This window comes from Arthrobacter sp. Z4-13, from assembly GCF_054792705.1.
Map to the genome: position 1 here is coordinate 1482288 of NZ_CP096459.1, position 115343 is coordinate 1597630.

Genomic DNA, 115343 nt, shown 5'->3' on the forward strand with positions numbered 1-115343 from the left:
TATGGCCGTTACCAGCTCCAACCGCATGTGCCGCATCACGTCCTGGTGGACCGGGCAGTCCTGCGCCGACGGCATCGATGCCAACTACCAGGCCACCAACGGCCTCTACGGCCTGGCCTCCGGCGGCTGGTTCGGCGTGGGCCTGGGGCAAAGCCGGCAGAAGTACAGCTGGATCCCAGAAGCCCACAACGACTTCATCTTCGCCATCATCGGCGAGGAGCTCGGACTGGTGGGCACCGTCGTCGTGCTCATCCTTTTCGCAATCCTTGGCGCGGCCATTTACCGCGTGGTGGTAGCACAGGAGGGCATGTTCCACCGTGTCCTGGCCGGCACCATCATGGTGTGGCTGCTCGGCCAGGCGACCGTGAACATGTCCGTGGTGACGGGCCTGATGCCCGTTATCGGTGTGCCGCTGCCGTTCATTTCCTACGGCGGGTCCGCCCTGCTGATGTCGCTGTGCGCCATCGGTGTGGTGCTCTCGCTGGCCCGGGAGCAGATGGCCCCGGCCATCCGGCCCAAGCGGATGCTGAAGTTCAAGGCCAAGCCGGCCAAGGCAGCCGCACCCAAGAAAAAGACTGCAAGAAAGCGTGCCTAAGCCCACATGACGTCCCACAATCCCTCCATTGTCCTGGCGGGCGGCGGAACTGCCGGCCACATCAGCCCTCTCCTGGCTATCGCAGCTGCCGTCCGCACGGCTGCTCCCGACGCCGCCATCCTCGCCGTCGGAACGCGCGCAGGAATGGAAACACGCTTGGTGCCAGCCGCCGGCGTTGACCTGGCCACCATCGACCGCGTGCCCTTTCCGCGGAAACCCTCCGGGGATCTCCTTCGCCTCCCCGGCCGGCTCGGCGGTGCCGTGCGGCAGGCAGGCGCCGTCCTGGATAAGGCAGGCGCCGACGTCCTGGTGGGCGTCGGCGGCTACGTCTGCACACCCATGTACCTTGCCGCACGCAAACGGAACATCCCCATCGTGATCCATGAGGCCAACATCCGTCCCGGGCTGGCAAACCGGGTGGGCGCACTTTTCACCAAGCGCCTGGCCGTTGCGTTCGACACCACCCCGCTGAAGGGCGCGGTGCACGTGGGCATGCCCATGCGCACCGAAATCTCGGGCCTGGACCGGGCCGCTGCGCGAACCGCCGCGCGGGAGGCGCTTGGCTTGGATGCCACGAAGCCCACGCTGATCGTCACCGGCGGATCATCGGGCGCGCAAAGCATCAACCGCACCATCACTGCTGCCCTGGCGCAGTTGGCCGGTGCCGGCATCCAGACTTTGCACATCACCGGCCGCGGCAAGTCCGTCCTTGACGACGCCGGCAGGCCGCTGGTTGCCGAGGGCTACCGCCAGGTGGAGTACATCGATGGCATGGAGCTGGCTTACGCCGCTGCCGATGTGCTGCTGGCCCGCTCCGGCGCCGCAACCGTCTGCGAGATTGCTGCCGTCGGAGCGCCGGCCGTCCTGGTGCCGCTGCCCATCGGTAATGGTGAACAGGCGCTCAACGCGGCAGGACTCGTGGCCGCCGGCGGCGCAGTCCTTGTTGCCGACCGTGATTTCACCCCTGAGTGGGTGGGCAACGAACTGGTACCCCTCGTCACCGACCAGCCCCGCCTCGCCACCATGGCCGCCAATTCCTACCGCCTTGGTATCCGTAACGCCGACCAGCGCATGGCCGGCCTAGTCCTGGAAGCGGTATCCGCATGACCTCCGGCACCATCCCCAGCCTCGCTTCCCTGGGCAAGGTCCATTTCGTCGGCGTCGGCGGCGTGGGCATGTCCGCCGTCGCCCGGATCATGGTGGCCCGCGGTGTACAGGTCAGCGGATCAGATGCCAAGGACCTCCCCGTGATGGCGGACCTTTCTGCCGCCGGGGCGCGCATCGCCGTCGGATACGATGCCGCCAACCTTGCCGACGCCCAGACAGTAGTGGCGGGTTCGGCGATCAGGGCGGACAACCCCGAGGTGATGGCAGCCAGGGACGCAGGCCTGCCGGTGCTGCACCGATCGGAAGCACTCGCGGCCACCATGGGGGAGGACGTGGTGGTAACCGTGGCCGGGACCCACGGCAAATCCACGACTACTTCCATGGTCGCAGTCCTGTTGCAGGGCGCGGGCCTGGACCCCTCCTTTGCCATCGGCGCCAACGTGCCCGCGCTCGGCGTCAATGCCGCGTCCGGGACGTCCCCGATCTTTGTGGCGGAGGCAGATGAATCCGACGGGTCCTTCCTTAATTACCGGCCCACAATCGCCGTGGTCACCAATGTGGAACCCGACCACCTGGACTACTACGGCACTGCCGCGGCAGTGTACGAATCCTTCGACCGGTTCACTGCCCTGCTGCCGGCCGACGGCGTGCTGATCGCCTGCGCCGACGATCCCGGGGCGCTGGCCCTCGCAGAGCGTGCGCGGGCACGTGGCAACACCCGCGTGGTCCTTTACGGGACGGGCGTTGAGGCAGACCTCGTGCTGCACCATGGCGGCCCCGGAGACGTGGCGGTGTCCACGCAGTCCGGCCGCTTCCCGCTCGATCTGCAGGTGCCCGGCCGGCACAATGCCCTGAACGCGGCGGCCGCCTTTGCCGTGGCCCTTGAGCTGGGAGTCGAGCCGGCCGCGGCTGCGGGTGCCCTGGCACAGTTTTCGGGCGCTGCACGACGCTTCGAGCTGAAGGGCCAGGCGCGGGGCGTGCGGGTCTTCGACGACTACGCCCACCATCCCACCGAAGTCCGGGCAGCACTTGCCGCAGCCCGCTCGGTGGCCGGCGACCACAAGGTGCATGTGCTCTTCCAGCCGCACCTGTTTTCACGGACCCGGGAATTCGCCCTCGAGTTCGCGGAGGCACTGAACCTTGCCGATACTGCCTGGGTGCTGGACATCTACCCTGCCCGAGAAGACCCGATTCCCGGGGTCACGAGCCAGCTCATCGCCAACCACCTCGACGACGGAGGGCGGCTGGTCCGGGCCGCGGATGCCGTGGCCGCCCTCGCTGCCGCAGCCGGCGACGGCGACATCGTCCTCACTGCCGGCGCGGGTGATGTGACGGCTTACGGGCCGCAGATCGTAGAGGCCCTGCATGCCTAGTTCCCGCCGCCCCACGTACGCGTCCACCGGCAGGCGCCCTGCCGCCGGGAACCCGGCCGGCCGGACGCCGCGCTCCGGTAATGCGGGCCGGGACGCGGACAGCGGGTCCGACGTCATTTCGGCCTCGCGGCCGGTGGCCGATCAGTCGCCGCAGCCACCCCAGGTGGCGAAGAAAACCAGGTCCTCGGGCCGAAGCCAGGACAAGCCCGCGGGATCCTCCGCGGCTTCAGAGGGCACGGCCGGGAATGTCCTGGCCTTTCCCGAGCCCAAGGGCAAACGGCGGAAGCGGAACGTACTGGTCGTGGCCGCCACGCTCGTTGCCGTTGTGGCCGGGCTGCTGGCCGCGGCGATCTTCTCCCCAGTCCTTGCCGTGGACACGATCTCGGTTTCCGGAACGCGCCTGCTGACGCCTGCGCAGGTGCAGACCGCGCTTGAACCCCTGCACGGCAAGCCCCTGCCACAGATCACGGACGAGGAGGTAGGCCGCCTCCTCGAGCCCTTGGTCCAGGTCAAGTCCGTCTCGGCCGAGGCACGTCCCCCGTCGGGCCTTGCTGTCGCGGTGCGCGAACGCGTGCCGGTGGCGCTGGTCAAACAGGGGGAGCAGTACCAGCTGGTGGATGTGGAGGGCATTCAGCTGGCCGCTACCGCAGATCCGGCGTCGGTCTCGCTGCCGGTGATTGACGGCGGCGCCGGTACCATCGGCAAGGAGCTTTTCCGCGCCACCGCCGAGGTGCTGGGTGCCCTGCCGGCAGACGTGCTCGCCAAGCTGTCCAACGCGTCCGCCCAGTCAGTGGACGCGGTGGAACTCAAGCTCGTCGACGGCCAGTCCATCATCTGGGGCAATGCGGGGGAGAAGGAACTCAAGGCCAAAGTACTGGCCGCCCTCCTGAAGGTACCGGCGGATCCCAAAAACCCGGTTAAGGTGTACGACGTGAGCGTGCCCCGGCATCCGGTAACCCGCTGACACGCTTTCTTTACGGTATTAATCCGACACGCGGAGCCGGTTATTGAATGTGCGTACCAGAGGAAATACCGTCACAGACATGAGTTACTTGACATAACTATAACCTTCAACTCGAAGGTTAGGGTTTCAGGCACTAAGCTCTTCATCAGATTTAGCAAAAAGACACGAACAAGGGACACGTAACGTGGCAGCTCCGCAGAATTACTTGGCCGTCATCAAAGTCGTCGGCATCGGCGGCGGTGGCGTGAACGCAGTCAACCGCATGATCGAGGTCGGCCTCCGAGGTGTTGAATTCATCGCCATCAACACCGACGCCCAGGCCCTGCTGATGAGCGACGCCGACGTCAAGCTCGACGTGGGACGCGAGTTGACCCGCGGCCTTGGGGCAGGCGCGAACCCTGAGGTGGGCAAGCAGGCTGCAGAGGACCACGCAGACGAGATCGAAGAAGTGCTCCGCGGCGCCGACATGGTCTTCGTTACTGCCGGCGAAGGCGGCGGCACCGGCACTGGCGGCGCTCCCGTCGTCGCACGCATTGCCCGCTCCCTCGGTGCCCTGACCATCGGCGTGGTCACCCGCCCGTTCACGTTCGAAGGCCGCCGCCGTGCAGGTTCCGCCGAGGCCGGCATTGACGCCCTCCGCGACGAAGTGGACACCCTGATCGTTATCCCCAACGACCGCCTCCTCTCCATCAGCGACCGCAACGTCTCAGTCTTGGACGCCTTCCGCTCCGCTGACCAGGTGCTGCTTTCCGGTGTCCAGGGCATCACTGACCTCATCACCACGCCGGGCCTGATCAACCTTGACTTCGCTGACGTCAAGTCCGTGATGCAGGGCGCCGGTTCCGCCCTGATGGGCATCGGTTCCGCCCGGGGCGAAGACCGCGCCGTCAAGGCCGCAGAGCTCGCCATCGCCTCGCCGCTGCTGGAAGCGTCCATTGACGGTGCGCACGGCGTGCTCCTGTCCATCCAGGGCGGTTCGGACCTCGGCCTGTTCGAAATCAACGAAGCCGCACGCCTGGTCCAGGAAGTGGCGCACCCGGAAGCAAACATCATCTTCGGCGCCGTCATTGACGACGCCCTTGGCGACGAAGCCCGCGTGACGGTCATCGCTGCCGGGTTCGACGACGTCAAAGCCACCTCGCCGTCCATGGACCAGTCCCAGCCGCAGGTCGCTCCTCAGCGGCCGGCCGCGCCTGTTGCCCCGGCACCCACCCAGGCTCCTTCCTCGGGCAACCACTCCATGAATGTCCAGCCGGTCCACGCAGGAGTCGGCGCAGCCGGACTCAGCAACTGGGGCCAGCAGCGTCCCTCCGCGGTCCCCGCTGACTCAGGCTTCGACGTCGACCTGCCCTCCGTGGTGGAGCCGGACCTGTCCGGCAGCCACTCGGATGACCTGGATGTCCCCGACTTCCTGAAGTAGGCGCCGGGTTTGTTCCATTGGCGCGCCGAAATCGGGCCCGGAGTATCGGTTGCCTTCACTGACGCTGCCGCCGGAAACCTGGCGCTGCACGTGGGTGACGATCCCGCGGACGTGGCCCGGCGCCGCGGAGACCTGGAACGGACCATCGGCGTCGCTCCCCATGGCCTGAGGTTCATGAACCAGGTCCACGGCACCACCGTGGCGGTCATGGATCAGGGAAGTGCGGCGCCCGAGGCGGACGCCATGGTTTCCCGTGGTCTTCCGCTGGCAGTGATGGTTGCTGACTGCATTCCAGTGCTGCTGGCAGGGGAGTCTGCGGAAGGACCGGTCCTCGCTGCTGTCCACGCAGGCCGGCCCGGCCTTGCCGGCGGAGTCATTCCCGCCGCCGTGGGGAGCATGAAATCCCTCGGTGCCTCCGGTATACGTGCCTGGCTTGGTCCGTCCATCTGCGGAAATTGCTACGAGGTCCCTGCCAAAATGCGGGCCGAGGTGGCTGCCGCTGTGCCTGCGGCGCGGAGTACCACCTCATGGGGCACCCCAGGGCTGGATCTGCCCGCCGGGGCGCGGAGCCAGCTGGAGCACCTGGACATTCACGTGGAGTACAGCGGACCCTGCACCCTCGAGACGGCATCGCTCTTCTCGTACCGGCGGGACAAAAACACCGGGCGCTTCGCAGGAGTGGTGTGGTTCCATGACTGACGCCGGAACAGCCGGGGACCCGCGCTCTGAAGAGCTGAAAGGCCGGCTCGATATCGTCCGCCGCCGCATTTCTGCCGCGGCAGCTGCGGCAGGCCGGGAAGGCAACCTGCCCACCTTGATCGTGGTCACCAAGTTCCATCCGGCGGAGGACATCAAACGGCTCGCGGCCCTGGGCGTGACGGACGTCGGCGAGAACCGTGACCAGGAAGCGGCAGCCAAAGCGGAACAACTTGCGGAGTGCGGACTTGACTGGCACTTCGTGGGCCAGCTGCAGACCAAAAAGGCCAAGTCCGTGCTCCGGTACGCAGCCGCTGTGCACTCCGTTGACCGGCCGCAGCTCGTCGACGCCTTGGCCAAGGCGGCACAGGCTCAGCAGGATACCAGCGGACGCGCGCCGCTGGAGTGCTTCATCCAGGTCAGCCTGGAGGACGACGCCGGTACGCACCGCGGCGGTGCCGCCCCCAGCGACGTGGAGATGCTGGCCGAGCGGATAGCAACAGCCGGAAGCCTGACGCTTGCAGGGGTGATGGCGGTGGCCCCCTTGGGAGCCCCGCCGGAGCCTGCCTTCGAAAAACTTGCCGCCGTGTCCGCCGGGCTGGTGGCGGTGCATCCCGCAGCCACCGGCATTTCGGCAGGCATGAGCCAGGACCTGGAAGCGGCCATCCTGTTCGGAGCGACACACCTGAGAATCGGTTCCGATATTCTCGGATCGCGTCCCCCTGTGGGGTAGCGTCGGTGCTATTGGAAGTGATGGGCGGGGGACTCCAGTGCTGTCAAGTCATTGGGCGGCCCGCTTACGGACACGATTAGGAGTCGACCATGGCCGGCGCTCTGCGCAAGACAATGATCTATCTTGGGCTCGCCGACGGCGATGAACACTACGAGTCCGAGCAACAGACCGCACGTAAGGATGAGGACGAAACGATGGAAGCTGACCGCGAGGAGCGCCGTGCACCTGCACCCGTCCGCGAGGTCAGCCGCGAAACGTCCTACACCCCCGAAGAGGAATACCGCGCCCCAGTGACCCCCATCAAGCGCGCGGCGTCGAGCCGCGAGGAGACCAGCGGTCTCCGCCAGATCACCACCATCCATCCACGCTCCTACAACGACGCCAAGCTCATCGGCGAAAGCTTCCGCGATGGAATCCCGGTCATCATGAACGTGACGGACATGGGCGAGGCCGATGCCAAGCGCCTGGTGGACTTCTCCGCCGGCCTGGTCTTTGGGCTCCGGGGGAGCATCGAGCGGGTCACCAACAAGGTGTTCCTGCTCTCGCCGTCGTACGTTGAAGTCATCGGTGACGACAAAAAAGCCAGCGAGACCCAAGCCAGCTTCTTCAACCAAAGCTGACCAAATAACCTGACGAGATGCCAGGCAGGGACACACCTGCCTGGCATCTGTGCTGAAATAGACGAGAAGCATTGGCCGGACATTGCGGCAACCACTATGGACATGGAGATATGAATTAAGTCATGGGAATTGTTTTCGGGCTTGTCTATCTCGCGCTTTTGCTGTTCTTTGTGGCATTGATCATCCGCCTGGTGTTCGACTGGGTCCAGATGTTCGCAAGGGAGTGGCGTCCCCGTGGTGCCGCCCTGGTGGTGGCGCACGCCGTCTACTCCATTACGGACCCGCCGCTCAACGGACTGCGCCGGCTGATCCCGCCACTGCGGCTCGGCGGCATCTCCCTGGACCTGGGCTTTTTGGTCCTGTTCATCGCGGTCAGTATTGCCATGGGGATCACCCGGGGCCTCGCCTGATTTACCGGATAGACCCAGCACGCACACGGATGGAACCCGCCGGGAACCACCAGTGCAATATGAAGAAAACTCGCGTTTGACACCGCAGTGTTGAATTAGAGGAACCAGACCAACTTTAGGTACCGTAGTTTTGACGGCCGGAAGGCCTACTGACTAACCAGACCAGTGAGGTGACCAGATGGCTTTGACGCCAGAAGACGTTGTCAACAAGCGCTTTCAGCCGACCAAGTTCCGCGAAGGCTACGACCAGGATGAGGTTGATGACTTCCTGGACGAGATCGTTGTGGAGCTCCGCCGCCTGAACCAGGAAAACGACGAACTTCGCAAGAAGCTCTCCGAAGCCGGGTCCAGCGTGCCGGCCGGCTCCGCTGCCGCACCCGTCGTGGAGAAGGTCCCCGCGCCCGTCAAGTCCGACAAGGATGAAGCACGCGAGAAGGCCGAAGCCGAAGCCAAGGCCGCCGAAGAGCGCAAGAAGAAGGACGTCCAGCCTGCCGCTCCGGTAGCTGCCGCTCCCGTTGCCGCCGCACCGGCCGCCCCCACCTCCTCAGCTGAATCCGCCGCCGGCCTGCTCGCCATGGCGCAGCAGATGCACGACCGCCACGTGGCAGACGGACAGGCGCAGAAGGACAAGATCATCGCCGAAGCGCAGATCGAAGCCAGCAGCCTCGTCAACGATGCCCAGGAGAAGTCCCGCAAGATCCTGGGAGCCCTTGAGCAGCAGCGTTCCGTGCTGGAGCGCAAGGTGGAGCAGCTCCGCGGTTTCGAGCGCGACTACCGTTCACGCCTGAAGGCCTACATCGAAGGCCAGCTCCGCGACCTCGATGCCCGTGGTTCAGTGGCAACGCCGGAAGTCAGCGAAGCCAACTAATCCGGCAAGCACGTATTCTGAAAGCCGGTGGCTGAGGATTCCTCGGCCACCGGCTTTTGGCATTGAACCAGGTCTTACGAATGAAAGCACCATGACTGACGAACTCGCCGCCGACCCGGCCCGCCCCGTACCGCCCTCACCGCGACCCCGGAAGGCCGTACTGCTGTCCCTCTTTGCCGGGTTCGCAGTTTTTGCCTACGTCCTGGACCAGCTGACCAAGATCTGGGTCACTTCCACCATGGTGGAGGGGGAGCGGATTCCGGTGTTTCCGCCGCTGCTGCACTGGTACTTCATCCGGAACTCGGGGGCAGCGTTCTCCATCGGGGAAAATGTCACCTGGGTGTTCTCCATCATCATGGCCGCCGTTGCCGTGGCCATCCTCTTCCAGGTCCGCAAGCTCGGTTCGAAGTGGTGGTCCCTTGCCCTCGGCCTGCTGCTGGGCGGCGCGCTGGGTAACCTCACCGACAGGCTCTTCCGGGAACCGTCCTTCGGCATGGGGCACGTGGTGGACTTCATCCAGCTGCCGAATTTCGCGATCTTCAACATCGCTGACTCGGCCGTGGTTTCCGCCGTCGCGATCATCTGCATCCTGACCCTGCGCGGAATCACCCTGGACGGAACACGGCTCACTTCCGCCCGGAAGGAGAACTCCGGCGATGCCTGAGCGGGTGGTTGTCGCCGAAGAATATGCCGGGACCCGCGCCGATGCGGGTCTCGCCGGGCTGATGGGAATTTCGCGTTCTCTTGCGGCCACCCTTATCGCCGAAGGCAATGTCCTCAGCAAAGGCAAAGCACTGGGAAAGTCGGCAAAGCTCATAGCCGGAGACGTCCTCCAGGTGAGCCTGCCGGAACGGCGTGACCCCCTGGAAGTGGTGGAGGAAGTTGTGGAAGGCCTGAAGATCCTGTTGGACGACGACGATTTCGTCGTCGTCGACAAACCCGTGGGTGTTGCTGCCCATCCCTCTCCAGGCTGGGTAGGTCCCACCGTGGTGGGTGGCCTGGCCGGGGCAGGCTACCGAATTTCCACCTCCGGCTCGCCTGAGCGGGCGGGCATTGTCCACCGGCTCGACGTCGGCACGTCCGGGGCGATGGTGGTCGCCAAGTCCGAACGCGCCTACACGGCCCTGAAGCGGGCTTTCAAGGAACGCACCGTGGACAAGGTTTACCATGCGGTGGTCCAGGGCCTGCCCGACCCGCTGACCGGTACCATTGACGCGCCGATCGGCCGCCACCCGGGACATGACTGGCGGTTCGCTGTCATCGAGGACGGCCGGCCGTCCGTCACGCACTATGAAGTGGTGGAAGCGTTCGGCAAGGCAAGCCTCGTGGAGGTGCACCTGGAGACGGGCCGAACCCACCAGATACGGGTGCATTTCTCGGCCCTGCGCCATCCCTGCGCGGGCGACCTCACCTACGGCGCCGACCCCCGCCTGGCCGCTACGCTAGGCCTGACACGGCAGTGGCTGCACGCCCGCGAGCTCGGCTTCGAGCACCCCGTGACGGGGGAGCCGGTGCGTGTCATCAGCAACTACCCGCAGGACCTCGCGTTTGCCCTCGAAGTGCTGGAGTCCGGGCGGGCCTGACCCTCGGCGTGGATTCCGAGCGCATAGAATAGTGCGGTGACTTCCAGCAACGACTCGTTTGTCCATCTCCATAACCACACCGAGTATTCAATGCTGGACGGTGCCGCAAGGCTAGGCGAGCTGTTCGACGAAACCGAACGGCTGGGCATGCCGGCCATCGCCACCACCGACCACGGCTATCTCTTCGGCGCCTTCGACTTCTGGAAGAAGGCCACGGACAAGGGGATCAAGCCGATCATCGGCGTCGAAGCCTACGTGACTCCGGGCACGGCCCGCGGCGACAAAAGCCGCGTGCGTTGGGGCGAGGAGCACCAGCGCAAGGACGATATCTCCGGCGGTGGCTCGTACACCCACATGACCTTGCTCAGCTACAACAACGCCGGCATGCGGAACCTGTTCCGGGCGTCCTCCATCGCCTCGCTGGACGCCGTGTTCGGCAAGTGGCCCCGGCTGGACCGGGAATTGCTCAACACCTATTCCGAGGGGCTCATCGCCACCACGGGCTGCCCGTCCGGGGAAGTCCAGACCCGCCTGCGGCTGGGCCAATACCGCGAGGCGCTGGAAGCGGCCTCCGAGTTCCGCGACATCTTCGGCGCCGAGAACTACTTCTGCGAATTGATGGACCACGGGCTGGACATCGAACGGCGCGTTACCGGGGACCTGCTTCGCCTCGCCAAGGACCTGAACCTTCCCCTCGTCGCCACCAACGACCTCCACTACACGCACGAGCACGATGCCAAAGCCCACGAGGCGCTGTTGGCCATCCAGTCCGGCTCCACCCTCCTGGAACCCACGTACGACAACGGCGGCTCCCGCTTCGCATTCTCCGGCAGCGGCTACTACCTGAAGTCGCCGCAGGAGATGCGTGAGCTGTTCCGGGACCACCCCGATGCCTGCGACAACACCCTCCTCATCGCCGAGCGGTGCGAGGTTTCCTTCAATACCGGCGCCAACTACATGCCCCGCTTCCCCTGCCCCCCGGGGGAGGACGAGACCTCCTGGCTGGTCAAGGAAGTGGCCACAGGACTTGACTACCGCTACCCGGGCGGCGTTCCGGACGAGGTACGTGCGCAGGCCGACTATGAGCTGGGCGTCATCACCTCCATGGGGTTCCCCGGCTACTTCCTGGTGGTGGCGGACTTCATCAACTGGGCCAAGAACAACGGCATCCGCGTGGGTCCAGGCCGTGGTTCCGGTGCCGGCTCCATGGTGGCCTACGCCATGCGCATCACCGACCTTGACCCGCTGCGCCACGGACTCATCTTCGAGCGGTTCTTGAACCCGGACCGCGTCTCCATGCCTGACTTCGACGTCGACTTCGATGACCGGCGCCGCTCGGAAGTCATTGACTACGTCACCCGCAAGTACGGTGACGAGCGTGTGGCCATGATCGTCACCTACGGCACCATCAAAACCAAGCAGGCGCTCAAGGACTCCTCACGCGTGCTGGGGTATCCCTTCAGCATGGGCGAGCAGCTGACCAAGGCACTGCCCCCGGCCGTGATGGCCAAGGACATCCCGCTGGCGGATATCCAGAACCCGGAGGCCAAGCGCTACGGCGAAGCCGGTGACTTCCGCCAGCTGGTCAGCACGGACCCGGAAGCTGCCAAGGTGTTCGAGACCGCGCTGGGCATTGAGGGGCTGAAGCGCCAGTGGGGCGTCCACGCCGCCGGCGTGATCATGTCCTCGGATCCGATCATCGACGTCATCCCCATCATGCGCCGCATCCAGGACGGCCAGGTGATCACGCAGTTCGATTACCCCACCTGCGAGGGCCTTGGCCTGATCAAGATGGACTTCCTGGGGCTGCGGAACCTGACGATCATTTCCGACGCCTTGGAAAACATCAAGATGAACCGCGGCGTCGACCTGGACCTGGAGTCCCTGGAACTCGACGACGCCCCGTCCTACGAGCTGCTGGCCCGCGGCGACACCCTCGGCGTGTTCCAGCTCGACGGCGGGCCGATGCGCTCCCTGCTCAAGCTGATGAAGCCCGACAACTTCGAGGACATTTCGGCCGTGCTCGCGCTGTACCGGCCGGGTCCGATGGGCGCCAACGCGCACACTGACTATGCCCTGCGCAAGAACGGGATCCAGGAAGTCATCCCGATCCACCCGGAACTGAAGGAACCGCTTGCGGAGATCCTCGGCGGAACCTATGGCCTGATCGTGTACCAGGAGCAGGTGATGGCCGTGGCGCAGAAGCTGGCCGGGTACTCGCTGGGCCAGGCAGACATCCTCCGCCGCGCCATGGGTAAAAAGAAGAAATCCGAGCTGGACAAGCAGTTCGCCGGCTTCTCCCAGGGCATGCAGGACAACGGCTACTCCATGGAGGCCGTGAAGACCCTGTGGGACATCCTGCTGCCCTTCTCCGACTACGCCTTCAACAAAGCCCACTCCGCCGCGTATGGAGTGATCTCCTACTGGACGGCGTACCTCAAGGCCCACTACGCCCCGGAATACATGGCCGCGCTGCTCACGTCCGTGGGCGACGACAAGGACAAATCCGCCATCTACCTCAACGAATGCCGGCGCATGGGCATCACCGTGCTCCCGCCGGACGTCAACGAGTCCGCCTTGAACTTCACCCCGGTAGGCAACGACATCCGCTTCGGCATGGGCGCCATCCGCAACGTCGGCGTCAACGTGGTGGAAGCCATGGTGGCCGCGCGCGAGAGCGAGGGCGCTTACACGTCCTTCAAGGACTACCTGATGAAGGTCCCGGCGGTGGTCTGCAATAAGCGCACCATCGAATCACTGATCAAGTCCGGCGCCTTCGACTCGCTGGGCCACCACCGCCGTGCCCTGGCGATGATCCACGAAGAAGCCATAGATTCCGTCATCACGCTCAAGCGGAATGAAGCGATCGGGCAGTTCGACCTCTTTGCCGGCTTCGAGGAAGCCGAATCCGAGTCGTCGCTGAGCATCGAGATTCCTGACCTGCCCGAGTGGGAGAAGAAGGACAAACTCTCCTTTGAACGGGACATGCTGGGGCTGTATGTCTCGGACCACCCGCTGCAGGGCCTCGAAGGGGTCCTGAGCCAGCACGCCGAGCTGAGCATCACATCCGTATTGGGCGAAGACGGGCCGCAGGATGGCGCCATCATCACCATTGCCGGCATGATCACGTCCCTGAGCCGGCGTATCGCGAAGGCCAGCGGCAACGCCTACGCCCGGGCCGAGGTGGAGGACCTGGGCGCTTCCATGGAAGTGATGTTCTTTGGCCAGGTTTACGGACCCATCGCCTCGGTGCTCGCCGAGGACCTGATTGTGGTGGTCAAGGGCCGCCTGCAGAAGCGTGACGACGGCGCGATCACCCTCAACTGCATGGAACTGTCCGTTCCGGACCTAAGCGAAGGGCTGAACGGACCACTCGTGATCACCATGCCCACCCACAAGGCCACGGAAGCAGTAGTGACTGAGCTGGGCGACGTGCTCCGGACGCACCGCGGCAACTCGGAAGTCCGCCTGCACCTGCAGGGCGACACCAGGACCGAAATCATGGGACTGCCGGTCCACCTCCGCGTGAACCCGAGCCCGTCCCTCTTCGGCGACCTGAAGGTACTGCTCGGCCCCGCCTGCCTGGACGCCTGACCTCCAGGAAGCGGACGACGGCGGAACATCGCGGCGTCGTCCGCTGCTGTTTTGACGCCGGCTGAGCACCCGGCCTGGCGCCCCTGACCTGAACGGCCGGCAGGTACCTCAGATTTCGTAGTCGAGCGGCACGGGCTGGCTGTAGCCGCCCCGGTGGTAGAGCAGGGGCGACCCGTCCCCGCCCACCTGGCCGTCAACCACCTGCACCACCACGACTGCGTTGTTTTCGAAGGAAAGGCGCATCTGCACCTCGCCGATCAACCAACCGGCGACGTCCTTCAGCACCGGCACGCCGTGCGGCCCGACGTCCCAGTGGTCACCCTCAAAACGGTTGCCGGCCCCGGCAAACCGGTCAGCAAGTTGCTGGTTCTCCAGGCCAAGCATGTGGACGCCGAGATAGGTGGTATTCGCCACGGCAGGCCATGACCTGGAACTGCGCGCCATGTTGAAGGTGAAACGCGGGGGCTGTGCTGACAGCGACGCTACGGACGTGGCGGTGAAGCCGAACGGACTGTCCTGGTAGTTGACCGTGATGATGGCAACGCCCGCAGCGTGGCGCCTGAACATCTCCCTGAACGTCCGCTCGAACGGCACGTCATTTTCGGTCACAAGAACTCCTGATGGTGGGTGGCTGTGTGCTCTCCTTCAAGGGTAGGGGCCGGTTGGCCCCGGCAGGGAATCACTTGAAGCACCACGTCCCCGGCGGTTAAGCCGGCGGAACATTTGTTAAGGTTTGTTGCATGACGAATCCAACCCGCCGCACACGGCCGCGGCTGCCTTGGGCCATGCTGGCGGTGCCGGCGGCGGCGGGAGTGCCCGCGGGAATCCTCTGGTGGCTGCTGGCGCCGGGCGGTCTTAACCTGATCACCCGGGATCCGGCACTTGCAAGCGGGACCAACCCCCTGGTCTGGCTCCCAAGGGACCTCACGCTGGCCGGACTTCTGGTCTTCGCCGGGTGCCTCCTGGCAGTGTTTCTGAAGGACAAAAAGCGCCAGGATCCGCAGGCCGCCCTGCTGATGGGGCTGGCCGGCGCCTTATGCGGCGCAGTCCTGGCCTGGCAGGCCGGCCTGCTGTCCGCTTATCTGTGGGGGCCTGTGGTTGACGCCTCCGCCAACGCCAGCATCGCCTTTTCCTTGCGCTCCATGCCCGTGCTGCTGCTGTGGCCCGCTGCCACTGCAGTGTCCGTCTTTGTGCTGGACCTGATGCACCTCCTTGGAAGGAAGGACGACGGCGGCGCTGACCGGTCGCGGCACGCTGCGGTTGGGAACGTAAAATAGTGCGGTGACCATTTCTTCGGAGTTTCCCGCCGCCCCCGCCGCTGCCGCCGTTAGCTTCCGCACCGTTGACCTTCGCGGCCGGAACCTGACTCTCGCTGGACTTCGCGCCGCCGTTCCGCGCGCCCAGGGCCAGACGGTAGCGGACGCCGAAGAGAAAGTCGCCGACATCATCTCGGCCGTCCGGCAGCGGGGCTTCGAGGCACTGGGCGAATTGGCCCTTCGCTTCGACGGCGTGGCCCAAAACCACCCGCTGGTCCCGCAGGAGGCCCTCGCGGCCGCGCTCCAAAAGCTGGACCCCGCCGTCCGCGGGGCGCTGGAGGAATCGATCAGCCGGGCACGCCGGTTCGCGGACGGCCAGCGTCCGCGCAACGTGGAGGTCCAGCTCGGCGACGGCGCGCTGGTCAGCCAGAACTGGGTGCCGGTGGCACGGGTGGGACTCTACGTGCCGGGCGGCCTTGCCGTCTACCCGTCCTCCGTCATCATGAACGTGGTTCCGGCCCTCGCCGCCGGGGTGGAGTCCATTGCCTTGGCGTCGCCTCCGCAGAAGGAGTTTGACGGCCTGCCGCATCCCACGATCCTTGCCGCCGCCGCACTGCTCGGCATCACTGAGGTGTACGCCATCGGCGGTGCCCAGGCGATCGCTGCCTTCGCCTACGGGGTGTCGGCAACGGAAGCCGGGCCGGCGCTGGAACCGGTGGACGTGGTGACCGGGCCGGGCAATATTTTCGTCGCCACGGCCAAGCGCCTGGTGAAAGGTGCGGTGGGGATCGATTCCGAGGCCGGCACCACCGAGATCGCCATCCTGGCAGACTCGGCGGCCCAACCTGCCCTGGTTGCCGCGGACCTGATCAGCCAGGCGGAACACGATCCCAAGGCGGCCTCGGTGCTGATTACGGATTCCGAGGACCTCGCCGCCGCCGTCCGCCGTGAGCTCGACCGGCAGGCCGCCACCACCAAGCACTCCGGCCGGGTCATTGAAGCGTTGTCCGGCCCGCAGTCCGGGGTGGTTCTGGTGGAGGACCTGGAACAGGGCATCGCCGCCTGTGACGCTTATGCAGCCGAACACCTGGAAATCATGACCCGCGATGCCGCGGGGGTGGCCGCCAGGATCCGTAATGCCGGTGCCATCTTTGTTGGTGACTTCAGCCCCGTGAGCCTCGGGGATTACTGCGCCGGCTCGAACCACGTCCTGCCCACCAGCGGCACCGCTGCCTTCTCGTCCGGCTTGAACGTCACTACCTTCCTGCGGGCCATCCAGGTAGTGAACTACAGCCGCGAGGCGCTGGCAGAAGTGAGCGGACACATCGTCAGCTTGTCCGGAGCAGAAGACCTGCCCGCGCACGGTGAGGCGGTCACGGCCCGGTTTTCCTAGTGCGAGCAACTGCCGGGCCCCCGACATCTAGTAGTACCGACCACAACATGTAGTAATTACAGGCTTGTTATTAGCCTGCTGCGGGACGTAAACTGGAGGCGCCACGGAAGCGGGCTGTGCCTCGCCGCGCTCGTGCACCAGGAAACACCCAGCTAAGAACACCAGCGAAAGAAGGGACGCCATGTATTGTCCGTTCTGCCGCAACCCCGATTCCCGGGTGGTGGACAGCCGGATGGCGGACGATGGCTCGGCCATCCGCCGGCGCCGCCAGTGCCCCGAGTGCGGGCGCCGGTTTACCACGGTGGAGACTACCAGTTTGTCCGTGATCAAGCGTTCCGGTGTGGGGGAGCCCTTCAGTCGCAGCAAGGTGATCAACGGTGTCCGCAAGGCATGCCAGGGACGCCCGGTGAGCGAGGACGACCTCGCGCTGCTCGCCCAGGAAGTCGAGGAGCAAATTCGCTCCTCGGGCGCCGCCGAGATTGATGCCCACGAGGTGGGACTTGTGATCCTCGGTCCGCTGCAGAAACTGGACAAGGTGGCCTACCTTCGCTTTGCGAGCGTCTACCAGGCCTTCGAATCCCTCGAGGACTTCGAAACGGCCATCGCCCTGCTCCGCCAGGAAGCCGAAGAAGACGCGAAGGTCACTCCCGCCAAGGGCGCCAAAAGCTCCGAAAAAACCCCGCTGTAAGCTCCGGTGGTGGCACTGGAGGGGAAGCCGCAGCCACCACCGGCACCACGCCTGCCCCGCAGGGGGCCAGGCCGTTACCTTCCCCCTGAAACAGGCAACACCGCGCCGGTGATGTAGGACGCCTCCCGGGACATCAGCCACAGGACGGCCGCTGCTACTTCTTCTGGCTCGGCACCCCTGCCGAGCGGAATGGTCGGGTTAAGCCGCTCCACGCGGTCCGGCATCCCTGCCGCCGCATGCAGGCCGGTGTTGGTGCTCCCCGGCGCGACCGCGTTCACCCGGATACCCTGCTGTGCCACTTCGGCCGCCAGCCCGGTAGTGAGGACATCCACCGCCCCCTTGGACGCCGCGTAGTGCGCCCAGGTTCCGGGGGAGCCTGCCTTGGTTGCAGTAGAAGAGATGTTGATGATCGAACCGCCGGAGCCGCCTGCCTGGCTGCCCATCCGCCGCACCGCCTCCTGGCAGACGTAAATCATCCCGGCAACATTGACATCCATAACGCGCCGGACATTCCCGGCAGGCACGTCCACAAGGTCCCCGATCAGGTTGCCGGTGATGCCCGCGTTGTTAACGACTGCCGTCAGCGTCCCCAGCCGCGCGGCTGCGTCGAAGAGGGACCGGACGGCTGCGGGATCACTGACGTCCGCTTGGGCAGGAACTGCCGTGCCGCCGTCGTCCGCAATGTCCTTGGCCACGGCCGCGGCACCGTCCGCATCCGCAGAATAGTTCACCACGACGGCATAACCCGTGCGGGCAGCCAACCGGGCGATGGCGGCACCGATACCCCGGCTGGCACCGGTGACCACCATGACGCCCCGGGTGGCGGGGCCGGAAGCGTCCACCCTTATTTTGCGAGCTTGTGCTTCAAAGCGATTTCGATGGCGGCACCAACGATGCCGGCCTCGTTTCGCAGGACTGCCGGCACGATCGGCGTGCGGAGTTTGAGGTTGGGCAGGTACTCATCAGCGCGCTTGGAGATGCCGCCGCCAACGATGAACAGCTCGGGGGAGAACAGGAACTCCACGTGGGAGAAGTAGCGCTGCAGCAGGACGCTGTACTCATCCCACGTCAGGCCATCCCTCTCACGGGCTACGGCGGAGGCTTTGGTTTCCGCGTCGTGGCCGTCGATCTCCAAGTGGCCCAGCTCGGCATTGGGTACAAGTTTGCCGTCAAAGATAAAGGCTGAACCGATTCCGGTGCCGAGGGTGATCACCAGGACAGTGCCGGCAACCCCCGCGCCCGCACCGTACCGGGCCTCCGCAAGCCCGGCAGCGTCGGCGTCGTTGATGACCTCAACGGGACGGGCCAGGCGTGCCGTCAGGAGGCCGTCGATGTCCGTGTTGAGCCAACTCTTGTCCACGTTGGCGGCGGAGTGGACCACGCCGTGCTGGATGATGCCCGGGAAGGTGACGCCCACGGGGGAGCCGGCGGCCGGGGCCTCGGGGCGGGCCGAGAGTTCGGAAACCACCAGTGCCACTGCCTCGGCAACGGACTCCGGGGTAGCAGGCTGCGGGGTGGGAACGCGGAACCGTTCACCGAGCAGTTTGCCTTTTTTCAGGTCGACGATGCCGCCCTTGATTCCCGTGCCTCCGATGTCGATGCCGATCAGCGGGGCGTTCTTGTGCGACTTCTCGTCCTTCTTGGGCAATGGGTTTCCGTTCGTGGCAGGGCGGGCGGGGAAGGGGCGGCGGGCAGCCGGCCCCGGGTGCTTTCTGGTCAGCGGCTTGCTAACCGGTGAGCAGTGTTTTGCGGATGGTGCTGCGCGGCCTGGTCAGGGCAGGGTGAGGATCTCCGCGCCGGAGTCGGTGACCAGCAGGGTGTGCTCAAACTGGGCAGTGCGTTTGCGGTCCCGGGTGACTACGGTCCAGTCATCGGCCCACATATCCCACTCGACGGTGCCCAGGGTCAGCATTGGCTCGATGGTGAAGACCATGCCGGGTTCGATCACCGTGCTGTAGGCGGGGGCGGCGTCGTAGTGCGGGATGATGAGTCCGGTGTGGAAGGCCTCACCTACGCCGTGTCCGGTGAAGTCCCGGACCACACCGTAGCCGAAGCGCTTGGCGTACGACTGGATGGCGCGGCCAATCACGTTGATCTCGCGGCCCGGGGCAACGGCCTTGATGGCCCGGTTCAGTGATTCCTGCGTCCGTTCCACGAGCAGGCGGGATTCCTCGTCAACATCTCCCACCAGGAAGGTGTAGTTGGTGTCGCCGTGGACGCCGTCAAGGTAGGCAGTGATGTCGATATTGAGGATATCGCCGTCGTTGACCACGGTAGTGTCCGGGATCCCGTGGCAGATGACTTCGTTCAGCGACGAGCACAAGGACTTGGGGAATCCACGGTATCCGAGGGTGGAAGGGTAGGCGTGGTGGTCAAGGAGGAACTCGTGGCCCACCTTGTCCAGCTGGTCAGTGGTGACCCCCGGCTCGATGTGCTTTCCCACTTCCACGATGGCCTGCGCGGCGATCTTCGCGGCCACCCGGATCTTCTCAACCGTTTCGGCGGACTTGACCTCGGAGCCGGTGAACTTTGCAGGTCCCGGCCTGCCGACATACTCGGGGCGGGCGATGGACGCCGGTACGGGACGCTGCGGGCTGACGGTTCCCGGGGTAAGGGTGCCGATGGGTGCAGTCGAGGCAAGGGAAGGCATAGATTGATCATATAAGGCACTACAGAAGGCCTAACAACCGGGAGCCGCGTCTGTACCGCGTAGAGGTTTAAGTTACGCGCGTCACGCTGCAGCTTCCCTGCCTGCCGGAACGGGGAACAACGATGACTGAGTACTGGTACAACATCAAGACCCACGAGGTGGAGGAGGACCGGCTCTCCGACTGGAGCCAGCTGATCGGGCCTTATAAAACCAGGGAGGAAGCGGAGCACGCACTCGAGAAGGTCCGCGCCCGCAATGAAGTCTGGGAAAAGGACGACGACGACTGACGGGGCACGGCGGCCCGGCGCCGGCCTGGTTGGGCCGGCCGTCCTGCCGGAAGCTGCGGCTAGAAAGAGTGCTCGGGCCCGGGGAACTGGCCGGACCTGACATCCTCGCCGTAGGCGGTGGCTGCATCCAGGAGCGTGCTCCGCAGGTCCGCGTACTGCTTGACGAACCTGGCCATCCTGCCGCCCCGCAGCCCGGCCATGTCCTGCCAGACCAGCACCTGGCCGGTGGTCTCCTTGCCTGCGCCGATGCCCACGGTGGGAACGGTGACGGCCTTGTCCACTGCTGCCGCCGTCTCCGCGGGGACCATCTCCATCAGCACGCTGAAGGCGCCGGCATCAGCCAGCGCCACGGCGTCGTCAATCAGTCGCTGCGCGTCGTCACCGCGGCCCTGGACGCGGTAGCCGCCCAGCGCGTGTTCACTCTGCGGCGTAAAGCCAATGTGCGCCATCACGGGAATGCCTGCCTGCACCATAGCCCGGACAGTCGGCGCATAGTAACTGCCGCCCTCGATCTTGACGGCGTGCGCCAAACCTTCCTTCAGGAACCGAACGCCGGCGGCGACGGCCTGCTCGGGGGAAACCTCGTAGCTTCCGAACGGCAGGTCCGCCACAACGAGGGCGCGCTTGGCAGAGCGCGCCACTGCCCGGCACAGGGGCAGCAGTTCGTCCACGGTGACCGGCAGGCTGGTCTCGTTGCCGAAAACATTGTTGGACGCCGAGTCGCCCACCAGGAGCACCTCGATGCCCGCGGCGTCGAAAATTTCTGCCGTGTACTGCTCATAGGCCGTCAGCATTGCGAACTTCGTGCCGTCATTCTTGGCCTGTTGAAGGTGATGGACGCGCACTTTGGCCGGCCTCCGCTCCGGGGCCGGCGGGACGCCCTGCCCAGGCCCGCTGCCATAGGGTGCGGGGACGTCGGCGGACATGCTTGCGTCGGAGCTGTTGCTTGAGGCCATTGCATGAGCGTAATGCGGCACCCGCGGTCCTAGCTACCGGCGTCGTCAGCCGCCAGGGTGATTAGCGTCATAAGGAAGGGGAGGCAACGGGGGCCTGCGCGGCGGCTGCTGCCGCCGCCCGTCCCCGGACTTCGTGTTAACGCTGTGTTACGCGGCCCGCAGGCTCCAGCATCGGCGCCAATTGCTTAGTACAGTGTTTGTGAACTGCTGCCGGCATCCTGCGGACCGGGGCATGGACGTTGACCGGAGAAGAGGCCATCATGGACCGCCAGCAAGAGTTTGTCCTGCGCACAATCGAAGAGCGCGACGTACGTTTCGTGCGCCTGTGGTTCACCGACGTCGTGGGTTCACTCAAGTCCGTGGCGCTGGCGCCCGCGGAAGTAGAGGGCGCCTTCGAGGAAGGCCTCGGTTTCGACGGTTCAGCCATCGAGGGACTCGCGCGTGTGTTTGAGTCCGACATGCTCGCGCAGCCGGACCCGTCCACCTTCCAGATCCTGCCGTGGCGCGGCGAAACCGAGCAGACCTCGCGCATGTTCTGCGACATCCTCACGCCTGACGGTGAACCTTCCGCAGCCGATCCCCGCAACGTCCTCAAGCGCACGCTCGCCAAAGCCGCCGACATGGGGTTCACCTGCTACACCCACCCCGAGATCGAGTTTTACCTGCTCAAGTCGCAGGAGCCGGGGCCCGACGGCGCGCCGGTGCCGGTTGATGAGGGAGGGTACTTCGACCACGTCCCGGGCGGCGTGGCGCAGGATTTCCGCCGCACGGCCGTGACCATGCTGGAATCCGTTGGCATTTCCGTGGAGTTCAGCCACCATGAAGCGGGCCCGGGGCAAAACGAGATCGACTTGCGCTACGCGGATGCCCTCCAGACGGCGGACAACATCATGACCTTCCGGACCATCATCAAGGAGGTCGCGCTCCAGCAGGGAACCTACGCCACCTTCATGCCCAAGCCCTTCACGGCGCACCCCGGGTCCGGCATGCACACCCACTTCTCCCTGTTCGAGGGTGACACCAACGCTTTCTACGAGGCCGGCGCGGAATTCCAGCTGTCCAAGACCGCCCGCCAATTCATTGCCGGCATCCTCAAGCACGCACCTGAGTTCACTGCCGTGACAAACCAGTTCGTGAACTCCTACAAGCGCCTGTGGGGCGGCGGCGAAGCCCCCAGCTACTTGAGCTGGGGTCACAACAACCGCTCCGCCCTGGTCCGGGTTCCGTTGTACAAGCCCGGCAAGGGCCAGTCGGCGCGGATCGAGTACCGCGGCATCGATTCCGCGGCAAACCCGTATCTCGCCTACGCCGTCCTGCTGGGTGCCGGCCTGAAGGGCATCGAGGGGGGTTACGACCTTCCCGCAGCCGCGGAGGACGACGTCTGGTCGCTGAGTTCAGCCGAACGACGCGCCATGGGGCACGATCCCCTTCCCGCCAGCCTCCATGACGCCATCCGCTCCATGGAGGACTCTGAACTCATGCCGCAGATTTTGGGCGAGCAGGTCTTCGAACACTTCCTCCGGAACAAGCGTGCCGAGTGGCAGGACTACCGGCTCCAGGTGACGCCCTACGAGCTGCAGCGCAACCTGGCCATCCTCTAGGAAACCGCTGTGAGCCTCGCACGGCGCCTGATTTCAGCCGGCTTCAGCGACCTGGAAAAGGCCGAACGGTTCCTGGCTGCCCGGGAGCTCGAAGGACTGGACAATGACCGGCTTTTTGCGGGGCTGCAGATGGCGGCAAGCCCTGACACTGCCCTCCAGTCCTTGGTGCGGCTGATTGAAAAGCATCCGGACCTCCGGCAGCTGGCGGGCGCTGACCCCGAAACGAGCGAACCGCTCTATCGGGTGCTGGGGGCATCGGAGGCGCTGGGGGAGTTCCTGATCCGCCACCCCGAACACCTTGAGGCCTTCAGTGTCCGGCCCAGCCCCGAACCGCTGCAGGCGAATCCGGCGGAGTTGCGCGCCTCCCTCCTTTCATCCGTAGGTGCTGATCCGCGTGCGGCCCGGCCCGTTGCAGCCGTCACCGGAGCGGAGGCCTACGCGGCCCTTCGGACGGCCTACCGCAGGGGTGTGGTGGACCTTGCGGTCAAGGACCTTTGTGCTGCTGATCCGCTGGACTTCCTGCCCTGGGCGGGCGGGGAACTCGCGGACCTGGCCGGCGCCGCTATCGAGGCCGCCCTCGCCGTCTCGCGCGCCGAGGCCGCCGCCCAGTTCAGCGCCTCGGAAGTGGCCGACGTCGGCCTGGCCGTCATCGGCATGGGCAAATGCGGAGCGCGGGAACTGAACTACATTTCCGACGTCGACGTCATTTACGTGGTGGACGCGGGCGGCCTCGAGGATGCGCAGGCCAGCACCATCGGCACAGCGCTGGCCAGCGGAATATCCCGGGCCATCTCCTCCGTCGCCCGGGAACCCGGGCTGTGGGAAGTGGACGCAAACCTTCGGCCCGAGGGGAAGTCCGGGCCGCTGGTGCGCACCCTGGCGTCCCATGAGACCTACTACGCGCGATGGGCTGAAAGCTGGGAGTTCCAGGCACTGCTGAAGGCCCGCACCATCGCCGGCGATGTTGCCCTTGGGCAACAGTACGAGGACGCCATTGCGCCGCTGATCTGGAGTTCGGCAAGCCGCGACGGGTTCGTTGAGTCCGTTCAGGCCATGCGCCGACGGGTCACGGAACACATCCCGCAGGCGGAAGAACAGCGACAGATCAAGCTGGGCCGCGGCGGACTCCGTGACGTTGAATTTACGGTGCAACTGCTCCAGCTGGTCCATGGCAAGTCTGACGAAACGCTGCGGCGGCGGGACACCACCTCTGCCATCGCAGCCCTCTCCGCAGGCGGCTACATTGGCCGCACGGACGCTGCCGCCTTCGACAAGGCATACCGGTACCTGCGGCTGCTGGAGCACCGCATCCAGCTCTTCCAGCTGCGCAGGACACACCTGATGCCAGTGGGTGAGCCCGCGCTCCGTGCGCTTGCCAAGGCCGTACTGGGGCCGTTTTCCAATGAGCGCCCGCATCCGGACGCCCTGCTGGCCGCTTGGCAGAAGACCAAGCGCTCGGTGCGTGAGCTGCATGAGCGGATCTTCTACCGGCCACTGCTGAACACCACGGCCAAACTCAGCAGCGAGGACGCCAGGCTTACTCCCGAAGCTGCCGAGGGCCGGCTCGCGGCCCTCGGGTACCGGGATCCCAAGGGCGCCATGCGCCACATCGAGGCACTCACTGCCGGCGTAAGCCGCCGGGCTGCCCTGCAACGCCAGCTGCTGCCCATCCTGCTCGACTGGCTCGCTGAAGGAGTGGACCCCGACGGCGGCCTCCTCGCCTTCCGCCGTGTCAGCGAGGCCTTGGGCACTACGCACTGGTACCTGGGAATGCTCCGTGACTCCAACGCTGCGGCGGAGCGTCTGTGCCACATGCTCTCGAATTCGCGGCTGATTGCCGACCTGCTGGAAGTGTCTCCGGAAGCGGTGGCGTGGCTCGGCCAGGACAAGGACCTCGTCCCGGTAACGTTCGAGGCGCAGTGGCAGGAGATCACCTCCAAGATGTCCCGTCATGCGGATCCCGAGAGCGCCATGCGGCTGATCCGGCTGATCAGGCGGCGGGAGACCCTCCGGGTCGCGGTTGCTGACTCTGCCGGGCTGCTGAGCCAGGACGATGTGGGAGCGGCGCTGGCGGACACGGACCGGGCGGCCGTCCTGGGCGCCCTGCGGGTGGCGGAAGGCATTGTTTCCGCCCGCGGGCCCCTGAAGACCGCCGTCCTCGTGGTTGCCATGGGCCGCCAGGGCGGCCGCGAAATCGGCTACGGTTCGGACGCTGACGTGATGTACGTCCACCGGGCACTGCCAGGCTTCTCCGAGGAGGAAGCGCAGGAGCAGGCGTCGCGGTTAGTGGCCAAGGTTTCCAGCCTCCTGACGCAGCCGCTGAAGCCGGCCATCATGGCCGAACGGGTGCTCCAGGTGGACGCCGACCTGCGGCCGGAGGGCAAGAACGGAGCGATGGTGCGCTCCCTGGACTCCTTCGCCGAATACTATCGGCGCTGGTCGCTCATCTGGGAGGCCCAGGCACTGTTGCGCGCACGGCCGATGGCCGGCGACGACGCCCTGGCCGCGGACTTCCTCGAACTCATCAACCCGATCCGGTATCCGGAATCCATATCGGAGCAGGATGTCCGCGAGGTCCGGCGGGTCAAGGCAAGGGTTGAATCCGAACGCCTGCCCCGCGGCGCTGATCCCGCCAGGCACCTCAAGCTGGGCCGCGGCGGGCTCAGCGACGTCGAGTGGCTGGTCCAGCTTCTGCAACTCCAGCACGCAGGCAAACACACGGAGCTGCAGACCACGTCCACCATCGGGGCGCTCGAGGCAGCAACCCAGGCCGGGCTGCTGGACGGGGAGGACGCGGATCTGCTCGCGGCTGCCTGGCGTCTTGCAAGCCGGATCAGGTCTGCCAACGTCATCTGGAGCGGCAAGGCGTCGGACCTGCTTCCGTCTTCCCGGCGCGATCTGGAAGCGGTAGCGCGGTGGTGCGGCTACGAACCCGGCAATGCCGCAGTCCTGGAAGAGGACTACCTTCGTGTCAGCCGCCGGGCCAGGGCGGTCTTTGAACGGGTCTTTTACGGCCACTAGCCCGGCAGTCTTCGCCGGAAGCGGCTGACACCTGCCGTGGCCCGGTGCTAGTTTGAGCCCATGGCTACCCAAATCTTTTTCAACCTGCCCGTCAAAGACCTGAAGCGCTCCGTGGACTTCTTCGGGGCCCTGGGCTTTTCCTTCAACCCGGACTATACGGATGAGAACGCCACGTGCATGATCATCAATGAGAACGCCTATGTCATGCTCCTGGTGGAGACCTTTTTCAAAACCTTCACCACCAAGAACGTTGCCGACAGCCAGGACTCCGCGGAAGCGATTATCGCCTACTCCGTGGACAGCCGGGAGGCAGTGGACGAAGCCGTCAGGACAGCGCTGGCCTCGGGAGGATCCGCTTCGGAGGACCCCCAGGATTACGGATTTATGTATAACCACAGCTTCCAGGACCCGGACGGCCACCTCTGGGAAGTAATGTGGATGGATCCCGCCGGTCCGCCCGCTGAATCCGCGCCGGCTGAATTCACTGCCGGTGACGATCCCGCCAGCACGCAGTCCTGAGCGGCGTGGACCTCGGCGTCTGGTTGATTTCGCTGAGGGACCTCGACGACGACGCACGCGCCATCCAGTTCGGTGCAGTGGCGGACCTGGAACTCGGGCCAGGCCAGGAGCAATTCGTTGGTGATCCGCTAAGGATGGCCCTGACAGGGCTGGCTGAGGCTTCCCGCCGTCCGTACGTCATAGAGTCCCTCGGCCGGGCCGTGGGCGTCCTCACCCTGCAGGCCGGGGCTGCCCGGCTGGCGGGCTGGCCGGATGACGATTCCGCCTGGCTGCTGCGGGGTTTCCTGATTGACCGGCGGCAACAGGGCAAAGGCCTCGGTCCGCTGGGTGCTGCCGCCGCCGTAGCGGCCGCGGAAAAACTCAGCGTCCGGCATGGGACCGCTGAGACCGGCGTCGTCCTTTCCGTGCACGAAGCGAACCCGGCGGGCCTGTCCGCCTACCGCCGCGCCGGCTTCGAGGACTGCGGGCAGTATTCCGGGGGCGCAGCAGGACCCGAACGGATAATGTTCCGGGGCTTTGGCCGGTCCGCCACGCCATAACCAGGCAGTCCTGCGTTGCGCTCGGCTCCGGATTGCTTGATTATGTGGATTGGCGGTGTTCTTCAAACCTTGTTGGGGGGAAGGCTTCCAGTCTTCGTCTCGGGGGACATCCGTCAGGGGATTCAGCTCCCGGTCTCAGCACGTCTGGAGCTGGATCCCCACCTTTTAACCGCGGTGACCTGTGTCCGCCCACGCGTAGGGCCCTTCACAAAAGGTGAGTACCGCCTACTCGTTTCCGCAACGGTGGAGAGCGGTTAAATGATAGTGCCGGCAGGTTGTGAGCTTGGTAGCCCCTCCAGCCTCCGCCGGCACCATGATTGCCTCACCTGAAGGACAAGCCGGCCGCGCCGGCCCAGAAAGCGGCAGGGATGCCATGCGAATCACAGTACATACCGAGGACGGGTTGGATCCGATGGATTGCCCCCATCAATTTGTTGGCCGCTGTGAAAAATGCGCCGCGCAGGCGGGACCGGTGGACCCAGCCGAAATGACGGCTGACAGGGTCACGGGCACAGGCTGGTTCGGAACGGGCGGCCTCACGGGCTGAGAGGCTCGCAGATCATCCGGGGACAACAAAGGCCGGTCCGAGGGGACCGGCCTTTGTTGTGATTCCATACCGCGGACTGTCGGCGGACTAATGCCGCAGCAGTCGCGTGATCCGACTAGACGCCGTAGTAAAGCTCGAACTCGTAGGGGTTCGGGCGCAGCGACAGCGGACGGATCTCGTTCTCGTACTTGTACTCGATCCAGGTGTCGATGAGGTCCTGGGTGAATACGCCGCCGGCCTGCAGGAACTCGTTGTCCTCGGCCAGGGCTTCCAGAGCTTCCTCGAGGGTGCCCGGAGCCTTGGGGATGTCCTTGGCTTCTTCGGCGGGGAGCTCGTAGAGGTCCTTGTCGATCGGAGCCGGCGGTTCGATGCGGTTGCGGATGCCGTCGATGCCGGCCATCAGCTGGGCAGCGAATGCCAGGTACGGGTTGGAGGAGGGGTCCGGTGCGCGGAACTCGATGCGCTTGGCCTTGGGGTTCGTGCCCGTGATCGGGATACGGATACCGGCGGAGCGGTTGCCCTGCGAGTAAACCATGTTGACCGGAGCTTCGAAGCCCTTGACCAGACGGCGGTAGGAGTTCACCGTCGGGTTGGTGAACGCCAGAACGGCGTCGGCGTGCTTCAGCAGGCCACCGATGTACCAGCGGGCGGTGTCGGACAGACCGGCGTAGCCCTTCTCGTCGTAGAACAGCGGCTCGCCGTTGCTCCACAGGGACTGGTGGCAGTGCATGCCCGAGCCGTTGTCGCCGAAGACCGGCTTCGGCATGAAGGTGACTGACTTGCCCCAGGCGTCTGCCGTGTTCTTGATGACGTACTTGAACTTCTGCAGGTCATCGGCAGCGTGCGTCAGGGTGGTGAACTTGTAGTTGATCTCGGCCTGGCCGGCGGAGCCAACTTCGTGGTGGCTGCGTTCGACCTCGAGGCCGGCTTCGTCCAGGGCAACACACATGGCGTCGCGCAGGTCAGCCTGCTTGTCGGTGGGGGAGACCGGGAAGTAACCGCCCTTGACGGGGGTCTTGTAGCCGAGGTTTCCGCCCTCTTCCTCGCGGCCGGTGTTCCAGTGTGCTTCCTCGGAATCGATCTTGTAGAAGCTGCCCTGCGGGGAGGACTGGTACTGGACGTTGTCGAACACGAAGAACTCTGCTTCGGGAGCGAAGAAAGCGGTGTCGGCAATGCCGGTGGAGGCGAGGTAGGCTTCGGCCTTCTCAGCCACGCCGCGGGGATCGCGGTGGTACGGATCGCCCGTACGGGGGTTGACGATGGAGAAGTTCAGCGCGAGGGTCTTCTCCATGCGGAAGGTGTCCAGGAACGCGGTGGTGACGTCCGGAATCAGCTGCATGTCGGATTCGGCGATGCCCTGGAAGCCGCGGATGGAGGATCCGTCGAAGAGCTGGCCGTTGATGAAGAAGTCGGCGTCAACGCTCTTGGCCGGCACGTTGAAGTGCTGCTGGACACCCGGCAAGTCGGTGAAGCGGATATCGACGAACTTAATATCTTCGTCCTTGATGAACTTGAGGACTTCGTCCGCAGTCGTGAACATCTATGCTCCTAACGCATATGTAAATATCTGGCGTGAAAGCCATCTGATCCAGCGCAATCCAAAGGCAGGGAGAACGCAAGGTTTCCCTGCTGTGAGCACCTGCCGGGGGATTTGCTTGAAACTGCTAACAGCCTATGGACGCGGCATTTCCCGTCCGTGTCCACATTGTTTCGGGCAGGTTACAGAATGCCCTGATATGGCAACGCTATCTGCAGTCCACACTGTGGTCTAACTGCTTCCACAGTGTGGGCGAAGGGAACCCGGTAAACTTGGACGGTGGTAGACCGTAAAGACATCGGCTCCTGGCTGACCGGCCCTGACACCTCGGGCATCTCGAAGTATCCCGGCGAGAGGCTTGGCTTGCCGGAGTCCGGCTCCGGCTCCATTGCCCGGGCCGGCCGCAGGATCATCGCGATCATGATCGACTGGGGCATCGCATTGCTGATCAGCAACTACGCCTTCGGAGGCGACGCTTGGGCCACCCTGGCGATCTTCGCCGTTGAACAGATCCTCCTGGTGGGAACGCTCGGTTACAGCATCGGGCACCGCGCCGCCGGCATCCATGTGGTGAAAGCCGGCGGGGGAGCGCCCGGACCGCTCGCGGCCCTGGTGAGGTCGTTGCTGCTCTGCCTTGTGATTCCCGCCGTCATCTTCGATCCGGACCACCGCGGCCTTCATGACAAGGCGATGAACACCCTGCTCCTGCGCCGCTAGGAGTCCCCGATTCAGACGCGGCTGGCTACCTTCGCTGCCTGAGGACTGGCTGCGGCGGCGGCAAGGTACCCGCGTTTGGCCGCCCAGCGCTCAAACCAGAGCGTGGCAAACGGGAAGACGGCGGAAAGGCCTGCGAACAGGGCCACCAGGAACGGCCAGCGCTGCAGCCGCCAGAGCGCCAGCGCGGCGATTCCGTAACCCACAAACAAGCCACCGTGGATGGGGCCCGCCACCTGCACGCCAATCTCGGTGGTGCCCGCAATCCACTTGAAGTACATGCCCACCAGCAGCGCCGCCCAGCTGAACGCTTCGGCGATCGCGAGAATCCGGAAGGCACGGAGCACGGCGTTCCTCGCGGGAGATGCCACCTGGTTCTGTTGCAGCTTGTTCTGTTCCACTGTGTCCTGTCCTGTTGTCGGGTTGCCGGCACTGGCCGGCCATAAAAAAGCCCCGGTCCCGGCAGGTAGCCGGAAACCGGGGCGGTTGCTCTAGCGTCCGCGGTTGGGGCGGGCTTTGTAGGGGTCGATGCCCTTGGGGATGGGGAGCTTGTTGCCCAGCGAGGCGATGCGCTTGGATACGGCGTTCACCTCAAGCTTGGTCAGTTCCTTCTTCAGCTTGCCCATCTTCTTGGCCACCTGGCTGATGGGAACCTGGCCCTCGCCGCGGCCGCTTTCGATAACGTGCACGGTGACGTTGGGCAGGATCCTCGCCAGGCGCTTGCGTTCCGCATCCAGAAGTGGCTTCACCCGGTGCGTGGGTCCTTCACTGACCAGCACGACGCCGGGACGGCCGATGGCGCGGAACACGGCGTCCTGCGTGCGGGGGTTGACGGCGACGGGCTGTTCCTCAGTGATCCAGCCCCGCCGGAGCGTTCCCAATGCAGCGCCGGAGGCGCCGGGCTGGTTTTCGATCCGGGCGAAGGCCGCACGTTCCGCGCGCCGCGAGAGGATCAGCGTGGCTCCCAGCAGGCCCAGCGGGATGCCGATGATCAGGCCCGTGATCCAGTTTTCAAGCCAGAAGCCCACCAGGAAGCTGACAGCCACAACGCCGAGGAAAACCAGCAGCATAAGCCACGGGACCATGGGGTCATGGCGGCGGGTCATGGTGAAGACCTCGCCGATCTGCTTGAGCCGGCTGGGCTTCTTGACCTTTGCTTCTTTCGGCTTGCGGGAGAAGAGGCCACGCTTGACTGCGCTGGAGCCAGACGGAGTGGAGTTGCTGGAATCAGGGGATTTCGCCATAGTGACTTAATTCTACGTGACCAAACCCCAAGGGCCGGCACCGGAGACTTCCGGTGCCGGCCCTTGGGGGATGAAGAGTTTCCGGGGTCAGGAGTGGGCTGCGAGGAGGGAGCTGGCTTCCTGGCGGGTGGTGCCGGAGGACTCGATGTGGGCCAGTTCTGCGGGGATGTCCCAGCCCTTCTTGCGCATCGCGGTGGCCCAGAGCCGCCCGGCCCGGTAGGAGGAGCGGACCAACGGGCCACTCATCACGCCGAGGAAGCCGAGCTCGGTGGCCTCGTCCTGCAGGTCCACGAATTCCTGCGGCTTGACCCACCGGTCCACCGGCAGGTGCCGCTCGGACGGGCGCAGGTACTGGGTGATCGTGATCAGGTCACACCCGGCCTCGTGCAGGTCCCGCAGCGCTTCGGAGATCTCCTCGCGGGTCTCGCCCATGCCCAGGATCAGGTTGGACTTGGTCACCATGCCCAGGTTCCGGCCCTGCGTGATCACATCCAGGGACCGCTCGTACCGGAACGCGGGCCGGATCCGCTTGAAAATCCGCGGCACGGTCTCGACGTTGTGCGCGAACACCTCGGGCCTGGAATCGCAGATCGCCTCAATGTGTTCGGGTTTGCCGGAGAAGTCCGGGATCAGCAGCTCCACGCCGGTGCCGGGGTTCAGCTCGTGGATCTTGCGGACCGTCTCGGCGTACAGCCACACGCCCTCGTCCTCGAGGTCATCCCGGGCCACACCGGTGACGGTGGCGTAGCGCAGCTGCATCGCCTGCACCGACCTGGCCACCTTGGTGGGTTCGAACCGGTCCACCGGGGACGGTTTGCCGGTATCGATCTGGCAGAAATCACACCTGCGGGTGCACTCGGAGCCGCCGATCAGGAACGTGGCTTCCTTGTCCTCCCAGCACTCAAAGATGTTGGGGCAGCCGGCCTCCTCACACACCGTGTGCAGGCCTTCCTTCTTCACCAGGTTCTTGAGCTGGACGAACTCCGGGCCCATCTGGACCTTGGCCTTGATCCAGTCCGGCTTCCGCTCCACCGGGACAGCGGAGTTGCGCTGTTCAACGCGCAAAAGCTTCCGGCCTTCAGGTGCCAATGTCACAGTAGAGCTCCTTCGGGGGTAGCGATCAGGGCGTCTTCATTCTTGCGCAGTTCTTCGGTGATTCTGGAAACGAGGTCAGCCGGGGAGACGTCATAACCGGTTTCCCGGGCGATGGTTGTTACGCCGGCATCGGTTATTCCACAGGCAATGATCTGCGTGTACGGAGCGAGATCGTTGTTGCAGTTGATGGCGAACCCGTGCATGGTGACGCCCTCATGGACGCGGATGCCGATGGCGGCAATCTTCCTGTCCGGGCCCTTCGCGTCTGCTTTGATCCAGACCCCGGCCCGGCCCTTGATCCGCACGGCCTGGATGCCGTAGTCGGCAAGGACATTGATGATGACCGCCTCGAGGCGTTCGACGTAGTCGCGGATCCCCGCCCGGTTCTTCAGCTTGATGATGGGATACCCCACCAGTTGGCCGGGGCCATGCCACGTGAGCTTACCGCCGCGGTCCACCGGGACCACCGGCGTGCCGTCGAAGGGCCGCTCGTGGTCTTCGGTCCGTTTACCGGCCGTATACACCGGGGCGTGTTCGAGGAAGAGGATTGTGCTCGGGGCCCTTCCGGCGACAACGTTGTCGTGGAGTTCGCTCTGGATGGCCCAACCGCGGGTGTAGTCGACGAAGTCCGGAGCAAGACCCAGCTGTGAAAACTCAAGAGTCATGGCATCCAGCTTAGACGTTAGGCGGCCACGCGCCCGGTTTAGTGCTTAAGCTCACCGTGCGGTCCGTGGCGGGTCGGCAGCGTCTCCGACCCTGTGGATAACTTCTGCAGGCAAAGCCGGATTCGACTAGACATAGGTCATGGAAGATTTGCAGGAGATGACGGTCTCCGGTTACGCCGTCGGGCGGTTTCTGGGCCGCGGTGGCAGCTCCTCAGTCTGGCTGGTCAGGGAGGAAAGGAGCGGCCGGGAGTTCGCCCTCAAGTGCTTCCGCCCGGCAGCGCGCAGGTCTTCGCGTACTGCAGTGATATCTGAAGAAGGCATCCGGCGTGAGATCCGCATCCTGTCCGCCCTGGATCATGCGCATCTCATCAAAGCCCATGGCACTGTGGCGGTGGCCGGCGGCGCGGAAAGGCGCACCGCGCTCCTTATGGACTATGCACCCGGCGGATCCCTCGCAGGCTTGATAGCTGCGAGGGGAAAGCTCAGCGTGGGTGAAACGGTGACGGTGCTGACGCCCATCTCCCAGGTCCTGGCCTATTTGCACGGCAAAGGGTTCACGCACGCCGACGTCTCGCCGGGCAACGTCCTGTTCACTGGCCAGGGCAAACCGATGCTGTCCGACGTCGGCATCGCGCGAATGCTGGGGGACCCTGCCTCAGGAGCATGCGCAGGAACACCCGGATTTATGGATCCGGCACCCGTGGACGCGGTGCGGGCAGGCCTTCAACCTGAACGAGACGTTTATTCGGTTGCCGCACTGGGCTGGTTTTGCCTCACAGGCATGCCTCCGCAGCGCACGGCGGACCGGCCACCCTTGTCCATTCTGCTTCCCGGGGTGCCCCGGGAACTGGCCGCCGCCCTTGAATCCGGGTTGAACGAAGACCGGCGGCTTCGGCCAACGGCTGCTTCCCTGGCTACAGCCGTCTATCGGAGCGCGTCACCCCTGCCGCTGGACCTGGCGCCGGCGGTCCACCCTACAGTCCTGCCGGAACTGGTAACCCGCCTGCACGCGACGTCAGCTTCACGCAGCGGGCTCGGCGAAAGAGTCCGCGGGCTGCGGCGCCGGCTGACGACGGCGAAGTGGTCAGGTCCGTTCGTCGCCCCGGAAAAGCTGCCCTTTCCTGAGCCGAAGGCGGCCATGCCGCCGGCTCACCGGGAAGACCATGGGAGTGGGCGGCACGCCCAGCCGCGGACCGGCCGGCAGGTGGGGCGAAACGTTCTCGCCGGCGCAGCGGCCGCGGCAGTTGCTGCCGCCTGGGGGCTGACCGCTGCGGGCATCACGGCCTCCGGACCGGTTTGGCCGTCCGGACCTCCCGCCGCTGGCCCGAATACCAGCGCTGGCCCGAATACCCCCGCTGTGGCCCAATCCCTTCCTTCCGGAACTGATCAGCATGCCGATGCTGTAGAAGCTGCGATGCAGCAGGCGGCATCACCAGATCCAGGAGTGGCCGTCCAGGGCATCGCGCTGCTGAGGTCGCTGGCCTTCAGCACCGGGAAGCTGGAACTCCTTGATGAGGTGAACCAGCACGGCTCTGGTGCAGCGGCAGCTGATCTCGGAATGAGCCGGCGGTTGCGGGAATCCGGCCACATCCTGTCCGGATTCTCCACCACGCTGTCACAGGTGCAGGCGGAGAAGGGCGGGAACGAGGCCCGCGCCGTGGTTGCTGTCACCTCAGCCGCCTCCGCTTATGAGGAAAAGGATGGCCAGGGCGCTGTGGTGGCAACGGGAGCAGCCGCCGCGGGGCAGCGGCTCCGCCTGGTGCTGGTCTCGGTGGACGGCAGGTGGCGGGTCAGTGAAATCCTTCCCGGGCCCTGACGCCGGCTGCTCCTGGGACGACTGCCCCTCGGGGAGCAGCCGCTCCTACTTCTTACCGGCCACCCACTGCGCGGCTTGGGCGAGCGTTGGATGCTGCCAGGTAAAACCAGCTGACGCCAGGCGACCGGGTTCCATGCGCTGGCTGGCGAGCAGTAGTTCGTCGGCCAGATCGCGCATCACCAGGCGCAGCACCGGGGCCGGAACCCGCAGTAAGGCGGGGCGGTGCAGAGCCCGGGCCAAGGCAGCCACGAGGGCGTTGACGTCGGCATCCTCGGGAGCGCAGAGATTGACCGGACCGCTCAGCGGAGACTCCAGCAGGAAGAGGAAAGCTGCAGAAACGTCCGGCAGGGTTACCCACGGCCAGTACTGGCGGCCGTTTCCGAGAGGGCCGCCAACACCCAGCCGGATCAGGGGGAGCAGCCTGCCCAGCGCGCCTCCACCACGGCTGAGGACCACTCCGGTCCGCGGAACCACCACCCGCACGCCGGGGGGAGCGGTGGCAGCTGCTGCCTCCCACTCTCCGCAGATTCGGGCGAGGGTCCCTGCCCCCTGCGGCGCATTCTCGCGAAGCACAGTATTTCCGGCGTCGCCGTAGTATCCGGAGCCGGACTGGCTGATGAAGACGGGCGGCGGGTTGTCAAGCTGCCGCATGGCCCGCGTGAGCGTCCGCGTGGAGTCCACCCGTGAACTGAAGAGCTCCTCAACCCGCCTGCGCGTCCACGGCCTGTCGCCGATGCCGGCTCCGGAGAGATTGACGACGACGTCAACTCCGGCAAGCGCCGTTGGGTCCAGTTCCCCGGCGGCCGGGTTCCACCGGACTTCCGCCGCCGAGGCCGGCTCCCGCCGCACCAGGGAAACGACCTCGTGGCCGTCGCCGCGGAAGGTTGCTGACATGTGGGTCCCGAGCAGCCCGGAGGCGCCGGCGATGACGATGCGCATGGGGTCCATCACACCACGGCTGGCGCGGCGGCGGCACCTCCAACAGGGCTAACCGGGGGTTGACTATGATCAAACGATGACCTCTTCCAGCTACTTCCGTTACCCGCACCTGCACGGCGACCTGGTCACTTTTGTGGCCGAGGATGATGTGTGGATTGCGCCCCTGGGCGGAGGCCGCGCCTGGCGTGTTTCCTCCCTCCAGTTGCCCGCCCGCAATCCCCGCTTCACCCCGGACGGACAGAGACTGGTGTGGACGGTGGTGCAGGGGACGGCACCGGAAGTTGTGTCCGCAGCGGTGGACGGCGGCGACTACCGGCAGCTCACGTACTTTGGCCACGGCACCACCAGGGTCAAAGGCTTTACCGCGAAGGGCTCCGTGGTGGTTACCAGCGCCTTCCGACAGGCCGAGAGCCGGCACACGCACGCCTACAGCGTCCCGCTTGAGGGCGGCTGGGCCGAGGAACTGCCCTTCGGGCCGGTGGAGTCGGTGGCATTCGGCCCCGAAGTGGGGGATGAACGTCCGGTAGTGGTGGGCAGCGTGCTCTCACGCGAACCCGCCTGGTGGAAGCGCTACCGGGGAGGTACCGCAGGAAAGCTCTGGCTGGACAACGACGGCAACGGCGAGTTTGAACGGCTGCTGCCGGACCTTGACGGCAACCTCGCTGACCCCATGTGGGTGGACGGCCGGATCGCGTTCCTGTCCGACCACGAGGGTTACGGCAACCTTTACTCGGTCCTTCCGAACGGCACAGACTTGCGCAGGCACACGGACCACGAGGACTTCTATGTCCGGCACGCCGGCAGTGACGGCAAGCGCATCATCTTTGAATCCGCCGGTGAGCTCTGGGTGCTTTCCGGCCTGGACTCCGACCCGGAGAAGCTGAACATCAGCCTGGGCTCCGCTTCACAGTCACGGCGCCCGGCACTGCTCAACACCACCAAGCATCTTGGTGCTGCAGTCCCGGACGGCACCGGAGCCGCCAGCGCCGTCGAAGCGCACGGCACTATCCACTGGCTGCGGCACAAGGACGGGCCTTCCCGCATCATTGAGGCAACGCCGGGCGTCCGTGCCCGGCTTCCCAGGCCTCTCGGCGATGGGCGGCTGGCCTACGTGGCGGATCACGACGGTGTTGAGTCGCTGTATATCAAGGACGTTGCGGCCCCGGTGCCCGGCACCGCAAATGCAGGCGCCCCTGCGACATCCGTGCCACCTGCCGGAGAGCCAGGCAGCGAAGCGCCCGCTTCAGCCCCGGGCAAGGACGAGGCCGCGGTACCCCTGCCGCAACCCGTTCCGGCCGCCGGGGCTGCAGTCCTGGCAGGCGCCGGCCAAGCTCCCGAGGTCAAGGATGACCAGCAGGCTGACGTCGCCCCGGAGAGCGCACCCTCAACCGCCGGGGCTGCAGCTCCGGCAGCAGCAACCCGTATTGCCTTCCCCCGTCCCACCCGCACCAGCTCCCTGGAAGCGAGCCCGGACGGCGGCTGGCTCGCACTGGGCACCTCCTTCGGGGAGGTGTACGCGGCCAACACCCGAAGCGGGAAACTAACACTGCTGGCCAGCATCGGTGAAGGCACCGTCTCGGATCTGGCCTGGTCCGCGGACTCGCAATGGCTGGTCTGGTCCGAACCGGTGACCTCCTTCGGTTCCCGCAGCCGGCTCCGGCTGGCCAAGGTAACGGACCCCGAAGCCTCCCTGGTGGATGTCACCGATGGCCGCTTCTGCGACACCTCACCAGCCTTCACGCCGGACGGCAAGTTCCTGGCCTTCCTCTCCAACCGCAGCTTCGACCCCGTCTATGACGGGCACTCCTTTGACCTCTCCTTCCCGAGCCCCATCAAGCCGTACCTCGTGGCACTGGCCGCTGACACGCCGTCGCCCTTTGGTCCTTCCGTGGATCCGGAGGCAGGGGAGGATCGGGCAGGAGACGAAAGCGCGGAATCGGACCACGCCGCCGCGGCAACGCCGGAGGTCAAGGTGGACCGGGACGGGCTTGCCCACCGCGTCATCGGCGTTCCGGTGCCGCAGGGCAACTACACGTCGCTGAAGGCATCCGACGGCTCGTTGCTGTGGCTCGACTGGGCCCTCGCCGGCGTCACCGGTGACGGCAAAGCCAGCCAGGACGACAAGGATGCGCGCCCCAGCCTTGTCCGCTTCGACCTCGCCCGGCGGAAGCAGTCCACCCTGGTGGAGTCGCTGGACAGCTTCCGGCTCTCCGGTGACCGGGCCAGGATAGTGCTGATCTCTGACAAGCAGGTCAGGGTTGTGCCGGCGGACAAGAAGGCTGACGAGGACTCGGGTGAGCTGGTCAAGGTGGACCTTGGCCGGATCCGGGTGATGATGGACCCGCTCAGTGTGTGGGGCCAGGCCTTCGACGAGGCATGGCGGCTGCAGCGCGACTTCTTCTGGACTGAAGACATGGCTGGGCAGGACTGGGAGTCCATCTACAAGCGATACCGCCCGCTGGTGGACCGCCTGGGTTCCCATGACGACCTGGTGGACCTGCTGTGGGAACTGCACGGCGAACTCGGGACCTCCCACGCCTACGTCCGGCCCGCACCGGTCACGGAGAACGGAAGCCATGGCCAAGGCCGCCTCGGTGCGGATCTTGCCCTCGCGCCGGCGGGCTGGGAGATCACCCGCATACTTGCCGGCGAGTCCTCTGATCCATTGGCAACCTCGCCCCTGACCCGGCCGGGCGTCGGCGCCAAAGCCGGGGACATCCTGCTGGCAATAGACGGCGTCCCGCTCTCCGGGACGGTAACCCCGGCGATGCAGCTGGTGGGGGCGGCGGGCCGCGCGGTGGAGCTGACACTCCTCAACGGTGCAGCGCACGGCGAAAGCGCCGGCAGGCAGCGGCGCGTCGCCGTCGTACCCGTCAAGGATGAGGAACGCCTGCGCTACCAGGAGTGGGTTGCGTCGAACCGCCGGACCGTGCGGGAGGCCTCCGGGAGCACTTTCGGCTACCTGCACATCCCGGACATGATGGCCAACGGCTGGGCGCAGCTCCACCGCGACCTTGACACCGAGACAGCGCTCGACGGCCTCATCGTGGACGTGCGGCGCAACCGGGGCGGCCACACCTCCCAGCTGGTGGCTGAGCTGATCGGCCGCAAAGTCACCGGCTGGAGCATGCCGCGGGCGGAGAAGCCCCGGACGTATCCGCACCACGCGCCACGCGGGCCGGTCATTATCCTTGCCGATGAGTTCGCCGGGTCCGACGGCGACATCATCACCCAGGTTTCCAAGCTGCGCGGCATCGGACCCGTCATCGGAACGCGCACCTGGGGCGGCGTGGTGGGCATCGACAACAGGTTTGCCCTGGCCGACGGCACGGGTGTCACCCAGCCGCGGTACGCCACCTGGTTCGGCGGCGGTGTGGGCTGGAGCGTCGAGAACTACGGCGTGGACCCGGACATCGAGGTCACCTATCCGCCGCACGCCTACGCAGCCGGACGGGATCCGCAGCTCGAATACGGCATTGGCGCTCTCAAGGAGATGATCCAGGAGCTGCCCACCGACCGCCCGCCGGCACGCGAAGGCTACCGCCGGCTCCGTCCCGCGCCGCTGCCGCCCCGGCAGGCTACCAAGCGTATGTGACGCAGAGAAAAGGCCCTGCCGTACCGGAACGTTCCGGTACGGCAGGGCCTTTTTTCTGAATCCTGCAAAGAGGCTAGGACTGCAGTGTGGCATCCAGGGTGATGTCAATGCTGGCAAGCGCGCCGGATACAGGGCAGCCCACCTTGGCCTCGGCAGCGATCTTCTGGAATTCGTCTTCGGAGATTCCCGGGATCCTGGCGGACATGGTCAGGTGGCTGCCGGTGATGCCGGTGCCCGGCACGAACGTGACGTCGGCCTTGGTGTTGACTTCCTCCGGCGCGTGTCCGGCCTGCGCGAGGGCGTGGCTGAAGGCCATGGAGAAGCAGGCCGAGTGTGCGGCGGCGATGAGCTCCTCAGGGCTGGTCTTGCCGCCCGAAGCTTCGGTGCGCGCCTTCCACGTGACGTCGTAGGTGCCCAGGCCGGAGCTGTCCAGGGTGGTGTTCCCGGAACCCGACATCAGGTCGCCGTTCCATAACGTGTGTGCGGTGCGTGTTGCTGCCATAACCACTCCTTAAGTTGATTCGAACCGGGGCAGGCCAGTGCCTCGCCCCGCCGTTTCCCATCCTAGGGATTTAGCCCCGGGCATGCATCAGCTGTCCGCTTCTGGTGAATTATGACCCGGGCATACGATGACGACGGCGACGCCCCCGTAAGAGGGGAGCGTCGCCGTCGTGGCCGCACTGGGTGGCAGTTACTGCCAGATGGTGGCGATGGCGACGTTCAGCAGCGCCAGCCCGCCCACGCCGTGTGCGAGGCCCTTACTGACGTCCTCGCCGTTTTTGTACTTCCGGCGGCCGATGAAGGCCAGCACGCCGACGGCGAGGCCGATGGCGAACTTGATGCCCAGCTTGACGTAGTTGGCGTCCATGTCAAGGGCCGGGATCAGCCCCATCAGGGCGACGCCGGTCAGGAGCTGGAGCATGGCGCCGTCGAACTGGCGGGGGTGGACGGAGGGCTTTTTCATCTGGCCGATCCAGATGCCGACGATCATGGCGGCGCCGACGATATGCAGGAAGACCACGATGTTATAGACGATGTTCATGGGACCAGTGTAGCCAGAGTTTCTACAGCTCGTAGTAGTTCGGGATCAGTCGATGATCCGCTGCGTCCCCGCGTCATCCGTGTCCTTTAAACGCCGAGGGCGGTGCAGGCACTGCGGTGGTCTCCCACCGCTGCCTGCACCGCCCTCGTGCATTGTGGCCTGTTACAGCCCCAGGTCTGCTTCGAACGCGCCTTCTTCGAGGCGTGCCTTCAGGGTCTGGAGGAATCGGCCGGCGTCGGCGCCATCCACCAGGCGGTGGTCGTACGTCAGCGACAGGTACATCATGGAGCGGATGGCGATCGAATCGTCACCGTTCTCATCGGCAACAACCACGGCGCGCTTGACGATGGCGCCGGTGCCCAGGATGCCCACCTGCGGCTGGTTGATGATCGGGGTGTCGAACAGTGCCCCCACCGAACCGATGTTGGTGATGCTGAAGGTACCGCCGGACAGCTCGTCCGGGCCGATCTTGCCGTCGCGGGTGCGGCCTGCAACGTCGGCGATCTTGCCGGCCAGTCCAGCCAGGTTCAGGTTGCCGGCGTCGGAGATGACCGGGACCAGCAGGCCCTTGTCGGTGTCGACGGCGATCGCCAGGTGCTCGGCGTTGTGGTACGTGATCTCCTGCTTGTCCTCGTCGTAGGCAGCGTTGAGCTTGGGGTGCTGCTTCAGCGCCTCGGCAACAGCCTTGGCGATGAACGGGAGGAAGGTCAGCTTCACGCCGTTCTGGGCCTGGAACGAGTTCTTGGCCTTGAGGCGCAGCTTGGCGACCTTGGTCATGTCCACTTCGTGGACCTGGGTCAGCTGGGTGGAGACTTCGAGCGATTCGCGCATGCGGCGCGCGATGACCTGCCGGATGCGCGGCGCCTTCTGCGTGGTGCCGCGCAGCGAGGAAACAGCGGCATTGGAAGCGGCCGGGGCAGAGGCGGCCGGCGCTGCTGCGGGAGCGGCGGCCGGTGCGGCCTTCGCTTCGGCGGCGGCAATGACGTCCTGCTTGCGGATGCGTCCGCCCACGCCGGTGCCCGAGAGCGAGGCGATGTCCACACCGTGCTGGTTGGCCAGCTTGCGAACCAGGGGAGTGACGTAGCCGGACTCGGCGCCGCCGTTGGCCGGTGCGGCCTCGGTCGCGGCCGGTGCTGCAGCGGGGGCGGGAGCAGCCGGTGCAGCCGCCTTCGGTGCTTCCTGAGCCGGTGCAGCCTGCGGGGCAGGTGCCGGTGCGGGTGCGGGTGCTTCAGCCTTGGGGGCTTCCTGGACCGGCGCTTCGGTGGACGGTGCTTCGGCAGGGGCAGCAGCTGCACCTGAACCGATAACGGCCAGGACGGAGCCGACCTCTGCTGTTTCGTCTTCGTTGACGCGGATTTCCTGAAGGGTGCCGGCCACCGGCGACGGGATTTCGGTGTCGACTTTGTCGGTGGAGACTTCCAGGAGCGGCTCGTCAACCTCCACGGAGTCACCAACGGCCTTCAGCCAACGGGTGACGGTGCCTTCAGTGACGCTTTCGCCCAGCGCCGGGAGGGTGACCTCGTGGCCTTCGCCGCCGCCGGCCGCCGGTGCCTCTGCCGCGGGTGCTGCCGGTGCGGGTGCTGCTGCCGGAGCCTGCTCGGCGGGTGCGGCTGCGGGAGCTTCTTCCGCCGGTGCTGCTGCGGGGGCTTCTTCGGCGGGTGCGCCGCCGCCGGAGCCATCGCCAATCCGGACGAGGGGAGCGCCGACCTCGGCGGTCTCGTCCTCGGCAACCAGGATTTCTTCAATCACGCCAGCTACAGGAGAGGGGATTTCAGTGTCTACTTTGTCGGTGGAGACTTCGAGCAACGGCTCGTCCACCTCTACCCGGTCACCTACCTGCTTGAGCCAGCGGGTGACGGTTCCTTCGGTGACGCTCTCACCGAGGGCGGGCAAGTTAACGGATTCAGACATGTCGTCCCCGTTCTCCTTATTGATCTTTAGTGCGGATGATTGCTGCCTTGTTGGCCAGCCTAGTGCACCCGGCATTGCGTGCCGGGTGCACCAGGCCTGTGGTGCTGAGGGGGGAGACTAGCCGTGAAGCGGCTTGCCGGCGAGTGCCAGGTGGGCTTCGCCCAGGGCCTCGTTCTGGGTGGGGTGGGCGTGCACCAGCTGGGCAACATCCTCCGGGTAGGCTTCCCAGTTCACGATCAGCTGGGCCTCGCCAACCTGCTCGCCCATGCGGGCGCCGATCATGTGGACGCCCACCACGGGGCCGTCCTTCTGGCGGACCAGCTTGACCAGTCCGGAGGTGCCCAGGATGGAACTCTTGCCGTTGCCGGCAAGGTTGTATTCCTGGGTCTGCACCTGGTCCTCGCCGAACTTCTCTTTCGCAGCCTTTTCGGTGTAGCCAACGGTGGCGATTTCGGGGTCGGAGTACGTGACCTTGGGGATGTTGATGTCCTCAACGATCACAGGCTTCAGGCCGGCGATTTCCTCAGCCACGAAGATGCCCTGCTGGTAGCCGCGGTGGGCCAGCTGTACGCCGGGGACGATGTCGCCGACGGCGTAGATGTTGCCGACGCCGGTGTGGAGGCGCTCGTTGGTGATGACGAAGCCGCGGTCGATGGTGACGCCGGCTTCCTCGTAGCCCAGGTTGGCGGTGACGGGGCCACGGCCTACGGCGACGAGCAGCAGGTCGGCTTCGAACGTCTTGCCGTCCACCAGGGTGACCTTGACGCCGTCGTTGTTCTGCTCAACGCCCTGGAAGAACACGCCGGTGGAGAACTTGATGCCGCGCTTCTTGAAGGCGCGCTCGAAGTTCTTGACGATGGTGGCGTCCTCGTTGGGAACCAGTGAGGGCAGGCCCTCCACGATGGTGACGTCCACGCCGAAGGACTTCCAAACAGAGGCGAATTCGACGCCGATGACGCCGCCGCCAAGGATGATGACGCTCTTGGGGATGGAGTCCATCGTCAGGGCCTGGTCGGAGGTGATGACCTTGCCGCCGATTTCCAGTCCCGGAAGGGTGCGTGAGTACGAGCCGGTGGCCAGGATGATGTTCTTGCCCTTGTAGGCGGTGCCGTTCACCACGATGGTGTCGGTGCCCTGGAGCTTGCCCTCACCCTCGATGACGGTGATGCCCTTGGACTTGATGAGGCCCTGGAGGCCCTTGAACTTGCCGGCGACGATGCCGTCCTTGTACGCGTTGACGGCGGTGATGTCGATGCCGTCGAGGGTGACGTTCACACCGTACTTGGCGGAGTCACGGGCGTGGTCGGCGAGTTCTGCGGAGTGCAGCAGCGCCTTGGTGGGGATGCAGCCGTTATGGAGGCAGGTGCCGCCCAGCTTTGCCTTCTCCACGAGCCCGACGGTAAGGCCAAGCTGTACGGCCCGCAGTGCGGCGGCGTATCCACCGCTGCCTCCACCGAGTACCAGGATGTCGAATTCTTGCGCAGTTGCCTGATCGGCCACTTAAACGCTCCCTCGCGTGAACGATGACGCGTTCTGCGCGCATCATCTGGTCTTGGAACTTACACTGCCGTGATTATGCCAGCAGGCCTGTTCTCTTGCATTTGTGACTACCGTGGTTCACCTTAGCGAACCACTTATCCATGCTCCACCTTGGCGCCGCGTTTGTGGAGCGCTTGTGTCCAGTGTCACGCGGCCCTGCGGCGCAGGGAACATTCCCCGTACCGCAGGGCGCGCGCGGCCGCCGGGCGGCGCGGCCAACAGTGTCAGGCCGCCGCGGCCAGGATGTCCTCTACGTAGGCCACCAGGGTCCGCACGGTGCAGCCCGTTCCCTGCTTGTGGGTGTAGCCATAAGGACTTCCGTTATTGAAGGAAGGCCCGGCGATGTCGATGTGGGCCCAGGGGATCTGTTCCCCGTCCTTGCCCTTACCCACGAATTCGCGGAGGAAAACGGCTGCAGTCATCATGCCGCCATGGCGTTCGCCGATGTTGGCCAGGTCCGCAACCTGGGAGTCGATGCTGGGGCGCAGTTCCTCGGGCAGCGGCATGGGCCAGACGAGTTCCCCGGCGCGGTCCGCCGCGGCCTTTAGCGGGGCCGTCACGCTGTCGGAGCCCATAACACCGGCCGTGCGGTTGCCCAGGGCGATCAGCTGCGCACCGGTGAGGGTGGCGACGTCGATGATGGCGTCCGGGTACTCGCGGCTGGCAGCTACGATGCCGTCGGCCATGACCAGCCGGCCTTCGGCGTCGGTGTTCAGGACCTCGACGGTCTTGCCGCCGAACATGGTGAGGACGTCGGCCGGGCGGGAAGCCGCGCCTGAGGGCATGTTTTCGGCGATGCAGAGCCAGGCGGTCGCCTTGACCGGCAGGCCAAGTCCGGCGAGGGCCAGGACAGTGTTAAGGACGACGGCGGCGCCCGCCATGTCGCTCTTCATGTCGCCCATGCCGAGGGCCGGCTTGATGGAGATGCCGCCGGTGTCGAAGGTAATGCCCTTGCCGACAAGGGCGATCTTCGAGGCCGCCCTTGCAGGGGAGTACTCCACCTTGACCAGCCGCGGCTGGCGGGCGGAGCCCTTGCCCACGCCCATGATGCCGCCGAAGCCTTCCTTTTCGAGCCGCTTCTCGTCCCAGACGGTGACCTTCACGGGCAGGCCCTTGGCCAGTTCCTTGGCCGCCTCGGCAAAGGTTTCGGGGTAAAGGTGGCTGGGCGGCTGGTTCACCAGCGAACGGGTGGCGTTGACGGCCTTGCCAAGCAGCCCGGCACGCTTCAGTGCGGCGCCGGCCTCGTTGTGGTCGGCGAGCTCCGTAAAGATAACCGCGTTTCGCACCGGATCCTTCAGGCCGTCCTTTGATGACCGGAACTCGGTGAAGGAGTAGGCGCCCAGGGCGGCACCCTCGGCGACGGCCGCCACGTCGGCAACTGACGCCGTCGGAAGGGCCAGGACCACCGTTGCGAGGCCGGCCAGCTGGCGGACAGCGGAACCTGCTGCGCGGCGGAGTGCTTCGCCGGCGAGGGGCTCCGTTGCGGAGACCTTGCCGGTGCCGGCGAGGACCAGGATTCCGGCGCCGGTCTCCGGCAGGCCGGGGAGGCGGACGATCTGGTCGGCGGCGCCCGTGACGCCCAGGGACTTGAGGGAGCCGGCGAGGGCCTCTGCGGACTTGGCCGTGAGGGGGTTGTCCAGGAGGACCGGTCCGTCAGTGCCCTTTCCCACGCCGATGACCACTGCGTCACTGGGGCTCTTCTTCAGGTCCCTTGAGAGGGTACTAAGGTTGATTTCAGTATTCTTGACCACAGGGATCAGTCCTCAATTCTCGAGATGTTCGGGCAGGGATGCATGTTCGGCGCTCTGCCATGGATACCCGGATGCAATGGTTCGGGACGCAGTCCGGGTGTCTGCAAGCCCGTCTGGCAGGCCAGTTCCGATCGTAGCCCGTCCCCGCCCGGGCCGGTGTATTTCCTGAGAGGTGTGCCACACCCGCGGCAGGAATGTGCGGCTGTCCTGCGGCGTTGTAAAAGATGTCCCCCGCACCTATGAAAGGAACACGCCGTGCTTGAACGGTTTTCCGGCTCCCTGCTGGACCCCGACGCGCTCTATGCAAGCAACATCGAGCTGTTCCACAGCCCCGCCCTCCGCGGGCTGAACCTGGTGATGGGTTTCACCGGATTCGCCGACGCCGGGCACGTGGTGAAGCAGATCAACGCGGAACTGCTGGACACGCTCGACGCCGAGCCGGTTGCAGTCTTCGACGCCGACCAGCTGATCGACTACCGGTCGCGCAGGCCGCACCTGACGTTTGTTGAGGACCACCTTCAGGACTACCAGGAGCCCCGGCTCGCCCTCTACCGGCTGATCGACGGGCTGGGTAATCCCTTCCTCCTGCTGGCAGGTTTTGAACCGGACCTGCAGTGGGAACGGTTTGCGCGCGCAGTAGTGGGCATCGTGGAGAAGCTGGACGTCAACCTGGTCACCTGGATCCATTCCATTCCCATGCCGGTACCCCACACCCGTCCGGTGGGTGTGACGGTGCACGGCAACAGGCCCGAACTGATCGAAGGCATCTCCGTGTGGAAGCCAACCGTGGAAGTTCCCGCAGCTGTGGGCCACATCCTGGAGCTCCGCCTGGTGGAGGCTGGCCGCAACGTGGCCGGCTACGTCATCCACGTGCCGCACTACCTTGCCGAGGCGGAATACCCCACCGCCGCCGTTGCAGGCCTTGAATACCTCGGTGCGGCCACCTCGCTGATGCTGCCCTCGGACAGGCTCCGCGAAGCCGGCCGGGAAGTCAGCCGCCAGATCGCCGAGCAGATAGATGCCTCAGAGGATGTACAGCAGGTGGTTTCCCGCCTTGAATCCAGGTACGACGAAAAAGCCGAAGGCACGGTCCGCCGCTCGCTCCTCGCGGACGAAAATGACGAACTGCCCAATGCGGATGTCCTCGGCGCTGCCGTAGAGGCCTACCTCGCCCGCGAGAACCCCGGCCAGTAGAACCGCAGGCGGCGGTCCCCCGGCCGGCAGGCGGGACGCGCTGCTGCCGGGCCTCCGGGGCTGTCCGGGCATAATGAAGGGGTGACTGCACCCCGCGCCTGGCTGATCTGGACCGTTGGCATCTTCGGGTACCTCGTAGCCGTTTCCCAGCGCACGTCCTTTGGTGTGGTGGGCCTTGAGGCAACCGAACGCTTCCACGCCAGCGCGTCCGCAATCTCGTTCTTCACCGTCCTCCAACTGCTTGTCTATGCCGGACTCCAGATCCCTGTGGGCCTGCTGGTGGACCGGTTCGGCTCACGCGCCATGATCGCCGGCGGTGCCGTGCTGATGGGCCTGGGCCAGCTCCAGCTGGCCTTTGCCGACAGTATTCCCGGCGGAGTGGCCGGCAGGGTCCTGGTGGGCGCCGGGGACGCCATGACTTTCATTTCGGTGATCCGCCTGATCCCGCTCTGGTTTGCGCCCGCCCGGGTGCCGCTCGTAACCCAGCTGACGGGTATGTCCGGCCAGCTGGGGCAGCTGTTCAGCGTTATTCCGTTCGCCTTCGTCCTGCACGCTTCCGGCTGGACCCCGGCGTTCCTGATGCTGGCCGGGATGTCGGCACTCGCCGTCGTCCTGGTTCTGCTGCTCCTGCAGGACGTGCCGGCCGGCACCCCGCGGCCGCAGGCCCAGCAGGGGCTAAAGGCGACCGGAGTCTCGCTCGCCCGTGCCTGGCGCCAGCCGGGGACGCGGCTGGGCTTGTGGAGCCACTTCACGATCCAGTTCAGCGGCACCGTCTTCGCGATGACCTGGGGGTACCCGTTCCTTCTTTCCGGGCAGGGGCTCGACGCCGGAACGGTGGCCGCCCTCATGGCGCTTTATGTGGGGACGGCCATGGCTGTTGGACCGTTTGTCGGCCGCTTCGTTTCCCGCCACCCGCTGCGGCGGTCGACTTTGGTCCTGCTGATCGCCGGTGCCACCGCCGGTGCCTGGGCCGCTGTCCTGCTGACTCCGGGGCGTTCACCGTTGTGGCTGCTGGCCGGACTGGTGGTGGTGCTCGCCATCGGCGGGCCCGGCTCCATGATTGGATTCGACTTCGCCCGCACCTTCAACCCGGCGCACCGGATCGGCACCGCCACGGGCATCGTCAACGTGGGCGGGTTCATCGCCGCGCTGATCGCGATCTTCCTGATTGGCCTGGTGCTGGATGTGCTGTACGCCAGCGGGTTCTCCAATGGAGTCCTGTACGGGTTGGACCCCTTCCGGATTGCATTGAGTGTCCAGTTCCTGCTGCTCGGCCTTGGAGCCGCAGCCATGCTGGTATGCCGCCGCAAGGTCCGGCGGCAGATGGCGGCCCAGGGTGTTGTGGTCCCGCCCCTGCGCAGCGCACTGGCCCGCCAGCGCCGGGAAAACCTTGCACGGCGCAGCAGGGCCGCCGCTTCGGACGACTGACTGGTCCTCCACAGGGCCGGACTCATCGGCTGTTTCCACATAGGGATGGCCAACCCTTTCCGGGGGCACGTCGTCGGCGAAAGCTGGAGCCATGACACCCCCAGAACGCCTCACAGTCCGCGGCCCCGAAGACATCCTGGGCTTCATTCCCCACTCGCTGGGATACTGGCCGGCGCAGAGCCTCGTGGCCATGACGCTGCACGGCAAAAGGCTCGGAGCCACACTGCGGCTGGATCTTCCCGGACCGGCTGTCCTTGCTGACCCCTGCGTCTTCGCCCGGACCGTCTGCGGGTATCTGGAGGCAGACGAAAATGCTGACGGCACTCTGCTGGCGCTTTTCACGAACAATGGTTGGCTGGCAGGGCCGGGCCGCTACGAGGCACTGCTCGGCGAACTGGAACTTGCCCTGGGCGGAGCCGCAATGCCCGTCAGGGACGCCTGGTATGTCGGGGACCAGTACTGGCGGGACGCCCACTGCACCGGCTCTGCTGACTGCCCGCTGCCGGGGCGTCCCATCCAGGAAATCCGGGACAGCCTGCTCAACACCGAGATGGTGTTCCGGGGAAGCAGCGTGGGACCAGCCCCCGAGCAACGGCACCTGGCCAGTCCCGTTCCGGGAATCCATCGCGCCGCTGTGCTGGAGGCGGAGGCCGTGTGGTCGGCCCAGCTGGACCTTCGGCGGCGGAGCCGGGCGCAGTTTGCCGCGGTGCTGAACCAGTGGGAGGCGATGGTAGCCCGGCCAGCGGAGGACCTGCAACGGCCGTCGGTGCACCGTGACGCCTTCCTGCGGGCGACGCTCCTGGTGCCCGCCTGGCGCGATGCTGTCCTGGTCATGGCCGCGGCCGGAAAAGCCGCGGCCGCGGCCGGGGCCGAAGAATTCGGGATCTTCAGCGAGGACACTTGGCTGGGTCCAATGGAACCTGCAGCGGAACATGCCGGGACGGAAGAAGCACCATCCGCAGTGGAGGCCCCTGGTTCCCAGTCCTTCATCACACCGGACCCCTGCATTGAAGGCTTGCTCATGTCCGGCCACCAGACTGGGATTCCTGGCTATGGGGACGTCCTGATGGGGCATGATCCCGCAGTTCCCCACTGGCGCAGCCTTGACGCCCTCGATCGCGTCCTGGAGCACCTCGCCGCACTTGGCGGACCGCCGGCAGCGGCCGCCCTAACCGGGAGGGGTTGGATCGCCTGGTGCCGCGGGCGCGGCTCGTATTCTGCCGTGTACCTGGGGGAGGCGCTCGAACTTGAGCCGGGCTACCGGCTGGCAGAGCTGCTGCTCGAGTTGGTCCGCCGGGGTTCGCTCTGCGGCTGGGCGGCGAGGAAGGAAGCTGCCTGGCAGAAATTCGGACCGGACGCGGCCTGAAGTAACGGCGGCAGGAATCGCGGGTTGGGCGCTATTTGGGGAAATCGTGAGACAATGGATGCCGAGACCCGGTTGGGTCCGTGTATCAAGTGCTTGTAATGAACCCTTTTTGGGAACATTACGGCCGCTCCGGCAGTTCTATTTATAGACTCTGCAGGCCGTGGTGGCGCTTGGTTTTCGCCACGGACTTGACAGGGTCATAGTGGTGTTGCCCGTATGGTGATTCCACAGACCACCGCTAGAAAGGTTTTCTGTGACCCCGTCTTCCACGAAGAAGGACCCCGCCGCCCAGGACGAATTGTCCGCAGAGGAGAAGCAGGCGGCAACAAACGCCAAGCGGGCCGCCACGCGGGCAGCCAACAAGGCCTCTGCCGGTGAAGCTGGTGCGGACGGCAAGCGCGAGCCCAAGAAACGCGGGCCTAAGCCAGGCGCGAAGGCTGCTGCCGAGGCCGCCGGGAAATCTGCCGGTGCTGACGCCGATGATGCAGACGAAGTTGAAGAGGACCTCGACGACATCGCCCTCGAAGGACCTGACGTCGTCGAGGAAGACGCCGAGGCTGAGCCCGTAAAGGGAGCAGCCGGTTCGGGCAAGGGCTTTGTCTACTCAGACGCTGACGACGACGATGCACCTGTCCAGCAGGTTATGTCCGCCGGAGCGACCGCCGACCCCGTCAAGGACTACCTGAAGCAGATCGGTAAGGTCGCACTGCTCAACGCCGAGCAGGAAGTGGACCTTGCGCTCCGGATCGAAGCCGGACTGTTCGCAGAAGAGAAGATCAATGCGGACGAAGGCTCGATGGACCCGAAGTACAAGCGCGAGCTTGAGTTCATCATCCACGACGGCAAGCGCGCCAAGAACCACCTGCTGGAAGCCAACCTCCGGCTCGTGGTCTCGTTGGCCAAGCGCTACACCGGCCGTGGCATGCTGTTCCTGGACCTGATCCAGGAAGGCAACCTCGGCCTGATCCGTGCGGTGGAGAAGTTCGACTACACCAAGGGCTTTAAGTTCTCCACGTACGCCACCTGGTGGATCCGCCAGGCAATCACCCGCGCAATGGCTGACCAGGCCCGCACCATCCGTATTCCGGTGCACATGGTTGAGGTCATCAACAAGCTGGCCCGCGTCCAGCGCCAGATGCTGCAGGACCTGGGCCGTGAACCCACGCCTGAAGAGCTGGCGCTCGAACTGGACATGACCCCGGAAAAGGTCGTGGAAGTCCAGAAGTACGGCCGCGAGCCCATCTCGCTCCACACCCCCCTGGGTGAGGACGGCGACTCCGAGTTCGGCGACCTGATCGAGGACTCCGAAGCTGTGGTTCCAGCCGACGCCGTGAGCTTTACGCTCCTGCAGGAGCAGCTCCACTCTGTGCTGGATACGCTCTCGGAGCGCGAGGCCGGAGTGGTGGCCATGCGGTTCGGCCTGACTGACGGACAGCCGAAGACTTTAGACGAAATCGGTAAGGTCTACGGAGTGACGCGCGAGCGTATCCGCCAGATCGAATCCAAGACGATGTCCAAGCTCCGGCACCCCTCCCGGTCGCAGGTGCTGCGGGACTACCTGGACTAGAAGCCAGAAGGCAGGAAAGCGGCCCGCCGGCTGCCGCGTCCCTAAGGGGCGCGGTACCGGCGGGCCGCTTTGTGCTGCAAGCTCCGTAAGTCGGTCCTCTTAAAAGATTGGGACCCTGCCTTCCGGCAAGGTCCCAACAACTTCAGAAAAGCTAGTCGATTTCCACGGCAGCTTTCTCGTGAAGCTTCCCCGTCTCATCGTGCCAGTCGGAGCTCAAGGGCTTGAGTGTTGCCTCAACTGCACGGGCGTGGTGGCCGCAGAAAAGCAGCTCACCGCCGGAGGACTCCAGTACAACCCGGACATATGCCTGGGCTCCGCAACGATCGCACCGGTCCAGTGCGTTGAGTGTGCGGTCTGCCACTGCTGTTGTCATGTCGGCCTCCTTAGTAGATCAGTACGTCTATATAACCAGCATTCGTAACAAAACCATCGCAAGGATGGGGCAAGTTCGCTGTGCGCGTAGCCGCAAGAATGCATCAAGACCGCCGCCCGCCCCCGTGAAAGCCGCGGAGTGGCGTGGGGCACACGCTGCCCCAGGTGTGGCAGTCCGCGCTGCCAGGCCGGGCCGACTACCCTAGGAAGAGCGACCCCAGCCCGCTTTTTCCGTCCCTGAAGGAGTTCATCACCAGTGGCACCAAGCTCTGATTACACTGCCCGGCACCTGTCTGTGCTGGAGGGCCTCGAGGCCGTCCGCAAGCGCCCCGGCATGTACATCGGTTCCACTGACTCCCGCGGCCTGATGCACTGCCTGTGGGAAATCATCGATAACTCGGTGGATGAGGCACTGGCCGGATTTGGCCACGACATCAAGATCATCCTCCATGCGGACAACTCCGTGGAGATTCACGACGACGGCCGCGGCATCCCGATTGACAAGGAACCAAAGACGGGGCTTACGGGCGTCGAGGTGGTCTTCACCAAGCTCCACGCCGGCGGCAAGTTCGGCGGCGGCTCCTACACCGCTTCCGGCGGCCTGCACGGCGTGGGCGCCTCCGTGGTCAACGCGCTGTCCTCCCGCCTCGACGTCGAGGTGGACCGCGGCGGGAAAACCTACAAGATGTCGTTCCGCCGGGGCGAGCCAGGGCGCTTCCAGGACAACGGGTCGAAGACTGACCCGGCCGCGCCGTTCACCCCTTTCGTGGACGACTCGGTGCTGGACATTGTGGGGAAAGCCAAACGGGGCGTCACTGGAACCAGGATCCGCTATTGGGCGGACCGGCAAATCTTTACCCCGGATGCCAAGTTCTCGTACGACGAACTTGCTGCCCGGGCACGGCAGACGTCCTTCCTGGTGCCGGGCCTCAAACTGACGGTCCGCGATGAGCGCAAAGTCCCGGGAACGCCCGGTGAGGCCGGACCCCATGAAGAGGTCTTCCACCACGACGGCGGCATCTCCGAATTCGTGGAGTTCCTTGCCGCTGATCCCGCGGTCACCGACGTGTGGCGGCTGCACGGCTCCGGAAAATTCAAGGAGACGGTACCCGTGCTGGACGAACGCGGGCACAGCCAGCTCGCCGAGGTGGAACGTGATTGCGAAGTTGATGTGGCGCTGCGCTGGGGGATCGGCTACGACAGCACGGTCCGCAGCTTCGTGAACATCATCTCCACGCCCAAGGGCGGAACCCACCAGTCCGGCTTCGAGCAGGCACTGGTCAAGACCTTCCGCAAAGCGGTGGAAAACAACGCCCGCAAGCTCAAGGCCGGCAACGACAAAATCGAAAAGGACGACATCTTTGCCGGCCTCACCGCCGTCCTCACCGTACGCCTTGCCGAGCCGCAGTTCGAAGGCCAGACGAAGGAGATCCTGGGCACCTCGGCAGTGCGCGCCATCGTGTCCCGGGTGGTGGAGCGGGAGGTCACTGCGAAGCTGACGTCCGCGAACAAAAACGACAAGTCGCAGTCCGCGCTGCTCCTGGAAAAAATCGTCAGCGAGATGAAGTCCCGCATCTCGGCCCGCGTGCACAAGGAAACCCAGCGGCGCAAAAATGCGCTGGAGACCTCCTCGATGCCTACCAAGCTTGCTGACTGCCGCACGGACGACGTCGAACGTTCCGAACTCTTCATCGTGGAAGGCGACTCGGCGCTGGGAACCGCCAAGCTGGCCCGGTCCTCGGACTTCCAGGCCCTGCTGCCCATCCGCGGCAAGATCCTCAACGTCCAGAAGGCGTCGGTGGGGGACATGCTTTCGAATGCCGAATGCGCGGCCCTCATCCAGGTGGTGGGCGCCGGATCAGGCCGCAGTTTCGATATTGCCGCCGCCCGCTACGGCAAGGTCATTTTGATGACGGACGCTGACGTGGACGGTGCGCACATCCGCACGCTGCTCCTCACCCTCTTCTTCCGCTACATGCGCCCCATGATCGAGGAGGGCAGGGTCTTTGCCGCCGTCCCGCCGCTGCACCGGGTGGAAGTGATCAACGCCGGCCAGAAGGCCAACGAAATGATCTACACCTATTCCGAGGCCGAACTTCACGTGCTGCTGGCGCGTCTGGCGAAGGAGGGCAAGCGGTACAAGGAGCCCATCCAGCGCTACAAGGGGCTGGGCGAAATGGACGCTGAACAGCTGGCCGAGACCACCATGGACCCGCGGCACCGCACGCTCCGCAAGGTGGGGATCGAGAACGCGAAGCAGGCGGAGGAAATCTTTGACCTGCTGATGGGCTCCGATGTTTCGCCCCGCAAGGATTTCATCATCGCTGGCGCCTCCAGCCTGGACCGGGAACGCATCGACGCCTGACGGCGGAAGGGGGGGCGGCCGCACGGGCCAGGGACCGCCCGCGAAAGGCGGACAGGCGTGCGGACGACGGCTGGTGTCAGCCCAGCAGGCCCGGCACCACCAGCAGGGCCGTGGGCAGCGCCAGCAGGAGGACACAGCCGGCAAGCACCAGGCTCCGGACCGGGGAGGGCAGCTGCGGTTGCGGGGAAAGCAGCCGGCTGACGCGCGAAGCCGTGGTGCGGGCCGAGTCCGAGCCCGACGTGCCGGCCCCGTCAATGCCTGCAAGGGCCAGGCTTTGCCCGCCGGACTGAAGCTCGGCGTCACGGGCACCGCCCGCCGACCCGCCCGCCGACCCGCTGGCCACGATGGCAATGGCCTTGATGAGCGTGGCCTTGCTTTCGGTCCTCAGCGCGACGTCGTCGGCCAGCATCTCGATCAGGGAGTTGACGGACTCCTGGGCGAGGCGGGTGGTGGGCAGCCAGGGCAGGGCCTGGCGCCAGGCGGCGAAGGCCCACAGCAGCAGGTGGTGCCGCTGGCTCAAGTGCGCATTCTCATGGATCAGGACCGCCCGGAGTTCGGCCGGCTCAAGGGCTGCCATCAGGCCGTCCGACAGGACGGTCACGGAGCGGGCGCCGCCGGGAAGGCAGTAGGCCACGGGCGAATCGTGGTTGATGACCAGCGTCCCGGTCCCTGCGGCGGAGGGTGAAGCCAGGAGCGCGAGAAGTTCGCGGTGCCGCCGCCGCTGACGTTCGATTTTGTAATACGTGAGCAAGAGGGTGAATACCAGGTGGGCCGTCAGCAGGGCCGCGGCGGACAGTGCGAAGATATGCCAGAAGCCCAGCGCAGTGGTGGGCGCGTTGAAAAGCACCATCCCCGCAAGAGCCCGGAGGCCCGCGAGGAGGTTATCGCCGATCGGCTCCAGGCCGTACACCAGCATGGCGCCGATCATGGACAGCCCGCCGGCCAGCGCAATGGCCTGCCACAGCAGCATTGCCGTGAAAGGGGAGCGCGCGGGCCACTGCGCCCTCGAGAGGAGGATAGGTACCGGCCACGCCAGGACTATCGCAAGGACCGCCAGCAGGTACGAGGCCCAGAACATGGTCCGTTAGAGGTGGCCAAGCAGTTTGCGCAGAGTCTCGGCTTCACCCTCGGAAACGGATCCGATGAAACGCGCCAGCACGGCCTCGCGGTCCGGGGCCGACCCCAGTACCTCGTGCATCAGCTCGGCCGTGTGGTCCTCACGGCTGGACACTGCCTGGTAGCGGTGCGGGCGGGTACCGCGTTCGCGTTCCACCAGGCCCTTCTTCTCCAGCCGGGACAGCACAGTAAGCACCGTGGTGACGGCGAGTTCCTTGCCTTCGTGCCCGGCCGCTCCACCCTGCCCGGCTGACGTCTGCGCGAGCCGGTCCCGCAAAGTGTTGGCGGTGGCTGCTTCATGGCCCGCCCAGAGCAGGTCCATCACTGCCCGTTCCAGTTCACCAAGACTAGCCATTGCACTTTTCCTTTGTTTCCCCGCACCGCAGCCGGAGGGCTGCGGTGACTTCATGCGTGTATTACACCTACAGGATTTAATTTACCCCGATTCCGCCTTACTTTCTACATTGGGTAGAACAGGGCGCCGGCGTGTCACTGATGGTTCTTCGAAGGGGCGGCAGCGCGTTTTACTCTGCCGGCGGCATTGTTCTACACTTTGTAGAAGTTAGAGTTTCTACAGAACGTAGAAAACCTGCACCGGCTGACAGTAGGGACCGCCTTGGACGCTTTGGACGCTCTGGAAATCGCACGCTGGCAATTCGGCATCACCACCGTCTACCACTTCATGATGGTCCCGCTGACCATCGGCCTGGGGCTGGTAGTGGCAGTGATCCAGACCGCCTGGCACCGCACCGGAAAGCCTGAATACCTCCGGATGACCAAATTCTGGGGAAAGCTTTTCCTGATCAACTTCATCATGGGCGTGGCCACCGGCATCGTCCAGGAGTTCCAGTTCGGGATGGCCTGGAGCGAGTACAGCCGCTTCGTTGGGGATGTTTTTGGTGCGCCGCTGGCACTCGAGGCGCTCCTGGCCTTCTTTGTGGAGTCCACCTTCCTGGGCTTGTGGATCTTCGGCTGGAAGCAGCTGAAACCGGCCATCCACCTCGCGTGCCTCTGGATCGCAGTTGTGGGTTCGGTGTTCTCCGCGTACTTCATTATCGTGGCCAACAGTTGGATGCAGCACCCCGTCGGTGTGGAAATGATTGACGGCCGGCCCGTGATGACGGACGCCTGGGCAGTCTTCACCAACAACACCGCGCTCGTTGCAGTTCCCCACACCCTTTTCGGCGCCCTCGCCGTCGCGGGCGGCTTCCTGCTCGGCATCGCCTGGTACCACCTGTGGCGCAGGCGGCGCGACGGCGTCGACACCGTAGGTGCCGACGGCAAGGTGATCGCAGGTGTTGCAGCGGACATCCCCGGCCGTGACAGGGACGACCACAAAGTCTGGATCCGGTCCCTGCGCATCGGCGCAGTAGTGGCCATGATTTCCTTCGCCGGAACCGCGCTCACCGGAGACCTCCAGGGCAAGCTCATGTTCGAGCAGCAGCCCATGAAGATGGCGGCAGCAGAAGCAGCCTGCCACGACGGCACCGGCTTCTCGGTCCTGAGCATCGGCAACCTCGGCTCGCAGAACTGCGACGACATCGTGGCCCTGATCGAGGTCCCCGGTATCCTTTCCTACCTGGCCAAGGGCGATTTCACCACCGAAGTCCAAGGCGTCAACAGCCTCCTGCCCCAGTACAAGGAGGCCTACGGAACCCACTTGCCGGACAACCCCATCTACGGCGAACGGGCCGGCCAGGAAATCGACTACCTTCCCGTCATGGAGGTCACCTACTGGGGCTTCCGCATGATGATTGGTTTCGGCGGGATCGCCGCCCTGGCGGCCCTGGTTGCCCTGTGGCTGACCCGGAAGGGAACCGTGCCCGAGTCCAGGTGGCTGATGCGCCTCGCAGTCTTCGGAATCCTGGCCCCGTTCGGAGCCAACGCCGCCGGCTGGATCTTCACCGAAATGGGCCGCCAGCCCTTTGTGGTGGCGCCCAACCCTGATCCCAACGGCATCGACCAGGTGTTTATGTTCAGCGCCGCCGCTGTGTCGCCGGGCGTCACCGCCGGGGAACTGCTGGCGTCACTCGTCACCCTGGCAACCATCTACGGGGTACTCCTCGTGGTGGAAGTGAAACTGCTGGTCAAGTACATCCGGGGCGGCGTGGTGTCCGCCATGCCGGAACTGGTTCATGCGCCCGTTGACGAAAACGAGGACGCCACCCCGGGCCAGGGAGGCCAGGGCGGCGGAAAACCCGCCGACGACGTCCTCGCCTTCGCCTACTAGTCCGCGCCAAAGAAGAGCAGAGGAAACGAAGAATGGAACTGCTGCCAACCATCTGGTTCATCGCCATCGCGGTGCTGTGGACCGGCTACCTCTTCCTTGAGGGTTTTGACCTCGGCGTCGGGATGCTGATGAAGCTGTTCGCCCGGAACAATACCGAGCGCCGCGTCCTGCTCAACACCGTGGGGCCGGTTTGGGACGGCAACGAGGTATGGCTCCTGACTGCCGCCGGGGCAACCTTTGCCGCCTTCCCGCTCTGGTACGCCTCGCTGTTCTCCGCCCTGTACCTGCCGCTGCTGGTGGTCCTGGTTGCCCTGATCTTCCGCGCCGTGGCCTTCGAGTACCGCGGCAAGGTGGACACGGACCAGTGGCGGACCCGGTGGGACTGGGCCATTGCCCTGGGGTCCTTCTTCGCGGCCTTCGGCGTGGGTGCGGCCCTGGCCCTGACCACCACAGGCCTTCCGCTGAACGCCAACGGCGACCGTGAAGGCGGGCCGCTTGCCTGGTTCAGCAGCTACGCCGTGCTGGGCGGACTGGCCGTGGTGGGGTTCTCGCTGGTGCACGCCCTGGCCTTCCTGGCGTTGAAGACCGACGGCGACGTGCGGCACCGCGCCCGCAAATGGCTCGTCCGGCTGCTCCCCGTCCTGCTCCTGCCAATCGCGGGCTGGGCGCTCAGCATCCAATTCCTTGATGGCAAGCCCTGGACCTGGGCGCTGGTCCTGCTGGCGGTTGCTTCGGCAGCTGCAGCCTGGGCCATGGCGCGAAAGGGAGCGGAGGGCAAGGCCTTTATCGCGCTGGGAGCCTTCCTGGCATTGGGTTCGGCATCCATCTTCGGCGCCGTGTTCCCGGTGGTGCTGCCCTCCACGCTGGATGGGGCCTTTGACCTCACCATTTCCAATGCCTCATCCTCCGACTACACACTGGGCCTTATGAGCGCTGTGGCGGCGTTCGGCCTGCCCCTGGTCATCGCCTATCAGGCCTGGACCTACTGGGTGTTCCGGAAGCGGGTCAGTGCCGCAGACATTCCCGAAGCCCACAGCTTCCTGCCGGCCGTCGCCGCCAAGGCTTTTACCACCAAGGGCTGATATGCGTCCAACTTTCCCGGCGGGCCCGGCAACACGTTCAGCCATCTATTGGCTGGGGCTCCTGGCCGCCCTCAAGGCGCTGTCGCTGGTCCTGATTGGCCAGGCTGTTGCATCGGCACTGGCCGGATTCGCGGCGGGGAACCCAGGTTGGGCGGACCAGATTACTGTCGGCATGGCCGGCGTGCTGCTGAGGTCCCTGACGGTCTGGGGGCAGGCAGTTGCAGCCCGCCGGGCCGCACTCGGCATCAAGGAGGAGCTGCGCTCCGGCCTGCTGGAAAGAGCGCTCCGCAACGGCGTCCGCGGCACGGGACCGGCCGACGGCGGACTGGCAGTACTGGCCACCCGCGGACTGGATGCACTGGACAGCTACTACACCCAGTTCCTGCCCGCCCTGGTGAACTGCGCGGCCATCCCGCTCCTGGTGGGGGCGCGCATCCTCTTTGCGGACTGGGTCAGTGCAGTGGTCGTCGTCCTGACCGTTCCGCTGGTGCCGCTGTTTATGGTGCTCATCGGCCGGTACACCGAGGACAATGTCCGCGACGCACAGGCCTCCCTCGCCCGGCTCTCCACCCACATGCTGGAACTCGCCAAGGGACTGCCGGTGCTGGTGGGCCTGGGGCGCGCCACCGCCCAGCGGAAGGCGCTCGAAGAGATTTCGGAGGAGTACCGGACGCGCACCATGGGAACATTGCGGACCGCGTTCCTCTCGGCGCTGGCCCTTGAGCTCATTGCCACCATCTCCGTGGCCGTAGTGGCTGTCTTCATCGGTGTCCGCCTGGTCCATGGCGACATGCCGCTGGAAGCCGGCCTGCTGGCCCTGATCCTTGCGCCGGACTGCTACCTTCCACTGCGCGAGCTGGGGACCGCCCACCATGCCAGCGACGACGGCCGGGTTGCCCTCGCCGGGACGACGGCAGTCACGGATGCGCCTGAGCCGCAGCCGCTTCCGGCAGTCTGGGCCGGCCAGCCCGGCGCGCCAATCACTGTCACCGGGCTGACGGTGAGCTATGACGGAAGGTCCCGGCCCGCCGTCGGCCCCCTCACCTTCAGTGCACCGGAGAGCAGGATCACCGCCCTGGACGGACCCAGCGGCGCCGGCAAAAGCACCGTGCTCGCGGTTTTGGCCGGGACCATCGGCCACGGTGCCGGCACTGCGGTCAGCGGCAGCATCTCGGGTTTGGACCGGAACAGCATTGCCTGGGTGCCGCAGCATCCGGTCATGGTGGCAGGGACGGTCCTCGACGAGATCGTGCTTTACCTGCGTGGCGACTCCGGAACGGGAGTCACCATATACAGCCGCCAGGAGCTGGAAGCTGCTGCCCGGGCCTGCCTGATCCGCTCTGCGGCCGGACACCTTGCCGCGAAGCACCCTGCAGAGCTGAGCCCGGGGGAGCTGCGCCGGGTGGCCCTGGCCCGGGGTTTGGCACGGATCGAGGCCGGCGCCACTGTCCTGCTGCTGGATGAACCCACGGCGCACCTGGATGATGAGTCGGCAGCGTTGGTGGAAGACGCGATCAGGAGGCTCCGTGGACAGGTGACCGTCATCCTGGTGGCCCACGAGGAGCGCACCCGCGCCCTTGCGGAACACGTGGTGCCGGTTGGTGGACACGGCCTGACGGTGCCGTCACCCGGCGACGCGGAGCTTACGCACCCGGCCGCTGCCGTGAGCGCTGGCGTCGCCGCCGGCAATCCGAATCCCGCCGGGAAGCCGCAGACGCGCGCCGTTGCAGAGGCTGCCGGGTTTGGTGGCGGTGCCACGGGTGGCGTGAGCAAATCCAGCTCGGCACAACTCCTCGCGGCTTTGCTGGCGCCCGTGCGGGGCAAGTTCGCCGCCGCAGCCCTGGTGGGCACGCTGGCGGCGGTCTTCGCCGTCGCCCTGTCCGGGCTGTCCGGGTGGCTCATCATCCGCGCCAGTGAACAGCCGCCCATCCTCTACCTCTTGACCGCGATCGTTGGAGTGCGGTTCTTCGGGATCGGCCGGGCTGTGCTCCGGTACTGTGAGCGCCTCCTCCTGCATGACGCCGTGTTTGCCGCACTGACCCGGCTGCGCGGCAGGTTATGGGAGGCGTTGAGCCGGCGCGCGCTGCCGCTCCGCCGCCTTTTGCAGGGTGGCAACGTCCTGGGGACGGTGATTGACGACGTCGATACGGTCCGGGACCTCCTCCCGCGCGTTGTCCTGCCGCCGGTCACGGCGCTCGCGGTTTCCGTACTGGCTTTGGTGACCACGTCGCTGCTGGTGCCCGCCATGCTTCCGGCCGTTATCGCCGCAAGCGTTGCGAGCCTCCTGCTCGCCCCGGCAGTGGCACTCTGGGGCGACCGCAAGTCCGCCACTGCCGAGCAGCTCCTCCGCTCCGGGGTCCTGCGCCGCGTTTCGGCGGCCCTCGACGCCCGTGCCGATCTGCATGCCAACGGCGCCGCTGCCCGCGTTTTGGACGAGTTGCGCGCCCAGGACCGCCAAGCCACAGCGGCTTCCCAGCGCTCGGCCTGGGCTGACGGGTTGGGGCAGGCCCTCACCACCGCAGCCTGCGGCACCGCGGCCTTGGCAGCTGCCTCGCTTGCGGGTCCCGCTGTGCTTGCAGGCCAGGCAGCGCCGGCGACGGCCGCCGTCGTGGTCCTGCTGCTCCTGGCGTTGGTGGAACCTTTCGCAGCGCTGACGACGGCGGTGCGCCAGTTCCCGGCGCTGCGGTCCGTGATGCAGCGCGTCAGTGAGTCCGGTGCTTTGGACAGGATCACGCAGGACAGGATCATGCGGGACGGGAGCAAGCGGGACGTTTCCGGCAGGGACCATCGTGATGGTTTGCAGGCAGTGCCTGCGCGACAAAACGGGGTTCCCGGCGTCGAACTGGAAGGCCTTTCTGCCGCCTGGCCCGGGGGTGCTCCGGTGTTTTCCGGGCTGGACGCCGTGGCGGAGCCCGGGCGGTGGCTGGCCGTGACCGGTCCCTCGGGCTCGGGGAAGTCAACCCTGTTGTCGGTCCTGCTCGGCTTCCTGCCGGTTGCCGTGGGCCGGATCGGTGTGACCGGCCGGGCCGCCTGGTGCCCACAGGAAGCGCACCTGTTTGATTCAACGATCCGCGGGAACCTGCTGCTGGGCCGGCCTGCCCCCGGAACCGGCAGCGCCGGAATTGGCAGCCCGGCAGCAACCTGGGACGACGACATGCTGGCTGCGCTTGCGTCGGTGGGCCTGACCGGCCTGATGGAGCGGCTGCCGGCGGGGCTGGACACCCGAATCGGCCCGGGCGGCGCGTTCCTCAGCGGCGGGGAGCGTCAACGCCTGGCGGTGGCGCGAACCCTCATGACCGGAGCGGAAGTGATCCTGCTGGACGAGCCAACGGCCCATCTGGATGCGGAGTCGGCCCGGGCCATGCTGGCGGACCTGCGGCAGGGCTTGCGCAGCCGCACTGTGGTGCTCGTGACGCACAACCCGGCCGACATCCAGCCGGAGGATGCGCGCCTGGTGCTTGCCCCGGGTACAGAGCACACCGGTTCAGGGCATGCCGGTGCAGAACATACGTCGGCAGAGCACGGGGAGGACAAACTGGTGGCGGCGCTTGTGGGGGATCAGCCGTCCACGTCGTGAAGGTGGTGGATTACGTCGTGCAGGAAGTACTGGGACAGCGTCAGGACGGTGAATACCGAGCCGTTGCTGCGCAGCCCTGTCCGACCCCACTGCGATTCACGGACGGCGGCAAAGGACTCCGCCGCCTGCTTTCCTTCAGCGGTCAGTTCGGCGCTGACTACCGCGGGGTCCGCATTGGCGTAGTCCTTGTCAATGGCCGTCTGGTCCTGGTCCCAGTTGTCGAACCTGGCTTCGTTGGAATCCAGCATAAGGTTCAGCCGCTGGTCAAAGAGGCTGAAGACATCGCGGACGTGGCAGGCGTACTCCAGGGCGGACCAGATGTGGTCGTCCGGGCGCTCGGCCGCGTCGGGACGCCGGAGCACTGCGCGCCAGCGGGGGAGCATGCTGTCGATACTGCCGGGAACTGTTGATGGCGTCACGGTGGAGGCGTCGAAGGAGCATTCCGGGCATGGACGGGTCAGGACCCAGGTCCAGTCCTTTTCATCAGGAACGATAGGCATGGAAGCAGTCTAAGCGGGATCGGGCCAGGCCATGGCGGGGCCCACCACTTCCACGGGCTGGGACAGCGGGACACCTGAACCGTCACGCCGGCCGTGCTCCTGGGGGAGGGACCGGGCCACCCCGGCTGCAGATGATGCCTTGGCCGGGCCGTGGCCGGCCCACGCCAGGAGAAGGGTGTCCTCGCCCTTCAGGAACCGGTGTGCCCGGACTCCCGCCGTCGCGCGTCCCTTCGCCGGGTACTCGGAAAACGCCGTCACCTTGGCGGTACCCGGCGCCGTGCCGGGCAGGGCACCCGTGGTACCGGCGATGGTCACCACCACCGCGGCCTCATCCTTGGGCTGGACGGCACCAAAGAAGATCACCCGGTCCCCGGCAGCGAGCTTGATCCCTGCCATGCCGCCGGCAGTGCGCCCCTGCGGCCGCACAACGGCAGCGCTGAACTTCAGCAGTTGGGCCTGGCTGGTGAGGAACACCAGTTCGGCATCGTCCGCTCCCGCGGGAGCGACTCCCACCACAAAGTCCTTGTCCTTCAGCGCAATGACCTCCCAGTCCTCCCGGTTCAGGGGGTAGTCCGGTTGCACCCGCTTCACAATTCCCTGGGCCGTGCCAACGGCCAGCACCTCGTCGAGCGGGGCGAAAGCCACCAGGGTTTCCCCCTTCAGTAAGGTGATGAAGTCCTTGGCCGGAACGCCGCCGGCGAGGTTGGGCAGGCCCGAGACCGGCGGCAGGACCGGCATGTCCATCACCTGCAGGCGGAGCATGCGTCCCTGGGAGGTAACAGCGGCAATCTCGCCCCTCGCGGAGGTCTTGACCACGGAGGTGTACACGTCATGCCTGGTCCTTGGCCCCGCCTCGGCCAGCGGTTCACGGTTGCTGGTGCGCGCTATCTGGCCGGACGCGGTGAGGATGGCCCAGCAGGGGTCGTCGGCGATTTCCAGCGCGAGCGGGGCAGCCTTGCCCTTCTTCCCGGTGGTCAAGGCGAGGTCCGCGGCGATGGTAGGGGACACGGCTTCGGATTCCAGCAATACGGTCCGCCGCGGGGTGCCGTGTTCTTCGGCTATGGCGCCCAGTTCGTCGGAGACCAGGGTGCGCAGCCGTTCCTCCGAGCCGAGGATGGCCTCCAGCTCCGCGATTTCGCGGCGCAGCTCGTCCTGTTCCTTCTCCAGCTCAATCCGCGAGTATTTGGTCAGCTGGCGCAGCCGCAGCTCCAGGATGTAGTTCGCCTGGATTTCAGTGAGGTCGTAGATGGACATCAGCCGGGCGCGGGCGGCGGCGGCCTCGTCGGAGGACCGGATGATCTGGATGACCTCGTCGATGTCCACGATGGCGATGAGGAGGCCCTCCACCAGGTGCAGGCGGTCCTTCTTTTTCCCAAGCCGGAACACGGTCCGGCGGCGCACCACGTCGATCCGGTGGTTCACGTACACGCTCAGCAGCTGCACCAGGCCCAGTGTCTGCGGCTGGCCGTCCACCAGGGTGACGTTGTTGATGCCGAAGGAGTCCTCCATCGGCGAGTAGCGGTAGAGCTGCTGGAGCACCGCGTTGGGGTTGAAGCCGTTCTTCAGTTCGATGACCAGGCGGAGGCCATGCTTGCGGTCAGTCAGGTCAACGATGTCGCTGATGCCTGTCAGCTTTTTAGCGTTGACGGCGTCCTTGATCTTCTCGATGACCTTTTCCGGGCCCACCATGTACGGGAGTTCGGTGACCACCAGGCCGGTCCGGCGCGCGGAAAGCTGTTCTACCTCCACCTTGGCCCGCGTCTTGAAGGAACCGCGCCCGGTGGCGTAGGCATCGCGGATGCCGTCCAGCCCCACAATCCGCCCGCCGCTGGGAAGGTCCGGCCCAGGGACGAACCGCATGATGTCATCCAAGGTGGCGTCCGGGTTGGCGATCAGATGCCGGGCAGCGGAGATAATCTCCACCAGGTTGTGCGGGGCCATGTTGGTGGCCATGCCGACGGCGATGCCGGTGGCGCCGTTGACGAGCAGGTTGGGGAATGCTGCCGGCAGGACGTCCGGTTGGGTCAGCTGGTTGTCATAGTTGGGGACAAAGTCCACCACGTCTTCGTCGAGGTGGTTTGTGAGGGTGAGCGCAGCAGCCGCGAGGCGGGCTTCGGTGTACCGGGGGGCCGCAGGGCCGTCGTCGAGCGAGCCAAAGTTGCCGTGCCCGTCGATCAGCGGCAGCCGCAGCGAGAAGTCCTGGGCCATGCGCACCATGGCGTCGTAGATGGCGGTGTCGCCGTGGGGGTGCAGCTTGCCCATCACCTCGCCCACCACACGCGCGCTCTTGACGTGGCCGCGGTCCGGCCGGAGCCCCATGTCGCTCATCATGTAGAGGATGCGCCGCTGCACAGGCTTGAGGCCGTCCCGGGCGTCCGGAAGCGCACGGGAGTAGATCACCGAGTACGCGTACTCCAGGAAGGAGCCTTCCATTTCGGAGGTGACATCGATGTCCACGATGTTCTCCGTGTAGGGGGAGCTGTCATCCACAGCGGGGGCGGAACTTTGGCGGCGGGCCATGGGGGTTGGTAAATCCTTCTGGGTACTGTGCAGCGTTCGGGGTGTGCTGCGGAAGTTTTTGGCTAGGCTAAGCCTATGGTGGATCAGCCCGGGGACGGCGAATATCCGGAACATTGGGAAGCCGATGTCGTACTGCGCGACGGCGGGACGGCGCACCTGCGGCCGATCCATCCCTCTGACTCGGACGCTGTCCAGGCCTTCCATGTCGGGCAGTCGCAGGATTCAATCTACATGCGCTTCTTCGCGTTCAAGGCCAGGCTGTCCAGCAAGGAGCTCAAGCGCTTCACCGAGGTGGACTATAAGGACCGGGTGGCCTTCGTCATCACCATCAGCGGGGAAATCGTGGGCATCGGCCGCTATGACCGGCTCGATGATCCCGCCGAGGCGGAAGTGGCGTTCAACATTGCCGATTCCCACCAGGGCAGGGGAATCGGTTCCATCCTGCTGGAACATCTCGCCGCCGCGGCCCATGAAAACGGGATCCGGCGCTTCAGCGCCGAGGTGCTGCCGGAAAACCGGAAAATGCTGATGGTCTTTTCCGATGCTGGCTACGACGTCCGGCGGCACTTTGACGACGGCGTCGTCAGCCTCGAGTTCAACATCGACCCCACGGAAAAATCCCGTGCCGTGATGGAATCCCGGGAACACCGCGCGGAGGCGAGGAGCGTGCGGGACCTGCTGACGCCGTCGTCCATTGCCGTGATCGGTGCCAGCCGCAAATGGGGCACGGTGGGGTACCAGCTCCTGGAGCACATTATCGAAGGCGGCTTCCGCGGCCCCATCTACGCCATCAACCCTGAAGCGCTGGAACTTGCCGGGATGTTGTCCTTTGGGAAACTCTCCGAGGTCCCGGACCCTGTCCAACTGGCGGTCGTCGCCGTCCCCTACGAGGAAGTCCCAGCCGTGGTGGCGGACTGCGCCGCGGCCGGCGTCAGGGGGCTGGTGGTCGCCTCGGCAGGCTTCGCGGACGACGGCGAACGCGGCCTTCTGCGCCAGAGGGACCTCGTCCGCCAGGCCAGGGCCAGCGGCATGCGCGTTATTGGGCCGGCATCCCTGGGGGTGGTGAACACCAGCCCGGAGGTGTCGCTGAACGCGTCAATGGCGCCCACCCTGCCGCTGCGAGGGGGACTGGGCCTCTTCAGCCAGTCGGCCGCCATCGGTGTTTCGCTCTACGCCGCCTCAAGTCGCCGCCGGTTGGGCCTGTCCACCTTCCTGTCGGCCGGCAACCGGGCCGATGTTTCGGGCAACGACATGATGCAGTACTGGGAGGACGATCCCGAGACAACCGCCGTGGGGCTCTACCTTGAATCCATCGGCAACCCGCGCAAGTTTTCCCGCCTGGCCCGGCGGCTGGCCCGCACCAAGCCGGTCATCGTCGCCAAGTCCGACGCCATGGGGCTGCGGCTGCCGCCAGGGCACGCCGTCCGGACCACCCAGGCGCCCTCGGGCGCGCTGGACGCGATGTTGCGCCAGTCCGGGGTCATCCGGGTGGAAACCATCGAGCAACTGGTGGACGTCGCGCAAGTGGTGTCCGGCCAGCCGCTCCCCGCCGGCCCGGGGCTTGCAATCTTCAGCAATTCCCAGGCACTCGGCAAGGTAGTGGCGGACAGCGCATCGTCCCAGGGACTCGCCGTCGAGCAGTTGGTCACCGGGGTGGACCTCGACGCCGGCCAGTCCATCGCCCTTCCCGCCCTGCGCGCCAGCCTGCTCAAGACGCTCGAGTCCGGTGCCGTCCACTCGGCTGTCGCGGCGCTGCTGCCGGCACGCGGGCTGACGGTGGACAGCATTGCCGAAGTCCTGGCCGAATGTGCCGCGGCAGCCGGAAAACCGGTGGTGGCCGCCTTCACCGGCATCCTGGACCCTTCCATCTCGGTGGAGGGAATGCTGGGGTCCGCGGAACGCGCCGTTCCCTGCTTCTCCAATCCAGGGGCCGCTGTCGCCGCGCTCGCTGCCGTGGTGCGCTACTCGGAATGGGTGTCCCGCGACCAGGGGCACTTTGTGGAACCCGAAGGCTGCAACCCCGAGCTCGCCCGAGCGGAAATCGAAGCCCTGCTCCAGGATGTCAAAGGCGAACAGCTCAAGAAGCTGGAGCCTGCCGCTGCGGCCTCATTGTTGGGCCAGTACGGGATCAACGTGCTGCCTTCCGTGGGCTTTGATAACCCGGACCAGGCCGTTGAGGCGGCCGACGCCCTGGGGTGGCCGGTGGTGCTGAAGACTACCGACCCCGCGCTGCGGCACCGGCTGGACCTCGGCGGCGTGCGGCTGGACATCCAGGATGCCGAATCGCTGCGCCTGAACGTGCTGCAGATGCGGCGGGTGCTCTCGAACTACGGCGATCCTGCGCTGGAAGTTCAAAGCATGGCTCCGGTTGGCCAGGCCTGCACCTTCCGGGCCATCGAGGACCCGCTGCTGGGTCCGGTCATCTCCTTCGGGCTCGCCGGGGATGCCGTGAACCTCTTGGATGACTGGGCTCACCGTGTGCCGCCGCTGTCGGCCGCCGACGTCGACGATTTCATCCGTGGGCCCCGCGCGGCCCGAAAGCTGTTTGGCTACCAGGGCCTGCCTGCCGTGGATGTCACGGCCCTCGAAGATCTGGCCGGCCGCCTCGCATGGCTCAAGGACAACCACCCCGAGATCGCCCTGGTGGAACTCAACCCCGTCCTGTGCGGCACTTCGGGAGCCATTACCCTTGCCGCTGACGTGCGGATCGGCAACGCCGCCAAGCGGACGGACAGCGCGCGCAGGGCCATGCTTGGCTGAGGCGGTTAGCAAGTGACCGGCCGATCTGTGAAAATGGGGGAATGAGCTCTCAGCCTCCCGCTTCGGCGCCAGAAACGCCCGGCAATGAAACCCAGGCAGTCCGCCACCACAGCTCACACAGCCACAGCGCCCAAGGCCTGAGCCTGGACGGTGCGCTCCAAAAGGCAGGCTTCTACCCCCGCCTTGTGGCTGATGTAGTAGACGACGCCCTGGACGGACGCGAATGCGTCGCCCACCTTGTGCACCTGGAAACCCACTTCGACCGCGCCGAGGTCCGCCGCCACATCACGGTGCTGGTGCTCACCTCGGACATGCTGGTCATCACCCACGTTGACGACCAGCAACTGGACGAGGCAGGCGAGCAGATCGTCGCCCAGATCTCCACCGAATCCGTCCCCGTGGCGCAGATCCGGTCCGTGGTGCTCAGCTACATGTACTCCCAGCCGCAAAACTACAAGCCCTCCGATCCTGTGCGAGAAGTAACGCTCTCCATCGCATGGTCCGGCGGCCAGCGGCTGGACATGGGTCCTGCCAGCTGCGGCGACCCGCAGTGCGAAGCGGACCACGGCTACAGCGGGACCATCGCCCAGGAGGACATCGTCCTGCGCATCAGCGCCGAGGCGGACGGGCTGCAAGCCGTCCAGGACGCCAAACTCTTCGCCCGTGCGCTTCGTGCTGTGAACACGGGTTCGCCCGCTCCGGCGGCGCACGTGCAGTCCATGGCGCCGCGGCCGCGTGCCGGAGTGTTCGGCAACCGCCTCAGCCGCGGGCACCAGCAGCGCTGATGCCCGAAGACCGCCACCCGAACGTCAACCTAACCGCCCGGCCCCACCGCCAGACTGTCCTGCCGGCCGCTCCCGCCTACGGGCAGCGCTCCATCGCCGAGGTGCTCACCAGCGCAGCGGCGAGCCTGGGCGTGGACGGGTTTGTGAACACCCTCGGCCTGCCTGCAGCCTCGCGCGTGTGCGTGGTGCTGGCCGACGGCCTCGGCCGGAACCTGCTGAAGCAGAAATCAGCCCATACACCTTTCCTGCGCGCCGTCATCCAGGCCGGGCAGGGCGCCGTTCCCGTCTGGCTGGATTCCGCGTTTCCTTCCACGACCGCCGCCGCCCTGGCCAGTTTCGGCACCGGTCTGGCCCCTGGCCAGCACGGCATGGTGGGCTATGACGTGCTCGACCCGGAGCAGGACAAGGTGGTCAACCTGCTCGGAAACTGGGATGCCGGCGTCGACCCCGGGGTGTGGCAGCCTTTTCCCACCGTGCTGGAACGCGCGGCGGAACAGGTGGAGGTCACCACGGTCAGCCTGCCGCAGTTCGGCGGTTCGCCCATGACCCGCGCAGCCCTGCGGGGCGGCAACTTTATCTCGGCCACCACCGCGCATGCCCGGACGGAAGCCGCGGCCGAGGCGATGTCCTCTGCCGGTCCATCGCTCATGTACTTCTATCTCAACGAGCTGGACAAAGCGGGGCACCGCTACGGTTGCCAGTCCGAGCAATGGGAGCACCAGCTCGAAGAACTTGACGCAACCATGAAGCGGCTTCACGCTTCCCTCCCGGCCGGCACCACCATCCTGCTCACGGCCGACCACGGCATGCTGGACGTTCCCGAACAGCAGCGCATCGATTTCTCCTCGGACCCCAGGCTGGTGGAAGGCGTCCGGCATACCGCCGGGGAGCCGCGGATGGTCCACCTCTACCTTGAAAACGGTATTGGGGAGGACGGCCGGGACCGTCTGCTTGCGGCATGGCGGGCACGCTTCGGTGAAAAGGTTTGGGCCTTCACCCGGGAAGACGCACTGGCGGCGGGCCTCTTCGGCGAGGTTCGGCCCGCCGTCGAGGGCAGGATCGGCGACGTCATGATCGCGGCGCGGGACGCCGTCGCCCTTTACGACACGCGGCGCGTCCGTCCCACAGCCATGGAGGTGGTGGGCCAGCACGGCTCCCTCACCAAGGCGGAGCGGGAGGTTCCCCTGCTCTGCTTTGCTGCGGGCGGCAGGAGTTCCCGGCGTGGCTGAGCTCGTCTTTTTCTCCGGCACCATGGACTGCGGAAAGTCCACGCTCGCCCTGCAAATGGACCACAACCACCGGGCCAGGGGACGCGGCGGAGTGCGCTTCAGCCGCAACGACCGCGCCGGTGAATCGCGTATTTCCAGCCGCCTTGGCCTGGAAACCGACGCGGTGGAAGTCATGGACGGCACCGACTTCTGGGAGGAAGTCATGTTCCGGCGCACCCAGGGCCAGCGCGTGGACTACCTCATCTGTGACGAAGCCCAGTTCTACACACCGGAGCAGGTGGAGCAGTTGGCGAAAGTCGTGGACGAGATCGACGTGGACGTCTTCGCGTTCGGAATCACTGCCGATTTCCGTACCAGGCTGTTTCCCGGTTCCCAGCGGCTTGTGGAACTCGCCGACCGGGTGCAGGTGCTGCAGGTGGAGGCGCTGTGCTGGTGCGGCCGCCGTGCCACCCACAATGCGCGGACGGTCGACGGCGTTATGGTCACCGAAGGAGCGCAGGTGGTGGTGGGCGACGTGGATATGGCGGGAGATTCCACCACCGTTGAACCGCCCGGGGACCACGTCCCCGTGGTGGGGTACGAGACGCTCTGCCGCCGGCACTACATGCGGCGCGTCACCGCGCACGGGGCTGCTCTGATGGGTCAGCAGGACCCGCTGCTGCCCTTCGAAGTGGACGCCTGCCTGTGGCGGGGCTCAGGTGGAACCGGGGTCCTCCAGGGGAATTAGACGGGCGCGTCGCTCCGATGCCGGGCCATTCGCCGCTTGCTGCTCCTTCGTCGCTCTGACGCAAGCTACACAAATGACCCCGGTACGCTCGCTGGATTTCAGGCACCGGAGGTAGTCTCGTACCAGGGTGTCCGGTCTCGTACCAGAAGTCCGCTGCGCGCCTTGATTGCTGCCCGAAGACAAGCCGTTTCCGTAAACCTCTGAAGTTTTTCCCTGGGACCGGCCTTGGGGCCGGTTTTGTCATACCCTCCACCGATGATTTAGGTATGGAGACGAACCCGGTAGTGGTGCAGGCGGAGGAGGCGGTTGATGCTGCTGTCGCTGCGTTCAGGGTTGCGCTGGTTGGCGGGGCTTCGGCCGTTTCCGGTGCCGCTGCTGCTTCCGGTGGTGCTGGCGGGCCTGACCCCGCAACTGGGCCTGACGCTGCGGTTGAATTTGATAATGATCCGTTGCAGCGGGTTGCTGATGCGGCGTTGGATGTCCTTGCCGGGGTGGCGCGCTCGGAAGCGAAGATCGCGGCCGTGAAGGCACAGGCCGTGGCGGTGCTGGCCGAAGCCACGAAGGCGCTGAATCCTCCGGCCGGGTCGCCGCAGGAGGCCGCCGCGCAGGACCGGAGCCTGGTGGCCGAGGTCGGGTGTGCGCTGGCGATCGGTGACCGGGCCGCCGGTGCCCTGCTCGCCGAGGCGCACGCCCTGACCAGTTCGCTGCCCCGGACGCTCGCGGCCCTGCGGTCGGGGACGATCTCGTGGGCGCACGCCCGGACCATGATCGAGCAGACGGCGTGTCTTGATCCCGCTGGTGCGGCGGCGCTGGAGGCGCACTTCCTGGACCCGGCGGCGCCGGGCCCCGCCCGCGGCTGCCCGGTCGGGGAGATGCCGGCCTACCGGTTCAAAGCCAAGGCCCGGGGCTGGCGGGAACGCCATCACCCGGAGAGCCTGGAGAAACGGCACGCGAAGTGTCGCGGACCGTCGGGTGGAGTACTGGCCGGACAGTGACGGGATGGCGTGGGTCGCCGCCCACCTGTCAGCGGACCGGGCGTCGGCGATCCGGAACCGGCTCACCGCTCTCTTGCCAGGGGCATGCAGGGCCCGGACGAGCCCCGCACCCTGACCCAACTGGTAGCCGATAGTTTCTCTTCAGGGCTTCTCGGCAGCGATAACACTGCCAGCAGCGGCGCCGGTGCAGGCGAGGGTGCAGGAACGGATCCGGGCCCATCTTCGTCGATCCGGGCGCAGGTGTTGGTCACCGTGCCGGTGTTCTCACTGATGGGCCTGACCGACGAACCCGCGGTACTGGACGGGCACGGCCCGATCCCGGCCTCCGTGGCGCGCAAACTCGTTGCCGACGGTGCCGGGTCGTTTTACCGGGTGCTGGTCGATCCTCGCGACGGGGCACCGCTGGAGATCGGCCGCTCCAGCTACCGGGTCAGCAAGGCCATGCGGAACGGGCTGCGGATGCGGGACGGCAAATGCCCCTTCCCCGGCTGCAACAACACCTCCCTCGACAACGAAGCCGACCACATCCTCGCCTGGCACCACGGCGGCACCACCGGAATATCAAACCTCGGCCAACCCTGCCGCAAGCACCACAAGCTGCGGCACACCAGCGGCTGGAAACCCACCCCGGCTACCATGAACGAACCGCCAGGCTGGATCTCACCGTCAGGCCGGCACTACAAAAGCGAACACCAGGACTGGGAACCACCCCACTGGCCAGAATGGATGACAATCGGTTCGATGATGGGCGGGCCAACGGGTGCACTCGTGGGACCAGCGGTTCCTCACGCAGCTATGCCCGGCATGGACATACCCGGGATTGCCGAAGCAGACCCATACCTAAGCGGGTTCGGTTTTCCCCAACCACACCTACCGTAAGACATAGCCTGGCTTGAAGAAGCTGATGATGCCGTGCGCTTCCTGGACCTGCCCGATTTCGACATCCCGGAAGAACCCGGCGTTCCGGAGAACGAACTGCCGCAGGACCCGTTCGGAGAGTTCTACCTGATGTTGGAGTTGGAGCATACGTTGCCGGAAACAGGGGTCTAAACCGAGAGGGACGGGTCCTGAATTTCCTGCGGAAAAGCCCTAATCGCCCCGCGTACCAAACACGATCTCGTCCCAAGATGGAACGCTGGACCGCTTGGGTCTGCCCGGCTGGCGCTCGGGGGCACCGGTCTCCGGCAACTGACCGGTAGTGGGCGAACTGTCGTCATTCCGCAGTACCGGCCGCCGCGGATTTCCGCCCAACAACTCGTTCAGGCCTCCGCCACTGGCAGGGCTGCCACTGGTGCCGCTGCCAGTGCTGGTTCCGCCGGCGTCCCCGTTTCCGGCTTCGGGAGTGCTGCCGGAGGGGCGCTGGGGGGACGCAACGATGGTGATTTCGCGGGTATTGGTGCTCACACCGTCGTGCAGCTTTAAAGCGTCATCGGCGTCATCACGGTGCGGAGGAATGAGGCTGAGGCGGGAGAGCATGGAAGGCCGGGTGTCCCGCCTGCGAACGAAGGAGCTGCCCTGCGCAGCCGGAGCTTCCGGGATCTCCTCCTGCGGCTCCTCGTCGTGCTCTTCTGCTTCGGGAGCTAATTCCGACGGCCTCGGGTGGGCGGCGGGAACGCCGTGGGTCAGCAGTAGCGCCAAGGCGTCATCGGAGTCCTCGTCGACGCCCAGGCGCTGTCCGCGGCGCGAGCGAAGCATGTCCAGTAATCCGTCCGATTCCTTGCCGTCCGCCTGTCCTGCATCGGGACGGGGACCAGGTGCTGGACGGACCGAGTCCGCGTCGGTTTCGAAGTCGAAGGGGCGGTCGGAAACTGCCGAGAGCCTGCGCGCCGGGACAGGTCCGTCCAGGGGCTCGAGCTCGCTGAGCTGCTGGGCCCACCGGTTGGCATTTTGCAGGGACTTTCTGGCTGGGCTGAAAGTCCACAATGCCGGAGGTTCCTCGCCGATGCCGGCCTGCCCGCCGGCATTGGTTTCGAAGCTTGCCTGCACCGTCCACGTTCCGTCCTGGCGCCGCCAGGAATCCCACTCCACGGTGGAAGGATCAATGCCATGGGCTGAGAGCCTATGCGCCACCATGTCAGCCAGTGTGGCGGGGTTGTCGCCGAAAGCGGACCGGTAGATGTCGTGACCCGGCGAAGGCGAGGCTACTTCCACCTTGCGCGCCTGCTGGGCAACGTACTCACGTTCCGCAAGCACAGGCCCCTCATAGCGCTCGACCTTCGCCAACGGCAGGCCGGACAGTTCCGCCACATCCGCAGCAGTCGCACCCGCCCGGATTCGCGCCTGGATGTCACGCGGGGACAAGGGAATGGCCGGCCGCCCGGCCGGCGGCCTCGCCGCTGACCTGCTCGCGGTCCTCAGCGCTTCGTCGATCGGCAGCTGGAACATCTCGCCGCCGGCCCCGCTCAACAGGAGATGTGCCCCGTCGTCGTGTACGCCTACAAGCCGTAGATCCTGCATACAAATCCTCCACCCTGGCATTACTATCAATCGAAACTCTGCCACCCGCTGAACCGGTTTTGCCTCAAGGGGCAGGGCGCGCCGCGATATTCCGGCCCAAGGCTGGGTATGGGGGAGGCCGGCGGACCAGCGGAAGGCATGCCGTCGCCGGGCACAAACGCGGGACAACCCGCGTTATGAAGGGTGATGTTCACAAGTCGGCAAGAGGAAGAAGGATATGGCGGGAATGGCCACCGATTATGACGCGCCGCGCAAGACTGAGGAAGAGCTCGGAGAGGATTCCGTCGAAGAGCTGAAGACCAGGCGCCTGGACAAGCCGGTTGCGGTATTGGACGAAGACGAAAGCGATCTGGCCGCCGGCTACGAGCTGCCCGGCGCGGACCTTTCCGGAGAAGAACTGACGGTTCAGGTGGTTCCCGCCCAAGTAGATGAGTTCACCTGTTCTTCATGTTTTTTGGTCCGGCACCGCTCCCAAATTGCGCGTGAAAAGGACGGCAGGTTCTACTGCAAGGAGTGCGAAGGCTGAACCCGGGGCAGGCCCGAAGCAGCTGGGCTCAAGGCAGCCGGCAAGCAAAGTAAACGGGCAGGCCGAAGCGAAGACGACGGCGGGGTCCGGCCGGGTGGGCAGGTCACCTGCGTGACAGGGCCGCGGTCAGTTCGTCCGGGTGCCGGGTGGAGGTCAGCCAGTACGGCGTCTGGTCCGACGGATCGGTAATTTCGATTTTGACCACAGGATCGATCCAGCCGCGGATACAGAGGTAAGCCAGGGCGTTCAGCCGGGTGCCGCGTTCCGCTGTTGCGTCCGGACCCCGGAAACCTTCAACCGCACCCACGAAGCGCCGCTCGATGCTGGCACGTCCCACGGTCAAGGAATCCCCGGTAACCACGATCGCTGGCGTGGACAGGACCAGGAGAACAGCCATGATGGCAAAAAGCACTCCTGCGGCCGTGAAACCCGCTTCTGTGCTGATGGGCGCGAATACCAGGATGCCGGCTCCGGCCACCCCGGCAGCAATGATCCAGATCCAAACGTTGGGCCACAGCTTCTCCCTGTAGATCACCGCAGCCCCGGTGGATGGTTTCTGGGGAACGGGCGCAGGCGAGCTTGATTCGGGCATGTGCCAAGCTTTCCATCTTTGCCCGGCTATTTCACCTTGGGTGGGAGCATCCCCGACTGCCATTTTCCTGCCACGGTGCAGCCGCTCCCCGGAGCCGGCCCTGGTTCTGATTTGCGGGCGCGGGTTAGAGTGAGTGACTGTGACTGATCATCCCGCGACAGTAGATACTTTCCCTGACGAAGCAGCCGCAGCCGGCCTTGCTGCTGCCGCCGCGACTCCAGGCGCTCCCACCCTCCAGGTCCAGCTGAAGATGCTGGATCCGGACCTCGAAGCCCCGTCCTATGCCCACCCGGGCGACGCCGGCGCTGACCTTCGAGCCCGCGTGGACGTTGTGCTGCAGCCGGGGGAGCGGAAGCTGGTTCCAACCGGAGTGGCCATTGCACTTCCTGAAGGCTTCGTGGCATTGATCCATCCCCGCTCGGGCCTGGCCACCAAGCACGGGCTGACCATTGTGAACGCCCCGGGAACAGTGGATGCGGGCTACCGCGGCGAGATCGCCGTCACTCTCCTGAACACCGATGCACAGCAAAGCATCGAACTGCGCCGCGGCGATAGAATTGCGCAGATGGTCATTCAGCGCGTGGAACACGCGCAGTTCATCCCCGTGAATGAATTAAGCGGATCTGTTCGTGGCACAGGAGGTTTCGGCTCCACCGGCGGCTTCAACGTGCCGGACGCTTGACCTTTAGCTCTTCCCCAACCCGTTCTTCCGTACCGGCACGGGCACGCCGGACGGCAACAGAGCACGACGGCGGGACCCCCACGGGTAGCCGGCAACCAACTAAGGAGATACCCCAATGGTCTTTGGGCTCGGCAGGAAAGCCAAGAAGGAACAAGCAGCCGAACCGGATGAACAGTCGCCTGCCGCGGAGACCGCGGAAGAGGCAGCGGACACTTCCGGACCCCGCTCGAATGGCCCCTTTGACGAATCCGAAATCAGCAGCCGCGATGGCTATGTTGACCTGGGTGCGCTCCTGATCACCCCCAGCGAGGGGCTCCAGCTCCGGCTCGAGGTGGAAGAGGCAACTCAGCGGGTTGTTGCCGTCACCATGGACCTCAACGGCTCCAGCCTCCAGCTCCAGGCATTCGCAGCTCCCAAAAGCGAGGGGCTCTGGGACGAGATCCGCGAGCAGATCGGCCAGTCCGTGGGAGTCCAGGGCGGCCAGGTCGAGGAGATCGAAGGCACCTTCGGCACCGAACTCGTCGCGAAGCTGCCGGCGGGGCTGCCGGACGGCAGCCAGGGTTACCGGGCGGCACGCTTTATTGGGGTGGACGGCCCCCGCTGGTTCCTGCGCGGTGTCCTGGGCGGAGCCGCTGCACTGGAGCGAACGGCGGCGGAGCCGCTCGAGGCACTGTTCCGCCGGGTGGTTGTGATCCGCGGCGACAGCCCGATGCCGCCGCGCGATTTGCTGCAGCTCCGGCTGCCCAAGGACGCCACTGTCACGCCGCCGCCAGCTGCATCAGCTCTTCAGGAACCTGAACGTGGTCCTGAAATCACACAGATTGGCTGATGGTGTGCCCGGGGGAGCTCCGCTGAATGAAGGCGACGATGTTCCCCTCAGCCGGTTGCCGGTAAAGGGCCGGCTGGTTTGCCGCGGCCGCATCGAATCCGTAACTTATGTTCCGGCGGACCAGACTGCGGCCTTCAGCGCCATCGTCTCGGACGCTGATCCCCGGGAACCAGGAGCCGCAGCTGCAGCCGGACCGCGAGGGCGGCTTCGTGTTGTGTGGCTCGGACGGCGGCGCGTGCCGGGCATCGAGGCCGGCACCGAGGTGCGGCTCAAAGGCATGCTGTCCCGTGTGGACGGCCTGCCCACCATGTTCAACCCACGCTACGAGATACTGTCCCGCCAGGAGAACGAATGACTGCGTCCACGCCCAACCCTTCAGCCGGTGCCGGCCCGAACGGCGCTTCCGGCCCGGACGGTGTTTCCGGCCCGAGCGGCGCAGGCCAGGGTGGGCTCCAGAATGGCGTGGACCCGGACGGAGCCAAGGAAGCCGGACTGGCTGGCCCCGCGGGACAGGACGCTGGCCAAGGCGCGTCCCCGGCAGCGGGCCTCGCTGCCGACTACGCAGCCAAAGCCGGGCTGCACCGGACCCATGACGGCCGGGTGGATGTACTGCGCAGCGCCGGCGGTGTCCAGGGCATTGCTGAAAGCATTGTCCCGGGGCTGTTGTTTCTCGTGTCCTACACCATCACCCGGGACCTCACCGTTTCCCTTGTGGCCGCGCTGGCCTCGGCCGCCGTGTTCACTGTGGTCCGGCTGGTGCAGCGGCGTCCCCTGACGCAGGCACTCGCGGGTGTGGTGGGTGTAGGCATCTCTGCCTGGGTCGCCAACACCACCGGAAAAGCCGAGGACTTCTACCTGCCGGGGTTCTTTACCAACGCCGCCTACATTGTGGCGATGGTGATTTCGATCGCCGTCAAGTGGCCCGTCGCCGGGCTGCTCTTTGGGTTCATCCGCAATGAAGGCCTCGACTGGCGGAACGACCCTGCCCGGGTCAGGGCCTACCGGCTTGGCACCTGGATCATTGTCGCCGTCCTGGTGCTTAGGCTTGTGGTGCAGGTACCCCTTTACCTGATGGGGCCGGACGGGCTCGCCGCGCTGGCAACCACCAGGCTCATCATGAGTACCCCGCTTTATATCCTGGGAGTCTGGATCGCCTGGCTCGTCACCAAGCCGGCTCCGGTTGACGGCGAGGCGGCGGGCGGCGCCCCCACGAAAGGCTAGGGGCGTTTGGCCAGGGCGTTACCCGGCAGCCGCGTCACCAACCAGCCGGGTTAGTGCACCTAGCCGTCGAACCCGTCGTCCTCCGGACCCTGCTGCTCCAGGTGCCCGGCATCTTCTGCGGGCCGGGGCTGCGGTGACTCGGCGGAGTCGGGGGAGAGCAGCGCCCGCAACTCGTCCTCCGCGGCGATGGTGGTGACGAAGAAGAGCTCGTCGCCGCCGTCGATGACATCGTCCCGGCTGGGTGTGATCGGGGCGTGATCCCGCAGGATGGCCACCAACGTGGAATCCTCGGGCCAGCGGATTTCCCCTACTGTCCTGCCGATCACATGCGAATCATGCGGAACAGTGAACTCCACCAGTGAGGACACGCCCGTCTGAAGGGTCAGGAGCCGGACAAGGTCGCCGATTTCCACGGCCTCCTCCACCAGCGCTGTCATCAGCTGCGGCGTGTTGACTGCAACGTCCACGCCCCAGGAATCGTTGAACATCCAGTCGTTCTTGGGGTTGTTGACCCGGCCCACAGTGCGGCCGACGCCAAACTCCGTTTTGGCCAGCAGCGAAACCACCAGGTTCACCTTGTCGTCGCCGGTGGCGGATACCACCACGTCCGCGTCCTCCACCCTGGCGCCCTGCAGTGTGCTCAGCTCGCACGCGTCGCCTACGAGCCAATGGGCGCCGCGGAGTCCACTCCGTCCAATGACCTCCGGTTTCAGGTCGATCAGCAGGATGTCATGCTTGTGGGCGAGCAATTCCCTGGCGATGGACGAGCCGACGCTGCCGGCGCCCACGATCACGACTTTCACTGAAACTCCTTGACGGGGGCTTTGGCCAGGATCTGGGCCACCTGGGCGCTGCGGTCAACCTGCAGCATGGCGTGCACGGTGTCGCCGTCCTGGTAGGCGGTCCCGGCATCGGGCAATAATCCCTCACCGAACCGGGTGAGGTAGGCAACGCGGACATTCGCCGCCTTTTCGATGCTGCTGATCCGGTGGCCGATCCAGCCGGCGTCGAGATCCAGCTCGGCGAGCACCAGGCGTCCGGAAGGCTCCCGGAAGTCACCGGCAAGGTGCTGTTCCGGCAGGATGCGGCGCAGCACCTGGTCCGCACTCCAGCGGACCGCCGCCACCGTGGGGATTCCAAGACGCTGGTAGATCTCGGCGCGGCCAGGATCATAGATGCGGGCCACCACATGGGGCACGTGGAAGGTCTCCCTGGCCACCCGGGTGGCCAGGATGTTGGAATTGTCACCGCTGGACACCGCGGCAAAGGCGTACGCGTCGGCTACGCCGGCCTGCTTCAGGGTGTCGCGGTCGAAACCGACGCCGGTGACCTTGCGTCCGGTGAAACCCTGGCGGAGCCTGCGGAAAGCACGGTCGTCCTGGTCGATGATGGCCACGGAATGCCCGGCGTCTTCGAGCGTATGCGCCAGCGTCGCCCCCACCCGGCCACATCCCATGATCACGAAATGCGCCACCAGTATCTCCTCTGCTTCTTTCCCACGGTCCTGCCGCTAGAACTCTACCGTCAGCGTCCCGGATCCAGCTGTCCACCGGCTGTCATGACACAGCCCGGGAATCAGACTAGCTTTGTGGGGTGCTGACAATATTGAACGCTGCGAAGCGCGTGCTCGTGGGCAGGCCGTTCCGAAACGACCGGATGGCCCATACGCTGCTTCCCAAGCGGATCGCACTTCCGGTTTACGCCTCCGATGCCCTGTCATCCGTTGCCTATGCCCCCGATGAGATCCTGCTCACCCTGGCGTTGGCCGGTGTCAGTGCGGTGGCGTTTTCACCCTGGGTGGGCCTGGCCGTCATGGTGGTCCTGCTGACGGTTGTGGCCTCATACCGGCAGAACGTCCACGCTTACCCTTCCGGCGGCGGGGACTACGAGATTGCAGGCGAGAACCTGGGCAAGTACGCGGGCCTCACCGTGGCATCGGCCCTGCTGGTGGACTACGTCCTGACGGTTGCGGTGTCGATGTCCTCCGCCGCTGCCTATGTCACCACCGCCATCCCGGCACTCCACGGCCAGCAGGCCATGATTGCCACCATCGGCGTGGTGATCCTTGCGCTGGTGAACCTGCGCGGCGTTAAGGAGGCAGGCAGCGTGTTCGCCGTACCCACCTACATCTTTATGGCCTCCATCCTGGGCATGACGGCGGTGGGCATCTTCCAGGCAGCCACCGGCCAGCTGGGCGAAGCGCCCTCCGCGGCGTTCACCATCGTGCCCGCGCCCGGCTTCGACGAAGGGCTGGTGGGGCTCGCCGGCGCCTTCCTCCTGCTGCGCGCCTTCTCCTCCGGCGCCGCAGCCCTTACCGGCGTTGAAGCCATCAGCAACGGAGTCCCCAACTTCAAGCCGCCGAAGAGCAGGAATGCGGCAACCACGCTGCTGCTCCTGGGCGTAATCGGGGCATCCATGCTCGCGGGGATCATCTACCTGGCCAACGCCACCAAGGTCCACATCGTCCTGGACCCCGCTACGGAGTTCCTCCTGAACGGCAGCCCGCTCCCGGAGGGCTACATCCAGACCCCTGCCATCAGCCAGATCGCCCAGACCATCTTCGGCCCGGGATCGATTCCCTTCTACATCGTGGTGGCCGCTACCGGCGTCATCCTGGTGTTTGCCGCGAACACCGCCTTCAACGGCTTTCCCGTACTCGGCTCCATCCTCGCCCAGGACGGCTACCTTCCGCGCCAGCTGCGCACCAGGGGCGACAGGCTGGCCTTCAGCAACGGAGTCCTTGCCCTTGCCGCAGGAGCGCTGGTGCTCATCCTCGCCTTCAACGCCGACGTCACCAAGCTCATCCAGCTGTACATTGTGGGCGTCTTTATCTCCTTCACTGCCAGCCAGCTGGGAATGATCCGGCACTGGGGCCGGCAGCTGAAGCTGGCCAGGGACAAAGGCGTCCGGCGACGGATGGCAAAGTCCCGTGCCATTAACAGCATTGGCTTCGGCATGACCGCCCTGGTCCTGGTCATTGTGCTGGTCACCAAGTTCGAGCAGGGCGCCTGGATCGCCCTGCTCGCCATGTTCGTCCTCTTCCTGATCATGTGGAGCATCAGGGCACACTATGACAACGTGGCCAGGGAGTTGGCGGTGGATGAGGACTCTTCCCCGCGTGCACTGCCCACCCGGGTACACGCCGTGCTGCTGGTGTCCCATGTTCGCAAGCCCGTTCTCCGGGCACTGGCTTACGCGCGGGCGTCCCGGCCGTCAAGGCTGGATGCGGTGACGGTGGACATCGACCCCGAAGAAACCGCAGGCACGGTAGCGGACTGGGAGAAGCTTGACATTCCCGTGCCGCTGACGGTGCTGGCCAGCCCCTACCGTGAGACGGTCACCCCCATCATGGAGTACGTCAAGCAGATGCGGCGTGACTCCCCGCGGGACCTGATCGTGGTCTATATCCCCGAATACGTCGTAGGCAAGTGGTGGGAGCAACTCGTCCATAACCAGACCGCCCTGCGCATCAAGACCCGGCTCCACTTCGAGCCCGGCGTCATGGTGGCCAGTGTTCCCTGGCAGCTCAAATCATCCGAAGAAGCAAAGAACCTGCAGGACATCCAATGATTGCAAAGACACAAACCCAGGCGGCACTGACCGGAGAAGCGGGCACGGAAGTAGTGCTCGACGTCGGACCGGTGGCGCACGGCGGCCATTGCGTCGCCAGGCACGAAGGACGCGTCATCTTTGTCCGGCACGCCATCCCGGGCGAAAAAGTGCGGGCGCGGCTAACGGACGCGGACGAAAAGGCCAAGTTCTGGCGCGCCGACGTTGTTGAGGTGCTCGAAGCCTCACCGGACCGCGTAGACCACTTTTGGCGCCCTGCGGATTCGCGCCGCGCCTGGGGCCACGGACATCCGCCCGTAGGCGGCGCCGAGTTCGGCCACATCACCCTTGCCCGCCAGCGCAGCCTCAAGGGGGACGTACTTACGGAGCAACTCAGCCGGCTCGCCGGCGTCGGGCAGCTTCCGGACGGCTGGACGGGCTCTGTAGAAGCGGTGGGCGGCGCCTCGCCGGCATCAGACGCAGGCGACGGGGCAGCGGACGACGGCGGGGACGGCCTCCGCTGGCGGACGCGGGCAAGTTTCTCGGTCACCCCCGGCGGCAAGCTCGGTATGCATGCGCACCGGTCGGGGCACATCATCCCCGTCCATGAGATGCCGCTGGCCACCGACGCCATCAACAGCCTCCGCTTGTGGGACCTCGACCTGCAGGGAGTTGACCGCGTGGAGGTGGCTGCACCGGCCAACGGCTCCCGGCCTTTGGTGCTGCTGGCCGCGGCCGAGGGAACCAAGCCCAAACGCCTGAGTGCCATCGCGGCGGACCTTCCCGCTGACGTCTCCGTTGCAGCCTTCGACCCCGCTACCGAGGACGTCCAGCAGTTGCGGGGCAGGCTGTGGGTGCAGGAATCTGCCGCCGGGCACGAGTACCGGGTCACCGGCGCCGGGTTCTGGCAGATCCACCGCGACGCGCCCGGGGCACTTGTGGGGGCCGTCACAGAATTCCTGCAGGGCGGCGGCTTCCTCCACCCCGGCGCGGTAGTGGCTGACCTGTACGCGGGAGCAGGCCTCTTCACCGCCGTACTTGCCGACGCGGTGGGGGAGACGGGGTCCGTCCTGTCCGTGGAAGGCGCTCCCGGGACCAGCCGGGACGCACGCAAGAACCTGCACGCAGCGCCCCAGGTGGAGATCGTCCAGGGCCGCGTCGAGCGGGTCCTCCGCCACAAACCGCGGGACTTCGACGCCCTGATCCTTGATCCGCCCCGGGCCGGCGCCGGGAAGGCGGTGGTGAACCAGCTTGTTGCGGCGAGCCCGCGCGCCGTTGCCTACGTGTCCTGCGATCCGGCGTCGTTCGCCCGTGACGTGGGGTACTTCCGCCAGGCCGGCTGGGAGCTTGCAGGCCTCCGGGCTTTCGACCTCTACCCCCACACCCATCACCTGGAGACTGTGGCGCTGCTGACTCCACGTCCCTGATGCCGCAGCAGGTATCGACTACTATGGCGGTAGTAGTCCCACGTCGCGCTCCGTAATCACGGCCGGCCGTGTGCAATTTTCGGGCCCTGGACTAATTAGGGCTTCCTAACTAGCAGGCGGTCATCCGCGCGACAAAGATGAAACTGTTGCGAGAGGAGTCCTGCGATGAGCACTGTGGACAGCTTCGGTTCAAAAGGCAAACTTAATGTAGCCGGAACCGATTACGAAATTTTCCGGTTGAACTCCGTTGAAGGTGCCGAAAACCTTCCGTTCAGCCTCAAGGTATTGCTTGAAAACCTGTTGAGGACCGAGGACGGCGCGAACATCACTGCCGATCACGTCCGCGCCTTGGCAGGCTGGGATCCGAATGCCCAGCCCGATACAGAAATCCAGTTCACGCCGGCACGCGTGATCATGCAGGACTTCACCGGCGTTCCCTGCGTGGTTGACCTGGCGACGATGCGTGAAGCGGTCAAGGAACTGGGCGGAGACCCCAAGCGGGTGAACCCCCTGGCCCCGGCCGAGATGGTGATCGACCACTCGGTCCAGATCGACGCCTTCGGCAACTCCGGCGCACTGGAGCGCAACATGGAGATCGAATACCAGCGCAACGGGGAGCGTTACCAGTTCCTGCGCTGGGGCCAGACGGCGTTCGACGACTTCAAGGTGGTTCCCCCGGGAACCGGCATTGTGCACCAGGTCAACATCGAGTACCTGGCCCGCACCGTGATGACCCGCGAGGTTGACGGCGCCCTGCGCGCCTACCCGGACACGTGCGTTGGTACCGACTCACACACCACCATGGTCAATGGACTGGGCGTGCTCGGCTGGGGCGTCGGCGGCATCGAAGCCGAGGCCGCCATGCTGGGACAGCCCGTCTCCATGCTGATCCCGCGCGTTGTGGGCTTCAAGCTGACCGGGTCCATCCCGGCCGGCGCCACCGCAACCGACGTGGTGCTCACCATCACCGAGCTGCTCCGCAAGCACGGCGTCGTGGGCAAGTTCGTGGAGTTCTACGGCGAGGGTGTTGCGGCCGTGCCGCTGGCAAACCGCGCCACCATCGGCAACATGAGCCCGGAATTCGGTTCCACGGCCGCCATGTTCCCCATCGACGACGTCACGCTGGACTACTTGCGCCTCACGGGCCGCTCGGAGCAGAACGTTGCCCTGGTGGAGTCCTACGCGAAGGAACAGGGCCTCTGGCACGACCCTTCCCGCGAGATCAAGTTCTCCGAGTACCTGGAACTGGACCTGTCCACGGTTGTTCCGTCCATCGCAGGCCCCAAGCGCCCGCAGGACCGGATCGAACTGACCGAGGCGAAGGACGAGTTCCGGCACGACCTGAAGAACTACGTTTCCCACGACGCAGATGCCGGCACCCTGGACGAATCTCTCGAAGAGACCTTCCCGGCTTCCGACTCGCCCTCCTTCACGGCCGGAGCCTCACACATCTCCGACACGGACCGCGAGCCTGAGAAGTATGCGGCAGGCCATGGGGGAGCGGGCCGCATTACCAATCCCGTCCCGGTCAAGATGGAAGACGGACGCGAGTTCGAACTTGACCACGGTGCAGTCACCATCGCCTCCATCACGTCCTGCACCAACACGTCCAACCCGTCGGTCATGCTGGCCGCCGCGGTCCTGGCCCGCAACGCCGTGGACAAGGGCCTCACGTCCAAGCCGTGGGTCAAGACCTCTGTTGCACCAGGCTCCAAGGTTGTCACGGACTACTACGAGAAGTCCGGCCTGACCCCCTACCTGGAGAAGCTCGGCTTCTACATCGTGGGCTACGGCTGCGCCACCTGCATCGGCAACTCCGGCCCGCTGGAAGCCGAAGTTTCGGAAGCCATCCAGGCGAACGACCTCGCTGTCGCGGCTGTCCTTTCGGGCAACCGCAACTTTGAAGGCCGCATCAACCCGGACGTGAAGATGAACTACCTGGCCTCCCCGCCGCTGGTCATCGCCTACGCCCTGGCCGGGTCCATGGACTTCGACTTCGAAACCGACGCCCTGGGCCAGGACCAGGACGGCAACGATGTCTTCCTTAAGGACATCTGGCCGAACCCGGTTGAGGTCCAGCAGGTCATCGATTCCTCGATCGACAAGGAAATGTTCGCCAAGGGCTACGAAGGCGTCTTCGAGGGCGACGACCGCTGGAAGGCGCTCGACACGCCCGCCGGTGACACCTTCGCGTGGGATCCGAACTCCACCTACGTCCGGAAGCCCCCGTACTTCGAGGGCATGCAGGCACAGCCTGCGCCGGTCAAGGACATCACGGGCGCCCGCGTGCTCCTGAAGCTGGGCGACTCGGTCACCACCGACCACATCTCCCCGGCCGGTTCCTTCAAGTCCGACACCCCTGCCGGCCAGTACCTGCTGGCCAACGGCGTGGAGCGCAAGGACTTCAACTCCTACGGTTCCCGCCGCGGCAACCACGAGGTCATGATCCGCGGAACGTTCGCGAACATCCGCATCAAGAACCAGATCCTGGACGGCGTCGAAGGCGGCTTCACCCGCGACTTCACCCAGGAAGGCGGCCCGCAGGCCTACGTCTACGATGCAGCGCAGAACTACCAGGCCGCCGGTACTCCCCTGGTTGTCCTGGCCGGCAAGGAATACGGCTCCGGTTCGTCCCGTGACTGGGCTGCCAAGGGTACCGCGCTGCTGGGTGTCAAGGCTGTCATCGCCGAGAGCTACGAGCGCATCCACCGCTCCAACCTCATCGGCATGGGTGTCCTGCCCCTGCAGTTCCCGGCCGGCGAGTCAGCTGCGACCCTGGGCCTGTCCGGCACGGAAACGTTCTCAGTTGAGGGCGTCACCGCCCTGAACGAGGGCACCACGCCGAAGACCCTCAAGGTCACCGCAACCGCAGAGGACGGCAGCTCGACGTCATTCGACGCCGTCCTGCGCATCGATACCCCGGGTGAAGCGGACTACTACCGCAACGGCGGCATCCTGCAGTACGTGCTTCGGCAAATTAGCGGTAGCTGAGCTGATCGGCTCGGATACCAGAGGAACTGGTCGCTGATCGCTTTGCCGGCGGTCGCATTAGAGTCTCGCACAAGTGCCCCGTCAGGCTTCGGCCTGGCGGGGCGCTTGCTGTTTCCTGTTGAACGAGTAGTGGCCGGTACGCGAGTTCAAGGATGGCGTGCTGGTCGTCCACCTCATGTCGGCGCGGCGGCAGGCATGGCAGCGTAGGAGGTGCCGATCCCAGATCGCGGCGAGAAGCGCAGGATCGTCGCGCGGATTTTGCAAGGTCTGGAGCAGATGAGCGGTTGGTCATCCGCCTCAGCAGGGAACTTACGCTCATGGACGCAGGCGAGCCTGCTGGTAGAGATCGAACGCGCAGTAAGAGGGTAAGGCCCACGGCGCAGACTTACTGTTCCGTGCAGCATCTTGGTGCGTGATCTAGTGTTTTTGAGTTTGACCGATGGAATCGCTGGGCCAGCTAGGTTGGCGCGATCCCTAGCAAGTCATCCAAACACTGCGGATAACCACAGGAGTCTTCACAGAAGGCAAAATTAGACCAGATTGTTCAGGGCTGTCAGCTCGTTCATGAGTTGAACGCGTTTAGACGGCGCGCGGAAGGATGTTGGCACGTGCCACTTTGGAATCATCAGGATGCTGCACTGACGACTCTGCGCAGGTACCTTCGTGAGGGCTCGGCGGCGGGTGCTGCATTGATATCTATGCCGACGGGCAGCGGCAAATCGGCCGTGATCGCTTCACTTGTTGCGTCAACCGAAGTGGGCGGAAAGAAGCAAAGTGCTTTGGTCGTTACCCCTTGGTCTGGGTTGACTAGGCAGATTTTGGAGGACATTGATGATCGCGTCTGGCAGCGCCTAGAGCAAAAACGCCCCGAGAATCTGGCGAGAGTGGAAGCCGTACGCAGTGCCGCTGCCTTCATCGCCGAGATGCAATCGCAGGAACTCAGAGAACCGAAGGTTTACGTCACCACTCTGGCAATGGTCCTCCAGATCTATAAAACTGTTGGCAACGACAGCACTCAGATGGCGTCCTTATTTCAAGGTTTCGCGACCGTCGTGGTCGATGAGTGCCACTACGAACCAGCCCCTGGATGGTCCCGGGCGGTGCGTGCCACGGGGCTTCCCATCTGCCTGTTTACAGCGACGCCCTTTCGAAACGATAACCGCATGTTCGTGCTCGATGAAGACGCGCATTATCGGTACAGCCACCTCCAGGCTGTGAAAGACAGAGTCCTTAGGGAACCAACTTTTTTGATTACCAGGGAAACTGCGTCTGTCAGTGACTATGTTGATGACCTCCTTGGACACATTGCCGAAAAGGTGACTGAAGGGGAGCGGGTTATTGTCCGGTGCGGAAACCGGGCAAGTGTGGAGGCAGTCGCCCGCACGCTTAGCGCGAAGGGCCGCACGGTGGTCGCTGTGCATGAAGCGTTCGTCCACGATGAAGCGGCTCCCTATCTCAGACGATCAGTTCCTGCTCCCTCCGGTCGTCCTGACGCGCAGTTTCTAGTACATCAACACAAGTTGACCGAAGGATTCGATGATCCGTCGGTCAAGGTTCTCGCGGTTTACGAAGGCTTCGGGAATGACCGGTCGCGCATCCAACAAGTTGGCCGGATCCTTCGTAATCCGACACGAGCCGAGGATACTTCAGCTTTTGTCCTCTCCGCGGACGCAACGATGCAGGAAGCCTGGGAGCGTTACCGGAAATTTGATGCTGGCGATGACCCAAAGTCAGTCGCCACCGACCCAGCAGGCGTCGCCGAGCTACTGGATGCGCAACCAGAGATCTTTTACTGGGATCGGCTCTTTCGCGAACAGGCAGATCTGCGCGCGGACGAAGCATGGAAGGAGATCAAGTTTCGACTCAGCACGTCCATCCGCCGACCCATCGGAGCCTTCGGGCTGGATTCATTCGCAAAACAAGTTGAGGACGATCTCGCTTGCAACGATCGTCAAATTCTCAGCACGGGGAGCCCCGATGAGGATACGCGGGTCTTCCTCCACCTTTCTGTACGCAACTCGCCAATCCTGCGCGAAGCGGCTTTTGTAGAGATGGCACTCGGATATACAGTGCTTCACTGGAACGGAGAACATCTTTTTGTGTCCGATTCGGATGGCCTCCCGGAGTCGGTCCGCTCCCACACAATTTCGGTAGGTGCCGGCGCGCTAGTGGGCCTGCTGCCTAGCGATTCCACAGTCACTTCCATGTCGCTCACCAACAATGATCTAAGCGATTGGTCGGTGCGTTCACGCTCATTGAGTGCCCGGGACGTTGCTTTAGTAGCAGCTGAGGTTGGGGATTCGACCTTTGGATACTCGACGGCCTCCGGCACTCTCGTCATTGAGGGCAACAAAGTTGGTCGATACACAGGTGTCAAGAATGGGCGTGTGAGTGACTCCCGTAGCTCGAAGGGGCACTATCCCGAGTTACGAGCATGGTTCGACGAATTGTCCGTTGCACTGCAAAGGGAGGATCCCCCCGCGTCGGCGATCGCACGCTATGGGCTCCCTGTCACTATTTCCGATCCTCCGATTGCTGCACACGTGCTCCTCGACCTTGCCCAGCACACATTCGAACCGCTAGAAGAGGGTGGTGACCCCCTCGTGATCGATTGCTCCGGTGGTGTCGCAGAGCACGGGCAGTTCGAGGTGGAAATCAACGGAAGCCCGATCGATGTCTCAATCCGCTGGGACAGCGCTCTCAGTAGGTTTGAACTCTCTTCCGCTCGTAGCGTGCCGTACAGATCCACTATCGATCCACGCTCGACGTTCTGGCAGTTCGTAACTCGTGAACAGTTGGTGAAGGTGGCAACGGCTGGGGGGCTTGTCTACTCGAACCGAAACTTCTGGTCCATGAAGCGTCGTAACTCGAGTTCACCTGACGGTTTGTTGTCGATCCTGGAGACGAGTGAGGAGCTTTCGAATGTGGTGGGGGAGAAGGGACATGCAGACGGCGCAGGGCCTTGGCCATCTGACACTGTGTTCGGACAAATTGATGACGTGCTCCTGCCACAGGCTTTGGGCACGGAATCAACCGTCTTGTGTACCGACTTGGGATCCGAAATAGCTGACTTCGTAGGATTCAATGAAGCGAAGGTCGTTTTTGCCCATGCCAAAAGCAAGAAGGAGATGAAACCTTCAAGGATTTCGGGTGCGGCGCTTCACGACGTGGTCTCGCAGGCGACAAAGAGCTTGCGGTTCCTGACCATTGGAAACCAAGACCGCCCGGCAACAAAGTATTGGGCGGATGATTGGAGCATCCAGCCACGGTCGGGGTCCAAAGCTACACCCTTGGGGCCAGCGAAGCGTCTGCGCCGTGGGGCGGCCCAGACGACAGGTGAAGCGTACTGGGACCAAGTCGACGCGATCATCCAGTCGCACGCAGCCGAACGCGAAGTTTGGCTCGTGTTGGGAGCATGCCTGTCTAAGTCAGCCCTTAGTGACGAACTCGCGAAGGAAAATCCCAAACCCGTAGCGCTGCAGGTGCACGCGCTTCTAACCGCAGCATGGAGCGCCGCCCAGCAGTGCGGGATTCGGTTGAGGGTGTTCTGCTCGGAATGATGGCACCATGGCGGAGTTCTGGCGCAATAGCGATGGCTCGTGACTGAGGCCTAGGATAGCACCACTGTCGCCATTCGCCGGAATGGGCACGGACCGCTTTGCGCCCCCTATGGCTAGTAAGGCTGGATTGTTCTTATTTCATCGGCGAGGTTTGGGGCGATGCGAAGATGCATTCGACTCGACGGGCTCAGGGCTGCTTCCGGATAGCCAAGCTGAGCGAGGCGGATCTTGATGAGTTCGCGCGTTACCCGCTCTGCAACACGAAAGAGGTTTCCCCGGAACGGTGATCCGGCAGCGTTGTGCTCCATGACGGGTGATTCCGTGTCGTGGACGATGGTGTTGCGGGTATCTGCCAAGTACCAGTACCAGTGGCCGAAGGAACTGTACATCTTGGTTTTCCCATTGAATTCGCGTGAAAAACGTGGTGTTGACCCCCGCCAGAGGAACTCATCGGCACCGATCGTTCCTGTCACTGAACCGTAGATCTCTTCGAGGACGCCGATGCCGCTCGCTGTTCCGGTTTTACCTGAGAGTGCCTCGATGGCCGTCTTCAGCTGCACGAGGATATCCGGCATGGTGTGAAGCGGCGAATTCTCCCACGCGCGACCGTGCCAATGGAGGGCCGCCCAGACCTCGCGCATGGTTTTGGTAGATGCATCAGACAGGGCCTCCATCGAGATGCGGTACACAGCATCCAGAAGTTGGCCGTCGAGCGAGAGATCTGGAATCGTCACCAGTCCTTCCGGAGCCGGCACGACAACAAAGTCATCATGAACGGTGCCGCCGCCAATGGTTCTCCGATTCAGAGTTCCTCCCCGGGTACGCACAAAGGTTCCGCGCTCGAGCGCCGTGAGTTCACCCACAAAGAACGTCGCCACTTCAGCAGTGGCAAGGTTTAGTGCGGGTGCTTCCCAGGGGATTTCGTTTCCCTGGCCTGCGTTGGCGTCGGCCGCAGCGAACAACACTGCAGCTTGCAGGGCGCTTCGTTCATGTTCGCGGGCCTCGCCAGGATCAAGCTCTGGTTCTCTACGTTGAACAAGTGTGGCAGTAGTCAACGGCTGGCCGGCTTCATCGCGAAACCGGGAAAGGAGAGCCTTCAAGGTCCTGCCAAAACGGTCAAAAGGCTCATCCAGTTTTCTTGGGTCAAGTGGTTGCAGCACCCATGGTCCGGCATTCACCTCCTCGCGCAGGCGAAGATACGGGAACAAGTAGATTGCCGGCCGGTCAGTCACTCTCTAAGTATCGTTGACGTCCGCGGAGGCCTGAAGTGGGGGAGCCGCTGTTCAGTGCCGGGACAACGAACGCTTCGCAGTGCCCAACTGCCTCGCATCGTGACCGCATCACCGTTGGAGCGCTGTGGCGTTGATATTTTGTCGGGGCTGACGGATAGAGTTTCCATATCTGACCAAGGAGTGATTGCATGGCCCTGACGACTTCCCTTGCGGGCCGAGTTCGCAACACGAGTCTGCCGAAGAGTCACGCGCTCCTGCCTCTCCTCGAGGCAATTGTCAATGCTATCCAGGCGGTCGACGCGCGTCGCGGGGACTCCGCAGTGCCTGGACGCATCCACGTGAGGGTGCATCGGGACGCTCAGGCGGAGTTCGAACTAGGCCAGCCGGGTCCTGGACGTGCCCCCATGAAACCGATTGTCGGCTTCTCCGTCGAGGACGACGGTATCGGATTCACCCCTCAGAACATGTCCTCGTTCGAAACATTGGACAGTGATTTCAAGTCTGACCTGGGCTGCCGTGGTGTCGGGCGGCTGCTGTGGCTCAAGGCCTTCGACAAGGTTTCGGTCCGCAGCGCCTATGAAGACGAGGACGGGAAGCTCCGAGGTCGTCAGTTCAGATTCTCGGTCGAACGAGAGGTCGAGCACGACGGCGACGCGGACAGGTTTGTGCGCCCCGGCGCGGTCGTCATCCTGGACGGTTTCAAGAAGGCGTACCAGCTGAACGCCCCGAAGGGCGTCGACGCCATCGGGCGCGAGGTCTTCGAGCACTGCATCTGGTACTTCCTCCGGCCTGGTGGGGCCCCTCTCGTGACGATCGCGGACGACGACGAATCGGTGTCGTTGGCCGACTTGATGGACGAGTTCGTCGACTCGGCAATGACGTCGTCGAAGATTGAGGTCAAGGGGCAGAGGTTCGACATGCTGAACCTCCGGCTGAAGGCCACCGCGCGGAACTCCGTCCCCCGCCTCCACTGGTGCGCGGCGAGCCGCGTCGTCATCGAGGAAAACCTGAGCGGGAAGGTGCCGGGACTCCACGGCAAGCTCGGGGACGAGGCCTCCAATGAGTTCGTCTACGCGTGCTACCTGACTTCGGACTTCCTCGACGAGCGCGTCCGCGCCGACCGGACAGCTTTCGACATCAGCGACCGCATCGCGGGGCAGCCCCTCATCGATGACCTCTCCCTGGATGACATCCGAGAGGCTGTCCTCGAAGAAGTCAGGACGATCCTGAAGGCTCCGCTCGAGTCGGCCCGCGAGCAGGGTAAGAAGCGCGTCCACGAGTTCGTGACCAAACGCGCGCCGCGGTACCGGCCCTTGCTGGCCAAGATCGAGGAGCGCGGCATCACGGTGGACCCATCGATTAAGGACCAGGACCTAGAGCTCCAGCTGCACCGGCAGCTTCAGAAGATCGAGTCCGAAGCATTCATTCAGGGGCAGGAGATCTTCGCTGAGGCCGACGCGGAGCCGGCGGAGGACTACGCGGAGCGGCTCGCCGCATATCTCGCCACCGTCAGCGAGATCAACCAGTCCGACCTGGCCGCGTACGTCTCGCGCCGCCGGACGGTGCTGGATCTGCTCGGGCGGCTGATCCGCGCGGACAAGGACGGGAAGTACAGCCGGGAGGATGCGATCCACTCGCTGATCGTCCCGATGCGGACGGAGTCCAGCGAGCACGCCGCCGATGGTTCGAACCTGTGGATCATCGACGAGAGACTCGCGTTCCACGACTACCTCGCGTCCGACAAGACGCTGAAGAGCATGCCGATCACGGGTTCTGAATCCACCAAGGAGCCCGACATAGTTGCGACGCGGCTCATGGACTCGCCGGTGCTCGCGGCCGAGGGGCAGAAGCTGCCGCTCCCGTCGATCGTCGTGGTTGAGATCAAGAGGCCAATGCGCAAGGACGCCACCGAGGACAAGAATCCGATCCAGCAGTGCCTCGACTACGTGAAAAGGATCCGCGCAGGTGGCGTGGTCACCGCAACGGGGAGACCGATCCCGCCGACCCACGAGCCGCCGGCCTTCTGTTACATCATCGCCGACCTTACAGAGAAGATGATCGAGCGATGCGAGATTTCGAACCTGCGGCCGACACATGACGGTCTCGGGTACTTCGGTTTCAACGACTCCGCCAAGGCATACATCGAAGTCATGAGCTTCGACGGGTTGGTCAACGCTGCAACTGAGAGGAACCGGGCATTCTTCGACAAACTCGGGCTGCCCAGCTAGCACAGTGCACGGCGCAGCTCCCCGGAGCTGGTCCCGCGGTTGTCGAGATCGCTTCCCAGGTCCACCGCTACCGCGGTACATCTACCCGCTGGAATGCCGCTGTCGCGCCCCCGGCCCAGCAAAGGGGAAAACTACTAACGGAGCACGTTGACTACGTATGCCGTGCATGCCGACGTTCTACGATAACGGTAGGAATTCACGAGCAGTATGATCACCCACCCAGGAACTTTGGACATGGTGTCGTCCTAGCGCGAAGATCTCTGCTCAAATTGCTCATACCCTCGGGATTCGCAAAACTTACCGCGTAGTGGGGACAGGGTGAAGTAGGCGAGCGACTAGAGCCCGCCAGGAAGCAGCCGAAACTGATCGCTTCGGCCTCTTCTTACACGACACGGCCTCTTCTTACACGACACGGCCTCTGCCAAATCCTCTGTTGGTCGACGCCGATAAGATTGCTGAGACGTCCGCAAAATCGCCGGTCGCAAACATGGCGTGGCCACTCAATCGCGCCACACACCCATACCCAGGTCATTGATGGAGTAGAAACGCATGTCACGAGGAACGTCCGGGGACACCCAAATGCTCAATTTGCGAGCTGACGACCTTGTGGACGACCGTGAACTTGCTGTCGCGGAGGACGACCGCCTCGCGCACGAGGGGATCGTCGACCAACTCGCCGCACTTGCGACGACGGTGGCCACGCCCTCAAACGTAGCCCTCTACGGTCCGTGGGGCTCTGGCAAGAGCGGAATCGCTAACGTTCTCAAGAGCAAAATCGATGGCCGCGATGGTGTCCGCTTTGTACGGTTCGACGCGTTCAAGTACGCCGACGTGCCACTACGGCGGAACTTCATCAGCGCCGTCGCGAGCGAACTCGGATGCAAGCAGCCCAAGTACCACGGTGACCTCTACAGCGGCCGAACCAAGACCGAGATTAACGTTCCCCCTACCACTGTTCTCAAGCTGCTGGGTGTCTTCGCATTGCTGCTCCTCGGCCTCACAGTCATCCTCGCAGTGGTCGTTTCAGCAGTCGCCTTCGGGCAGAGCCGCATCGGTACCAGCACTGACTTTGGAGTCGAGTTCAAATCACTGTCCAAGCAAGTCGTGTTGGCAGGCTTGGCCCCTGCCACACTTCTCGCTGCCCTGATCGCCCTGGCAAGCAAGACATTCACTGTAGACCGCAGCTTGGCGAAACCGGACAGCGACGAACAATTCGAGACGATCTTCAAAGATTTGGTTTCCGACGCCAACGCCAAACGCCTCGTCGTCTTCGTCGACGAACTCGACCGATGTTCTGCCAGCGAGGTCGTCACTACTCTGGACACCATCCGGACCTTCCTGGGCATCGAACGGTGCGTATTCATCGTGGCCGCCGACCAGAATGTGCTGGAAGGAGCGCTCACCCGAGCAGCCAAGCAGGAGACCCCTGTCGACGACACGAACCCCTACTACAGCACCGGCAGCGCCTACCTGGACAAGGTTTTCCAATACCAGCTCAGCCTGCCACCGCTACTCGCCCAAAGCGTCAGTAAGTACGCCACAAGCCTCGTGGAGAATCGCGACGGTTTGTGGGCAGAAATTAACCGCGAATACGTGCTCTCGGTCCTCATCCCCACCCACGTCGCCAGCCCTAGACGCGTAAAGCACCTGCTGAACACGTTCGCGCTGACCTATCGGCTTGCCCAAGAGCGTTATGATGCAGACCTTCTGACCGAAAACCCGCGGACGAAAGCGGCCGCGATTGCGCGGCTGGTGTGCCTCCGAGTGGAGTTCCCCCTGTTCGCTCGGCACCTTGAAGTCGATGCCAATCTTCCCAACCTCGTGCTTCAACTAATGCGGGATCGTAACGCGGAGCTCCCCGCAGGAACCTCAGACCGCGCCGTTGAACTCGCCAAGTCCTATGCCCTTGAGAGCGCTGCCCCGAGCACCGTTATCGTCGACGACGACCCTGACGGTGTTGACGAGGCGGACGACCGAGCCAGTCAAGTTGGCAAGGCACACAACAAGCAACTACTCAACTATCTGAGCCGAACCCGTCAGGTACGGGGTCCGTCCCGAGACCTCATATACATGCAGAGCACCGGGACAGTCTTCGGGTTGAACGGTGAACTGGCGCTGGCGATCGAGCGCGCCGCAGAGGATGCGGACGTCGAGACTCTGCGTCGCCGCGTCTCAGGGCTCGAGGACACCGAGCGGGAAGGGGTTCTGCAGGTCTTGACCAACCAGATCCGGACAGGTGTTGGGCTCAGCGGGCCCAACGCGGCACGGTCCTTCCTGCTGCTCACGGAAGCCGAACCTGGCCTTCCTATAGCCAGCGTGGCCGACACCGTCGCAGAAGCAATATGCGTCCTCGAAGACGACGCCAACGATTTCCTTGATGAAGACACGGCCTCCAGTGCCTGGGCACTCTCCAAAGTCGGATCGGAAGCCAGCGCATCAGCTCTGCGCCGCCGCGTCATCGCAACCATCACACGCCCTGGCCTCACACCTCCAGACTTCTTTTTCGAAGACGCAACGCTTGCGCTTGACGCCGCTCCCACGCCCGTGGTTAATGACCTTTCAGCACGTGTAGTGTCACAAACTGGTCCCGTAGCGATCGCCCGCCTCTTCGAACTTGGGGACGACAGCCTCATTCGGGTCATCACCGCAACCCATACTCGCATCTCCGCACTTGCCCAAGAAGCGGCGCGAAGTCACACCGAATGGACCGCCGAGCAGAACGCCGCATCGGCGAGCGTCGCCACGGCCCGAAGGACCGCAGCGGCCACGGCAACCGAAGAAGCTGAGCCCGAACCGTTCAACCCCAAGCCTGTGCTCGACGCTCTCGCAAAGGCGGCAGCTACGCGGGAAACGTCGGTCCAGCATTTGGTGCTACGCCTCCTCCTGGCAGTCGACGACCAGGATGCTCGTAAAGCCGCACTCCAGCTACTCGGCAAGACCGAAATGATCAATGAACAGAGCCTCGCTACCAGCGTCCTCAGGGCAACCCACTATCGGGTCGTCAGCGACTGGCCCCACTGGCTTACCCGGATCGTCCCTTCCACGATGACCGCAGCCCAAGTCGCACCACTAACCAAGCTTGTGGCAAAGGCATGGAATGCGAGGGCCGACCTTGGCACCATGCGCATCGCGCTCGAAGCGCTCACCCCGCTCCTCACCAACCTGCCTGCCGACCGCACCCCGAGCCTTAACTCCGACGTGCTCGAACTCGTCGAGAAATACGTCAGGAGCACAGAAGAAGCCAGCGAACGTCGAGACATGCTAGAGAGAGCCCGCTTGTTTGCCGACGCGGGAGTCCTCGACTACGACCAGATCCTGTCCGCTGTTGCACACTCCCTCCAAGACACGCTCGCAGAGTCGCTTGCTCCCGTCGACGCCGAAGACGCCCTGCACCAATATCTGCTTGAGAACGGTGCCGAAGCCGTACACGCGGCTGCCGACGGCCTAGAAGCCGATGAGGTACAAGGGCTACTCGCCGAAGCGGCCACCAGTCCATGGCTCGACGACCTCGGACACGTCGCCATACCGCTCGAACTCGCCATGGCAGCTGGCCCGACTCACGTCCGCGTCATCGACCTGCCAACAGCCCAGACCATGGCAGACGTCAACCACAACTACGAACACCTGGCCGTCCACGCCACCGCACTCTGGCTCGAACTCACTCACCCGAACCCCGAGGACTTCGCTGCAGTCTACGAGCCTCTGCGACGAGCTAACGCCCACGAAGCTGAACTAATCACCGCCGCCCATAAAGTGCAACAAGGTTGGACAGCGGAGCAGCACCGCAAGCTACTGGACAAGTACCTCGCCGCAGCAGACTCGGATGTCCCAAACGACGCTGCACTGAACGTGCTCGGGCTCGCCAACGCGGACGAGTCCCAAGCCGCAGACCTGCTCATCAACCGCTTCTCAGCCGCGACGAACAACATCCAACGACAGGCCATCATCACACTGTGGGCTAAGGCAAACATCCAGGACAACTCGATACGACGCCGACTTGTCGAGACGATCATCTACGGACTACTTGATCTAAAGACCAGCAGTGGCAACGCGGGAGCAGCCGAACTCGCACTCAACGCCCTTGGCAGCCTCGGCAAACCTCTCCCGGCGCGAATCAAGGGGGCACTGGGCGAACGTATCAAGGCGGCAGTAACTGGCACCAGAAGTCTGGAAGACAAAGCGCTCTCGGTGCTGCCCGCCCTCGGCTACAAGACCACGACGAACTTCCTCGGTGGATTCAAGCGCGTTCATTACGACAGCTGACACGCGCAGCGGCCCCAGCGCCCAACCACGAGGGCTCTGGCCGCTGCATAGGTGGAGAAGAGCCAACACGGCATCCTGCAGTACGTGCTAAACCAAGACCGCCCGACGACAGAGTACTGGGCGGATAATTGGAGCATTCAGGCAAAGTTTGGCTCTCGCGCGTCCGGCTCAGCAAAGGGGAAAACTACTAACGGAGCACGTTGACTGCTTATGCCGTGCATGCCGACGTTCTACGATAACGGTAGGAATTCACGAGCAGTATGATCACCCACCCAGGAACTTTGGACATGGTGTCGTCCTAGCGCGAAGATCTCTGCTCAAATTGCTCATACCCTCGGGATTCGCAAAACTTACCGCGTAGTGGGGGCATGTAACAGTACGTACTGCGCCAGATCTCGGCGAACTAGCGGTACCTGCCCGCAGGCATTACCTACCGAAGCCCCGGCCGGTCACCGACCAGCCGGGGCTTCGGCTTTGCTGGTGAGTCTGGTCCTGCGGACCAAGGCGTTAGAGTTAAACGGCACGTCTACCACCCGAAGGAGGGGTCGTTGGGAATCTTGGACACCATCCAAAATCCGCAGGACCTGAACGAGTTGTCCGAAGAACAGCTGAAGCAGCTGGCTTCGGAGGTCAGGAATTTCCTGATCACGAACGTCTCCCAGACGGGCGGTCACCTCGGACCCAACCTCGGCGTGGTGGAACTGACGCTGGCCGTGCACCGCATCTTTGACTCGCCCCGTGACAGCATCGTTTTTGACACGGGCCACCAGTCGTACGTCCACAAACTGCTGACCGGCCGCCAGGACTTCAGCACCCTCCGCCAGGAGGGGGGCATGTCCGGCTACCCGTCCCGGGCCGAGTCTGAGCACGACATCGTGGAAAGCTCCCACGCTTCCTCGTCGCTGTCCTGGGCGGACGGGATTTCCCGCGCCCGGCAGCTCACCGGTGAAGGCGACCGGCACGTCGTCGCCGTCGTAGGGGACGGTGCCCTCACCGGCGGAATGGCGTGGGAAGCCATCAACAACATTGCCGCCGACAAGCGGCGCCGGGTGGTCATTGTGGTGAACGACAATGGCCGCTCCTATGCTCCCACCGTGGGCGGTTTTGCCGACTACCTCGCCTCCCTCCGTCCCACCATCGATTCCTTCCGCACAGCTCCCGCCTACGAGGTGGCGCTGGACTGGTGGAAGAAAAAGCTGCAGGACGGCGGCCCGGTGGGCCAGTTCACCTACAAGAGCCTGCACGCCATGAAGAAGGGCATCAAGGACTGGTGGGCTCCGCAGGGCATGTTCGAGGACCTGGGCATGAAGTACATCGGCCCGGTGGACGGCCACAACCTCCAGGCGATGGAGAACGCATTGTCCACCGCCAAGCACTATGCCGGCCCCGTGATCGTCCATGCCATGACCGAAAAGGGCCATGGCTATGCTCCGGCCCGGGCACACGAAGCAGACCAGTTCCACGCCGTGGGCATCATCGACCCCGAAACCGGTGAGCCCACCGGCACCGCCGGTGCCCAGTCCTGGACCTCCGTTTTCGCGGATGAGGTCGCTGCCATTGCCGATGAGCGGAAGGACGTCGTCGGCATCACCGGCGCCATGCTCATTCCCGTGGGCCTGCACAAGTTCGCAGCCCGGCACCCGGACCGCGTCATCGACGTCGGAATTGCCGAACAGCACGCCCTGACCTCCGCCGCCGGCATGGCCTTCGGCGGCCTGCACCCCGTGGTTGCCGTGTACGCCACCTTCCTGAACCGGGCCTTCGACCAGCTCCTGATGGACGTCGCCCTGCACAAGGCCGGGGTTACCATCGTCCTGGACCGCGCAGGCGTGACAGGCCCGGACGGCGCCAGCCACCACGGTATGTGGGACATGTCCATGGTCCAGATCGTCCCGGGCCTCCACCTGGCCGCCCCGCGTGATGCCAGCAGGCTGCGCGAGGAACTCCGCGAAGCCGTGGCCATCAGCGACGCGCCCACCGTGGTCCGTTTCTCCAAGGGATCCGTGGGCGCCGAAGTGGAAGCCCTCGAACGCCTCAGCGACGGCGTGGACATCCTGTCCCGCAGGCCCAGCGGGTCCACCGAGAACGACGTCCTGATCATCTCCGTCGGTGCCATGTCCGAACTCGCCCTCGACGTGTCCAACCGCCTCGGCGCGCAGGGCATCAGCACCACCGTGGTGGACCCACGCTGGGTGCTTCCCGTCCCGCGGTCCATCATTGCGCTGGCATCGCACCACCGCCTGGTGATCTGCATCGAGGACGGCGTCCGTGCGGGCGGCGTGGGCTCCCGGATCCGCCAGGAAATGCGCGCCGCCGGCGTGGACACCGCCCTGAACGAAGTGGGCCTGCCGGTCGAATTCCTTGACCACGGCACGCGCAGCCAGGTACTGGAACGCGTGGGCCTCACGGCCCAGCAGATAACCCACGACGTCGTCGCCCAGGTTCTTGGGACGAAGGTCCCCTTTGCGCGTCCACTGCCCGGCCAGCAGCACCCCACCACCGGCAGCCTTCCGATCCTGTGAGGGGAGAGGACTTACTGAAGTATCCGGGCGTGACGGGGGAACCCGAACCTGGACACCAGCCCGGGGCGGGCCGCGAACCGCGGCACCTGGAACCCGGCCACCTGGTAGTGGCCCGGAACCGGAAGTGGAACGGCAAAGCGCACTGGGTGGTCCCCGGGCGCTACCTGGGCGAGGACCGCCACGGCTGGTGGATCTTCCAGGGAACCAACGAGTTCTGCTCCCGGCCAGGCGCTGCCTTCTACACCAAGTCGGACGCCGTCCTCCTGGTGCCGCGCGACGGCGACTGGGTAGCCACCTTCTACGACGACGCGCACCCCGGCGGGGTACGGATCTACATCGACCTGGCCGTGGCGCACGAATGGCACCGGATCCGGCCGGCCGTGACGGAATTCCACGTCATCGACATGGACCTGGACGTGGTGCGGACAGCAGGGCGGGGCGTGTTCATCGACGATGAGGACGAGTTCGCCGAACACCGCGTGGCCATGAACTACCCGGCAGCCTTGGTGGAAACACTCGAGGCGTCCGCGGACCAGCTTTACCAGGCCGTCAAGGCGCAGCAGGCACCATTCGACGGCACCGACGTCGAATGGTTTACAAAGGGACGGTCATGAGCGGAATAGTCAGGGTCTACAAGCGGGACGAAGAGGGCACCCTCCATTTCCGGGAGGCCTGGTTCGATGAGGACTACAACCAGTTCCTGATGAATTACGGAGTTGTGGGGCACCAGAGCAAAACCGAGGAGACCGACGTTCCGGATGCGGCCGCAGCTGAGGGCCTCCTGGACGCCTTTGCGGTGCAGTGCGCTGAGGACGGTTACGCCGAAATCCCGGACGAGGAACAGTTCTGGGTAGTGGCCCAGTTCGCGCTCAAAACCAGGGAGGGCACCGACAGGGACCGCTACCTGGAAGAGAAGGCCACGGACGCACTCATCAGCCACCTCGCGTGGCGCGGACTCGGCACGGTGGAACGCTCCGAGTTCAGCGACTACAAGCTGAATATCTTCTGCCTGTGCCCCGACGTCAACAAGGCAGTCAACGCCATCAAGGTCTGCAGCCGCGGCGAAGACCTGGACTTCACCAAGCTCAGCATCGGCGCAGCCCCCCACAGCGATCCGCAGAACTTCAAGCTCAAGCACTCCGCCAAGAACGCCAACACCTTCAGCCTTTAGGAGCGTCCATGACCACCTACCGCCGCGTTGGAAAGTCCGGCCTGACCGTCTCCACCGTCGGGTTGGGCTGCAACAACCTGGGCCGTGCCAACACTGCCACCGAGTCGCAGGAGGCTACAGACGCAGTGGTCCACGCTGCTGTGGACGCCGGAATCACCCTGTTCGACGTCGCAGACACCTATGGCCGGGAACCCGGACTGAGCGAAACGATGCTCGGCAAGGCCCTCGCCAACAGGCGGGCCGACGTCGTGCTCGCCACCAAGTTCGGTATGGACATGAAGGGAGCCAGCGGACGGGACTTCGGCGCCCGCGGCTCGCGCCGCTACATCATGCAGGCCGTGGAGGCCTCGCTGCGGCGGCTGGGTACCGACTGGATCGACCTTTACCAGTTCCACACCCCGGATCCGCTGACCCCCATCGACGAAACCCTGTCCGCACTGGATGCCCTCGTCACCAGCGGCAAGGTCCGGTACATCGGACATTCCAACCTCGCCGGCTGGCAGATTGCCCAGGCGGAGTACGTGGCCCGCGAACTCGGCAGTGCCCGCTTCATCTCCACCCAGAACCACTACAACCTCCTGGACCGCCGCGCCGAGCTCGAGGTGACTCCGGCGGCCGAAGAGTTCGGGCTGGGAGTCCTGCCGTATTTCCCCCTCGCAAACGGACTGCTGACCGGTAAGTACTCGCCCGGCCACGCCCCGGACGGTTCCCGGCTTAGCCACACCCGCAAGCACATGGTCCACGACGCCGACTGGGACCAGCTGGACAGCTTCAGCAGCTTTGCCAGGGAACGCGGGCTGGACGAAATCCAGGTCGCTTTCTCCTGGCTGGCAGCCCAGCCGTCCGTGGCAAGTGTCATTGCCGGCGCCACCCGGCCGGAACAGGTCCGCCAGAACGCCGGATCAGCGGACTGGCTTCCCTCAGAAGAGGACCTCGCGGAGCTGGACAGCATTTTCCCGGCCGCCCCCAAGGTGGCGCTGTTCTAGGACCGCCATGACCGCCTTCCTGCTGGACGTGGACACGGGCATCGACGACGCCCTGGCCCTCGCCTACCTTGCCGCCCTGCCGGACACCGAGTTCGTCTCCGTCACAGCGACGCCGGGAAATGTTGACGTGGACCAGGTGGCGCGCAATACCCTGGCGCTGCTGGAACTCTGCGGCCGCAAGGGAGTGGAGGTGGCCGTAGGTGCACGCGAACCGCTGGCCATACCGCTGCTGACCACTCCCGAAACGCACGGTCCGCAGGGCATCGGCCACGCGGTCCTGCCGGAACCGGCGGGCACTGTGTCGGCGCGGAACGCCGTCGACCTGTGGGTTGAGCACGCCAGGGCCCGGCCGGGGGAGCTGACCGCCCTCATCACCGCACCCCTGACCAACTTTGCGCTGGCGCTGCGGCAGGAACCGCAACTGCCTGAGCTGCTGGCCAAAGTGGTGATTATGGGCGGCAGCTTCTACCACCAGGGCAATACAACGCCCACTGCCGAGTGGAACACGCACGTGGACCCGCACGCGGCCAAGGAAGTCTATGCCGCGTTCCAAGGCCGGCCGCTGGAAAAGCTCCCCATCGTCTGCTCCCTGGACACCACTGAGCGGATGGAGCTCCACCCCGCCCATGTCCGCCAGCTGGCGGAGGCGGCTGGGGCGAACGTGCCGGAACTGGTGCTGCCGGAACAGCCGGAGGGCCAGCGCAGCACGTCGGACAACTCCCTGGTCCGGCACCTGTCCGATGCGCTGCGGTTCTACTTCGAGTTCCACCGCCATTACGACCAGGGCTACCTGGCCCACGTCCACGACTACTTCGCGGCCGGGGTCGCCGCGGGCACCCTGGGCTTTGAGGCGCGTCCCGCCACCGTGGACGTGGAAACAGGTTCCAGGATGCTGATCGGCACCACCGTGGCGGACTTCCGCGGCCTCTGGGGCCAGCCGCCGAATGCCCGGGTGGTGTCCGCCAGCTTTCCGGAAGCTGCCTTCCGCGAGCTGGTGTCCGCCGTCGGCAGCCTGGCCCGGCGCCTGGGCTAGCGTCATGCCCGGCTTCGGCGGGACGTCAGGGTTTGGCCCCCGGTTCAATCCGGCAGAAGCGTGGGCCGGGCTACCTAGCGGCACCGGTAGAATAGTCCGCGGACCGGACAGGCACAGCTGCCTGGCGGCAGCTGCCGAGGTGACATAGGCAGCGTTCCATTTCCGGCCCCGGACTCGCGGGCCGGCCGTGCGCACCCCGAAGGAACTCCATGTCATCGCCCTCCCTGACGCTGCCAGCCCCGGCACCGGCCGCCGCCCGCAAACGACGGGTACTGGAAACCCTCGGTGCCCTGGCTATTGCCGGCACCTACGTCTACCTGGTGCTCAACCAGCCCGCAGACATCACCGGCGGCCCGGGGAGCACCTCGGCGCTGATCGCCCTGTCCGGTTTCCTGGTGGGCGCCATCCTGCTTGTTGTTGCTGTCCTGCCCACCCTGCCCACGTCAACCGTGGTGCTGATCCCCGTGGCACTGGTGCTGAACATCGTGCTGGGCCAGTTTGTGGGCAGCACCCTGGTCCCGTTCTACCTCGACGCAATCGGCACGGTACTGATTGCCGTCCTCGCCGGCCCGGCGGCCGGCGCAGCAACCGGCGCCCTCAGCAGCATCGTATGGTCCTTCTTCAACCCCACCGTGCTGCCATTCGCCGCCGGCGCGGCACTGATCGGCTGCCTCGCAGGCCTGGCTGCCCGTTACGGCCTTTTCCGCCGTTTCTACCTCGCGCCCGTCGCCGGGTTCCTCACCGGGATCATCGGCGGAGTGGTATCGGCCCCGGTGGCGGCCTTCGTCTTCGGCGGCACCTCCGGCGTGGCCACCGGAGCCATCGTCAGTGCCTTCCGTTCCATGGGGGATACCCTCCTGGCCGCCATCACCAAGCAGGCACTCATCTCCGACCCCATGGACAAAGCCATCGTGTTCACGGCGGTGGCTGTGCTGGTCTACGCCCTGCCCCGCCGAACAAGCCTGCAGTTCCCGTTTATCCGCCGGCACCGCGTGCTGGCCGGCAAGGCGCCCGAACAGGGCTCCTGACCGTCTGCCCATGCGACTGCATCCGCTGACGTCCCTCGCGGCTGCCGGCAGTACGGCGGTCATTACGACGGCGGCGGCGAGCTGGCCGCTGTCCCTCGGCGTGATCGCGGCCGCGGTGGGGCTCTCCGCCTTGGGCGGCACGCTCCGCCGCCTGCTGCCCGCGGCAGCTGCCGTCCTGGTGCCGCTTGGTTTGTCCCTGCTGGTACTGCATGGCCTGTTTTTCCCGGAGGGGGTTACCGTGCTGGCCGAGTGGGGCCCCGCGCGCGTCACCGCTGAGGGGCTTTCCTTTGCACTCCAGCGGGCTGCGCAGCTTTCAGCCGCCGTCCTGGCCCTCCTGGTGTTCTCCGCCAGCGTCAGCGTGCCGGAGCTGGTGGCGGCGTTGTCTGCGAAAGGCATCCAGGGCCGGGTTGCCTTCGTGCTGGCGTCCACCCTGACCCTGCTGCCCGCCGTCACATCCCGGCTGGAACATATCAGGCACGCCCAGGAAGCTCGGGGATTGGTGATCCGCAGCGGCCTGCTGCACCGAATCTCCGCTTTCCGGCTCCAGGCAATTCCCCTGGTGTCGGCGCTGGTAGCGGATGCGGGAACCCGCGGTGCCGCCCTCGAAGCCCGCGGCTTCGGCAGCGCCGGTCCCCGCACCAGCTACCGTGAAGTGCCGGACCGGCCCCCGGAGCGGTTGCTGCGCATACTCCTGCTGCTGGCCGCCGTGACTACGGTGGCCGCCCGGCTGTGGCAGTCGGGAGGCTAGATGCCTGCCTCCACTGCCCTTGGTGCAGGCATCAGGAGCCTTAGGTTCCACGAGGATGAGGCGCCCGTCCTTCGCGACGTGGACGTCTCCTTCGCACCGGCTACTTTCACGGCGATCCTTGGCGGATCCGGAAGCGGCAAGTCCACACTGGGCCGGCTCCTTGCGGGCTGGCTGTCGCCCGGCGCAGCCGGAAACCTTCAGGGATACCTTGAACTGGAAGGAACCAGGCTGCATTTCAGCGGAACCGCCGATGATCCCCGCATTAACCCTGCACAATGGGGTGCACGGGTGGGGTTTGTACCGCAGGACGCCGCCAGTGCCTTGTCCACTGTCGGGGCCACCGTGGCCGAAGAACTGGCTTTTGGCCTCGAAAACGCCGGCGTGGACCGGGAAGCACTCCGGTCCGCCGTAGAACGTACTGCGGACCTGCTCGGACTCCCGGGGCTGCTGGACCGCCACCCTGGCACGCTTTCCGGCGGACAGCTGCGCCGCCTGGCCATTGGCTGTGCTGTCATCGCGGAGCCTGCCGTCCTGGTCCTGGACGAGCCTTTTGCCTCCCTTGACCCGGCCGGGAAGGACGAACTGGCACTCCTGCTGCGCCAGCTCGTGGCCGGCGGGACCGCCGTCGTCGTCCTCAGCCAGGCGATCGACGAGGCGCTGCTTCAGGCCGACTGGTGGATTCTCCTGGACGCCGGCACCGTGACGGGCAGCGGTACACCCGCGGAACTGCAGGCCGCATCCGGACGCCTGCCGGCCGCGATCCGGCGGCCAATCCAACTGGATCTCAAGGCGAAGGCGCCGGCGCAGGGCAGCGCGGCACCGGACGGCGTTGCGACAGCCCGTCCGAGTACCCGCCCTGCCCCTTCATATGGCGCAACCGCTGCCGGACCCATCCTGCAGCTCCGGGGTGTGGGCTTTGGGTATCACATAGACCCACGCCGCGGCAGGAAGGCCAAGTCAGCCGGCCGGGGCGCCCATAACATGCATCACCAGAACCCGGTGCTGCAGGGGATTGACCTGGTGCTCCGGCCAGGTGAGGTCGTCGCGGTCACCGGACCCAACGGCGCGGGTAAGTCGACGCTCCTGAGACACTTCAACGGATTGCTGCGGCCCACCTCCGGCTCCGTTTTGGTCAAAGGGGAGGATATCGCCGGAATGCCCGTCGGGGAGGTGGCCGCTTCAGTGGGACTGCTTTTCCAGAACCCGCGCGACCAGCTCTTCGAACGCACTGCTGCCCGCGAGGTCCGGTTCGGCCTGGACCGGCGGTTCGGTACCGGGGAGGCTGCCGAAAGAACCGCCGCAGCTTTGGCGTCCGTGGGTTTGTCGGGAGCCGCGGAAGACCACCCGGGCGAGCTGCCAGCTTCCCGGCAGCGGTTGCTGGCCCTGGCAACAGTCCTCGCCCGCGGGCCGTCCGTCCTTGCCCTGGACGAGCCCACGGTTGCCCTCGACGGTGCTGGCCTTGCAGTACTGGACACCGTGGTGCGCTCCGCAGCAGCGGCGGGTGCCGCCGTCGTCATGGTCACCCATGACGTCCCCTACGCGCGCTCGGTGGCGGACCGAATGCTAACGCTCGACGGCGGGCGGCTGCGGGACAGCTGAAACCGGCGCCTGCGAGCGAGAGGGCTCCGTCCGAAGTGCCGGCCGGAGCCCTCTGCCTTTTTGCCCCTGGAGGGCTGCCGTATTAGGTGCCGGCGGACTGGCCTGCCGGACGGGAGGCAACACCCGGCGGGAGGAACCGCTTGCCGTTAACCCGCTCAGAGGCGCCCACCCGGTCAAGGTAGGGCGTTATGCCGCCCAGGAACATGGGCCAGCCCGCGCCGAGGATCATGCAGAGGTCGATGTCTTCGGGTCCGGCCACCACTCCTTCTTCCAGCATCAGTCCAATCTCCTCGGCGAGGGCGTCCTGGGTGCGACGCAGGACATCCTCCGAGGTGGAGGGGCTGGTCCCGAAGGACATCAGGGACAACGTGGACTGGGGGATCTCCTGTGGGCCGTCCGGGACGGGAGCCCACAAGCCCTGCACGCCGTTGTCGATCAGTTTCTGCAGGTTGGCGGACACGGTAAACCGTTCACCGAAGGCGGCATGAAGCGACTCCTGGACGTGCTGGGCCACGGGGAGCCCCACCATGGCGCCGAGGGTGAAGGGGGTCATCGGCAGGCCCATGGGGCGCAGGGCGTTGTCCGCCACCTCGGCGGGGGTACCTTCATCAAAGGCTGCCGTGACTTCACCCATCAGCCGCAGCAGGATCCGGTTGACCACGAACGCAGCGGCATCCTTGACCAGCACTCCGGTCTTCCTCAGGGCCTTGGCCAGCTCAAAGGCCGTGGCCAGTACGGCGTCGTCGGTCCTCGGGGCGCGGACAATCTCCAGCAGGGGCATAACGGCCACCGGGTTAAAGAAGTGGAAGCCCACCAGCCGTTCCGGGTGCTGGAGGTCCTCTGCCATTGCCGTGACGGACAGCGAGGACGTGTTGGTGGCCAGGATGCATTCGGGGGTGACAATAGCCTCGAGCTCGGCGAACACCTGCTTCTTGATGTTCAGCTCCTCAAAGACGGCTTCGATGACGAAGTCGGCATCGGCGAAGACGTCCTTGGACACGGAACCCGTCACCAGCGCCTTGGTGCGGTTGGCGGCGTCCTGGCTGATCCGCTTCTTGCCCAGCAGCTTGTCCACTTCGGCGTGGACGTACCCCACGCCTTTATCCACCCGCGCCTGGTCGATGTCTGTCATCACCACGGGCACCTTCAGCTGCCGGGCGAAGAGCAGCGCCAACTGGCTCGCCATCAGGCCTGCGCCCACCACTCCCACTTTTGTGACCGGACGCGCCAGCTTGCGGTCCGGGGCCCCTGCCGGGCGCTTGGACCGCTTCTGGACCAGGTCCAGGAAGGCATAAACCGTGGCGCGGAACTCGTCGGTCTGCATCAGCCCGGCGAGGGTTTCGCACTCCAGCGCCGCGGACTCTGCCTGGGTCATGGTGCGGTTGGCTGCCAGGACGTCCAGGACCTTGGCCGGAGCCGGTGCTGCATTGGACGTCTTGGCTTCCACCAGCGAGCGCCCGGCAGAAACGGCGGCGGCCCATCGTGCTGCCGTGTCCGGATCGGCGGGGTCGACGGCGTTGGCACGTTCCGCCGTCGCCTCGCCCGTGATGACTTTCGCGGCCCAGGCCAGGGACTGCTCGAGGAAATCCGCAGGCTCGAACAGGGCGTCAGCAATGCCCAGCTCAAAGGCCTGGGGGCCGGTCAGCGTCCGGTTGTTGCTCAACGGGTTTTCGATCATGACCTTCACGGCGTTTTCCGGGCCGATAAGGCGCGGAAGGATATAAACGCCGCCCCAGCCGGGCACCAGGCCAATAAACGCTTCCGGCAGCGCCAGCGCCCCGGCTCCCGTGGACACTGTGCGGTAGGTGGACTGCAGGGCAATCTCCAGGCCGCCGCCCAGCGCTGCACCGTTGATAAAGGCGAAGCTTGGCACACCCAGGTTGGCCAGCGTGCTGTAGACGTCGTGGCCGAGTTGGGCCATCCACAATCCATGCTCGCGTTGGTCCAAAGTCTTGACCGTGGAAAGGTCTGCGCCGGCCACCAGGTAGTAGGGCTTGCCGGTTACCCCCACTCCGACGATGTCGCCCCGGTGTGCCCGCTCCCGGAGTTCCTCCAGGACGGAGCCCAGCTCCACCAGGGTGTTGGGGCCCAACGTGGTGGGCTTGGAGTGGTCCAGGCCGTTGTCCAGCGTAACGAGGGCGAAGGTGCCGGGACTGGGCTTTCCCGCCGGTGCCGGGAGTTCGATGTCCTGGACGTAGGAATGCGTCACGGTTTCGTTGGGGAAGAGGCGGGCGAGTTCAGTGAAATCTGCGGCGCTCATGCTGCTCCTTCGGAAACGGTTTCGATGATGGCGGCGGATTCCCCTTGCCGGGCCCCGCTGTAGTCGGCGTGGTGCGGGTTTTCCCAGATGACGGTGCCGCCCATACCCAGTCCCACGCACATAGTGGTGATGCCGTACCGCACAGTGGGATCCTCCTCGAACTGCCGTGCGAGCTGGTTCATGAGCCGCACTCCTGAGGAGGCGAGGGGGTGGCCTACCGCAATGGCTCCGCCGTAGCGGTTTACGCGGGGATCGTCGTCGGCAATGCCGAAATGTTCCAGGAAGCTCAGCACCTGGACGGCAAAGGCTTCGTTGATTTCAAACAGGCCGATGTCCTCGATGGACAGCCCTGCGTTTTTCAGGGCCTTCCCGGTGGCGGGAACGGGGCCGATACCCATAACTTCAGGCTCCACCCCGGCGTAGGCGTAGCTGACCAGGCGCATGCGGACCGGCAGCCCCAGCTCAACGGCGGTTTCGGCAGATGCCAGGAGGGCCGCGGTGGCGCCGTCGTTCAATCCTGCTGCGTTTCCAGCGGTGACACGGCCATGGGCACGGAACGGCGTGCGAAGGCCGGCAAGGTCAGCCATGGTGGTGCCGGGCCGGGGTGGCTCGTCCACGCTATGCAGGGCCCAGCCCTGGCCTGGCTTCAGGGTTGCTACAGGCACCAGGTCCTGCTGGATCCGGCCATCGCGGCGGGCCTGATCGAACTTCCTCTGCGACGCCACGGCGTAGGCATCGGTCCGTTCCTTGGTGATCGAGGGGAAACGGTCGTGCAGGTTTTCGGCAGTGTTGCCCATATTCAGCGCTGCCGGATCAACGAGCCGCTCAGACATAAACCGGGGGTTGGGGTCCGTTCCCGAGCCCATGGGGTGGTTGCCCATGTGCTCAACGCCGCCGGCAATCACCACGTCGTAGGCGCCAAAACCGATTCCGCCGGCGGTGGACGTTACTGCTGTCATGGCTCCAGCGCACATGCGGTCGATCGCGAAGCCGGGAACAGTCCTGGGAAGTCCGGCCAGGAGGGCCGCTGTCCGGCCGAGAGTCAGGCCCTGGTCGCCGCTTTGGGTGGTGGCCGCGATGGCCACTTCGTCAATGCGCTCGGGCGGCAGTGATGGGTTCCGGCGCAGCAGTTCGCGGAGGCATTTCACTATCAGGTCATCGGCGCGGGTGCCGGCGTAAATGCCTTTTTCCCCTGCCCGGCCGAAGGGTGTGCGGAGGCCGTCGACAAATACGACGTCCCGGACAGTGCGGTTGGACGCGCTGCTTCCGTTGTGGCTCACGTGTAACTCCTCATTGAGACGTAGGCGTCAGTGCATGCCGCGGGGCGGCCGGCAGCTGAACGGCAATACTTCCGATGTTACTCGCGAGTAACTTAGGCTGCAAGAGGAGGAAAATGAGCAGTGGCGGGACCCGGAAGGCGTGTGGCCACCTTCCTGGTTCAGCGCCTACTGTCCGGCTGCGGCCACGTCAGGCTTGGGCTCCTTGGGCGGCAACGGCTGTGGGTTGAGGAACGCGTCCGTAATGAGCGGCGCGGCCAGCTCCACCTGCCACCCGCGTGCACCGAGCGTACGAAGTTCCGCAGCTACGGACGATTCGTTGATTTCCGCGGGAGGCCGCCACGCCACCCGGCGCAGGTAGTCGGGAGTCAGCAGGTTCTCCAGCGGGAGGTTCAGCTGATCGGCCTTTTCCTGCAGCAGTGGGCGGGCAGTTGCCAGCCGGGCAGCAGCCTCCGGATCACGGTCGGCCCAAACGCGGGGCGGGGGCGGTGCATTCGTAGCCAGGTGCAGCGGGGGAAGCTCCTCCAGGTCCCGGGCCGTTGCGATGCAGCGCAGCCACCGGGGAGCCTCGCGCTGCGCCGCCCGCCCATGAAAGCCTTTGGTACCGAGCAGTTGGGGCACGGTGGACGGCATAGCCTTCGCCGCGGCCACCAAAGCCGAGTCCGGTATCAGCCTCCCAGGGGCCACGTCCCGCTTCTGGGCGAGGGAATCCCGTTCCAGCCACAGCTCCCGGACAGCCGCCAGCTGCCGCCGGTCGCGGATCTGGTGAAGGCCGGACGTTTTCCGCCACGGGTCCACCCGCGGCGGGGCGAGTCCGGCGTCCAGGATGGCCGCGAACTCCTGTTCCGCGTACTCCAGCTTGCCGTCGGCTTCCAGGAGTTCTATAAGTTCTTCCCGCAGCTCCGTCAGGACCTCAACGTCCAGGGCGGCGTACCGCAGCCACGGCTCGGGAAGGGGCCGGGTGGACCAGTCAGCAGCCGAGTGTTCCTTGGCGAGCCCGAACCCCAGCAGCTGTTCGATAACGGCGGCAAGGCCAACCCGGGGCAGGCCCGCCAGGCGGGCTGCCAGTTCGGTGTCGAAGAGCTTGTCGGGCCACATGCCGAGTTCCGACAGGCAGGGCAGGTCCTGGCTGGCCGCGTGCAGGATCCATTCGACACCGCAAAGGGCGTCGTTGATGATGTCCAGGTTGTCGAAAGGTTCGGGATCGATCAGCCAGGTCCCCGCCCCCTCGCGGCGGATCTGGACGAGGAAGGCACGCTGTCCGTAGCGGAAGCCGGATGCCCGTTCCGCGTCCACTCCGGCCGGACCGCTGCCTGCGGCGATCGCAGCGGCGCACCGCTCCAGCCCTGCCTGCGTTTCGATGACCAGCGGAACGCCGTCGCGGGGCGAATCGAGCTCAATGATTTCGGGGATGGGGCTGTCAAAGCCTTCCACCGTGATGTGGGGTGCGGTATCAGCAGCCGGAACGCCGGCCGTGGTGTTTTCCGGAATGTTAGGGGTCATGATGCCCTTAGTTTACCGGCCGGCCGGTTCCGGACTGTCTTCCCGGCCGCGGGCCGGGCACCAGGCACGCCGCAAGCCATGCTGTTAGCTCCATCGCCGGTTCGGGAGCGGGGTGACGCCGTCCGGGAGGGGCGGCAGGCCGGCGAAGGTGCACACCATGTCAGACCAGGCTTCGAGGTGGGCCGTGACGTCGGACGTGGCGGGAGTCCAGGAGGCCCGGAGCTCGATGTCAATGGAGCCGGGCCGTTCCGCAAGTGTTCCGAAGCTTTCGGAAAGGACCCTGGTGGCCGTGCCGCCGGCCGCGCGATACGGCGCTTTGTGATTCTCAAGCGCCTCAACGAGCCAGGTCCACGCCACGGTTCCCAGCATCTCGTCGTTGCCCATCTCGGGCTCCAGCTGGGCCCGGATGTAAGTGACGATGCGGAACTCCCCGTCCCATACTGCGGAGCCCTCGGGGTCATGGAGCAGGATGAAGCGGCCCGTTGCCAATTCTGTTTCATCGTCGTCCGCTGTTCCTGACGCGGCGGCCAGCGCCATAGCGGCCGGGCCGTGCAGGGGAGTGGCGGCGGTGTCGGGCCCCGGTGCCAGAACCTCCGCGCCCAGCGCCACGGCAAAGGGCGCCAGCCGCGCCGGCGCGGGAATCTCCGCCAGGTGGAGTTCCCCGCGGCACTGGGCTTTCCTGAGGGTTCCCAAGGCGTGAAGAAATTCCGGGGGAACCTTGTCAAGTGCGTTCACCTTCGCAGGTTACGCAACCTGGCCGGTGACGGCGGGAAGGCTCGCCGTCACCAGATGCCGTCTAGCTGGACTGTCCGCTTCCATGGGCGCGAAGCTCATGGCGGATTGCTGCCACAAAGGCATCAATGTCCTCCTCAGTGGTGTCGAAGGAACACATCCACCGGACTTCCCCGGCAGCCTCGTTCCAGTCGTAAAAGCGGAAGGAGTTCCGCAGCCTGTCCGCCACACCGGCAGGCAGGATGGCAAACACACCGTTGGATTCGGTTTTCTGCGTCGGCTGGACGCCGTCAATGGTGTCGACGGCGGTGCGGAGCCTGGTGGCCATGGCGTTGGCGTGGGAGGCGGACCGCAACCAAAGGTCGCCTTCCAGGAGGGCGATGAACTGGGCGGACATAAAACGCATCTTCGACGCCAGCTGCATGTTCATCTTCCGCAGGTACACCAGCCCGTGCGCGGCCTCCGGGTTCAGGGCCACCACTACTTCACCAAACAGCAGCCCGTTCTTGGTGCCGCCGAAGGAAAGGATGTCCACGCCGGCGTCGCGGGTGAACGCCCGCAGCGGGACCTGAAGGTGCGCCGCGGCATTGGCCAGCCGCGCACCGTCCATGTGCAGCTTCATTCCCTTGGAATGTGCGTGGTCCGCGATGGCGCGCACCTCTTCCGGCGTGTAGCACGTTCCCAGCTCCGTGGTCTGGGTGATGGAGACGGCGAGCGGCTGGGCGCGGTGCTCGTCACCCCAGCCCCAGGCCTCCCGGTCGATCAGTTCGGGCGTGAGTTTGCCGTCCGGGGTGGGGACATGCAGGAGCTTGATGCCGGCGACACGTTCCGGCGCACCGTTCTCGTCCATGTTGATGTGGGCAGTGGAGGCACACACCACGGCGCCCCAGCGCGGGAGCAGCGACTGCAGCGACAGGACGTTTGCCCCGGTGCCGTTGAAGACGGGAAAGCACTCGATGCCCGTCCCAAAGTGTTCCTCCATCAGTTCCTGCAGCCGGGCGGTGTAGTCATCTTCACCATAGGAGACCTGGTGGCCGTCGTTGGCCGCAGCCAGGGCCGCGAGGATCTCCGGGTGTACCCCGGAGTAGTTGTCCGAGGCGAATCCGCGGATGGTGGGATCGTGCAGCCGGGTTCCGGCGGCGGTTTCTGCTGTTGTTGTCATGGCTTTGCTCACGCTTTCAGTCTAAATACAGCGGGGCCGTGCAGGCTGGGATGCTGGAGCCCGGATGGGGAGGGAAGCGGACGGTCCGGGAGCCAGCAGGAGCCGGCTGCCGTTCAGCTCACGGGCCTGAGTACTAAAAAGTCCGACGACGGCGCGGGCCAGGTCTTCTACATCGGTTGCGCCGGGGAATTTCCGTTCCGGGTGGTCACGGCGCATCGCGTCGTCCACCAGCGTCTTGACCACCAGGACGACGGCGGCCGCCTCCCCGCCGTCACTGTTCCCGCCGTCACTGTTCCCGCCGCCGTTCCCGGCAGCCCGGCGGAAGCCGTCCGCCATCGCCATGGTCCACGCTTCGGCCGCGGCCTTGGCGGCAACGTAGCTGGCCGTGGCCGCTGCCGGCTTGCCCACGGCAGTGGAGGACACCATCGCGAACCGGCCGCAGCGCGACCGGGCAATGTCGTCGAAAAAGGTGCGCGACACGTTCCGGAGCGTGGTGATGGCGCCGCGTTCCAGGAAGTCCCAGTCCTCGTCGGTCTGGTCAGCGATGCCCTTGGCACCGCGCCAGCCGCCCACCAGGTGGATGACGGCGTCGACGGTCCCGCCGGCTGCGGACACGTCGGTCCGCAGCTGCCGCACGTCCGTCAGTCGGGTGAGGTCGCACACAAGTCCCGTCACGCCGTCGCCTGCCTTTTCAGCCGCGGCTTCGATCCTTGCCTGGTCCGAGCCTACGGTGAACACTCGGTGGCCGGACCCTCGGAGGGCGCGGGCGACAGCGATGCCGGAGGCTCCGCTGCCACCGGTTACCAGGATGTTCAGCCGCGGCGGCCGGGTCTCCGGTGCCAAAAGCGCTGGTTCATCTGCCGCAGGTTCTACGGTCACAGGGCAGATGCTCCGGTGATTCCGGCAGTTGACTCAATGACAGGGCGCATCTTCTTCTCAAGTGCTTCGTAGAACATGGACAGCGGGAATTCGTCATCCAGCACCTGGTCCGTCAGGCCGCGCGGCGGACCCGCCAGCGCCAGCGCTTCAGGACCCTTCGCCCAGATGGAAGCCGGGTTGGGAGTAACGGTAGCCGAGATCAGTTGGTACGCCGCCAGCCAGTGCGCAGTTTTTGGGCGGTCGATGGAGCGCCAGTACAGCTCGTCGATGCCCGCGCCCAGGGCGATGACGGCGTCAGCTACCTCATCCCAGTCGATGGTGAGCCGCGTATCGGTCCAGTGCAGGACGTGGTGCTGGTGCAGCCAGGCGAACAGGAGTTGGCCGCCCAGTCCGTCGTAGTTGCGGATCCGGCTGCCCGTGATGGCGAAGCGGAAGATCCGGTCGAAGATGATGGCGTACTGCACCAGCTTGGCATGGCGGCGGGCCTCAGGATCGGCGTCCTCGTCCTTTTCGATGCGGACGGACTCGCGGAACGCCGTCAGGTCACAGCGCAGCTCTTCCAGGGAATACAGGAAGAAGGGCATCCGCTGCTTGATCATAAACGGATCGAACGGCAGGTCGCCGCGCATGTGCGTCCGGTCGTGGATGAGGTCCCACATCACGAACGTGGCCTCCGTCAGATCCTGGTCCGCAAGCAGTGCCGCAGCGCCCGCGGGAAGTTCCAGGCGGGTGGTTTCGGCGGCTGCCTTCAGCACGCGGCGGAACCGGGCGGCCTCGCGGTCCGCAAAGATGGCTCCCCATGTGAACGTGGGAGTCTGACTGACAGCAACTGTTTCGGGGAACAGCACTGCTGAGTTGGTGTCGTAGCCGGCGGTGAAGTCCAGGAAGCGGATGGGGACGAATAGTTTGTTCGAGTACTCCCCGGCCTCCAGCCCGGCGATGAACTCCGGCCAGATCACCTCGATCAGGACTGCCTCGACCAGTCTGTTGCTGCTGCCGTTCTGCGTGTACATCGGGAACACCACCAGGTGCTGGAGGCCGTCCCGGCGCTGCTCCTGCGGCTGGAAGGCCAGGAGCGAAGACAGGAAGTCCGGGACCGGGAAGCCGTCCGCTTCCCAGCTGGAAAAGTCTTGGCAGACGGCGTCCAGGTAGGAGGCATCGTGCGGAAACGCCGGGGCGAGGGCGCGGACTGCTTCCACAATTTCACCCACGTGCCGGGATGCTTCTTCGTGGACGCCGGCCTCGGGAATGGAGCCGTCCTTCAGCTGGAAAGTCTGGACGGATGAGGCCGCGGCTTTGAGCCGGAGCCAGTCCTGGTTGTCCGCGGTTATTCCGGTCGAAGCGGTGATCAGTGTTTCGGTCATCGTCGGCTGCCTTTCTGGGTGCTTGCCATCTAGGGCGAGCGTAGCAAGCAACCAGCAGGACTAATCTGAAAAGAGCCTTAGCCTAAGAAAGGCTTGTGCTCGCGGTGCGTAACGCTGCCTGTAGCTCCAGCGTTTCCGGACTCTTAGGCGTCGGCTTCCGGCCCGCTGACCTGCGGGTCCTCGCGCGGAACGAGTTTCAGGGAAACCGAATTGATGCAGTAGCGCTGGTCCGTGGGCGTTCCGTACCCCTCGCCGTCGAACACGTGTCCCAGATGGGAATCACAGGTGGTGCACCGGACTTCCACCCGCTCCATGCCCAGGGTCCGGTCATGGATGTAGCGGACGGTGCCTTCCGCCAGCGGAGCGAAGAAGGAGGGCCAGCCGCAGTGCGAATCAAACTTTTCGTTGCTGGTGAACAGTTCAGCGCCGCACGCACGGCAT

General features: G+C 65.3%; 90 protein-coding genes and 1 pseudogene (2 of these 91 cut by a window edge). 57 read left to right on the top strand and 34 right to left on the bottom strand.

Going from position 1 to position 115343, the window contains the following annotated elements; all coding sequences use genetic code 11:
• The 13 genes from ftsW to dnaE form a co-directional block, all read left to right on the top strand.
• On the top strand, positions 1 to 595 hold the end of the coding sequence (ftsW, locus tag M1E07_RS08595) for a putative lipid II flippase FtsW (protein WP_461189816.1). The gene continues 764 nt to the left of window position 1, outside the view; 595 of the gene's 1359 nt are visible here — the last part of the coding sequence; its start codon lies off the left edge, out of view; the stop codon is at positions 593 to 595.
• 6 nt (positions 596 to 601) lie between these two features.
• A complete protein-coding gene (murG, locus tag M1E07_RS08600) occupies positions 602 to 1702 on the top strand; it encodes an undecaprenyldiphospho-muramoylpentapeptide beta-N-acetylglucosaminyltransferase (protein ID WP_461189817.1) in 1101 nt (366 codons plus the stop codon).
• A complete protein-coding gene (gene murC, locus M1E07_RS08605) occupies positions 1699 to 3075 on the top strand; it encodes a UDP-N-acetylmuramate--L-alanine ligase (RefSeq protein ID WP_461189818.1) in 1377 nt (458 codons plus the stop codon). The genes murG and murC overlap by 4 nt, the downstream gene beginning before the upstream one ends.
• On the top strand, positions 3068 to 4039 hold the full coding sequence (locus M1E07_RS08610; protein WP_461189819.1) for a cell division protein FtsQ/DivIB: 972 nt from the start codon (positions 3068 to 3070) through the stop codon (positions 4037 to 4039). Before murC ends, M1E07_RS08610 begins: the two co-directional genes overlap by 8 nt.
• 184 nt (positions 4040 to 4223) lie before the next feature.
• A complete protein-coding gene (gene ftsZ / locus M1E07_RS08615; protein ID WP_461189820.1) occupies positions 4224 to 5459 on the top strand; it encodes a cell division protein FtsZ in 1236 nt (411 codons plus the stop codon).
• Positions 5460 to 5468: 9 nt separating this feature from the next.
• Entirely contained in the window at positions 5469 to 6158 is a 690-nt protein-coding gene (locus tag M1E07_RS08620) for a polyphenol oxidase family protein (protein ID WP_461189821.1), read from the top strand.
• Positions 6151 to 6888, top strand: coding sequence for a YggS family pyridoxal phosphate-dependent enzyme (locus M1E07_RS08625; protein ID WP_461189822.1), 738 nt, complete (start codon positions 6151 to 6153; stop codon positions 6886 to 6888). The genes M1E07_RS08620 and M1E07_RS08625 overlap by 8 nt, the downstream gene beginning before the upstream one ends.
• A gap of 89 nt (positions 6889 to 6977) precedes the next feature.
• Positions 6978 to 7508, top strand: a complete 531-nt coding sequence (locus M1E07_RS08630; protein WP_461189823.1) for a cell division protein SepF — start codon at positions 6978 to 6980, stop codon at positions 7506 to 7508.
• A 122-nt stretch (positions 7509 to 7630) separates the two neighbouring features.
• Positions 7631 to 7918, top strand: coding sequence for a YggT family protein (locus tag M1E07_RS08635; protein ID WP_104045313.1), 288 nt, complete (start codon positions 7631 to 7633; stop codon positions 7916 to 7918).
• Positions 7919 to 8096: 178 nt separating this feature from the next.
• Positions 8097 to 8786, top strand: coding sequence for a DivIVA domain-containing protein (locus M1E07_RS08640; RefSeq protein WP_461189824.1), 690 nt, complete (start codon positions 8097 to 8099; stop codon positions 8784 to 8786).
• A 91-nt stretch (positions 8787 to 8877) separates the two neighbouring features.
• Complete coding sequence (lspA, locus tag M1E07_RS08645) at positions 8878 to 9450, top strand: signal peptidase II (protein ID WP_461189825.1); 573 nt, start codon at positions 8878 to 8880, stop codon at positions 9448 to 9450.
• On the top strand, positions 9443 to 10369 hold the full coding sequence (locus tag M1E07_RS08650; protein WP_461189826.1) for an RluA family pseudouridine synthase: 927 nt from the start codon (positions 9443 to 9445) through the stop codon (positions 10367 to 10369). Before lspA ends, M1E07_RS08650 begins: the two co-directional genes overlap by 8 nt.
• A gap of 36 nt (positions 10370 to 10405) precedes the next feature.
• Positions 10406 to 13963: a DNA polymerase III subunit alpha gene (dnaE, locus tag M1E07_RS08655; protein ID WP_461189827.1), complete on the top strand. Its 3558-nt coding sequence runs from the start codon at positions 10406 to 10408 to the stop codon at positions 13961 to 13963.
• A gap of 108 nt (positions 13964 to 14071) precedes the next feature.
• Here the strand turns inward: dnaE and M1E07_RS08660 are convergent, their stop codons facing one another.
• Entirely contained in the window at positions 14072 to 14572 is a 501-nt protein-coding gene (locus tag M1E07_RS08660; RefSeq protein WP_461189828.1) for a flavin reductase family protein, read from the bottom strand.
• 131 nt (positions 14573 to 14703) lie between these two features.
• On the opposite strand from M1E07_RS08660, the gene M1E07_RS08665 reads away from it, so the two are divergent.
• The 3 genes from M1E07_RS08665 to nrdR all read left to right on the top strand — a co-directional run bounded on the left by M1E07_RS08665 (position 14704) and on the right by nrdR (position 17300).
• The gene (locus M1E07_RS08665; protein ID WP_461189829.1) at positions 14704 to 15240 is read left to right on the top strand and encodes a hypothetical protein; all 537 of its coding nucleotides are present in this window, start codon (positions 14704 to 14706) and stop codon (positions 15238 to 15240) included.
• A gap of 4 nt (positions 15241 to 15244) precedes the next feature.
• Positions 15245 to 16612, top strand: coding sequence for a histidinol dehydrogenase (hisD, locus tag M1E07_RS08670; protein WP_461189830.1), 1368 nt, complete (start codon positions 15245 to 15247; stop codon positions 16610 to 16612).
• 181 nt (positions 16613 to 16793) lie between these two features.
• Entirely contained in the window at positions 16794 to 17300 is a 507-nt protein-coding gene (gene nrdR, locus M1E07_RS08675) for a transcriptional regulator NrdR (protein ID WP_461189831.1), read from the top strand.
• A gap of 74 nt (positions 17301 to 17374) precedes the next feature.
• Here nrdR and M1E07_RS08680 read toward each other — a convergent pair whose 3' ends face one another.
• The 3 genes from M1E07_RS08680 to map form a co-directional block, all read right to left on the bottom strand.
• Positions 17375 to 18142, bottom strand: coding sequence for an SDR family oxidoreductase (locus tag M1E07_RS08680; RefSeq protein ID WP_461189832.1), 768 nt, complete (start codon positions 18140 to 18142; stop codon positions 17375 to 17377).
• A gap of 2 nt (positions 18143 to 18144) precedes the next feature.
• Positions 18145 to 18948: a polyphosphate--glucose phosphotransferase gene (gene ppgK / locus M1E07_RS08685; protein ID WP_461189833.1), complete on the bottom strand. Its 804-nt coding sequence runs from the start codon at positions 18946 to 18948 to the stop codon at positions 18145 to 18147.
• Between the two features lie 123 nt (positions 18949 to 19071).
• The gene (gene map, locus M1E07_RS08690) at positions 19072 to 19950 is read right to left on the bottom strand and encodes a type I methionyl aminopeptidase (protein ID WP_461189834.1); all 879 of its coding nucleotides are present in this window, start codon (positions 19948 to 19950) and stop codon (positions 19072 to 19074) included.
• Between the two features lie 122 nt (positions 19951 to 20072).
• Between map and M1E07_RS08695 the strand changes: the two genes are divergently transcribed.
• On the top strand, positions 20073 to 20237 hold the full coding sequence (locus M1E07_RS08695; protein WP_461189835.1) for an SPOR domain-containing protein: 165 nt from the start codon (positions 20073 to 20075) through the stop codon (positions 20235 to 20237).
• Between the two features lie 59 nt (positions 20238 to 20296).
• Here the strand turns inward: M1E07_RS08695 and panB are convergent, their stop codons facing one another.
• Positions 20297 to 21193, bottom strand: a complete 897-nt coding sequence (panB, locus tag M1E07_RS08700; RefSeq protein ID WP_461189836.1) for a 3-methyl-2-oxobutanoate hydroxymethyltransferase — start codon at positions 21191 to 21193, stop codon at positions 20297 to 20299.
• A gap of 260 nt (positions 21194 to 21453) precedes the next feature.
• Between panB and glnA (M1E07_RS08705) the strand changes: the two genes are divergently transcribed.
• The 4 genes from glnA (M1E07_RS08705) to M1E07_RS08720 are packed head-to-tail and all read left to right on the top strand — an operon-like array spanning position 21454 to position 26873.
• Complete coding sequence (gene glnA, locus M1E07_RS08705; protein WP_387553190.1) at positions 21454 to 22794, top strand: type I glutamate--ammonia ligase; 1341 nt, start codon at positions 21454 to 21456, stop codon at positions 22792 to 22794.
• Between the two features lie 9 nt (positions 22795 to 22803).
• Complete coding sequence (locus M1E07_RS08710; RefSeq protein WP_461189837.1) at positions 22804 to 25815, top strand: bifunctional [glutamine synthetase] adenylyltransferase/[glutamine synthetase]-adenylyl-L-tyrosine phosphorylase; 3012 nt, start codon at positions 22804 to 22806, stop codon at positions 25813 to 25815.
• Positions 25816 to 25875: 60 nt separating this feature from the next.
• Positions 25876 to 26334 (top strand): VOC family protein, encoded by a 459-nt coding sequence (locus M1E07_RS08715; protein WP_461189838.1) that lies wholly within the window; start codon positions 25876 to 25878, stop codon positions 26332 to 26334.
• A 5-nt stretch (positions 26335 to 26339) separates the two neighbouring features.
• Positions 26340 to 26873 carry an N-acetyltransferase gene (locus M1E07_RS08720; protein WP_461189839.1) on the top strand — a complete coding sequence of 178 codons (534 nt, stop codon included), beginning with the start codon at positions 26340 to 26342 and terminating at the stop codon, positions 26871 to 26873.
• Positions 26874 to 27535: 662 nt separating this feature from the next.
• On the opposite strand, the gene glnA (M1E07_RS08725) is transcribed toward M1E07_RS08720, so the two are convergent.
• Positions 27536 to 28960, bottom strand: a complete 1425-nt coding sequence (gene glnA / locus M1E07_RS08725; RefSeq protein WP_387553198.1) for a type I glutamate--ammonia ligase — start codon at positions 28958 to 28960, stop codon at positions 27536 to 27538.
• 276 nt (positions 28961 to 29236) lie between these two features.
• On the opposite strand from glnA (M1E07_RS08725), the gene M1E07_RS08730 reads away from it, so the two are divergent.
• Positions 29237 to 29674 (top strand): RDD family protein, encoded by a 438-nt coding sequence (locus tag M1E07_RS08730; protein ID WP_461189840.1) that lies wholly within the window; start codon positions 29237 to 29239, stop codon positions 29672 to 29674.
• 11 nt (positions 29675 to 29685) lie between these two features.
• Here the strand turns inward: M1E07_RS08730 and M1E07_RS08735 are convergent, their stop codons facing one another.
• From M1E07_RS08735 to lipB, 4 genes are all read right to left on the bottom strand, one after another.
• On the bottom strand, positions 29686 to 30072 hold the full coding sequence (locus M1E07_RS08735; RefSeq protein WP_461189841.1) for a DUF3817 domain-containing protein: 387 nt from the start codon (positions 30070 to 30072) through the stop codon (positions 29686 to 29688).
• Positions 30073 to 30162: 90 nt separating this feature from the next.
• Positions 30163 to 30915 (bottom strand): DUF4191 domain-containing protein, encoded by a 753-nt coding sequence (locus M1E07_RS08740; protein WP_461189842.1) that lies wholly within the window; start codon positions 30913 to 30915, stop codon positions 30163 to 30165.
• Between the two features lie 87 nt (positions 30916 to 31002).
• Positions 31003 to 32010, bottom strand: coding sequence for a lipoyl synthase (gene lipA / locus M1E07_RS08745; protein WP_461189843.1), 1008 nt, complete (start codon positions 32008 to 32010; stop codon positions 31003 to 31005).
• Positions 32007 to 32675, bottom strand: coding sequence for a lipoyl(octanoyl) transferase LipB (gene lipB, locus M1E07_RS08750; RefSeq protein WP_461189844.1), 669 nt, complete (start codon positions 32673 to 32675; stop codon positions 32007 to 32009). The genes lipA and lipB overlap by 4 nt, the downstream gene beginning before the upstream one ends.
• A 139-nt stretch (positions 32676 to 32814) precedes the next feature.
• On the opposite strand from lipB, the gene M1E07_RS08755 reads away from it, so the two are divergent.
• Positions 32815 to 34491 (top strand): serine/threonine protein kinase, encoded by a 1677-nt coding sequence (locus M1E07_RS08755; RefSeq protein WP_461189845.1) that lies wholly within the window; start codon positions 32815 to 32817, stop codon positions 34489 to 34491.
• A gap of 45 nt (positions 34492 to 34536) precedes the next feature.
• Here M1E07_RS08755 and M1E07_RS08760 read toward each other — a convergent pair whose 3' ends face one another.
• Positions 34537 to 35430 carry a TIGR01777 family oxidoreductase gene (locus M1E07_RS08760; RefSeq protein WP_461190360.1) on the bottom strand — a complete coding sequence of 298 codons (894 nt, stop codon included), beginning with the start codon at positions 35428 to 35430 and terminating at the stop codon, positions 34537 to 34539.
• A gap of 76 nt (positions 35431 to 35506) precedes the next feature.
• On the opposite strand from M1E07_RS08760, the gene M1E07_RS08765 reads away from it, so the two are divergent.
• Positions 35507 to 39025, top strand: coding sequence for a S41 family peptidase (locus M1E07_RS08765; protein WP_461189846.1), 3519 nt, complete (start codon positions 35507 to 35509; stop codon positions 39023 to 39025).
• A gap of 73 nt (positions 39026 to 39098) precedes the next feature.
• Here M1E07_RS08765 and M1E07_RS08770 read toward each other — a convergent pair whose 3' ends face one another.
• The 5 genes from M1E07_RS08770 to M1E07_RS08790 all read right to left on the bottom strand — a co-directional run bounded on the left by M1E07_RS08770 (position 39099) and on the right by M1E07_RS08790 (position 45268).
• Entirely contained in the window at positions 39099 to 39527 is a 429-nt protein-coding gene (locus M1E07_RS08770) for an OsmC family protein (RefSeq protein WP_461189847.1), read from the bottom strand.
• Between the two features lie 189 nt (positions 39528 to 39716).
• Positions 39717 to 40067: a hypothetical protein gene (locus M1E07_RS08775; protein ID WP_461189848.1), complete on the bottom strand. Its 351-nt coding sequence runs from the start codon at positions 40065 to 40067 to the stop codon at positions 39717 to 39719.
• A gap of 162 nt (positions 40068 to 40229) precedes the next feature.
• Entirely contained in the window at positions 40230 to 41978 is a 1749-nt protein-coding gene (gene sucB, locus M1E07_RS08780; protein ID WP_461189849.1) for a 2-oxoglutarate dehydrogenase, E2 component, dihydrolipoamide succinyltransferase, read from the bottom strand.
• A gap of 117 nt (positions 41979 to 42095) precedes the next feature.
• A complete protein-coding gene (gene lpdA / locus M1E07_RS08785; protein ID WP_461189850.1) occupies positions 42096 to 43478 on the bottom strand; it encodes a dihydrolipoyl dehydrogenase in 1383 nt (460 codons plus the stop codon).
• 263 nt (positions 43479 to 43741) lie between these two features.
• On the bottom strand, positions 43742 to 45268 hold the full coding sequence (locus M1E07_RS08790) for a leucyl aminopeptidase (protein ID WP_461189851.1): 1527 nt from the start codon (positions 45266 to 45268) through the stop codon (positions 43742 to 43744).
• A gap of 255 nt (positions 45269 to 45523) precedes the next feature.
• On the opposite strand from M1E07_RS08790, the gene M1E07_RS08795 reads away from it, so the two are divergent.
• The 4 genes from M1E07_RS08795 (at position 45524) to M1E07_RS08810 (ending at position 50823) form a co-directional block, all read left to right on the top strand.
• Entirely contained in the window at positions 45524 to 46462 is a 939-nt protein-coding gene (locus M1E07_RS08795) for a proteasome assembly chaperone family protein (RefSeq protein ID WP_387552672.1), read from the top strand.
• Between the two features lie 81 nt (positions 46463 to 46543).
• Positions 46544 to 47890: an MFS transporter gene (locus tag M1E07_RS08800; RefSeq protein WP_461189852.1), complete on the top strand. Its 1347-nt coding sequence runs from the start codon at positions 46544 to 46546 to the stop codon at positions 47888 to 47890.
• Between the two features lie 91 nt (positions 47891 to 47981).
• Positions 47982 to 49256 carry a DUF4192 family protein gene (locus M1E07_RS08805; protein WP_461189853.1) on the top strand — a complete coding sequence of 425 codons (1275 nt, stop codon included), beginning with the start codon at positions 47982 to 47984 and terminating at the stop codon, positions 49254 to 49256.
• Between the two features lie 253 nt (positions 49257 to 49509).
• On the top strand, positions 49510 to 50823 hold the full coding sequence (locus M1E07_RS08810; RefSeq protein WP_461189854.1) for an RNA polymerase sigma factor: 1314 nt from the start codon (positions 49510 to 49512) through the stop codon (positions 50821 to 50823).
• Positions 50824 to 50974: 151 nt separating this feature from the next.
• On the opposite strand, the gene M1E07_RS08815 is transcribed toward M1E07_RS08810, so the two are convergent.
• Positions 50975 to 51196 carry a DUF7455 domain-containing protein gene (locus M1E07_RS08815; protein ID WP_013600696.1) on the bottom strand — a complete coding sequence of 74 codons (222 nt, stop codon included), beginning with the start codon at positions 51194 to 51196 and terminating at the stop codon, positions 50975 to 50977.
• A 255-nt stretch (positions 51197 to 51451) separates the two neighbouring features.
• On the opposite strand from M1E07_RS08815, the gene M1E07_RS08820 reads away from it, so the two are divergent.
• A complete protein-coding gene (locus tag M1E07_RS08820; RefSeq protein ID WP_461189855.1) occupies positions 51452 to 53560 on the top strand; it encodes a DNA gyrase/topoisomerase IV subunit B in 2109 nt (702 codons plus the stop codon).
• 76 nt (positions 53561 to 53636) lie between these two features.
• Here the strand turns inward: M1E07_RS08820 and M1E07_RS08825 are convergent, their stop codons facing one another.
• Both M1E07_RS08825 and M1E07_RS08830 read right to left on the bottom strand, forming a co-directional pair.
• Positions 53637 to 54638, bottom strand: coding sequence for a M56 family metallopeptidase (locus M1E07_RS08825; protein WP_461189856.1), 1002 nt, complete (start codon positions 54636 to 54638; stop codon positions 53637 to 53639).
• Between the two features lie 6 nt (positions 54639 to 54644).
• On the bottom strand, positions 54645 to 55031 hold the full coding sequence (locus M1E07_RS08830) for a BlaI/MecI/CopY family transcriptional regulator (RefSeq protein WP_461189857.1): 387 nt from the start codon (positions 55029 to 55031) through the stop codon (positions 54645 to 54647).
• 270 nt (positions 55032 to 55301) lie between these two features.
• On the opposite strand from M1E07_RS08830, the gene M1E07_RS08835 reads away from it, so the two are divergent.
• From M1E07_RS08835 to cydD, 3 genes are read left to right on the top strand one after another with little or no spacing between them, the layout of a single operon-like run.
• A complete protein-coding gene (locus tag M1E07_RS08835; RefSeq protein WP_461190361.1) occupies positions 55302 to 56906 on the top strand; it encodes a cytochrome ubiquinol oxidase subunit I in 1605 nt (534 codons plus the stop codon).
• 32 nt (positions 56907 to 56938) lie between these two features.
• Complete coding sequence (gene cydB / locus M1E07_RS08840; protein ID WP_461189858.1) at positions 56939 to 57988, top strand: cytochrome d ubiquinol oxidase subunit II; 1050 nt, start codon at positions 56939 to 56941, stop codon at positions 57986 to 57988.
• Between the two features lies 1 nt (position 57989).
• A complete protein-coding gene (gene cydD / locus M1E07_RS08845; RefSeq protein WP_461189859.1) occupies positions 57990 to 61565 on the top strand; it encodes a thiol reductant ABC exporter subunit CydD in 3576 nt (1191 codons plus the stop codon).
• On the opposite strand, the gene M1E07_RS08850 is transcribed toward cydD, so the two are convergent.
• Both M1E07_RS08850 and M1E07_RS08855 read right to left on the bottom strand, forming a co-directional pair.
• A complete protein-coding gene (locus M1E07_RS08850; protein ID WP_461189860.1) occupies positions 61547 to 62065 on the bottom strand; it encodes a DinB family protein in 519 nt (172 codons plus the stop codon). The genes cydD and M1E07_RS08850 overlap by 19 nt on opposite strands.
• A gap of 9 nt (positions 62066 to 62074) precedes the next feature.
• Entirely contained in the window at positions 62075 to 64585 is a 2511-nt protein-coding gene (locus M1E07_RS08855) for a DNA gyrase/topoisomerase IV subunit A (RefSeq protein ID WP_461189861.1), read from the bottom strand.
• Between the two features lie 75 nt (positions 64586 to 64660).
• On the opposite strand from M1E07_RS08855, the gene M1E07_RS08860 reads away from it, so the two are divergent.
• The 6 genes and pseudogenes from M1E07_RS08860 (at position 64661) to M1E07_RS08885 (ending at position 72131) form a co-directional block, all read left to right on the top strand.
• Positions 64661 to 67345: a bifunctional acetate--CoA ligase family protein/GNAT family N-acetyltransferase gene (locus M1E07_RS08860; RefSeq protein WP_461189862.1), complete on the top strand. Its 2685-nt coding sequence runs from the start codon at positions 64661 to 64663 to the stop codon at positions 67343 to 67345.
• Between the two features lie 41 nt (positions 67346 to 67386).
• Positions 67387 to 68130 (top strand): DUF5998 family protein, encoded by a 744-nt coding sequence (locus tag M1E07_RS08865; RefSeq protein WP_461189863.1) that lies wholly within the window; start codon positions 67387 to 67389, stop codon positions 68128 to 68130.
• Entirely contained in the window at positions 68130 to 69359 is a 1230-nt protein-coding gene (locus tag M1E07_RS08870; protein WP_461189864.1) for an alkaline phosphatase family protein, read from the top strand. The genes M1E07_RS08865 and M1E07_RS08870 overlap by 1 nt, the downstream gene beginning before the upstream one ends.
• Positions 69352 to 70086, top strand: a complete 735-nt coding sequence (locus tag M1E07_RS08875; RefSeq protein WP_461189865.1) for a thymidine kinase — start codon at positions 69352 to 69354, stop codon at positions 70084 to 70086. The genes M1E07_RS08870 and M1E07_RS08875 overlap by 8 nt, the downstream gene beginning before the upstream one ends.
• 266 nt (positions 70087 to 70352) lie before the next feature.
• A pseudogene (locus tag M1E07_RS08880) lies at positions 70353 to 71960 on the top strand (HNH endonuclease signature motif containing protein).
• A 33-nt stretch (positions 71961 to 71993) separates the two neighbouring features.
• Positions 71994 to 72131: a hypothetical protein gene (locus M1E07_RS08885; RefSeq protein WP_461189866.1), complete on the top strand. Its 138-nt coding sequence runs from the start codon at positions 71994 to 71996 to the stop codon at positions 72129 to 72131.
• A gap of 39 nt (positions 72132 to 72170) precedes the next feature.
• Here M1E07_RS08885 and sepH read toward each other — a convergent pair whose 3' ends face one another.
• Complete coding sequence (gene sepH / locus M1E07_RS08890) at positions 72171 to 73538, bottom strand: septation protein SepH (RefSeq protein ID WP_461189867.1); 1368 nt, start codon at positions 73536 to 73538, stop codon at positions 72171 to 72173.
• 226 nt (positions 73539 to 73764) lie between these two features.
• Between sepH and M1E07_RS08895 the strand changes: the two genes are divergently transcribed.
• Complete coding sequence (locus M1E07_RS08895; RefSeq protein ID WP_461189868.1) at positions 73765 to 74064, top strand: DUF4193 domain-containing protein; 300 nt, start codon at positions 73765 to 73767, stop codon at positions 74062 to 74064.
• Positions 74065 to 74167: 103 nt separating this feature from the next.
• On the opposite strand, the gene M1E07_RS08900 is transcribed toward M1E07_RS08895, so the two are convergent.
• Positions 74168 to 74656, bottom strand: coding sequence for a DUF3093 domain-containing protein (locus M1E07_RS08900; protein ID WP_461189869.1), 489 nt, complete (start codon positions 74654 to 74656; stop codon positions 74168 to 74170).
• Between the two features lie 139 nt (positions 74657 to 74795).
• On the opposite strand from M1E07_RS08900, the gene dut reads away from it, so the two are divergent.
• The 4 genes from dut to M1E07_RS08920 all read left to right on the top strand — a co-directional run bounded on the left by dut (position 74796) and on the right by M1E07_RS08920 (position 77388).
• Positions 74796 to 75338 carry a dUTP diphosphatase gene (gene dut / locus M1E07_RS08905; RefSeq protein WP_461189870.1) on the top strand — a complete coding sequence of 181 codons (543 nt, stop codon included), beginning with the start codon at positions 74796 to 74798 and terminating at the stop codon, positions 75336 to 75338.
• Between the two features lie 115 nt (positions 75339 to 75453).
• On the top strand, positions 75454 to 76167 hold the full coding sequence (locus M1E07_RS08910; protein WP_461189871.1) for a DUF3710 domain-containing protein: 714 nt from the start codon (positions 75454 to 75456) through the stop codon (positions 76165 to 76167).
• On the top strand, positions 76160 to 76522 hold the full coding sequence (locus M1E07_RS08915) for a single stranded DNA-binding domain-containing protein (protein ID WP_461189872.1): 363 nt from the start codon (positions 76160 to 76162) through the stop codon (positions 76520 to 76522). The genes M1E07_RS08910 and M1E07_RS08915 overlap by 8 nt, the downstream gene beginning before the upstream one ends.
• A complete protein-coding gene (locus tag M1E07_RS08920) occupies positions 76519 to 77388 on the top strand; it encodes a DUF3159 domain-containing protein (RefSeq protein WP_461189873.1) in 870 nt (289 codons plus the stop codon). Before M1E07_RS08915 ends, M1E07_RS08920 begins: the two co-directional genes overlap by 4 nt.
• A gap of 59 nt (positions 77389 to 77447) precedes the next feature.
• Here M1E07_RS08920 and M1E07_RS08925 read toward each other — a convergent pair whose 3' ends face one another.
• Both M1E07_RS08925 and M1E07_RS08930 read right to left on the bottom strand, forming a co-directional pair.
• The gene (locus tag M1E07_RS08925; RefSeq protein WP_461189874.1) at positions 77448 to 78191 is read right to left on the bottom strand and encodes a potassium channel family protein; all 744 of its coding nucleotides are present in this window, start codon (positions 78189 to 78191) and stop codon (positions 77448 to 77450) included.
• The gene (locus M1E07_RS08930; RefSeq protein WP_461189875.1) at positions 78188 to 78862 is read right to left on the bottom strand and encodes a potassium channel family protein; all 675 of its coding nucleotides are present in this window, start codon (positions 78860 to 78862) and stop codon (positions 78188 to 78190) included. Before M1E07_RS08930 ends, M1E07_RS08925 begins: the two co-directional genes overlap by 4 nt.
• A gap of 119 nt (positions 78863 to 78981) precedes the next feature.
• Here M1E07_RS08930 and M1E07_RS08935 point away from each other — a divergent pair, with 119 nt between their 5' ends.
• The 4 genes from M1E07_RS08935 to M1E07_RS08950 all read left to right on the top strand — a co-directional run bounded on the left by M1E07_RS08935 (position 78982) and on the right by M1E07_RS08950 (position 88915).
• The gene (locus tag M1E07_RS08935; RefSeq protein WP_461189876.1) at positions 78982 to 80958 is read left to right on the top strand and encodes an APC family permease; all 1977 of its coding nucleotides are present in this window, start codon (positions 78982 to 78984) and stop codon (positions 80956 to 80958) included.
• Positions 80955 to 82364: a class I SAM-dependent RNA methyltransferase gene (locus tag M1E07_RS08940; protein WP_461189877.1), complete on the top strand. Its 1410-nt coding sequence runs from the start codon at positions 80955 to 80957 to the stop codon at positions 82362 to 82364. Before M1E07_RS08935 ends, M1E07_RS08940 begins: the two co-directional genes overlap by 4 nt.
• A gap of 165 nt (positions 82365 to 82529) precedes the next feature.
• Positions 82530 to 85355 carry an aconitate hydratase gene (locus tag M1E07_RS08945; protein WP_461189878.1) on the top strand — a complete coding sequence of 942 codons (2826 nt, stop codon included), beginning with the start codon at positions 82530 to 82532 and terminating at the stop codon, positions 85353 to 85355.
• A 608-nt stretch (positions 85356 to 85963) separates the two neighbouring features.
• Positions 85964 to 88915, top strand: coding sequence for a DEAD/DEAH box helicase (locus tag M1E07_RS08950; protein ID WP_461189879.1), 2952 nt, complete (start codon positions 85964 to 85966; stop codon positions 88913 to 88915).
• A gap of 113 nt (positions 88916 to 89028) precedes the next feature.
• Here the strand turns inward: M1E07_RS08950 and M1E07_RS08955 are convergent, their stop codons facing one another.
• Complete coding sequence (locus M1E07_RS08955) at positions 89029 to 90147, bottom strand: hypothetical protein (RefSeq protein WP_461189880.1); 1119 nt, start codon at positions 90145 to 90147, stop codon at positions 89029 to 89031.
• A gap of 404 nt (positions 90148 to 90551) precedes the next feature.
• Between M1E07_RS08955 and M1E07_RS08960 the strand changes: the two genes are divergently transcribed.
• From M1E07_RS08960 to M1E07_RS09005, 10 genes are all read left to right on the top strand, one after another.
• Positions 90552 to 92375 carry an ATP-binding protein gene (locus M1E07_RS08960; RefSeq protein ID WP_461189881.1) on the top strand — a complete coding sequence of 608 codons (1824 nt, stop codon included), beginning with the start codon at positions 90552 to 90554 and terminating at the stop codon, positions 92373 to 92375.
• A 579-nt stretch (positions 92376 to 92954) separates the two neighbouring features.
• On the top strand, positions 92955 to 96638 hold the full coding sequence (locus M1E07_RS08965) for a KAP family P-loop NTPase fold protein (RefSeq protein WP_461189882.1): 3684 nt from the start codon (positions 92955 to 92957) through the stop codon (positions 96636 to 96638).
• Between the two features lie 548 nt (positions 96639 to 97186).
• Complete coding sequence (dxs, locus tag M1E07_RS08970) at positions 97187 to 99160, top strand: 1-deoxy-D-xylulose-5-phosphate synthase (RefSeq protein WP_461189883.1); 1974 nt, start codon at positions 97187 to 97189, stop codon at positions 99158 to 99160.
• Between the two features lie 29 nt (positions 99161 to 99189).
• A complete protein-coding gene (locus M1E07_RS08975) occupies positions 99190 to 99774 on the top strand; it encodes a DUF402 domain-containing protein (RefSeq protein WP_461189884.1) in 585 nt (194 codons plus the stop codon).
• A complete protein-coding gene (locus M1E07_RS08980) occupies positions 99771 to 100331 on the top strand; it encodes a hypothetical protein (RefSeq protein WP_461189885.1) in 561 nt (186 codons plus the stop codon). Before M1E07_RS08975 ends, M1E07_RS08980 begins: the two co-directional genes overlap by 4 nt.
• Positions 100332 to 100339: 8 nt before the next feature.
• Entirely contained in the window at positions 100340 to 101317 is a 978-nt protein-coding gene (locus M1E07_RS08985; RefSeq protein WP_461189886.1) for an aldo/keto reductase, read from the top strand.
• A gap of 7 nt (positions 101318 to 101324) precedes the next feature.
• Entirely contained in the window at positions 101325 to 102350 is a 1026-nt protein-coding gene (locus M1E07_RS08990; protein WP_461189887.1) for a nucleoside hydrolase, read from the top strand.
• A 209-nt stretch (positions 102351 to 102559) separates the two neighbouring features.
• Complete coding sequence (locus M1E07_RS08995; protein WP_461189888.1) at positions 102560 to 103378, top strand: ECF transporter S component; 819 nt, start codon at positions 102560 to 102562, stop codon at positions 103376 to 103378.
• A 10-nt stretch (positions 103379 to 103388) separates the two neighbouring features.
• Positions 103389 to 104126 (top strand): energy-coupling factor transporter transmembrane component T, encoded by a 738-nt coding sequence (locus M1E07_RS09000; protein ID WP_461189889.1) that lies wholly within the window; start codon positions 103389 to 103391, stop codon positions 104124 to 104126.
• The gene (locus tag M1E07_RS09005; protein WP_461189890.1) at positions 104127 to 105725 is read left to right on the top strand and encodes an ABC transporter ATP-binding protein; all 1599 of its coding nucleotides are present in this window, start codon (positions 104127 to 104129) and stop codon (positions 105723 to 105725) included.
• 82 nt (positions 105726 to 105807) lie between these two features.
• Here the strand turns inward: M1E07_RS09005 and M1E07_RS09010 are convergent, their stop codons facing one another.
• The 8 genes from M1E07_RS09010 to msrB all read right to left on the bottom strand — a co-directional run.
• A complete protein-coding gene (locus tag M1E07_RS09010) occupies positions 105808 to 107985 on the bottom strand; it encodes a 3-hydroxyacyl-CoA dehydrogenase NAD-binding domain-containing protein (RefSeq protein WP_461189891.1) in 2178 nt (725 codons plus the stop codon).
• Complete coding sequence (locus tag M1E07_RS09015; protein WP_461189892.1) at positions 107982 to 109265, bottom strand: thiolase family protein; 1284 nt, start codon at positions 109263 to 109265, stop codon at positions 107982 to 107984. The genes M1E07_RS09010 and M1E07_RS09015 overlap by 4 nt, the downstream gene beginning before the upstream one ends.
• Before the next feature lie 165 nt (positions 109266 to 109430).
• Positions 109431 to 110765: an HRDC domain-containing protein gene (locus M1E07_RS09020; protein WP_461189893.1), complete on the bottom strand. Its 1335-nt coding sequence runs from the start codon at positions 110763 to 110765 to the stop codon at positions 109431 to 109433.
• Positions 110766 to 110849: 84 nt separating this feature from the next.
• The gene (locus tag M1E07_RS09025; protein WP_461189894.1) at positions 110850 to 111500 is read right to left on the bottom strand and encodes a DUF3000 domain-containing protein; all 651 of its coding nucleotides are present in this window, start codon (positions 111498 to 111500) and stop codon (positions 110850 to 110852) included.
• Positions 111501 to 111561: 61 nt separating this feature from the next.
• Entirely contained in the window at positions 111562 to 112659 is a 1098-nt protein-coding gene (locus M1E07_RS09030) for a threonine aldolase family protein (protein ID WP_461190362.1), read from the bottom strand.
• Positions 112660 to 112680: 21 nt separating this feature from the next.
• Positions 112681 to 113502 (bottom strand): SDR family oxidoreductase, encoded by an 822-nt coding sequence (locus M1E07_RS09035; protein ID WP_461190363.1) that lies wholly within the window; start codon positions 113500 to 113502, stop codon positions 112681 to 112683.
• Positions 113503 to 113534: 32 nt separating this feature from the next.
• Entirely contained in the window at positions 113535 to 114902 is a 1368-nt protein-coding gene (locus M1E07_RS09040; RefSeq protein ID WP_461189895.1) for a DUF6421 family protein, read from the bottom strand.
• A 143-nt stretch (positions 114903 to 115045) separates the two neighbouring features.
• Positions 115046 to 115343 carry the 3' portion of a peptide-methionine (R)-S-oxide reductase MsrB gene (msrB, locus tag M1E07_RS09045; protein WP_461189896.1) on the bottom strand. Its footprint extends 221 nt past the window's final position, so the window shows 298 of its 519 coding nt (coding positions 222-519); the start codon falls outside the window, past its right edge — the gene reads right to left on this strand; the stop codon is at positions 115046 to 115048.

Coding starts and splice junctions, on each gene's coding strand:
- M1E07_RS08765 (WP_461189846.1), top strand. CDS start 35,507: ATGACCTCTTCCAGCTACTTCCGTTACCCGCACCTGCACGGCGACCTG.
- M1E07_RS08985 (WP_461189886.1), top strand. CDS start 100,340: ATGACCACCTACCGCCGCGTTGGAAAGTCCGGCCTGACCGTCTCCACC.
- M1E07_RS08900 (WP_461189869.1), bottom strand. CDS start 74,656: ATGCCCGAATCAAGCTCGCCTGCGCCCGTTCCCCAGAAACCATCCACC.
- M1E07_RS08860 (WP_461189862.1), top strand. CDS start 64,661: ATGGTGGATCAGCCCGGGGACGGCGAATATCCGGAACATTGGGAAGCC.
- M1E07_RS08625 (WP_461189822.1), top strand. CDS start 6,151: ATGACTGACGCCGGAACAGCCGGGGACCCGCGCTCTGAAGAGCTGAAA.
- nrdR (WP_461189831.1), top strand. CDS start 16,794: ATGTATTGTCCGTTCTGCCGCAACCCCGATTCCCGGGTGGTGGACAGC.
- M1E07_RS08895 (WP_461189868.1), top strand. CDS start 73,765: ATGGCCACCGATTATGACGCGCCGCGCAAGACTGAGGAAGAGCTCGGA.
- M1E07_RS08960 (WP_461189881.1), top strand. CDS start 90,552: ATGAAACCGATTGTCGGCTTCTCCGTCGAGGACGACGGTATCGGATTC.
- M1E07_RS08740 (WP_461189842.1), bottom strand. CDS start 30,915: ATGGCGAAATCCCCTGATTCCAGCAACTCCACTCCGTCTGGCTCCAGC.
- murG (WP_461189817.1), top strand. CDS start 602: ATGACGTCCCACAATCCCTCCATTGTCCTGGCGGGCGGCGGAACTGCC.
- M1E07_RS09040 (WP_461189895.1), bottom strand. CDS start 114,902: ATGACCGAAACACTGATCACCGCTTCGACCGGAATAACCGCGGACAAC.
- M1E07_RS08775 (WP_461189848.1), bottom strand. CDS start 40,067: ATGAACATCGTCTATAACATCGTGGTCTTCCTGCATATCGTCGGCGCC.
- sucB (WP_461189849.1), bottom strand. CDS start 41,978: ATGTCTGAATCCGTTAACTTGCCCGCCCTCGGTGAGAGCGTCACCGAA.
- lspA (WP_461189825.1), top strand. CDS start 8,878: ATGACTGACGAACTCGCCGCCGACCCGGCCCGCCCCGTACCGCCCTCA.
- M1E07_RS08865 (WP_461189863.1), top strand. CDS start 67,387: ATGAGCTCTCAGCCTCCCGCTTCGGCGCCAGAAACGCCCGGCAATGAA.
- M1E07_RS09000 (WP_461189889.1), top strand. CDS start 103,389: ATGCGACTGCATCCGCTGACGTCCCTCGCGGCTGCCGGCAGTACGGCG.
- M1E07_RS09010 (WP_461189891.1), bottom strand. CDS start 107,985: ATGAGCGCCGCAGATTTCACTGAACTCGCCCGCCTCTTCCCCAACGAA.
- M1E07_RS08665 (WP_461189829.1), top strand. CDS start 14,704: ATGACGAATCCAACCCGCCGCACACGGCCGCGGCTGCCTTGGGCCATG.
- M1E07_RS08635 (WP_104045313.1), top strand. CDS start 7,631: ATGGGAATTGTTTTCGGGCTTGTCTATCTCGCGCTTTTGCTGTTCTTT.
- M1E07_RS08695 (WP_461189835.1), top strand. CDS start 20,073: ATGACTGAGTACTGGTACAACATCAAGACCCACGAGGTGGAGGAGGAC.
- M1E07_RS08965 (WP_461189882.1), top strand. CDS start 92,955: ATGCTCAATTTGCGAGCTGACGACCTTGTGGACGACCGTGAACTTGCT.
- M1E07_RS08770 (WP_461189847.1), bottom strand. CDS start 39,527: ATGGCAGCAACACGCACCGCACACACGTTATGGAACGGCGACCTGATG.
- M1E07_RS08630 (WP_461189823.1), top strand. CDS start 6,978: ATGGCCGGCGCTCTGCGCAAGACAATGATCTATCTTGGGCTCGCCGAC.
- M1E07_RS08640 (WP_461189824.1), top strand. CDS start 8,097: ATGGCTTTGACGCCAGAAGACGTTGTCAACAAGCGCTTTCAGCCGACC.
- glnA (WP_387553198.1), bottom strand. CDS start 28,960: ATGTTCACGACTGCGGACGAAGTCCTCAAGTTCATCAAGGACGAAGAT.
- panB (WP_461189836.1), bottom strand. CDS start 21,193: ATGGCCTCAAGCAACAGCTCCGACGCAAGCATGTCCGCCGACGTCCCC.
- M1E07_RS08610 (WP_461189819.1), top strand. CDS start 3,068: ATGCCTAGTTCCCGCCGCCCCACGTACGCGTCCACCGGCAGGCGCCCT.
- M1E07_RS08870 (WP_461189864.1), top strand. CDS start 68,130: ATGCCCGAAGACCGCCACCCGAACGTCAACCTAACCGCCCGGCCCCAC.
- M1E07_RS08920 (WP_461189873.1), top strand. CDS start 76,519: ATGACTGCGTCCACGCCCAACCCTTCAGCCGGTGCCGGCCCGAACGGC.
- M1E07_RS08650 (WP_461189826.1), top strand. CDS start 9,443: ATGCCTGAGCGGGTGGTTGTCGCCGAAGAATATGCCGGGACCCGCGCC.
- M1E07_RS08995 (WP_461189888.1), top strand. CDS start 102,560: ATGTCATCGCCCTCCCTGACGCTGCCAGCCCCGGCACCGGCCGCCGCC.
- M1E07_RS08945 (WP_461189878.1), top strand. CDS start 82,530: ATGAGCACTGTGGACAGCTTCGGTTCAAAAGGCAAACTTAATGTAGCC.
- cydB (WP_461189858.1), top strand. CDS start 56,939: ATGGAACTGCTGCCAACCATCTGGTTCATCGCCATCGCGGTGCTGTGG.
- M1E07_RS08715 (WP_461189838.1), top strand. CDS start 25,876: ATGGCTACCCAAATCTTTTTCAACCTGCCCGTCAAAGACCTGAAGCGC.
- M1E07_RS09005 (WP_461189890.1), top strand. CDS start 104,127: ATGCCTGCCTCCACTGCCCTTGGTGCAGGCATCAGGAGCCTTAGGTTC.
- M1E07_RS08755 (WP_461189845.1), top strand. CDS start 32,815: ATGGAAGATTTGCAGGAGATGACGGTCTCCGGTTACGCCGTCGGGCGG.
- M1E07_RS08850 (WP_461189860.1), bottom strand. CDS start 62,065: ATGCCTATCGTTCCTGATGAAAAGGACTGGACCTGGGTCCTGACCCGT.
- lipB (WP_461189844.1), bottom strand. CDS start 32,675: ATGACTCTTGAGTTTTCACAGCTGGGTCTTGCTCCGGACTTCGTCGAC.
- M1E07_RS09030 (WP_461190362.1), bottom strand. CDS start 112,659: ATGACAACAACAGCAGAAACCGCCGCCGGAACCCGGCTGCACGATCCC.
- cydD (WP_461189859.1), top strand. CDS start 57,990: ATGCGTCCAACTTTCCCGGCGGGCCCGGCAACACGTTCAGCCATCTAT.
- M1E07_RS08760 (WP_461190360.1), bottom strand. CDS start 35,430: ATGCGCATCGTCATCGCCGGCGCCTCCGGGCTGCTCGGGACCCACATG.
- M1E07_RS09020 (WP_461189893.1), bottom strand. CDS start 110,765: ATGACCCCTAACATTCCGGAAAACACCACGGCCGGCGTTCCGGCTGCT.
- glnA (WP_387553190.1), top strand. CDS start 21,454: ATGGACCGCCAGCAAGAGTTTGTCCTGCGCACAATCGAAGAGCGCGAC.
- M1E07_RS08980 (WP_461189885.1), top strand. CDS start 99,771: ATGAGCGGAATAGTCAGGGTCTACAAGCGGGACGAAGAGGGCACCCTC.
- murC (WP_461189818.1), top strand. CDS start 1,699: ATGACCTCCGGCACCATCCCCAGCCTCGCTTCCCTGGGCAAGGTCCAT.
- M1E07_RS08855 (WP_461189861.1), bottom strand. CDS start 64,585: ATGGCCCGCCGCCAAAGTTCCGCCCCCGCTGTGGATGACAGCTCCCCC.
- sepH (WP_461189867.1), bottom strand. CDS start 73,538: ATGCAGGATCTACGGCTTGTAGGCGTACACGACGACGGGGCACATCTC.
- M1E07_RS08825 (WP_461189856.1), bottom strand. CDS start 54,638: ATGTTCTGGGCCTCGTACCTGCTGGCGGTCCTTGCGATAGTCCTGGCG.
- M1E07_RS08940 (WP_461189877.1), top strand. CDS start 80,955: ATGATTGCAAAGACACAAACCCAGGCGGCACTGACCGGAGAAGCGGGC.
- M1E07_RS08815 (WP_013600696.1), bottom strand. CDS start 51,196: ATGACAACAGCAGTGGCAGACCGCACACTCAACGCACTGGACCGGTGC.
- M1E07_RS08990 (WP_461189887.1), top strand. CDS start 101,325: ATGACCGCCTTCCTGCTGGACGTGGACACGGGCATCGACGACGCCCTG.
- M1E07_RS08910 (WP_461189871.1), top strand. CDS start 75,454: ATGGTCTTTGGGCTCGGCAGGAAAGCCAAGAAGGAACAAGCAGCCGAA.
- M1E07_RS08805 (WP_461189853.1), top strand. CDS start 47,982: ATGACACCCCCAGAACGCCTCACAGTCCGCGGCCCCGAAGACATCCTG.
- M1E07_RS08830 (WP_461189857.1), bottom strand. CDS start 55,031: ATGGCTAGTCTTGGTGAACTGGAACGGGCAGTGATGGACCTGCTCTGG.
- map (WP_461189834.1), bottom strand. CDS start 19,950: ATGCCTTCCCTTGCCTCGACTGCACCCATCGGCACCCTTACCCCGGGA.